Source organism: Curtobacterium sp. VKM Ac-1395, from assembly GCF_015350975.1.
In the GTDB taxonomy this organism is placed as follows: Bacteria; Actinomycetota; Actinomycetes; order Actinomycetales; family Microbacteriaceae; genus Curtobacterium.
Map to the genome: position 1 here is coordinate 521212 of NZ_JADKRX010000003.1, position 107284 is coordinate 628495.

General features: G+C 71.8%; 109 protein-coding genes and 1 tRNA gene (1 of these 110 cut by a window edge). 58 read left to right on the forward strand and 52 right to left on the reverse strand.

Translation table 11 applies throughout. The features are described 5' to 3' along the window. The 5 genes from ITJ68_RS11070 to ITJ68_RS11090 form a co-directional block, all read left to right on the forward strand. Nucleotides 1-1470 carry the 3' portion of an MDR family MFS transporter gene (locus tag ITJ68_RS11070; protein ID WP_194661288.1) on the forward strand. 684 nt of this gene lie to the left of the window's left edge, so 1470 of the gene's 2154 nt are visible here — the last part of the coding sequence; its start codon lies off the left edge, out of view; it ends in the stop codon at nt 1468-1470. A gap of 63 nt (nt 1471-1533) precedes the next feature. Beyond that, nucleotides 1534-2124, forward strand: a complete 591-nt coding sequence (locus ITJ68_RS11075) for a TetR/AcrR family transcriptional regulator (protein WP_194661289.1) — start codon at nt 1534-1536, stop codon at nt 2122-2124. A gap of 180 nt (nt 2125-2304) precedes the next feature. Then, on the forward strand, nt 2305-3705 hold the full coding sequence (locus ITJ68_RS19565) for an ATP-binding protein (protein WP_194661290.1): 1401 nt from the start codon (nt 2305-2307) through the stop codon (nt 3703-3705). Continuing rightward, entirely contained in the window at nt 3699-4328 is a 630-nt protein-coding gene (locus tag ITJ68_RS11085; RefSeq protein WP_194661291.1) for a response regulator, read from the forward strand. The genes ITJ68_RS19565 and ITJ68_RS11085 overlap by 7 nt, the downstream gene beginning before the upstream one ends. Before the next feature lie 96 nt (nt 4329-4424). Next, entirely contained in the window at nt 4425-5327 is a 903-nt protein-coding gene (locus tag ITJ68_RS11090) for a hypothetical protein (RefSeq protein ID WP_194661292.1), read from the forward strand. Between the two features lie 177 nt (nt 5328-5504). Here the strand turns inward: ITJ68_RS11090 and opgC are convergent, their stop codons facing one another. From opgC to ITJ68_RS11110, 4 genes are all read right to left on the reverse strand, one after another. Beyond that, nucleotides 5505-7997: an OpgC domain-containing protein gene (gene opgC / locus ITJ68_RS19570; RefSeq protein ID WP_194661293.1), complete on the reverse strand. Its 2493-nt coding sequence runs from the start codon at nt 7995-7997 to the stop codon at nt 5505-5507. After that, on the reverse strand, nt 7994-8395 hold the full coding sequence (locus ITJ68_RS11100) for an ATP-binding protein (RefSeq protein ID WP_194661294.1): 402 nt from the start codon (nt 8393-8395) through the stop codon (nt 7994-7996). Before ITJ68_RS11100 ends, opgC begins: the two co-directional genes overlap by 4 nt. After that, entirely contained in the window at nt 8392-10416 is a 2025-nt protein-coding gene (locus tag ITJ68_RS11105) for a glycosyltransferase family 2 protein (protein WP_194661295.1), read from the reverse strand. The genes ITJ68_RS11100 and ITJ68_RS11105 overlap by 4 nt, the downstream gene beginning before the upstream one ends. 112 nt (nt 10417-10528) lie before the next feature. Further along, entirely contained in the window at nt 10529-11269 is a 741-nt protein-coding gene (locus tag ITJ68_RS11110) for a TetR/AcrR family transcriptional regulator (protein ID WP_194661296.1), read from the reverse strand. Nucleotides 11270-11395: 126 nt separating this feature from the next. On the opposite strand from ITJ68_RS11110, the gene ITJ68_RS11115 reads away from it, so the two are divergent. After that, entirely contained in the window at nt 11396-12322 is a 927-nt protein-coding gene (locus ITJ68_RS11115) for an NAD-dependent epimerase/dehydratase family protein (protein ID WP_194661297.1), read from the forward strand. 79 nt (nt 12323-12401) lie between these two features. Here ITJ68_RS11115 and ITJ68_RS11120 read toward each other — a convergent pair whose 3' ends face one another. The 4 genes from ITJ68_RS11120 to ITJ68_RS11135 all read right to left on the reverse strand — a co-directional run bounded on the left by ITJ68_RS11120 (nt 12402) and on the right by ITJ68_RS11135 (nt 17200). Beyond that, on the reverse strand, nt 12402-13730 hold the full coding sequence (locus ITJ68_RS11120; RefSeq protein WP_194661298.1) for a fibronectin type III domain-containing protein: 1329 nt from the start codon (nt 13728-13730) through the stop codon (nt 12402-12404). 221 nt (nt 13731-13951) lie between these two features. Beyond that, the gene (locus ITJ68_RS11125) at nt 13952-15709 is read right to left on the reverse strand and encodes a DEAD/DEAH box helicase (protein WP_194661299.1); all 1758 of its coding nucleotides are present in this window, start codon (nt 15707-15709) and stop codon (nt 13952-13954) included. A gap of 40 nt (nt 15710-15749) precedes the next feature. Beyond that, nucleotides 15750-16859 carry an AraC family transcriptional regulator gene (locus tag ITJ68_RS11130; RefSeq protein WP_194661300.1) on the reverse strand — a complete coding sequence of 370 codons (1110 nt, stop codon included), beginning with the start codon at nt 16857-16859 and terminating at the stop codon, nt 15750-15752. After that, nucleotides 16853-17200, reverse strand: a complete 348-nt coding sequence (locus tag ITJ68_RS11135; protein ID WP_194661301.1) for a hypothetical protein — start codon at nt 17198-17200, stop codon at nt 16853-16855. Before ITJ68_RS11135 ends, ITJ68_RS11130 begins: the two co-directional genes overlap by 7 nt. Before the next feature lie 206 nt (nt 17201-17406). Here ITJ68_RS11135 and ITJ68_RS11140 point away from each other — a divergent pair, with 206 nt between their 5' ends. The 5 genes from ITJ68_RS11140 (at nt 17407) to ITJ68_RS11160 (ending at nt 21830) form a co-directional block, all read left to right on the forward strand. Then, a complete protein-coding gene (locus ITJ68_RS11140) occupies nt 17407-18210 on the forward strand; it encodes a helix-turn-helix transcriptional regulator (RefSeq protein WP_194661302.1) in 804 nt (267 codons plus the stop codon). Then, nucleotides 18203-18913: a GAF and ANTAR domain-containing protein gene (locus ITJ68_RS11145; RefSeq protein WP_194661303.1), complete on the forward strand. Its 711-nt coding sequence runs from the start codon at nt 18203-18205 to the stop codon at nt 18911-18913. Before ITJ68_RS11140 ends, ITJ68_RS11145 begins: the two co-directional genes overlap by 8 nt. Continuing rightward, nucleotides 18910-19623, forward strand: coding sequence for a GAF and ANTAR domain-containing protein (locus ITJ68_RS11150; RefSeq protein WP_194661304.1), 714 nt, complete (start codon nt 18910-18912; stop codon nt 19621-19623). The genes ITJ68_RS11145 and ITJ68_RS11150 overlap by 4 nt, the downstream gene beginning before the upstream one ends. 168 nt (nt 19624-19791) lie before the next feature. After that, entirely contained in the window at nt 19792-21177 is a 1386-nt protein-coding gene (locus ITJ68_RS11155; RefSeq protein WP_194661305.1) for an FAD-binding oxidoreductase, read from the forward strand. Between the two features lie 140 nt (nt 21178-21317). Next, on the forward strand, nt 21318-21830 hold the full coding sequence (locus tag ITJ68_RS11160) for a DUF427 domain-containing protein (protein WP_194661306.1): 513 nt from the start codon (nt 21318-21320) through the stop codon (nt 21828-21830). 60 nt (nt 21831-21890) lie between these two features. On the opposite strand, the gene ITJ68_RS11165 is transcribed toward ITJ68_RS11160, so the two are convergent. The 4 genes from ITJ68_RS11165 to ITJ68_RS11180 form a co-directional block, all read right to left on the reverse strand. Continuing rightward, nucleotides 21891-22481 carry an acyltransferase gene (locus ITJ68_RS11165; RefSeq protein ID WP_194661307.1) on the reverse strand — a complete coding sequence of 197 codons (591 nt, stop codon included), beginning with the start codon at nt 22479-22481 and terminating at the stop codon, nt 21891-21893. Nucleotides 22482-22637: 156 nt separating this feature from the next. Continuing rightward, nucleotides 22638-23588, reverse strand: a complete 951-nt coding sequence (locus ITJ68_RS11170; protein WP_194661308.1) for a helix-turn-helix transcriptional regulator — start codon at nt 23586-23588, stop codon at nt 22638-22640. Between the two features lie 76 nt (nt 23589-23664). Continuing rightward, complete coding sequence (locus ITJ68_RS11175; RefSeq protein WP_194661309.1) at nt 23665-24264, reverse strand: TetR/AcrR family transcriptional regulator; 600 nt, start codon at nt 24262-24264, stop codon at nt 23665-23667. A gap of 13 nt (nt 24265-24277) precedes the next feature. Further along, nucleotides 24278-24451, reverse strand: coding sequence for a hypothetical protein (locus ITJ68_RS11180; protein WP_194661310.1), 174 nt, complete (start codon nt 24449-24451; stop codon nt 24278-24280). Between the two features lie 214 nt (nt 24452-24665). Between ITJ68_RS11180 and ITJ68_RS11185 the strand changes: the two genes are divergently transcribed. Beyond that, nucleotides 24666-25619, forward strand: coding sequence for a helix-turn-helix transcriptional regulator (locus ITJ68_RS11185; protein ID WP_194661311.1), 954 nt, complete (start codon nt 24666-24668; stop codon nt 25617-25619). 433 nt (nt 25620-26052) lie between these two features. Then, on the forward strand, nt 26053-26730 hold the full coding sequence (locus ITJ68_RS11190; protein ID WP_194661312.1) for a hypothetical protein: 678 nt from the start codon (nt 26053-26055) through the stop codon (nt 26728-26730). Nucleotides 26731-26851: 121 nt separating this feature from the next. On the opposite strand, the gene ITJ68_RS11195 is transcribed toward ITJ68_RS11190, so the two are convergent. Genes ITJ68_RS11195 through hisD form a run of 6 tightly spaced genes read right to left on the reverse strand, consistent with a single transcriptional unit; the run spans nt 26852 to nt 33826 of the window. Further along, a complete protein-coding gene (locus ITJ68_RS11195; RefSeq protein ID WP_194661313.1) occupies nt 26852-28504 on the reverse strand; it encodes a glycoside hydrolase family 13 protein in 1653 nt (550 codons plus the stop codon). After that, nucleotides 28501-29346 carry a nitrilase-related carbon-nitrogen hydrolase gene (locus ITJ68_RS11200; RefSeq protein ID WP_194661314.1) on the reverse strand — a complete coding sequence of 282 codons (846 nt, stop codon included), beginning with the start codon at nt 29344-29346 and terminating at the stop codon, nt 28501-28503. The genes ITJ68_RS11195 and ITJ68_RS11200 overlap by 4 nt, the downstream gene beginning before the upstream one ends. Then, nucleotides 29343-30152: a carbohydrate ABC transporter permease gene (locus ITJ68_RS11205; RefSeq protein ID WP_194661315.1), complete on the reverse strand. Its 810-nt coding sequence runs from the start codon at nt 30150-30152 to the stop codon at nt 29343-29345. Before ITJ68_RS11205 ends, ITJ68_RS11200 begins: the two co-directional genes overlap by 4 nt. Continuing rightward, nucleotides 30149-31105 (reverse strand): carbohydrate ABC transporter permease, encoded by a 957-nt coding sequence (locus ITJ68_RS11210; protein ID WP_194661316.1) that lies wholly within the window; start codon nt 31103-31105, stop codon nt 30149-30151. The genes ITJ68_RS11205 and ITJ68_RS11210 overlap by 4 nt, the downstream gene beginning before the upstream one ends. Nucleotide 31106: 1 nt before the next feature. Further along, nucleotides 31107-32444 (reverse strand): ABC transporter substrate-binding protein, encoded by a 1338-nt coding sequence (locus ITJ68_RS11215; protein WP_194661317.1) that lies wholly within the window; start codon nt 32442-32444, stop codon nt 31107-31109. Nucleotides 32445-32446: 2 nt separating this feature from the next. Continuing rightward, entirely contained in the window at nt 32447-33826 is a 1380-nt protein-coding gene (hisD, locus tag ITJ68_RS11220; protein ID WP_194661318.1) for a histidinol dehydrogenase, read from the reverse strand. 72 nt (nt 33827-33898) lie between these two features. Between hisD and ITJ68_RS11225 the strand changes: the two genes are divergently transcribed. Next, on the forward strand, nt 33899-34792 hold the full coding sequence (locus tag ITJ68_RS11225; protein ID WP_194661319.1) for a LysR family transcriptional regulator: 894 nt from the start codon (nt 33899-33901) through the stop codon (nt 34790-34792). A gap of 337 nt (nt 34793-35129) precedes the next feature. Here the strand turns inward: ITJ68_RS11225 and ITJ68_RS11230 are convergent, their stop codons facing one another. From ITJ68_RS11230 to ITJ68_RS11280, 11 genes are all read right to left on the reverse strand, one after another. Further along, entirely contained in the window at nt 35130-35768 is a 639-nt protein-coding gene (locus tag ITJ68_RS11230; protein WP_194661320.1) for a DUF1345 domain-containing protein, read from the reverse strand. 21 nt (nt 35769-35789) lie between these two features. Next, complete coding sequence (locus ITJ68_RS11235; RefSeq protein ID WP_194661321.1) at nt 35790-36956, reverse strand: glutathione-independent formaldehyde dehydrogenase; 1167 nt, start codon at nt 36954-36956, stop codon at nt 35790-35792. Between the two features lie 73 nt (nt 36957-37029). After that, nucleotides 37030-38205: a zinc-dependent alcohol dehydrogenase gene (locus ITJ68_RS11240; protein ID WP_194661322.1), complete on the reverse strand. Its 1176-nt coding sequence runs from the start codon at nt 38203-38205 to the stop codon at nt 37030-37032. Next, entirely contained in the window at nt 38202-38678 is a 477-nt protein-coding gene (locus ITJ68_RS11245) for a hypothetical protein (RefSeq protein WP_194661323.1), read from the reverse strand. The genes ITJ68_RS11240 and ITJ68_RS11245 overlap by 4 nt, the downstream gene beginning before the upstream one ends. A gap of 538 nt (nt 38679-39216) precedes the next feature. Then, nucleotides 39217-39984, reverse strand: coding sequence for an ABC transporter ATP-binding protein (locus ITJ68_RS11250; RefSeq protein WP_194661324.1), 768 nt, complete (start codon nt 39982-39984; stop codon nt 39217-39219). After that, on the reverse strand, nt 39981-40790 hold the full coding sequence (locus ITJ68_RS11255) for an ATP-binding cassette domain-containing protein (RefSeq protein ID WP_194661325.1): 810 nt from the start codon (nt 40788-40790) through the stop codon (nt 39981-39983). Before ITJ68_RS11255 ends, ITJ68_RS11250 begins: the two co-directional genes overlap by 4 nt. Further along, complete coding sequence (locus ITJ68_RS11260; protein ID WP_194661326.1) at nt 40787-41719, reverse strand: ABC transporter permease; 933 nt, start codon at nt 41717-41719, stop codon at nt 40787-40789. Before ITJ68_RS11260 ends, ITJ68_RS11255 begins: the two co-directional genes overlap by 4 nt. Then, on the reverse strand, nt 41716-42678 hold the full coding sequence (locus tag ITJ68_RS11265) for an ABC transporter permease (protein WP_194661327.1): 963 nt from the start codon (nt 42676-42678) through the stop codon (nt 41716-41718). Before ITJ68_RS11265 ends, ITJ68_RS11260 begins: the two co-directional genes overlap by 4 nt. A gap of 62 nt (nt 42679-42740) precedes the next feature. Then, on the reverse strand, nt 42741-44243 hold the full coding sequence (locus ITJ68_RS11270) for an ABC transporter substrate-binding protein (protein ID WP_194661328.1): 1503 nt from the start codon (nt 44241-44243) through the stop codon (nt 42741-42743). Between the two features lie 69 nt (nt 44244-44312). Further along, nucleotides 44313-45053 (reverse strand): DUF1684 domain-containing protein, encoded by a 741-nt coding sequence (locus ITJ68_RS11275; RefSeq protein ID WP_194661329.1) that lies wholly within the window; start codon nt 45051-45053, stop codon nt 44313-44315. 142 nt (nt 45054-45195) lie between these two features. After that, complete coding sequence (locus ITJ68_RS11280; protein ID WP_194661330.1) at nt 45196-45825, reverse strand: TetR/AcrR family transcriptional regulator; 630 nt, start codon at nt 45823-45825, stop codon at nt 45196-45198. Between the two features lie 85 nt (nt 45826-45910). On the opposite strand from ITJ68_RS11280, the gene ITJ68_RS11285 reads away from it, so the two are divergent. Beyond that, nucleotides 45911-46657, forward strand: coding sequence for an SDR family oxidoreductase (locus ITJ68_RS11285; protein ID WP_194661331.1), 747 nt, complete (start codon nt 45911-45913; stop codon nt 46655-46657). A 99-nt stretch (nt 46658-46756) separates the two neighbouring features. Then, nucleotides 46757-47767: an SPFH domain-containing protein gene (locus tag ITJ68_RS11290; RefSeq protein WP_194661332.1), complete on the forward strand. Its 1011-nt coding sequence runs from the start codon at nt 46757-46759 to the stop codon at nt 47765-47767. Nucleotides 47768-47852: 85 nt separating this feature from the next. Here ITJ68_RS11290 and ITJ68_RS11295 read toward each other — a convergent pair whose 3' ends face one another. Beyond that, a complete protein-coding gene (locus ITJ68_RS11295; protein ID WP_194661333.1) occupies nt 47853-49139 on the reverse strand; it encodes an SLC13 family permease in 1287 nt (428 codons plus the stop codon). Then, complete coding sequence (locus tag ITJ68_RS11300) at nt 49136-49606, reverse strand: CBS domain-containing protein (protein ID WP_194661334.1); 471 nt, start codon at nt 49604-49606, stop codon at nt 49136-49138. Before ITJ68_RS11300 ends, ITJ68_RS11295 begins: the two co-directional genes overlap by 4 nt. A 222-nt stretch (nt 49607-49828) precedes the next feature. Between ITJ68_RS11300 and ITJ68_RS11305 the strand changes: the two genes are divergently transcribed. From ITJ68_RS11305 to ITJ68_RS11325, 5 genes are all read left to right on the forward strand, one after another. Beyond that, entirely contained in the window at nt 49829-50257 is a 429-nt protein-coding gene (locus ITJ68_RS11305) for a hypothetical protein (protein ID WP_194661335.1), read from the forward strand. Nucleotides 50258-50403: 146 nt separating this feature from the next. Further along, nucleotides 50404-51384, forward strand: coding sequence for a phosphate/phosphite/phosphonate ABC transporter substrate-binding protein (gene phnD, locus ITJ68_RS11310; protein ID WP_194661336.1), 981 nt, complete (start codon nt 50404-50406; stop codon nt 51382-51384). A gap of 30 nt (nt 51385-51414) precedes the next feature. Then, the gene (gene phnC / locus ITJ68_RS11315) at nt 51415-52260 is read left to right on the forward strand and encodes a phosphonate ABC transporter ATP-binding protein (protein ID WP_194661337.1); all 846 of its coding nucleotides are present in this window, start codon (nt 51415-51417) and stop codon (nt 52258-52260) included. Then, nucleotides 52257-53981 (forward strand): PhnE/PtxC family ABC transporter permease, encoded by a 1725-nt coding sequence (locus tag ITJ68_RS11320; RefSeq protein WP_194661338.1) that lies wholly within the window; start codon nt 52257-52259, stop codon nt 53979-53981. Before phnC ends, ITJ68_RS11320 begins: the two co-directional genes overlap by 4 nt. Then, nucleotides 53978-54622 (forward strand): DapH/DapD/GlmU-related protein, encoded by a 645-nt coding sequence (locus tag ITJ68_RS11325; protein WP_194661339.1) that lies wholly within the window; start codon nt 53978-53980, stop codon nt 54620-54622. Before ITJ68_RS11320 ends, ITJ68_RS11325 begins: the two co-directional genes overlap by 4 nt. On the opposite strand, the gene phnF is transcribed toward ITJ68_RS11325, so the two are convergent. Next, nucleotides 54610-55401: a phosphonate metabolism transcriptional regulator PhnF gene (phnF, locus tag ITJ68_RS11330; protein WP_194661340.1), complete on the reverse strand. Its 792-nt coding sequence runs from the start codon at nt 55399-55401 to the stop codon at nt 54610-54612. The two genes, ITJ68_RS11325 and phnF, sit on opposite strands and share 13 nt — an antisense overlap. A 153-nt stretch (nt 55402-55554) precedes the next feature. On the opposite strand from phnF, the gene phnG reads away from it, so the two are divergent. Genes phnG through ITJ68_RS11380 form a run of 10 tightly spaced genes read left to right on the forward strand, consistent with a single transcriptional unit; the run spans nt 55555 to nt 63491 of the window. After that, a complete protein-coding gene (gene phnG / locus ITJ68_RS11335) occupies nt 55555-56037 on the forward strand; it encodes a phosphonate C-P lyase system protein PhnG (RefSeq protein WP_071272616.1) in 483 nt (160 codons plus the stop codon). Continuing rightward, complete coding sequence (phnH, locus tag ITJ68_RS11340; protein ID WP_194661341.1) at nt 56034-56654, forward strand: phosphonate C-P lyase system protein PhnH; 621 nt, start codon at nt 56034-56036, stop codon at nt 56652-56654. The genes phnG and phnH overlap by 4 nt, the downstream gene beginning before the upstream one ends. Continuing rightward, nucleotides 56654-57727 carry a carbon-phosphorus lyase complex subunit PhnI gene (locus tag ITJ68_RS11345; RefSeq protein WP_194661342.1) on the forward strand — a complete coding sequence of 358 codons (1074 nt, stop codon included), beginning with the start codon at nt 56654-56656 and terminating at the stop codon, nt 57725-57727. Before phnH ends, ITJ68_RS11345 begins: the two co-directional genes overlap by 1 nt. Next, on the forward strand, nt 57724-58596 hold the full coding sequence (locus tag ITJ68_RS11350; RefSeq protein WP_194661343.1) for an alpha-D-ribose 1-methylphosphonate 5-phosphate C-P-lyase PhnJ: 873 nt from the start codon (nt 57724-57726) through the stop codon (nt 58594-58596). The genes ITJ68_RS11345 and ITJ68_RS11350 overlap by 4 nt, the downstream gene beginning before the upstream one ends. Beyond that, nucleotides 58593-59372 carry a phosphonate C-P lyase system protein PhnK gene (gene phnK, locus ITJ68_RS11355; protein WP_194661344.1) on the forward strand — a complete coding sequence of 260 codons (780 nt, stop codon included), beginning with the start codon at nt 58593-58595 and terminating at the stop codon, nt 59370-59372. Before ITJ68_RS11350 ends, phnK begins: the two co-directional genes overlap by 4 nt. 7 nt (nt 59373-59379) lie before the next feature. Further along, on the forward strand, nt 59380-60105 hold the full coding sequence (gene phnL, locus ITJ68_RS11360) for a phosphonate C-P lyase system protein PhnL (RefSeq protein ID WP_194661345.1): 726 nt from the start codon (nt 59380-59382) through the stop codon (nt 60103-60105). Beyond that, entirely contained in the window at nt 60102-60851 is a 750-nt protein-coding gene (locus ITJ68_RS11365; protein ID WP_194661346.1) for a DUF1045 domain-containing protein, read from the forward strand. The genes phnL and ITJ68_RS11365 overlap by 4 nt, the downstream gene beginning before the upstream one ends. After that, nucleotides 60848-62023 carry an alpha-D-ribose 1-methylphosphonate 5-triphosphate diphosphatase gene (locus ITJ68_RS11370; RefSeq protein ID WP_194661347.1) on the forward strand — a complete coding sequence of 392 codons (1176 nt, stop codon included), beginning with the start codon at nt 60848-60850 and terminating at the stop codon, nt 62021-62023. The genes ITJ68_RS11365 and ITJ68_RS11370 overlap by 4 nt, the downstream gene beginning before the upstream one ends. Further along, on the forward strand, nt 62020-62610 hold the full coding sequence (gene phnN, locus ITJ68_RS11375) for a phosphonate metabolism protein/1,5-bisphosphokinase (PRPP-forming) PhnN (RefSeq protein ID WP_194661348.1): 591 nt from the start codon (nt 62020-62022) through the stop codon (nt 62608-62610). The genes ITJ68_RS11370 and phnN overlap by 4 nt, the downstream gene beginning before the upstream one ends. Continuing rightward, complete coding sequence (locus tag ITJ68_RS11380; protein WP_194661349.1) at nt 62607-63491, forward strand: oxidoreductase; 885 nt, start codon at nt 62607-62609, stop codon at nt 63489-63491. The genes phnN and ITJ68_RS11380 overlap by 4 nt, the downstream gene beginning before the upstream one ends. Nucleotides 63492-63524: 33 nt before the next feature. On the opposite strand, the gene ITJ68_RS11385 is transcribed toward ITJ68_RS11380, so the two are convergent. Beyond that, the gene (locus ITJ68_RS11385; RefSeq protein ID WP_323743289.1) at nt 63525-64190 is read right to left on the reverse strand and encodes an HAD-IB family phosphatase; all 666 of its coding nucleotides are present in this window, start codon (nt 64188-64190) and stop codon (nt 63525-63527) included. Continuing rightward, nucleotides 64187-64885: an HAD family hydrolase gene (locus ITJ68_RS11390; RefSeq protein WP_194661350.1), complete on the reverse strand. Its 699-nt coding sequence runs from the start codon at nt 64883-64885 to the stop codon at nt 64187-64189. The genes ITJ68_RS11385 and ITJ68_RS11390 overlap by 4 nt, the downstream gene beginning before the upstream one ends. Before the next feature lie 83 nt (nt 64886-64968). Between ITJ68_RS11390 and ITJ68_RS11395 the strand changes: the two genes are divergently transcribed. The 11 genes from ITJ68_RS11395 (at nt 64969) to ITJ68_RS11445 (ending at nt 75663) form a co-directional block, all read left to right on the forward strand. Beyond that, a complete protein-coding gene (locus ITJ68_RS11395; protein ID WP_194661351.1) occupies nt 64969-65838 on the forward strand; it encodes an alpha/beta fold hydrolase in 870 nt (289 codons plus the stop codon). A gap of 142 nt (nt 65839-65980) precedes the next feature. Continuing rightward, on the forward strand, nt 65981-66886 hold the full coding sequence (locus tag ITJ68_RS11400) for a carbon-nitrogen hydrolase family protein (RefSeq protein WP_194661352.1): 906 nt from the start codon (nt 65981-65983) through the stop codon (nt 66884-66886). Beyond that, nucleotides 66879-67178: an MSMEG_0570 family nitrogen starvation response protein gene (locus ITJ68_RS11405; RefSeq protein WP_194661353.1), complete on the forward strand. Its 300-nt coding sequence runs from the start codon at nt 66879-66881 to the stop codon at nt 67176-67178. Before ITJ68_RS11400 ends, ITJ68_RS11405 begins: the two co-directional genes overlap by 8 nt. Beyond that, complete coding sequence (locus ITJ68_RS11410) at nt 67175-68455, forward strand: MSMEG_0569 family flavin-dependent oxidoreductase (RefSeq protein ID WP_194661354.1); 1281 nt, start codon at nt 67175-67177, stop codon at nt 68453-68455. Before ITJ68_RS11405 ends, ITJ68_RS11410 begins: the two co-directional genes overlap by 4 nt. Before the next feature lie 25 nt (nt 68456-68480). Further along, nucleotides 68481-69329, forward strand: coding sequence for a carbon-nitrogen hydrolase family protein (locus ITJ68_RS11415; RefSeq protein WP_194661355.1), 849 nt, complete (start codon nt 68481-68483; stop codon nt 69327-69329). 202 nt (nt 69330-69531) lie between these two features. Then, entirely contained in the window at nt 69532-70080 is a 549-nt protein-coding gene (locus tag ITJ68_RS11420; protein WP_194661356.1) for an MSMEG_0572/Sll0783 family nitrogen starvation response protein, read from the forward strand. Nucleotides 70081-70083: 3 nt separating this feature from the next. Then, nucleotides 70084-71157: an MSMEG_0568 family radical SAM protein gene (locus ITJ68_RS11425; protein ID WP_323743290.1), complete on the forward strand. Its 1074-nt coding sequence runs from the start codon at nt 70084-70086 to the stop codon at nt 71155-71157. A gap of 1 nt (nt 71158) precedes the next feature. Beyond that, entirely contained in the window at nt 71159-72589 is a 1431-nt protein-coding gene (locus tag ITJ68_RS11430; RefSeq protein WP_194661357.1) for an MSMEG_0567/sll0787 family protein, read from the forward strand. 13 nt (nt 72590-72602) lie between these two features. Further along, the gene (locus ITJ68_RS11435) at nt 72603-73748 is read left to right on the forward strand and encodes an MSMEG_0565 family glycosyltransferase (RefSeq protein WP_194661358.1); all 1146 of its coding nucleotides are present in this window, start codon (nt 72603-72605) and stop codon (nt 73746-73748) included. Then, a complete protein-coding gene (locus tag ITJ68_RS11440) occupies nt 73748-75244 on the forward strand; it encodes an AMP-binding protein (RefSeq protein ID WP_194661359.1) in 1497 nt (498 codons plus the stop codon). Before ITJ68_RS11435 ends, ITJ68_RS11440 begins: the two co-directional genes overlap by 1 nt. An 8-nt stretch (nt 75245-75252) precedes the next feature. Beyond that, nucleotides 75253-75663 carry a cupin domain-containing protein gene (locus tag ITJ68_RS11445; RefSeq protein WP_194661360.1) on the forward strand — a complete coding sequence of 137 codons (411 nt, stop codon included), beginning with the start codon at nt 75253-75255 and terminating at the stop codon, nt 75661-75663. 16 nt (nt 75664-75679) lie between these two features. Here the strand turns inward: ITJ68_RS11445 and ITJ68_RS11450 are convergent, their stop codons facing one another. The 3 genes from ITJ68_RS11450 to ITJ68_RS19580 form a co-directional block, all read right to left on the reverse strand. Then, nucleotides 75680-76321 (reverse strand): hypothetical protein, encoded by a 642-nt coding sequence (locus ITJ68_RS11450; protein ID WP_194661361.1) that lies wholly within the window; start codon nt 76319-76321, stop codon nt 75680-75682. Nucleotides 76322-76400: 79 nt separating this feature from the next. Further along, nucleotides 76401-77270 (reverse strand): SMP-30/gluconolactonase/LRE family protein, encoded by an 870-nt coding sequence (locus ITJ68_RS19575; RefSeq protein WP_194661362.1) that lies wholly within the window; start codon nt 77268-77270, stop codon nt 76401-76403. A gap of 101 nt (nt 77271-77371) precedes the next feature. Beyond that, nucleotides 77372-77929 carry a hypothetical protein gene (locus ITJ68_RS19580; RefSeq protein ID WP_194661363.1) on the reverse strand — a complete coding sequence of 186 codons (558 nt, stop codon included), beginning with the start codon at nt 77927-77929 and terminating at the stop codon, nt 77372-77374. A 583-nt stretch (nt 77930-78512) separates the two neighbouring features. Here ITJ68_RS19580 and ITJ68_RS11465 point away from each other — a divergent pair. Together ITJ68_RS11465 and ITJ68_RS11470 are read left to right on the forward strand one after the other, a co-directional pair. Further along, on the forward strand, nt 78513-79838 hold the full coding sequence (locus tag ITJ68_RS11465) for an AAA family ATPase (RefSeq protein ID WP_194661364.1): 1326 nt from the start codon (nt 78513-78515) through the stop codon (nt 79836-79838). Continuing rightward, entirely contained in the window at nt 79838-80527 is a 690-nt protein-coding gene (locus tag ITJ68_RS11470) for a hypothetical protein (protein WP_194661365.1), read from the forward strand. The genes ITJ68_RS11465 and ITJ68_RS11470 overlap by 1 nt, the downstream gene beginning before the upstream one ends. A gap of 228 nt (nt 80528-80755) precedes the next feature. Here ITJ68_RS11470 and ITJ68_RS11475 read toward each other — a convergent pair whose 3' ends face one another. From ITJ68_RS11475 to ITJ68_RS11485, 3 genes are all read right to left on the reverse strand, one after another. Continuing rightward, on the reverse strand, nt 80756-81091 hold the full coding sequence (locus ITJ68_RS11475) for a hypothetical protein (protein ID WP_228505238.1): 336 nt from the start codon (nt 81089-81091) through the stop codon (nt 80756-80758). 137 nt (nt 81092-81228) lie between these two features. Next, nucleotides 81229-81792, reverse strand: a complete 564-nt coding sequence (locus ITJ68_RS11480) for a hypothetical protein (RefSeq protein ID WP_194661367.1) — start codon at nt 81790-81792, stop codon at nt 81229-81231. Between the two features lie 681 nt (nt 81793-82473). After that, nucleotides 82474-82545, reverse strand: a tRNA-Gln gene (locus ITJ68_RS11485). A 108-nt stretch (nt 82546-82653) separates the two neighbouring features. Here ITJ68_RS11485 and ITJ68_RS11490 point away from each other — a divergent pair. Both ITJ68_RS11490 and ITJ68_RS11495 read left to right on the forward strand, forming a co-directional pair. Continuing rightward, complete coding sequence (locus tag ITJ68_RS11490) at nt 82654-83148, forward strand: MarR family winged helix-turn-helix transcriptional regulator (protein WP_194661368.1); 495 nt, start codon at nt 82654-82656, stop codon at nt 83146-83148. Between the two features lie 111 nt (nt 83149-83259). Then, the gene (locus tag ITJ68_RS11495; protein ID WP_323743291.1) at nt 83260-84582 is read left to right on the forward strand and encodes a D-alanyl-D-alanine carboxypeptidase/D-alanyl-D-alanine-endopeptidase; all 1323 of its coding nucleotides are present in this window, start codon (nt 83260-83262) and stop codon (nt 84580-84582) included. 50 nt (nt 84583-84632) lie between these two features. On the opposite strand, the gene ITJ68_RS11500 is transcribed toward ITJ68_RS11495, so the two are convergent. From ITJ68_RS11500 to ITJ68_RS11535, 8 genes are all read right to left on the reverse strand, one after another. Continuing rightward, on the reverse strand, nt 84633-86504 hold the full coding sequence (locus ITJ68_RS11500) for an ABC-F family ATP-binding cassette domain-containing protein (RefSeq protein WP_194661370.1): 1872 nt from the start codon (nt 86502-86504) through the stop codon (nt 84633-84635). Between the two features lie 210 nt (nt 86505-86714). After that, nucleotides 86715-87401: a hypothetical protein gene (locus tag ITJ68_RS11505; protein ID WP_194661371.1), complete on the reverse strand. Its 687-nt coding sequence runs from the start codon at nt 87399-87401 to the stop codon at nt 86715-86717. Nucleotides 87402-87408: 7 nt separating this feature from the next. Beyond that, entirely contained in the window at nt 87409-87807 is a 399-nt protein-coding gene (locus ITJ68_RS11510) for a PLDc N-terminal domain-containing protein (RefSeq protein ID WP_194661372.1), read from the reverse strand. 164 nt (nt 87808-87971) lie between these two features. After that, entirely contained in the window at nt 87972-88559 is a 588-nt protein-coding gene (locus ITJ68_RS11515; RefSeq protein WP_194661373.1) for a hypothetical protein, read from the reverse strand. Next, on the reverse strand, nt 88556-88999 hold the full coding sequence (locus tag ITJ68_RS11520) for a molybdenum cofactor biosynthesis protein MoaE (RefSeq protein ID WP_194661374.1): 444 nt from the start codon (nt 88997-88999) through the stop codon (nt 88556-88558). Before ITJ68_RS11520 ends, ITJ68_RS11515 begins: the two co-directional genes overlap by 4 nt. Beyond that, nucleotides 88996-89502 (reverse strand): MogA/MoaB family molybdenum cofactor biosynthesis protein, encoded by a 507-nt coding sequence (locus tag ITJ68_RS11525; RefSeq protein ID WP_194661375.1) that lies wholly within the window; start codon nt 89500-89502, stop codon nt 88996-88998. The genes ITJ68_RS11520 and ITJ68_RS11525 overlap by 4 nt, the downstream gene beginning before the upstream one ends. Then, the gene (gene moaC, locus ITJ68_RS11530; protein ID WP_194661376.1) at nt 89499-90002 is read right to left on the reverse strand and encodes a cyclic pyranopterin monophosphate synthase MoaC; all 504 of its coding nucleotides are present in this window, start codon (nt 90000-90002) and stop codon (nt 89499-89501) included. The genes ITJ68_RS11525 and moaC overlap by 4 nt, the downstream gene beginning before the upstream one ends. Beyond that, the gene (locus ITJ68_RS11535) at nt 89999-91273 is read right to left on the reverse strand and encodes a molybdopterin molybdotransferase MoeA (protein WP_323743292.1); all 1275 of its coding nucleotides are present in this window, start codon (nt 91271-91273) and stop codon (nt 89999-90001) included. Before ITJ68_RS11535 ends, moaC begins: the two co-directional genes overlap by 4 nt. Before the next feature lie 106 nt (nt 91274-91379). On the opposite strand from ITJ68_RS11535, the gene ITJ68_RS11540 reads away from it, so the two are divergent. The 7 genes from ITJ68_RS11540 to pgm all read left to right on the forward strand — a co-directional run bounded on the left by ITJ68_RS11540 (nt 91380) and on the right by pgm (nt 97814). Further along, complete coding sequence (locus ITJ68_RS11540; RefSeq protein ID WP_323743293.1) at nt 91380-92213, forward strand: MTAP family purine nucleoside phosphorylase; 834 nt, start codon at nt 91380-91382, stop codon at nt 92211-92213. Continuing rightward, nucleotides 92210-93292: an NAD-dependent epimerase/dehydratase family protein gene (locus ITJ68_RS11545; protein WP_194661379.1), complete on the forward strand. Its 1083-nt coding sequence runs from the start codon at nt 92210-92212 to the stop codon at nt 93290-93292. Before ITJ68_RS11540 ends, ITJ68_RS11545 begins: the two co-directional genes overlap by 4 nt. A 396-nt stretch (nt 93293-93688) precedes the next feature. Beyond that, on the forward strand, nt 93689-94447 hold the full coding sequence (locus ITJ68_RS11550) for a glycosyltransferase family 2 protein (protein WP_323743294.1): 759 nt from the start codon (nt 93689-93691) through the stop codon (nt 94445-94447). Then, a complete protein-coding gene (locus tag ITJ68_RS11555; RefSeq protein WP_194661380.1) occupies nt 94444-95112 on the forward strand; it encodes a TIGR04282 family arsenosugar biosynthesis glycosyltransferase in 669 nt (222 codons plus the stop codon). The genes ITJ68_RS11550 and ITJ68_RS11555 overlap by 4 nt, the downstream gene beginning before the upstream one ends. Then, on the forward strand, nt 95109-95777 hold the full coding sequence (locus tag ITJ68_RS11560; RefSeq protein ID WP_194661381.1) for a class I SAM-dependent methyltransferase: 669 nt from the start codon (nt 95109-95111) through the stop codon (nt 95775-95777). The genes ITJ68_RS11555 and ITJ68_RS11560 overlap by 4 nt, the downstream gene beginning before the upstream one ends. 125 nt (nt 95778-95902) lie before the next feature. Beyond that, nucleotides 95903-96148 (forward strand): hypothetical protein, encoded by a 246-nt coding sequence (locus ITJ68_RS11565; RefSeq protein ID WP_194661382.1) that lies wholly within the window; start codon nt 95903-95905, stop codon nt 96146-96148. A 46-nt stretch (nt 96149-96194) separates the two neighbouring features. Continuing rightward, entirely contained in the window at nt 96195-97814 is a 1620-nt protein-coding gene (gene pgm, locus ITJ68_RS11570; RefSeq protein WP_194661383.1) for a phosphoglucomutase (alpha-D-glucose-1,6-bisphosphate-dependent), read from the forward strand. Between the two features lie 24 nt (nt 97815-97838). Here pgm and ITJ68_RS11575 read toward each other — a convergent pair whose 3' ends face one another. After that, complete coding sequence (locus ITJ68_RS11575; protein WP_194661384.1) at nt 97839-99116, reverse strand: glycoside hydrolase family 125 protein; 1278 nt, start codon at nt 99114-99116, stop codon at nt 97839-97841. A gap of 204 nt (nt 99117-99320) precedes the next feature. On the opposite strand from ITJ68_RS11575, the gene ITJ68_RS11580 reads away from it, so the two are divergent. Both ITJ68_RS11580 and ITJ68_RS11585 read left to right on the forward strand, forming a co-directional pair. Continuing rightward, entirely contained in the window at nt 99321-101786 is a 2466-nt protein-coding gene (locus tag ITJ68_RS11580; protein ID WP_194661385.1) for a DHA2 family efflux MFS transporter permease subunit, read from the forward strand. Nucleotides 101787-101916: 130 nt separating this feature from the next. Beyond that, a complete protein-coding gene (locus ITJ68_RS11585) occupies nt 101917-102201 on the forward strand; it encodes a GNAT family N-acetyltransferase (RefSeq protein ID WP_071274653.1) in 285 nt (94 codons plus the stop codon). A 106-nt stretch (nt 102202-102307) separates the two neighbouring features. Here ITJ68_RS11585 and ITJ68_RS11590 read toward each other — a convergent pair whose 3' ends face one another. The 3 genes from ITJ68_RS11590 to ITJ68_RS11600 form a co-directional block, all read right to left on the reverse strand. Then, entirely contained in the window at nt 102308-102637 is a 330-nt protein-coding gene (locus ITJ68_RS11590) for a hypothetical protein (protein ID WP_194661386.1), read from the reverse strand. 99 nt (nt 102638-102736) lie between these two features. Further along, a complete protein-coding gene (locus tag ITJ68_RS11595) occupies nt 102737-103786 on the reverse strand; it encodes a lipoate--protein ligase family protein (protein ID WP_194661387.1) in 1050 nt (349 codons plus the stop codon). A gap of 48 nt (nt 103787-103834) precedes the next feature. Further along, nucleotides 103835-104701 (reverse strand): alpha/beta hydrolase, encoded by an 867-nt coding sequence (locus ITJ68_RS11600; RefSeq protein ID WP_194661388.1) that lies wholly within the window; start codon nt 104699-104701, stop codon nt 103835-103837. 79 nt (nt 104702-104780) lie between these two features. On the opposite strand from ITJ68_RS11600, the gene ITJ68_RS11605 reads away from it, so the two are divergent. The 3 genes from ITJ68_RS11605 (at nt 104781) to ITJ68_RS11615 (ending at nt 107228) form a co-directional block, all read left to right on the forward strand. Then, the gene (locus ITJ68_RS11605; RefSeq protein ID WP_194661389.1) at nt 104781-105923 is read left to right on the forward strand and encodes an inorganic phosphate transporter; all 1143 of its coding nucleotides are present in this window, start codon (nt 104781-104783) and stop codon (nt 105921-105923) included. Nucleotides 105924-105934: 11 nt separating this feature from the next. Next, on the forward strand, nt 105935-106204 hold the full coding sequence (locus ITJ68_RS11610; protein WP_194661390.1) for a hypothetical protein: 270 nt from the start codon (nt 105935-105937) through the stop codon (nt 106202-106204). A gap of 94 nt (nt 106205-106298) precedes the next feature. Further along, nucleotides 106299-107228, forward strand: coding sequence for an acetamidase/formamidase family protein (locus tag ITJ68_RS11615; protein WP_194661391.1), 930 nt, complete (start codon nt 106299-106301; stop codon nt 107226-107228). The last annotated feature ends 56 nt before the right edge of the window (nt 107229-107284 follow it).

Here is a 107284-nt window from a genome sequence, read left to right on the forward strand (position 1 = left end):
CCGCGCGTCGACTGGTGGGGTGCGACCGCCGTCATCGTCACGCTCGTGCCGCTGCTGCTCGTCGCCGAGCAGGGCCGCATCTGGGGCTGGGGTTCCGCTGCCGCCATCGCCTGCTACGTGATCGGCGTCGTCGGCCTGGTCGCCCTGCTCGTCATCGAGTCGAAGATGGGCGACGCGGCGATCATCCCGCTGAAGCTCTTCCGTTCGGGCACGTTCTCGATGGCCACGGTCATCGGGTTCCTGGTCGGGTTCGCGATGTTCGGCGCGATGCTCACCATCCCGCTGTACCTGCAGATCGTCGTCGGGCTCAGCCCCACCGAGTCCGGCTTCGCCACGCTGCCCCTGGTCGGTGGCCTGATGATCGCGTCCATCACGTCCGGGCAGATCGTCGCCCGGGTGGGCCGCTACCGCGTCTTCCCGGTCATCGGCACGGCCCTGGTCTCGATGGGCTACGTCGTCCTGACGTTCATGTCCATCGACAAGCCGCTCTGGTTCCTGATGATCGGCATGTTCCTCATCGGGCTCGGCCTCGGATCCGTGATGCAGTCGCTGACCCTGGCCTCGCAGGGCTCCGTCGAGGCGAAGGACATGGGCGTCGCGACCAGCTCGGCGACCTTCTTCCGCCAGATCGGCGGCACGCTCGGCACCGCCGTGCTGCTCTCGATCCTGTTCTCGGTGATGCCGGCGAACATCCTCAGCGCCACCGCGGACAAGGGCAACCTGACCGGTGGTCTCGATGCCGCCCTCAACCCGGCCGTCGCCTCCGCCCCGCGGAACGCCGGCGTGATGGACCAGATCTGGGACCCGATCGTCACCCCGCTGCGCCAGCAGGTGGAGTCCGGCCTCGCCGACGGCACCGCCGCCGCGAAGCAGGCAGCCGACCAGGCAGTCACCCAGCAGGTCACCGCCGCCGTGCAGCAGCAGGTCGCCGCGGGTGCCGTGCCCGCAGCCGCTGCAGCCGAGGTCATCGACCAGCAGGTCGCCGCCGCGCAGCCCGCCGCCGAGGACGCCGCGCTCGAGCAGGCCGCCGACCAGGCGCACGCCACGGTCGAGAACGGCGCCCTGGCCGTCGACTGGTCCGACCCCGACCAGCGCGCGTACTACGTCGAGCAGGCCGTGCCGTCGATCGTCAAGGAGCTCAACGGCTCCGCGAAGGGCGACTCGGGCGCGTCGAGCACGAACGACACCTCGTTCCTCACCGGTGCCGACACGGCGCTGACGCGGCCGTTCATGGCTGGCTTCAACGCCTCGTCCGTGGCGATCTACTGGGTCGGCCTCGGGGTCATCCTGCTGGCGTTCGTCCTGACCTGGTTCTTCAAGGTCCCGCCGCTGCGACAGCGCTCGGCCCTGCAGGAACGCGCCGACATCTCCGCCGAGGCCGAACTCGAGGCCGACGCCGGTCTCGCCGCGGCCGAGGCCGGGTCCTTCACCGGTCCGATGACCGGCTCCACCCCGACCACCCGTCGGTGACCGACCGGGTCCTGCGCCGTGTTCCCCTTCCCGGCGCAGGACCCTTCCACCAGGGACGAGAACGTGACCCCCACCGCACTGCCCACCGGCGCGGAGCCCTGCGCCTCCCTCCGCGAGCGGAAGAAGCAGCAGACCCGCCAGGCCATCCACGACGCCGCACTCCGGCTCGTCGGTGAGCAGGGCCTCGGCGGGGTCACCGTCGAGCAGATCTGCGCCGAGGCGGACGTCTCCCCGCGGACCTTCTTCAACTACTTCCCGTCCAAGGCGGACGCGGCGCTCGGCTTCCCACCGAACTCCGTGCCCCCGGCCGTCCGGGCGCGGTTCCTCGCCTCGGACGGCCCCCTGGTGCCCGACCTGTGCGACCTCGTCGGGCACACCGTGGCCCTCCCCCAGGACCGGCACCGCGCCCGTGACCTCGTCGAACGGCACCCCGAGGTGATGCCGACGATGCTCGACTGGATGGCCGCCGTCCGCGCCGCCGTCATCGAGGTGGCGGCCGAGCGCACCGACCGGCAGACCGCCAGGACCGCCGTCACCCTCGTGATGGCCGCGCTCATCGAGCTGGCGCAGCGCACCACGGTCGCGGACAGCGACGAGCTCGCCGCGACGCTGCGCGTCGTCGTCACCGAGATGGGCGCGATGACCCGCGTCTGACGGCCTGGAGGCTCCCCACCAGCTGGTGGGGAGCCTCCAGTCCGTCATCGATGCGAGCAGCGAGCGGAATCGCGCGCCGACGGTCGGAAGTTCCGACCCCCGACGCGCGATCCGACCTGCCACGCGCGGATCGACCCGCGACGCGCAGTCCGGCCGCCCTTCCGCGGCTACGGTGACCATGTGCCCCGAGCAGCGCCGACGACCGACCCCAGCGCCTCCGACGACGGCGGCCTGCTCGTCGTCGCTCCCGACGCCCGCCCTCGCTCGGCGCGCACCACGCCGTGGGGCCGCGTCCTCGTGGGCGTGGTCCTCGTCGCCCTGCTCGGCGGCGCCGCGGTGGCCACGGTCGGGACCCTCGTGTCGCAGCGCACCGCCGAACGCTTCGCGGTCGAGGACGCCACCGAGGACACCGCGGCCGTCGCCCGCTCCGTCGTCGAACCCGCGCTGCTCGACGCCATCGCCGACCACGACCCCGCCGAGCGCGCTGCAGCCGCGGACGAGCTCGCCCGTGCCGTCCGGGGTGTGACCGCGGCGAGCGCCGCCGTCCGCGTGAAGCTCTGGGCACCGGACGGCACCGTGCTCTGGTCGGACGAACCCCGGCTTGTCGGGCAGCGGTTCGCCCTGTCGGAGGAGGACCTCGAAGCGCTCGAGACCGACCGGTCCGACGCCGAGGTGTCCGACCTGACGGAGCCGGAGAACCGCTACGAACGCGGTCAGGGGCGGTTGCTCGAGGCGTACCAGGCGGTGCACACCCCGTCGGGCGCACCGCTGCTGCTCGAGGTCTACTACCCGTACGACGCGGTGCTGGCCAGCGCTGCCTCGCTCCGGTCGGCGTTCGCGACGCTCGCATTCGGGACGGTGGCGGTCGCCGTGGCCCTGCTCCTGCCCGTCGTGCTGTGGCTGCTGCTCCGGCTGCGGGCAGGTCAGCGGGAGCGGGAGCGGCTGCTCGTGCGGGCGCTCGACGCGGAGACCGCCGAGCGTCGTCGTCTGGCGGCGGACCTGCACGACGGGCCGGTGCAGGACATCGCAGGGCTCGCCCTGTCCCTCGGCGCCGCGGCCCGCACCACGACCGGCCCCGGGTCGGCCGTGCTCGACGAGTCCGCCACGACACTGCGGGCGGCCGTGTCGACGCTGCGGTCGTCGATGTCGGCGATCCAGCCACCGGTGCCCGACCGCGCGGGGCTCGTCGCGGCACTCGACGACGCCACGGCCCGGGGTCGTGCGGCCGGTGTGCGGACGGTCGTGACGGTGCCGGCGACGATCGACGCCTCCCCCTCCGCACTGCTCGCGACGGTGCGGTTCGTCCGCGAGTCGGTCGCGAACACGGTCCGGCACGCAGGGGCATCGACGGTCGAGGTCGTCGTCCGTCGAAGCCTCGAGGACCTCGTCGTCGTGGTCGTCGACGACGGTGTCGGGTTCGACGCGGACACCGTCCTGTCGACACGGCGGAGCGGCCACCTCGGCACGACGCTGCTGCGCCAGATCGCGGAGGACGCCGGTGGTGCCCTCCGTCTCCGCACCACGCCGGACACCGGCACGCGGTGGGAGCTGTCGATCCCGGCTGGAGGGAGCACATGGTGAGGGTGCTGCTCGTCGACGACCACGCCCTGGTGCGGAACGGACTGCGTGCCGTGCTCGACACGACCGACGACTGCGAGGTCGTCGGCGAAGCGGCCACCGGCGAGGACGCCGTCGAACTCGCTGCCGTGCTGCTGCCCGACGTCGTCGTGATGGACCTGTCGATGCCCGGCGCGGGCGGGGCTGCGGCGACGCGGGCCCTGCGTGCGCGGGTACCCGCTGCCCGGGTGCTCGTGCTGACGACGTTCGCCGACGACGAGCGGGTCCGCGCTGCCCTGGTCGCCGGTGCCACCGGGTACCTGCTCAAGGACGCGGACCCGGACGACGTCGTGCGCGGGGTCCGGGCGACGGCGCGGGACGAGGCACCGATCGATCCCCGCGTCGCCCACGGCCTGCTGCCCGCCGACCCGGCAGGTGCGAGTGCGTCGGAGTCGGCGCCCGCGATGCCCCCGCGGGAGCGCGACGTGCTCGTCCGCCTGGCGCGTGGTCTCTCGAACCGGCAGATCGCCAGCGAACTCGGCATCGCCGAACGCACGGTGAAGGTCCACGTCGGCAGCGTCTTCCGGCGCATCGGCGTCGCGGACCGCACCAGCGCGGCGCTCTGGGCGCGGGACCACGGATGGTGACGGGGTACTAGTACCAAGGTCCGATGGTGGTGCCGTGGTGGACCGGCGACGATCGTGCCGAGGGGTCGAACCGCCCCGCAGACCAGGAGGCACACCATGGACCACACCCTCGAACCCCGCCGCACCGCGCACGGTCGCGCGGCCCGCGGTCGCACCGTCGGCCTGGCCGCCGCGATCGCCGCGGTCACCGTCGCGGCCGTCGCCCTCGTCGGGGTCGCCCCGGCACAGGCGTCCGGCAAGACCTCGACGGGCGGGGACTACGCCGTCACCGTGAACGGCACCACCACGAACCCCGCCGTCGGCAAGGACTTCAAGCTCCGGGACACCGCCGTCTCCGGCACGATCGCGGTGCGCGGCAAGCACAACGGCTTCGACATCCGGGTCGCCGACCTCGGCGTGTACGACTACACGCTGACGGGAGCCCCGGACACGCAGCGGATGGTCACGAGGCCGACCGTGGTGTTCGCGTCGAAGGTGCCGTCGCTGACCGCCGCGCAGCTGTCCGGCACGCGGCTGTCGTCGCTCGAGGTCCGGGACGACACCCTGGTCGCGATCTTCAGCACCGGCGCCGGCAAGTTCAAGATCCAGGCGAAGGACGGCGCCCAGGGCGGCGTCTTCCAGATGGAGACCGAGTTCGCCGGCCCCGTCACGTTCACGCACACGCTCGGCGCCGGGCTGTTCTACTTCACCAACCCGTACACGGGGAAGATCAACTTCGGTGACGGCACCCCGGCGGTGACCTCGGGCAGCGGGGCGAACCAGATGCTCCTCGGCAAGGACAGCCCGCAGGTCGCCACGAAGACCTCGCAGACGGCCACCACCACGACGTGGACCGTCCAGCCCGGCGGTCGCCTCGGCGGCGTGCTCGGCGAGGACGCCGTCGAGCTGAGCGCCGGAGCGACCAACTGCACGAGCGACTGCCAGGCACAGAACCAGATCCACGGGTCGCTCCCGGTGCCGCCGGACCCGGTGGACCCGACGCCGCTCGCGACGCGCTGACCACCGGACGGGAGGCTCGGTGCCAACCCGCACCGAGCCTCCCGTCTGTCGCGGTGCCAGCTGGGCGAGCGGAATCGCGCGTCGACGGTCGGAAGTTCCGACCCCCGACGCGCGATTCGACTGCCGACGCGCGGAAGGACCTGCGACGCGGGGGACGACCACGCGGAAGGTCCCGCGTCAGCGGGGGATGACCGAGAACAGGAACTTGCGGCGGATCATCACCCAGACGAGCAGGATCAGCGCCGAGTGCACGGCGAAGCCGATCCAGCCGTTGCCCCAGTCGACACCCGGGATCGACGCGATCGCCAGCGCGAAGAACACCTGCCAGACGAACACGTAGAGGCTCGCCTGGCCGATCGGGATCCACAGCCAGCCGAGGACGGCGCTGATCGGCTTCCAGAACACGGTGAGCAGCGCGTAGGACACGATCGCGAAGAACGCGATGTCGACCAGGCGCCCCCACTGCAGGTCGACGCGCTGGTACGCCGTGTTGTAGAGCTGGTCGTACATCGACGCCGGGAACGGCACAGGCGTGAACCCGACCTGCGCGGCCGCCCAGACGTAGACCAGGAACGCCGCGTAGCCGACGACCCCGACGCCGATGAGCACCTTCCCGAGGCGGCCGGTCAGCGCGCCGACGACCTGCCGCCGGTAGTACCCGAGCACCAGACCGTGCGTGAAGACGATCTGCCAGGTGAGGAGCGGGAACACCGCCTCGAACTGGGAGTGCAGCGGCTGGAAGGACGGATTCAGGGCCTGGACCACGTACAGCGCCCAGCTGCCGGCGAGCACCGCCCACCAGAAGCCCCGGCGGATGACCCAGAGCAGCGGCGGGATGAACAGGCTCAGCACCACGAACAGGCCCATGATGTTGAACGGCCACGGGCCCATCTCGAGCAGCAGGAACTGCCGGATCGCGTACCAGGGCGGCGGGTACGCCAGGAGCTGCATGGCGTTCGGGTAGAGGTCGTAGACGCGCCCCTCGGCCCCGACGCCTCCGGTGCCGGTCCCCCGGTCGGTGAAGGTCGTGATCGCGTCCGTGTCCAGGAAGGGCACGAAGCTCAGCACGAACACCACCGCGATCACCACGAGCGTGACGAGGTACTGCTTCCGCGCGCGCTTCCACGCACCGACCGCCGCCGCCCACTCGCCGAACCGCTTGATCGCGAGCGGGTACGTCATGCCGAGGACCATGCCGGACAGGAACACGAACATCTCCGCGCCCGTGATCGCCCCGATCGCGTGCAGCGTGATGAACGAGTACGGGCCGCCGATCTCGATGTGGGTGATCACCACCGCGAGGATGATGAACCCGCGGAACAGGTCGAGGCGCAGGTCACGCCCGGGCTTGCCGTCGTCCGGGTAGCGCCAGCTCGGCAGGAGCCGGCCGACGAGACCGCTGAGCAGGAACGCCAGGGCCAGGCCCACCGCGACCCAGACGATCCAGGCCATCTGGTCGCCGCCGGTGTCGAGCTGCTGGTTCGTCGCGGCGGCGCCGTCCCGGTGCGTCACCTCCTCGGTGACGGGGCCGGTCACGAACCGGTCGGTGGCGAGGAGGTCGCGGCGGAAGGACTCCGCCACACCGCGGTCGGCCGTGTCGCGCCAGTCGGCCAGGCGGTTGCCGGCCTCGGGCTCGCGCCGGTTCGTCTCGACGAAGGTCACCGCGCGGACGTACGGACGGTCCTGCACCGCCGCGAACACCTGGTTCCACCACCCCTGCTTCACCGGGAGCTCGTCGGCGCCGCGCAGTGCGTGGTCGTACAGGGCACCGGTGTCGAGCAGCATCGGACGGTCGTGGCCGACGGCGAAGCGTTCGGAGAATGTCTGCGGCTGCTGCCGGTCGTAGCCCCAGCGCTCGTCGAAGCGGGCCGCGACCTCGCCGGCGGTGGGGACCTCGTTCGTCATCAGCGCGACGCCGCGCCCGGCGGCCTGGGTCGCTGCGCCCTTGCCGAAGGAGAACATCGACAGCCCGACCCAGTCCACGGCGGTGTCGCCCGGCCAGTACGGCCCGTAGGGGTCGTCCGCGGCGGTGAGCGCGCCGTCGCCGTTCGTGTCGAGGCGTTCGACGTCGGTGGCCGACAGGTCGCGGAGCCGTCCGGCCGACTCCCCGAACGGGTAACCGGCACCGTACGACGGCGACCAGACCATCGCCGCGTCGGACGACCCGGCGTGCACCGCCTCGGCGAGCCCCTGGAACGCCCGGACGTACTGCGTCGGCTGCTGACCCCACCGGACCCACGTTCCGTTCATCTGCGGCGCGAACCGCACGAGCAGCTGCGTGCCGTACTGCCGGTGGATGCGCTCGAACAGGGTGTTCGTGCGCCGGGCGTCGGCGGTGGTCAGGGACCCGAGGGCGACCCCGGGCTCGAGCCCGACGACGAGGGTCGCGCCCTGCGCCGCGGCTGCGCGGGTCGAGCGCAGCAGCAGGCGTTCGGCGGTGCGGTCGAGCGGGTACTGGATCTCCACGCCGTAGGTGGACGGGGTGGCACCGAGCCGTCCCTCGTAGCCGTCGGGGGCGTCTGCGCCCCAGTCGAGGTCCGGGCCGAACCACGCCTTCCCGCTCGGCGGAGCGATCGGGCCCGTCGCCGCCTGCGCGGGTGCGACGCCACCGAGCAGCAGCGTGCCGGCGGTGACGATGAGGGCGATCAGGCGGACGAGGTGTCCCCTCACCGCTCGCACACCAGGGTCCAGATGTTGTGGCCGTGCTCGTGCCGGTGCTCCAGCCGGTCGAGCGCCGCCAGCGCAAGCGCCAGTCCGCGCCCGCTCTCGGCCTCGGCGTCCGCCATCGTCACCGCGGCGAGGTCGATGTCGACGGGCAGCCCGTTGTCGCGGAGCACCGCCGTGAAGGTGTCGTCCGTGGCCTCGAGCTGCACGGTGTACCGCCGCCCCTCCTGCTGGTCGCGGCGCGCGGTGTGCTCGACGATGTTCGCCGCGATCTCGGCCAGCGCGGTCTCGAGCGCGAACCGGTGCGCGACGTCGTCGACGCCGAGGCCGTCCCACCAGGTGGCGAAGCGGTCCTGCACCGTGTCGAGGCTGGTCGGGACGGCGGGGACGTCGAACGTGGTCACAGGGGTCCTCCGGCGGTGCTCGACGTGTGGCCGGACTGCCCGGTGGGGGCCGGTCCGCGGTACAGCACCGCTCGGATGACGATGCTGAAGATGACGAGGTCGAAGACGACCCAGGCGGTGTTGACGAGCGGCGCGACCCCGGACGCCTGGCCCGTGAGGTACCGGACGCCGATCAGGAGCAGCGCGGCGACGAGCGACCCCATCGCGAACAGCTGCGGCCGGACCAGGTCCCACCGGGGCTTCATCGCGGTCTCGTCGCGGACCTTCGGGGTCACGCGGAACCCGAGGGGCTTGCCGCGGAACACGTTCTCGAACGCGCTGGTCACGCTCTCGATCCACACCGGGAACAGCGCGAGCGAGTACTGCTGCCCGCGCCAGGTCGGCCGACCCGCGGCGACGACCCAGAACAGCAGCTGGTTGAGCACCAGGAAGGGGATGAGCCGGGCGAAGAAGTCGACGCTGTAGGCCTGCACCGGGACGACGCCGAACGACAGGCACAGCACCGGCGCGGCGATGTACACGATCGCCGCGAAGCCGGACAGGTAGCTCCACATGGTCGAGAAGTACATGAGCCGCTGCCCGAACGACAGGCCCTTCTGCACCAGGGGGTTCTCGCGGAAGAACACCTGCATCGTGCCCTGCGCCCACCGGAGCCGCTGGACGAGCATCGTCGGCAGGTCCTCGGGCGCCAGGCCCTTCGCCAGGATCTCGTCGTGGTACGCCGACCGCCAGCCGAGTCCGTGCAGGCGCATCGCGGTCGCCATGTCCTCGGTCACGGAGATCGTCGCCAGCGGCATGATCGGCTGGGCCTCGTCGCCGCGGTTCACGTCGACGGCCCTGGCCAGCACGGAGATCGCCTCGATGGCCGCGACGGGTGAGGCGTTCCGCTGCCCGAGGACGTCGAGCGCGGCGTCGTCGAGCCCGGCGAAGGTGTCCGCGTCGGTCGACATCGCCGCGAGTTCCTGCAGGTCGTTCCGCACGGACTCGAGGTCGGCCGCGGCGAACCGGAACGCGATGGCGTCGATGCCGCGCTGGAACTCGTACGTGACGTCGCCGAGGGGCTCGTCCGCGGCCATCTGGTCGCGGGCACGGTCCACCACGGCCTCGGCGTCGTCGAGGGCGCCGAGGACGCGCGGGTCGGTCTCGTCCTCGCGGGCGCGGGAGAGCAGGCGGCGGGAGGTCACCAGCGTGCGGCGCACCGAGGTCTCGACCTCGTGCACGTAGCGGGAGATGCCGAGCTGCATCAGCGCCTCGCGCCGGAGGACCGCGTTCGACCCGCAGAAGAACGCGGCGTTCCAGCCGTCCTTCGACTGCTGGATGGGGCCGTAGAACAGCGGCGCCTGGCTGCCGAGCAGGTCGGCGTCCGGCACGTTCTCGAACCACTGCGGCGTCTGCACGAGCGCCATCCGCGGGTCCTTGAAGTACCCGAGCGTGCGGTCGAGGATCGCCGGGTCGGGCACCTGGTCGGCGTCGAGGATGAGCAGGAACTCCCCCTGCGTCGACAGCAGGGCGTTGTTGAGGTTCCCGGCCTTGGCGTGCCGTGGGCGGTCGACCCAGTCCTGCCCGCGGGTGACCACGCCGAGCCCGGCCTGCTCCGCCGCCGCACGCATGTCGGCGCGGTTGCCGTCGTCGAGGATCCACGTGCTGTGCGGGTACCGGATGGCCTTCGCCGCGAGCGCGGTGCGCATCACCAGGTCGACCGGTTCGTCGTAGGTGGTGATGAAGACGTCCACGGTGACGTCGGTCGTGGGCGGGGTCGGCGGTTCGCCCCGCTCGCGGAGCTTCCAGGCACCGAACGCGAAGAGCAGCGAGTCGATCACGCTGTACGTCTCGGCGAGGATCAGCGGCACCGCGATCCACCACGAGTGCCAGTTCACCGACGCCGCCCAGCGCCAGCCGACGTAGTTGATGCCCGCCAGCGAGGCCAGCACGGCGACCGTCCGCACCGTCACCAGTCGCCGACGCCCGGTGCTCCCACCGAGGCGCCGTCGGTCCTGCCTGCTGACGTCGAGCGCGGTCACCCTGAGGCTCCCGATCCGACGACGTCCGTCTTGCTCCGCTGCACCGTTGCTCCTGATCGCGCGGGGTGGTTGGTCCTCGCCGTCGGGTCTCGGCTCGGGTGTCCGGACCTGTCTACCTCAGGGGAGGCGCCGTTGTCACGCCCCCGATCGCGGAGAAGCCGATGTCAGCGGCGAGCCGTTCGACGAGCCGGTCGAAGTACTCGGCGTGGTCCGCGACGACTCCGACGGTGTGGCCGAAGAGCTCGAAGGACACCGCGCCGAACAGGGTCGTCCACGCCATGATCGTCCGCATGACGGCCTCGGCCGGGGCCTCGTCGGTGATCCCGCGCGACCGGACGTACGCGAGCGCCGGTGCGAGCACGTCCCCGACCGCGGCCGGCGCCGGCGCGACCGAGGGCGTCGGGACCGCACGGTCGGCCATCGCGTCGACCGCGATCCGGACCAGCACCTGCGTGACCCTGGTCGCCGGCTCGATCGTCTCCTGCGGCGCCGCGTACCCGGGAACGGGGCTGCCGTAGAGCAGCGCGAAGTCGCCCGGGTGCTCGAGGGACCAGGTCCGCACGGCCCGGCACGCGGCCATCCACCGCCCGCCGACGTCCGTGCGCTCGTGCCCGGCGTCCGCCCGTTCGACGGCCTCGCCGAGCTCGTCGTAGTCCTGCACGAGCAGCGCGGTGAGCAGGTCGTCGCGGCTCGGGAAGTACCGGTAGACCGCCGAGGAGACCATGCCGACGTCACGGGCCACCGCGCGGAGGCTCAGCTGCGCGGGCCCCTCCCCCGTCAGGCGCACCCGCGCCGCGTCGAGGATCCGGGAGCGGAGTGCCTGTCGGGCCAGTGCGCGTGCCGTCTCGACCATCCGCCCACCCTGGCACGCGAGAGCGGTGCCCACAAACGAGAGCACCGCTCTTGCGCGGGTACGCACGGCATGCGATGCTCGGCGGATCGAGAGCAGTGCTCTCGTTCACCCGAGGAGAGGAACCCCATGTCGGAGCACCACCTGGTCGTCGGCGCCGGCCCCGTCGGCCGCCACGTCGCCGCACTGCTCGTCGGCCGCGGCGACCGCGTCACGGTCGCCAGCCGCTCGGGTCGGGACACCGGGGTCGGAGGCGCGGCACACGTCGCGCTCGACGCCTCCGACGCCGACGCGCTCACCCGGGCAGCGGAGGGTGCGGCGGTCCTGTACAACTGCGCGAACCCGGGCGACTACGCGCAGTGGGCGGCGACCTGGCCGCCGCTGGCCGCCGCGCTGCTGACCGCGGCCGAACGGACGGGTGCCGTGTACGCCGTCACCGGGAACCTGTACCCGTACGGCCCCGTCGAGGGCCCGATGCACGAGGGCCTGCCGGACGCGGCGACGGATGCCAAGGGCGTCCTCCGTGCCCGGATGTGGCAGGACGCCCTCGACGCCCACCGCGCAGGGCGCGTCCGAGCCGTGGAGGTGCGTGCGTCCGACTACGTGGGCACCGGCACCGGGGTGAACGCCCACGTCACCCGCGTGCTGCCCGGGGCGCTCCGGGGGAAGGGCGCCTGGATGATCGGTCGGACCGACCTGCCGCACTCATTCACGGACGTGCTCGACGTCGCGAGGACACTCGTCCGAGCGGCGGGCGACGAGTCAGCGCACGGTCGGACGTGGAACGTGCCCTCGAACTCGCCGACCTCGCAGGCGCAGGCCCTGACCGACGTGCTGGCCGCGGCGGGGAGGCCACCGGTGCGGGTCCGCGGCCTGTCCATGCCTGCGATTCGTGCGCTCGGCGTCGTCACACCGGTGCTGCGGGAGATGGTGCCGCTGCTGTACCAGTGGACGGCCCCGTACGTGCTCGACGACTCCGCGGCCCGCGCGCACTTCGGCATCGAGCCGACACCGTGGGACGAGGTCTGCCGGCGGACCCTGGTGGGCGTCGCCTGACCGACGAACCGCCGGCACCACATCAGGAGGGCCCAGCACCGCGGTGCTGGGCCCTCCTGTTGTGCGCTGGTGTCGTCGGTCAGATGACGAGCAGGCGGCTGAACTGCGCGCTGGCGAGCTGCTGCGCAGCACCACCGGCGGCCGGCAGACGCCAGAGCCCGGGCGTCGGACCGCTGTCGACGTCGATGAACACGTCGCCGGCCTCGTCCGCAGCACCCACGTTGGTGCCGCGGTTGCCAGCGGTGACGCCGCTCACCGGCACGGTGGTCGTCGTGCCGTCAGCTGCGCGGACGACCGTCGTCGTGATCGAACGGTCCACGCCACAACCGGTCGGCGTGTACTCGGACGGCGTCGGGCACCAGGCTGCCGACTGCGCCAGGCGGAAGCCGGCGGAGTTGGTGGCGCCGTACTCGAACGCGAGCTTGGGCTCGGCCTTGGTCCACGTGGTCGCACCGGCCGGCAGGGCCTGCCAGATGTAGGCACCGGCAGCGCCCGGCGACAGCCAGTTCACGTACAGGCCGCCGCGTCCGTCGGCGATCATCGTGCGGACGTAGCCGAACGTCCCGGTCGTGCCGGAGCTCAGCGTGCGGGTGGTGGTCGTCCCCGCCGGGGTCCGGCTGGTGACGGAGGCCTTCGTGGTGTCACCGGTCCACGCGGAGACGGTGCCGTCACGGCCGACCGCCCACGTGATGCCGGTGCTCGGCAGGACCGTCACCGGGGTGCCACCGGTGACCGGCAGCTCCTTGACGGCGCCGGAGACCGAGTCCTGCCAGTACAGGTTGCCCGCGACGTCCGAACGGAGGTCGGCGGTCAGGTGCAGCCCCGTCGCGATCGTCTGGGGTGCGCGGCCACCGGCCGGGTACATCACGATCGACGTCAGGTCGGCCGAGGGCACGAACACGTCACCGCGGTCGTCGGCCGTGTAGCCGGCACCGTTCGCGGCGATGGTCGTGGCCGCGGTGGAGCCGTCGGTGCCGAAGCGCACGACGGCGCCGGACGCGTCGAGTGCGAAGAGCGACTGCGACTCCGTCTCCGCGGGAGTCCCCGTCGCCGTGTACCGGACCTTCACCGCCGGCCCCGTCGTCGACTTCGCACCGACGGCGCGGACGGCGAACGTGTAGGTCGTCCCGGCGTGCAGGGCGCCGAAGCGGTCCCAGCGCGCCGATGCGCCGAGCCGGTCGACACCGTTGTCGGGCTGCTCCTCGGCGGGCGTGACGGCCACGGTCCACCCGACGACCTTCGCACCGCTCCGCGGCAGCGACCACTGGACGGTGGCCTGGTCGGCGGCGCCGACGACCCGCACCGAGGTCGGCGCACCCGGCTTCGCTGCCGGTGCGGCCGTTGCCGGGAGCGCCCCGGTGACGACGAGCGCGGCTGCTGCCGCGACGGTGAGCACTGTCTTGAACACGATCATTCCCCTGTCCACGCGACTTCCCGTCGCGTCCCGGGGACATGCAAGCACCGGCCGACTTCCGGCGGAACGGGTGGCGGCCGAAGTGCGGGCCTCCGTGCGGAGTCCCGCAACGGTTCGGGCCCACAGACGGTCAGGACACACGGACGGACGGGGCACAGACGGACGGGAGGCCCGATTCCAGCTGGAACCGGGCCTCCCGTCAGAGCGATCTCGCGTCAGTAGCGCGACGTGCGCGCCGGGCGGTCGTCGTCGTCGCGGGGGCGACGCGAGCCGCCGCCGCGGCGGTCGGGCTGGATCTCGATGAGCCGGCCGCTGATGCGGGTGTCGCGGAGGCGCTCGATCACGTCACCGGGCATGTCCGACGGCAGTTCGACGATGGAGAAGTCGGGCTGGATGCGGATCGCGCCGAAGTCGTCGCGGCGCAGGCCGCCCTCGTTCGCGAGGGCACCGACGATCTGGCGCGGCTCGACGCGGTGCCGACGACCGACCTCGATGCGGTACGGCGTCATCGGGACCGAGCGACGACGACGGTCGCCGCCGTCCTCTTCTCGGCCCTTGCGCTCGTCGCGGCTCTTGCGCTGGTCGCGCTCGACCTGGCGGCGGAGGGCGTCCTCGGCCGGGTCGAGGAGCAGCGGGGTCTCCCCCTGCGCCACCACGGCGAGCGCCGCGGCGACGTCGGCCTCCGGGACGTCGTGGTGCTCGACGTAGTGGGCGATGATGTCGCGGAAGGCCTCGACCCGGCCGCGCTGCTCGAGCGCCGCGGTGATCGCGTCGTCGAAGCGGGTCAGGCGGGTGACGTTGACGTCCTCGACCGAAGGCAGCGTCATCTCGGTGAGCGGCTGACGGGTGGCCTTCTCGATCGCGGTGAGCAGGCGGCGCTCACGCGGGGTGACGAAGCTGATCGCGGCACCGCTGCGGCCGGCGCGGCCCGTGCGGCCGATGCGGTGGACGTAGGACTCGGTGTCGACGGGGATGTCGAAGTTCACGACGTGGGTGATGCGGTCGACGTCGAGGCCACGGGCGGCGACGTCCGTGGCGACCAGGATGTCGAGCTTGCCCGACTTGAGCTGGTTCACGGTGCGCTCGCGCTGCGCCTGGGCGACGTCACCGCTGATGGCGGCGGCGGCGTACCCGCGGGCACGGAGCTTCTCGGCCAGGGTCTCGGTCTCGCTCTTGGTGCGGACGAAGATGATCAGGCCCTCGAAGTCCTCGACCTCGAGGATGCGGGTGAGCGCGTCGACCTTCTGCGCGTACGACACGATGAGGTAGCGCTGCGAGGTGTTCGCGGACGTGGTCGTCTTGGCCTTGACGGTGATCTCGGCCGGGTCGTTGAGGTACTGCTTGGAGATGCGGCGGATCTGCGCGGGCATCGTCGCGGAGAACAGCGCGACCTGCTTGGTGTCCGGCGTCTCGGCGAGGATCGTCTCGACGTCCTCGGCGAAGCCCATCTTGAGCATCTCGTCGGCCTCGTCGAGCACCAGGTACTTCAGCTCGGACAGGTCGAGCGTGCCCTTGGCGATGTGGTCCATGATGCGACCGGGCGTGCCGACGACGACGTCCACGCCACGACGCAGTGCCGACAGCTGCACGCCGTAGGCCTGGCCGCCGTAGACGGGCAGCACGTGGACGCCCTTCATGTGGGACGCGTACTGCTCGAAGGCCTCGCACACCTGGAGCGCGAGCTCACGGGTCGGCGAGAGCACGAGCGCCTGGGGCAGCTTGCTGCCGGCGTCCATGCGGGACAGGACGGGCAGCGCGAAGGCCGCCGTCTTGCCGGTGCCGGTCTGGGCGAGCCCGACGACGTCACGCCCGGCGAGCAGGGTCGGGATGGTGGCGGCCTGGATCGCGGACGGGGTCTCGTACCCGATGTCCTTGACGGCCTTGAGGACGGGCTCGCTGAGCCCCAGGTCGGCGAACGTCACCACGGGCCCCTCGTCGATGGGTTCGGTGGTGCTGTTCGTTTCGGAGCTCATCCTGGTACGGTACCCGGCCGGACGCGGGTCTGCCGAACCGTCACGCCGTTCTGGGCACGGCGCGGCTCCGCAGACGACGGGTCGGCAGCCCCCGCAGCGTCTCCCCCGGGTACTCCCCGAACCGCTGCAGGTACGTGCCGGCGAAGCGTCCCATGTGCCGGAAGCCCCACTCGCGGGCGACGGTCGCGACCGTGACGGACCCCGGGTCGGCGAGCTGCAGTGCGATCCGGACGCGGTCCAGGCGCATGTGCTGCAGGTACGTCATCGGCGTGCTGTCCGTGTAGCGCAGGAACGCGCTCTGCAGCGTCCTGGCGCTGACCCCGGTCGCGCGGCACATGTCCGCGAGCGTGACCTGGTCGCCGCAGTGCTCCGCCAGGTACGCCTGCGCGAGCTCGACGGTGGTCCGTCCGGCGCCGAGCTCCCGCCGGTCCGAGCGACCGCCGTACGCGCGGACGACCCACTCGGCGAGCTGGACCTGCAGGGACAACCGCGCCTGGTGCGGGTCGACGTCACCGAAGGCCGCCGTGGCGACCGCTCCGAGGGCGGCGCGGAGCCCGGGCAGCGCCTCGGGCGACGGCTGCATCCGGAAGGTCGCCGTGCCGCTCCTGGTGCCGCCGCTCAGGACTGCCCCGACGGTCTCCATGAACCCGAGGTCGATGCGCACCAGGTGGTGCACGCCCGCCGGGACCACGACCGAGTACGGCCGGTCGACGGGGAACACGACGGGGATGCCGGGTTCCGTGACGACGCGGTCGGCGCCGGTGTCGATGCCGACGCCACCGCATGCGGTCCACCCGAGGGTCAGCCATCCACTGCCGTCGAGGTCACCGCGGCGGTCGGTGGTCACGGCGGAGTTGACGAGTTCGACGTTGAGGTCGCGGAGGGTTCGGAGCCGCCAGCGGAACGGTTCGCCACGGCCGAAGACGACGTCCTCGGCGCCGTACACGTCCTCGAGCAGGCGGACCGCGCCACGGCGGTCGGTGCCAGCGTGGTCCGACAGCCGTCTGGCGTCCAGGCGCTGTCCGAGCTGTGGCAGCTCGGACCGGAGGAACTCCGCCGGCGCGGTCGTGTCGTACGACACGGTCCCGGTCGACGCTGTCGTGGTCGTCGCCGTCGTGGTCGACGCCGTCGTGGCGGTCGCGGTCAGCACGACGGCTCCGTGCGCTGCTCACCGCACGCGTGCTCGAAGTAGGCGTGCGCCGCCTCGAGCGACCCGACGGACCGGTGCTCGTCGAGCGTCGCCATCAGCGTGCACTGGTACCCGCCGTCACGGTGCTCGACGAAGCCCAGCAGCATCGCCGGGTCGTCCTGTCCTGCGGCGCCGTCGACCACCCGCCAGCACGTGGCGTCGACCGGCTGCACGCGGACGTCCAGCGGGTCGGTCTGCACGAGCGCTCTGATCCGGTCCGCGTGCACCCGGTGGCGCCACGTGACCGTGTCCCCCGTGACCGTGTTCCCTGTCGGGGCCCCTGCCCCCGTGTTCCCTGTCATGTCTGCTCCAGGTCCCCAGTGGAGTCACCCGCTCCAGGCTGAGACACTTCGAGTATCGGCTGGCCGGTATGCGTACCGGCAGGGGTTGACAAGAAAGCGCGGAACCGTCAACATCGCGGTTCGTGATCCGGACAAGGTGACCGCGGGACGTCCCGGCGGCCAGACGTCTGGACCGCGGGCCGACCCGGCCCCCGTACGCTGACGACATGCCTGACGACGTCGCTCCAGGAGAGACCACGGGCACGACGGCCCGGCTCTCCCGGACCGTCCGCGACGCGCTGCACTGGCTCCACGACCACGCGCAGGAACGCATCGCCGTGCCGGACGTCGCCGCCGCCGTCAACATCTCGCCGCGCGGGCTCCAGAAGGCCTTCCACCGCGAGGTCGGCGTGAGCCCAGGGCAGTACCTCCGGGCGCTGCGGTTGGAGGGCGTCCGGCGCGACCTGCAGTCCGCCGACCCGGCCGATCAGCCCACCGTGGCCGAGGTGGCCCGGCGCTGGCACTTCAGCAACGCCGGGCGCATGGCCGCCGACTACCGCGCGGCATTCGGCAGCGCCCCGTCCGCTGCCCTCCGGTACTTCGAGCCGGACGACGAACCCGGTACCCGGATCCCGGCACTGGCCGACCCCGGCAGCGAGCGGCGCCGCTTCCGACTGGTGCTCGACGTCGAGATCGACGTCGAGGACCCCGACGCGACCCTGGCCAGCGCCCTGCACCGGGCCGAGCGCGAGATCGTCGCCTGGCAGGGCTACCGGCCCGACGGCGGGACCGAGGACCTGGTGGCGTTCGTCCTCAACGACGCCGTCCGCCGGGCACTGCACGACACCGACGGGCTGCGCCTCACCTCGATCAACCCGCTCCTGCGCCTGCCCGAGGCCGACGGGTCCTACGTGCCGGTCGAGCTGCCGGCCTGGGGTCCGACCGCGCCGCCACCGCCGCCGCCACGCCGGACGACCGCAGGCGGCTCGCGGGTACCATCGGACACCGATCAGGAGGACGCCGATGGATGACGCAGTGAAGCGCGCGTTCCGCGCCATCCGCTCGTTCGACGTCCCGGATGACGAACTCGGCGAGTCGATCCGACAGGCGGTGCCGCTCGGCAGTGTGTCGGTCTCCTCCTTCGGCGTGCTCGGGACGAACGAGACCGTCTCGGCGTCGGACGACACCGCGCTCCGCGTCGACGAGATCCAGCTCGACCTGACCGAGGGCCCGTGCTGGGCGGCCCTGAGCCGACGCAACCCGGTCCTCGAGGGCGACATCGTGCAGCACCCGAACAGCGACTGGCCCGCCTTCAACGAGGCTGCGCTCGAGGTGCCCGTCCGTGCCGTGTTCGCGTTCCCGATCGTCTTCGGTCCGTTCCCGCTCGGCGCCGTCGACCTGTACGCGTCCGAGCCGACCGACCTCGAGCACGAGCAGGTCGAGATCGCGGCCGCGCTCGCGACCGCGATGGGCCGCCGGGTGCTGCGGCGCGCGGTCCACACCGTCGAGGACGAGGACGCCCTCGTCGACCGCAACCCGTTCTCGCGCCGCGTCGTCCACCAGGCCACCGGTGTCGTCCTCGCCCAGCTCGACATCACCCCCGACGACGCCACGCTGCTGATCCAGGGCCACGCGTTCGCCCGGAAGACCTCGATGCGCCAGGTCGCCGAGGAGATCATCAGCGGTGCGGTGCGCTTCGAGCGACACGGCGGTCTGATCGAGGACGTCCGGTGACCGGCGCACCACGGGAGGCCCGGATCGTCGACACGTTCGCGACGCTCGCCGACACCCTCGTCGACTCCTACGACGTCGTCGAGCTCCTCCAGACCCTGGTCGAGACCTGCGCGGACGTGCTCGACGTGGACGCCGCCGGCATCATGCTCGCGAACGCCTGGGGCGAACTCGAGGTCATCGCGTCGACGTCGGAGACCAGTCGGCTCATCGAGGTCCTGCAGCTCGACGCCGAGGCCGGCCCCTGCATGACGACCTTCACCACCGGCCAGCCCGTCGCGTGCCCGGACATCGCAGACGCACCAGCCGCGTGGGCGGCCTTCAGCGCCGGGGCCCTGGCGCTCGGCGTCCGGTCGGCGCACGCCGTGCCGCTGCGCCTCCGCGCCACGGTCATCGGCACGCTCAACCTGTTCGGCACCGCACCCGGCACCCTCTCCGCCCCCGACCTGCGGATCGCCCGGGCCCTGGCAGACGTCGCGACGATCGGCATCCTGCACGAGCGGACCCTCCGCGAACACGAGGTCGTGCAGGCCCAGCTGCAGCGCGCCATCGGGTCCCGCGAGGTCATCGAGCAGGCCAAGGGCGTCGTCTCCCACGTCAGGAGCGTGTCCATCGAGGACGCCTTCGGCATCATCCGCGCCCATGCCGTCGCCAGCGGCGAGCGCCTGTCCGACGTCGCGCAGGCGATCGTGGACCGCACCCTGCGCCTCTGAGCCCCACCGGGCCCCGGACGGGTCCGGACGACGGACGGGAGGCCCGTGGCGGATCCACCACGGGCCTCCCGTCCGGTCTGTGGACCGGTCAGTCGAACGAGCGCCGTCCCGCGGCGGGCGTATCGTCGACCGGACCGCACCGCCGCGCCCCGGAAGGACCACCACCCGATGACCCTCACCACCGCCGTGGACACGTCCGCGCTCGACGCCGTGCTCACGTCCGACCAGGTCCTCCGCGACCCGGCGTCGCTCGAGCGGTACCGCCAGGACGACGCCGAGTGGGCCGTGTCCGAGCTGCCCCTCGTCGTCGTGCTCGCGCGGAGCACCGAGGACGTCGTCGCAACGGTGCGCTGGGCGGCGGCCAACGGTGTGCGGGTCGTGCCCCGCGGCGCCGGCACCGGGCTCTCCGGCGGTGCGAACGCGGTGGCGCACTGCGTGGTGCTGTCGCTCGAGCTGATGGACGCGGTGCTCGAGGTGGACGTCGACGAGCGGTACGCCGTCGTGCAGCCAGGGGTCATCAACGACGCCCTGCGTGCCCAGGTGGCCGAGGACGGCCTGTGGTACCCGCCGGACCCGGCGAGCTCGGCCATCTCGACGATCGGCGGCAACGTCGCGACGAACGCCGGCGGCATCTGCTGCGTCAAGTACGGCGTCACCCGGGACTACGTGCTCGGGCTGACGGTGGTGCTGGCGGACGGGTCGGTCGTCGACCTCGGCAGGCGCACCGCGAAGGGCGTCGCCGGGTACGACCTGACGGGGCTGATGGTCGGGTCCGAGGGCACGCTCGGCATCGTGACGTCGGTGACCGTGAAGCTGCTGCCCCTGGCCGGCCGGGACGAACGCGCCGTGATCGGGTACTTCCCCTCACTGAGTGCCGCGGGTGACGCCGTCGCCGCGGTCTCACGTGCGGGGATCGTGCCCGCCGCGCTGGAGATCGTCGACCGGACGTGTCTGCGTGCCGTGGACGACTGGATGCACCTCGGGCTGCCCTCGGACGTGGACACGCTGCTGCTCGCCCGCGTCGACGAACGCGGAGCCGCCGGGGACGCCATCGCCGACCAGGTCGCCGCGGTCTTCGCCGCCGCCGGTGGCACGGACGTCGAACGGGCCACCGACCCGACGGAGATCGACCGGCTGTTCCAGGCCCGCCGACTCGCCTACCCCGCACTGGAGCGACTGGGTCCCGTGCTGACCGAGGACATCTGCGTCCCGCGGAGCGCCGTCGCCGAGATGCTCCGCCGCATCCAGGCCACCGCTGCCGCGAACGACGTGACGATCGCCAACATCGCGCACGCCGGGGACGGCAACCTGCACCCGCTGATCATCGCGCCCGAGGGCGACACCGCCGCGAAGGCCCGTGCGAAGACGGCGTTCGACGCGATCGTGGCGGACTGCCTGGCGCTCGGCGGGACCGTCACGGGCGAGCACGGCGTCGGGCTGCTGAAGCTCCCCGGCCTCCGCGCGGAACTCGGCGAGCGTGTCCTGGCGATGCACCGGTCGGTCAAGGACGCCCTCGACCCGGCCGGCACGCTGAACCCCGGCAAGGCGTTCTGACGCGACGCCCCGCGGCGCACGCGGTGTGCGCAGCGGCCCTGGTGGTGCCCACCCGGCGGACGGGAGGCCCGGTGCGGGCCCGCCACGGGCCTCCAGTCCGTCCTCGGCCACCGCACCGGCTCGGCGGGTAGACCGGAGCCATGACACCGCGCTTCCCGGGACACCCGGCACCCACCCAGCCCGGCCCCGGCCAGGAGTCCGTCTGGGACTACCCGCGCCCACCGCGGGTCGAGCAGACGTCCGACCGGATCGTGGTGCGCCTCGGCGGCGCGGTGGTCGCCGACACGACCGCGGCGGTGCGCGTGCTGGAGACCAGCCACCCGCCGGTGTACTACCTGCCTGCCTCGGACTTCGCGCCGGGTGCGCTGACCAGGACGAGCGGCTCGAGCATGTGCGAGTTCAAGGGCCGCGCCGCCTACTACGACGTCCACGGTGGTGGCGAGACCGTCGAGCGGGCCGGATGGCACTACCCGACGCCCGAGCCGGGGTTCGGCGAGCTCGAGGGCCGCGTCGCGATCTACCCGTCCGCGATGGACTCGTGCGAGGTGGCCGGCGAGGGCGTGCAGGCGCAGGCCGGGGACTTCTACGGCGGCTGGATCACGTCGCGCGTGGTCGGGCCCTTCAAGGGCGAGCCGGGCACGCTCGGGTGGTGAGGCGGGACCGGCTCGAAGGTCCGGGGTCGCTCGGTCCGGGACTGCTCGGTCCAGGCCCGCTCAGCGCTGGTCGGTGACCGCTGCGGGGTCCGGTGCGTCCGTCGGCCGTGCCAGCTCACGGATGCGCCTGGCTGGCACGCCCGCGTAGACGCCGTGTGACTCGAGGTGGCCGGTGACCACGGCGCCGGCCGCGACGACGACGTCGTCGTCGATGCGCGAGCCCGGGAGGATCGTGGCACGTCCGCCGATCCACACCCGTTCGCCGATGGTCACCGCGCGTCCCTCCGCGGTGCGGCTCCAGCTGCCGTCCGAGCCGATGGCGTGATGGCTCGTCAGGATGAGCACCTGCATGCCGATGGCCGTGTGGTCGCCGATCGTCACCGGCGCGATGGCCTCGATGTCGACGCGGGTGTTGAAGTAGACGCCGCGACCGATGCGGAGGTTCCTGGCGCTGCCGTTCAGGGAGAACTGCGCGTTCGGTCCGGACTCCACCTGCGCGCCGGCGGCGTTGAGCAGGGCTCGTCGCGCAGCACGGGGCAGGAGCGGTGCACCGAGGACGGTCGTGAACAGCACGCTGCTGAGGCCGCCGACGACGTCCTCGCGCAGGCGGGACACGAAGGTCGAGCTGGCCGGGACGGGGACTGCAGCCATGGGGGTTCCGTTCCTCCGGGGCGGGCGGTGTTGCTCGCTCTCTGTGAAGACAAGCAGGGTCGCCTCTCGTGGACAATGCCCGGAGTCGGACGGTGCGGGGTTCCGCAACGACCTCCGCGTCAACTGTCGTCGAGCTGCGTCCGTCGTCAGCCGTCGTCAGCCGCGCAGTGTGGCGCTCGGGTACTCGCCGAAGCGCTCCGCGTAGGCGGCCGAGAACCGCCCGGCGTGCGCGAAGCCCCAGTGCCGCGCCACCTGTGCCACGTTCGTCCGGACGGGGTCGGCGTGCAGCAGTTCGGCGCGGATGCGGTCGAGCCGGACACCGCGCAGGTAGCTGTTCGGCGTGGTCCCGAGGTGCCGGCGGAACCCCTCCTGCAACGACCGCAGGCTGAGGCCGGCCAGGCGCGCGAGGTCCGACGTGGAGATCGGCAGGTGCGCGTTCTCGTGGACGTACTCCACGACGCTCCGGAGGTGCGCGTTCCGCGGCAGCAGCAGCGCCTCGGGCAGGGCGACGTGCTGCTGCGGGTACAGCTCGAGCAGCGACACCGCGGCCAGCCGCCCCATCTCCACCTGCAGCAGCGGCGACGCGGCGCGGTCCATCGTCGTCGCGGAGATCAGGTGCACCGTCTGCCGCCAGCGGCGCATCGCGGCGGCGTCGGGCTCGGCGGTGTGGTCGAAGCGGAACGCCGAGGTGTCGAGACCACGTTCGGCACCGATGTCCGTGACGAGCTGGCGGTTCACCTGGACCAGGCGCTGGTCGTAGTCCTCGAAGGCGAACCGGAAGGCCTCGTTCGGCCACATCTGCGGCACGCCCGGTTCGAGCTGGATCTCGCGGCGACCGAGGTCGAGCACACCGGTGCCGCGGGTGATCCACTGCACGACGTAGTCGTCGCCGTCCGGCATCTCCCCCGTCAGGCGGCCACCGAACTGGACGGCGCGGAGCGTCATGCTCGCGTCCCCGGCGGCTGCGTAGCGGTAGGAGAACGCTGTGGAGGTCTCCTCGGCGGACCAGGCGACCCCCGCGTACGCCGAGGCCAGTGTCGCCCGTGCGGTGGTGAGGTCGTGTCCGCGTTCGTCGACGCGGATCCGATCGGTCGTCTCGTCAGTCATCGTGCACCGCGGACCACCCTGACATCCGCTCTGCACCGAGCCGCCGGAGTTGTCCGGAAGTCGCGGTCGAGCGCCCTCAGGCTCCGTCGGCCAGGTCGTAGACGGACATCAGCATCGCCGCAGCTGTCCGGGCCGAGCGTGCGGGCTGGACGGTGCCGTGGATCGCCGCCTCGACCTGGGCGCCCTCGATGAGCAGGGTCATGGCGTCCGCGAGGTACGGCGGGAGCTCCGCCTCCGTGCAGAGACCGGCGACGAAGCCCTCCAGCTCGGCGAGGTGTTCCTCGGCCAGGCCGGCGACGGTCGGGTCGTTCCGGCCGAGTTCCCCGTAGCTGTTGATGAACGAGCAGCCGTGGTACCCGCCGTCGGCGAAGCAGGTCTCGAGGTAGGAGAAGACGGCGAGCACCCGGTCCCTCCGGTCGGCGAACTCGTCGACGAAGCGCCGGAGGCCTTCCGTCCAGTCCTGGTGCCGGTACTGCAGGGCGGCGACGACGAGGGAGTCCTTCGACGCGAACGCGCTGTCGAGCTCCGGACGGGTGAGCCCGGCGGACGCCGCGATCCGGTCGAGGGTGACGAACGCGATGCCCTCGGCGGTGAAGAGCGCGTCCGCGGACACGACGACTGCCCACTCCTCGGTGCTCCGGGCGGGTGGGTCGAGGATGAGCGGCTGGTGCAGCATGCCGGACCGGGGCCTACGCGGCGGCGAAGAAGTCGGCGTAGGCGGGCTCCCTGCCGTACGTCTGGGTCATCGGTTCGTGCAGGCGCGCTGCGACGATGGCGGCGAGCTCGTCCGGCGGCGTGAGGCCACGGCGGCGCCACTCGGTCGGGTGCTGGCGGAGGGCGGCGAGAGCCTGACGGTCGAGCATGTGCGTGTCCTGTCCTCGGTGCGACAGGACCGCGTCGGTCCTGGCAGGGTCGACGCTAGGGGTGCCGCACCCTGCCGAGCGAACCGGGCCAGCTGCATCCGCGAAAGGCGGACACCTGACCCCGCCAGCGCTCCGAGCACGCGCGCAAGCGGGACATGTCCGGTCTCCGCCCGGCGCAGCCCGTACCGGTCCCACGCCGTGGGATGCTGGGGGCATGTCGTCCCTGGACCCGACGCCGGTCCACATCGGGATCAGCCTGACCGACCCGGCCGCCGCGTCGGCAGCGATCAGTGCCATGTACGGCGGCACCGACCTCGCCGCGGTCCAGCTCGACGACACGTTCTCCTTCCGGTACACCGCCGAGGGCGACGACACGATGACCATGCGATCGTCGCGCCTCAGCGGGCGGCTGGCCGGGGACGTCCCGCCCGGCGACGACGTCGTCGTGCAGTGGCTCACGAGCGGCACCGGGACGTTCGACACGGGCAGTACCCCGCTGGAGCTGACGCCTGGCCTGCCCGTGCCGCTCCTGCCGCAGCGCACGTTCTCGTTCGACCTGTCCGACTACGACCAGCGTCTCGTGCACCTGGACCGCGGCCTGGTGGAACGGGTGGCCTCGGAGCGGGGCGGCGACGTCAGTGCCGGGCTCCGCTTCGACCTGCACACCGAACCGTCCCCTGCGGCGGTCCGCGCCTGGCACAACTCCGCCGCGCTCGTCAGCCACACGCTGCGCGACGCCGGATCGGGTGGCCTGCTCCACCGGGAGATGGCACGGCTGATGTCGGCGGCGCTGCTGGAGATGTACCCGCTGTCGCCGTTGCCCGACGCCGGCATCTCGCGGGTCCGGTCCGCCCACGTCCGTGCGGCCGTCGAGTACGTGCACGCGCACGCGCACCTGCCGATCACGACGACGTCGGTCGCCGAGGCCGTGGACGTCGGCCTGCGCGCCCTGCAGGAGGCCTTCCGCTCCGAGCTCGGCGTGACGCCGAACGAGTACGTCAGGAGCGTCCGGCTGGACCGGGCCCGCGACGAGCTCCTGCAGACGGACCCGACCACCTCGATGGTGCGCGACGTCGCCCGGCACTGGGGCTTCATGCACCTCGGTCGGTTCTCCCAGATGTACGCCAGTCGGTTCGGCGAGTACCCGAGGGACACCCTGGCGCGCTAGTCGACCTCGCGATCAGCGGTGGATGTCCGGTATCCGAGGATGACTGTCCCGCGGACGGGGGTGGTTCGCGCGAGCCGGACTTTCGCTTCGCTCGACGCTCGCCTGCACCGTACGGTCGTCACGCCGCACATCGCCGTGCATCGGTCCCCTGTTCCGGTGGTTCTTCGTCCCTAGCGGAGTTCCGGCCCGCGAGCGTCGCCCCTCGACCCGAACCGGGGGCGACGCTCGCAACACCTCCCGCGCTGCGCCGTCGAGCCCGCGGAAAAGTCGTTCCAAACCCTCTGGCCGAGGGCGCCGAATCACTGTCACGACCGGGAAACCACCCGGGGCGCTCACCAGCCAGACATCGCTGGTTCTCCACCCTCATCGAGGGTGTGTTCGGCGCGCACACAGCAGCCGCGCCGAGCGCGACACAGCAAAGGACACGAACACCATGCGCAAGATCACCAAGACCACGGTCTCCCTCGCCGCCGCTGGCGCGATCATCCTCACCGGTGCCGGGTTCGGCGTCTCCGCCGCGCAGGCCACCCCCACGATCCACACGGTCGCCTCGTCCTCCTCCAAGATCCCCGCCCCCGTCGCGTCGGTCCCCGAGGTCCTCGGCGGCGACACCTCCGTCGCCCTCGACAAGGGCTTCACCGACGCCCTCACCTCCCTGAAGCTCACCCCCGGCGTCTCCGGCACCGCGAAGCTCGCCGACGGCGCCGTGTCGTTCCCGATCACCGCCGGGTCGGTCACGTACTGGAGCCCGGACGGCAACTACCGCCCCTACGTGCAGGGCCTGCTGAACCACGACGACTCGGGTCTGACCCTGAAGGCCGGCGACACGACCGTCACGCTGGAGAACTTCGTCGTGAACCCCGGCTCCTCCAAGCTCTACGGCGACGTCCTCGTCAACGGTGAGGTCGCCGCCCCGAACGCGTACCTGTTCTCCCTCCACGGTGGGTCGCTGAAGGCCCTGCAGCTCGAGGGTGACAACGCGATCCTGACCGGCACCACCGTCCACGTCTCCGCCGACGCCGCGAAGCTGCTCAACAGCACCTTCAAGACCGACGCCGTCAAGGCCGGCCTGCTCGTCGGGACCGCCACGATCACCGCCCAGATCAAGTAACACCCCCGCGGGCCACCCCGCACCGCACCACACACGAGAACGCCGCCCCCTGCCGGGGCGGCGTTCTCTGCGTGTTCCCACGCGAGCCGACGTGGCGGAGGGAGGCCGAGCCTCCTGGCCGTCAGCCTTCGTCGTGGACGCGCAGCCAGACCGCGGAACCGCCCGCCAGGACGCCACCGGCGGCCGCGTCGGGGACGGACGCGACGAGCACCTCGCCGACGGGGAGGGGTACAGGGTCGGTCCCGAAGTTGCCGACGACGACGACCGCACCGCTGGACCACGTCAGGACGTCGTCCGGGGAGGGCAACCACGTCAGGGACCCGGACCCGAGACCGAGTGACCGCCGCGTCTCGAGCGCCCTGCGGTACATGGTGAGCGTCGAGTCGTCGTCGTCCCGCTGCAGGTCGGCGGCGTACGAGCCGAAGTCCGTCGGCTGCGGGAGCCAGGTGTCAGCCGAGGACGAGAACCCGAACGACGGACCGTCCGCGGTCCACGGCAGCGGGACACGGCAGCCGTCCCGACCCCGGACGCGGTGCCCGGACCGCTCCCAGATCGGGTCCTGGCGGACCGCGTCGGGCAGCGCCGTCGCCTCCGGCAGGCCCAGCTCCTCACCCTGGTACAGGTAGGCGGAGCCCGGCAGGCCGAGCATGAGCAGGGTCGCCGCGCGTGCGCGTCGGAGGCCGAGCGCCCGGTCCGGCTGCGGGTCGTCGGCACCGACGCCGGCCTCGAGCTCCACGGGACCGTCGTACCCGTAGCGACTGGCGTGGCGCATCACGTCGTGGCTCGACAGCACCCAGGTCGTCGGGGCGCCGACCGCGTCGTTGGCCCGGAGGCTGACGTCGACGTTCTCGCGCACCGCGGACGCGTCCCACGGCAGGGAGAGGTACGCGAAGTTGAACGCCTGGTGCATCTCGTCGGACCGGACGATGCGCGCAGCACGCTCCGGAGGGAGCCAGGCCTCGGCGCAGAGGATGCGCTGCCCGTCGTACTCGTCGAGGATCCGCCGCCACTCCCGGAAGACGTCGTGGATGCCCTCCTGGTCCCACATCGGGGGCATCACGCCCTCCACCGGCTCGACGACGCCGTGCGTCGTGTGCGGCCAGTCCGGCAGCCCCGGTGCCTTGACGATGGCATCGCAGACGTCGACGCGGAAGCCGTCGACGCCTCGGTCGAGCCAGAACCGCAGCGTCGTCGCGAACTCCGCGTGCACGCGCTCGTCGTCCCAGTTCCAGTCCGGTTGCTCGGGGGCGAACAGGTGGAGGTACCACTGGCCGGGCGTCCCGTCGGACTCCGTGACCCGAGTCCAGGCCGGTCCCTCGAACATCGAGGTCCAGTCGTTCGGCGGGAGCTCGCCGTCCACCCCACGACCGTCCCGGAAGTGGAACATGCCGCGCTCGGGGCTGCCGGGACCGGCTGCGAGTGCCGCGACGAAGCGCTCGTGCCGGTCCGAGCAGTGGTTCGGGACCAGGTCGACGATCACGCGGAGCTGCAGCTCGTGTGCCCGGTCGATGAGGGCGTCGGCATCGGCGAGCGTGCCGTACATCGGGTCGACTGCGCGGTAGTCGGCGACGTCGTAGCCACCGTCGGCCTGCGGGGACGGGTAGAACGGCGACAACCAGACGGCATCCGCGCCGAGTTCGGCCACGTGGTCGAGTCGTCCCGTGATCCCCCGGAGGTCCCCGGTGCCGTCACCGTCCGCGTCCGCGAAGGACCGCGGGTAGACCTGGTAGATGACGGCGGTGCGCCACCAGTCGTGTTCCTCGCTGTGGATCATGCCCTGGGGACCTCTCGTGCGTAGAGCTCGGGACGGCGGTCCGCGAGCCAGTCGTTGTGCGGGCTCGTCGACTTGTCGCGGGCGAGCCCCGGGAAGACGTCGGCAGTGACGGACTCCGGTCCCCCGTGCCCGACGGTCTCCGCGGCGACCCAGCCGAACTGGTCGACGATGACACTGGCTTCGTTCCAGTCCTGGCCCCGCTCGGTGCCGGCGCGGTCGCAGCAGGCGATGAACACCCCGTTCGCCCGTGCCGCCGCCTGCGCCGCGATGACCTCGGCGACGCGGTCCCGTTCGGGGTGCGCACCGACCGGCCAGTTCGTCGGCACCGCGATCAGGTCGGCACCGGCCGACGCCAGGGCTCGCGGCATCTCCGGGAACTCCATGTCGTAGCAGACCAGGAGCCCGATCCGGCCGTGGACGGTCTCGACCACCGGAGGCAGGTCGTCGCCGGGGGCGAACACGAGCGTCTCGCGGTCCCAGAGGTGGGTCTTCCGGTAGACCGCGCGGACGCCGGACCCATCGACGAGTGCCACGCTGTTGCCGAGGGCCCCGGTCCCGTCGTCCTCGGCTTCGCAGAACCCGAGGACGACGACGGAGTCGGTGCCGGCGAGCAGCGCGGCCACGCGGTCGAACAGCGGGTCGGCCGCCGTGATCGCGACGGCGGCGGCCTCGGCGGCACCGCGGAACACGTACCCGCTCGTGACGAGCTCCGGCAGGACGAGCACGTCGACGTCGTCCTCGAGCGCCCGTTCGACAGCCGTGACGACCAGCTCGCTGTTGCCGACGAGGTCTCCCAGCACCGGCGCGAGCTGGTCGCACCGGATCCGCGCGACGCCGGTCACTTCACCGCCCCCTCGGTCAGACCCGTGATCAAGCGCCGCTGCAGGAGGACGTACGCGAGCACGATCGGGAGCGCCACGAGCACCGCGGCCGCAGCGGTCACGTCGGGTTGTGCGCCGTGCTGCGCCCCCGAGAAGAACGACAGGGACAGCGGAGCGGTCTGCACGGCCTCGTTCTGCGGCACGAGCACCAGCGCGAGCAGGAACTCGTTCCAGGTGAACAGGAACAGGATCGTCGCCAGGGTCGCCACGGCGGGCATCGCGACGGGCATCAGCACGCTGCTGAGGATCCGGAACCGGGACGCCCCGTCGATGCGCGCGGCTTCGAGGAGCTCGCCGGGCACGGACGCGAAGAACGACCGCATCCAGAACACCCCGAGCGGCACCGAGAGCCCGACCTGCGGCAGGATCAGCGCGCCGTAGGTGTCCACGAGACCCCAGCCCGCCAGCATCTGGTAGAGCGGCAGCACCGTGACCTCGTACGGCAGGACGAGGCCCACGAGGAGGAGCACCAGGATGAGCCGTCCACCGGGGACCCGCATGTGTGCGAGCGCGTAGCCGGCCAGGCACGCGATCGCCGCGGTCACGACCACGACGGTGATCGCGACGATCGCGCTGGAGACCAGCGCCGAGGCGAACCCGCCCTGCGTCCACGCCTCGGCGTAGTTGCCGAAGCCGACCCCGGTGCCGTCGGCGCCGTTCCCGCCGAGTGACGTCACGATCACGGACGCGAGGGGGAAGGCGGCGATGAGCGCCGCGACCACCAGGACTGCGTGGGTGAGCGTGGTCTCGCTGCGTGCGACCTTCACGAGGACAGCTCCTTCCGCTGTGTGCGTTCGGGCCGTTCCCGGAGCGCGAGCTGCACGATGCCGACGACCATCAGGATGAGGACGGTCAGGACGACGGCGAGCGCCGACGCCTGTCCGAGTGCCCGGTTCTGGAACGCGTCCTGGTAGACGAACACGCTCGGGACCGTCGTCGACGTGCCGGGACCCCCGCGCGTGGTGTTCCAGATCAGGTCGAAGTTCCGGAGCGCGAACGTGATGGTCAGGATGAGCGCGATCGAGATCTGCGGGCGCAGCGCCGGCAGTGTGACCGCGGTGAACTCCCGGAAGGCGCCCGCACCGTCGAGCCGTGCCGCCTCGTAGAGGGAGCGGTCGATGGTGGCGATCCCGGCGAGGAACAGCACCATGCACAGGCCGTACTCGACCCAGGTGCCGATGATGCCGATGGACGGCAGCGCGGTCCCGAAGTCCCCGAGCCAGCTGTGGGCCAGACCGCCGAGGCCGATCGCTCGGAGCACGTCGTTCAGCGGGCCGTCATCGGCGAGGATCCCGCGCCAGGCCACGGCGACGACGACGCTCGACAGGATCTGCGGCAGGAACAGCACGGCGCGGAAGACGGTGAGCCCGTGGATCCGGATGCGCGACATCAGGCCCGCGAGCAGCAGGCCGATGAGGACCGGCAGCGCGGCGTAGAACACGAGCAGGACCAGGGAGTGCCCGAGCGCCTGCCGGAGGTCCGGGTCGGAGAACACCGCGGCGTAGTTCGACCAGCCAGCCGGGGTGGCCACGCTGATGCCGTCCCAGTCGTAGAACGAGATGCGGACCGACTGGATGATCGGGACCACCACGAACACGACGAAGAACGCGAGCGCCGGTGCGACGTAGAGCAGGGAGCTCCAGCTCGGGCGCGAGGCCGCCGGGCGGCGCCGACGTGGCGCCGTCCGACGGGGGTCCTGCTCGATCAGCGTGGCCGCCATCTCAGCTGTGCGCCTTCGCCCAGGTCGCCTGGACGGTCTCGGTGAAGGCACTCGGCGTCGTCCTGCCGGCCATGACCTCCTGCAGCGCACCGCCCATCTTCGTGAGCATGTCGGTCGTGCTCCAGTCGTAGTAGCCGACCTGGGTGCCGGCCGCGATGGTGTCCTTCAGCGCGGTGAGTGTCTGCTCCTGCAGGGGGTCCTTCGAACTGACACCGTCGGTGACCACGGGGAGCCGACCGGTGTCGAGGATCCACTGTCCGGTCTCCGGGGTGTGCAGCATCGCGAGGAACGCGATCGCAGCGTCCTGGTGCTCGGACTTCGCGCTGACGTGCCAGGGCGATGCGGTCGCACCCACGCCACCGGAGGTCAGGGACCCGAGCCCGAAGCCGTCGGAGTCGAGCGATGCGCCGTTCCACGAGCCGCCGACGAAGAAGACGCCGTCGCCCTTCGCGAACCTGGCGATGGCGTCCTCGTTGCTCAGGCCGTCGTAGCCCGAGCCGAAGTAGCCCTTCTGTGCCCAGTCGCGCATCGTCTGCGCGGCCTCCTCGTTGCCGTCGGTCTCGAACGTCGCACCGGACTCGCCACCGATCCAGGTCGCGATGTCCTTCGGCTGCTGCTTCGTTGCGGCGATGTCGGAGAAGACGTGCGTCGCCGCGTACTGGTCGGAGTTGCCGAGCATGATCGGCTGTTCTCCGGCCTGCTCGGCCTTCGCCAGGTCCGTCTCGAGTTCGTCGATGGAGGTCGGCGGCTGGAGCCCGAGCGCGTCGAGCTTCTCCTTGTTGTAGTAGATGCCCTGGACCTCGCTGATCGGGGACATCCCGTAGAGGGTGCCGGACCCGAAGGCGGTGCCGGCGGCGTTCCACTTCGCCGGCCCGAGCGTGGACGCGCCGGTGCCGGTGGTCCAGCCGTAGACCTCCGCGACGTCGTCGAGGGGACGGACGAGCTTGCCCTTCACGAGTGCGCCGTCCACCGCGTAGCCGATGTTGCCCTGGAACACGTCGGGGGCGTTCGTCGAGTTGGCGGCATTCACGACCGTCGCGATGAGGTCGTCGAAGCTCTTGTACGTGATCTTCACGTCCACGTTCGGGTACTGCTTCTCGTACGCCGGGACGAGCTTCTGCATGAGGGGCTTCTCGGCGACGTCCGCCCACATGGTCAGGGTGGTGTCACCACCGTCCGCCACCGCCGCCGCGGTCACCTTCTTCGTGATGTCGGGCTGGTCGGCGCTCGCGCCCGAGCCGCCTGCGCCGGGCGCGGAGCAGCCGGCGAGGGCGACCGCGAGGCCGAGGACTGGGAGTGCGGCGAGGAGACCTCGCCGACGTGCACGTTGACTGGTCATGGTCACTTCCGGGTCGTGAGGAGCGTGTCGGGGGTCGCGGGTTCGTGCTGGTCGGGGCTCGTGGCGTCGGCGCGGTGCAGACGCTCCGTGCGCAGCGTCGCGGTCGCACGGTGGGCGGACATGCCCTCGCTCGCGGAGATGACGTCGACGGCGTCGGCGAGTGCCGGGGTGGCCTCCCTGGTCACCTGCTGGAACGTGAGCGGCTTGAGGAAACGGGACACGGAGAGGCCGGCGCTGTGCCGGGCGCCACCTGCGGTCGGGAGCGTGTGGTTCGTGCCGGCCATGCCCTTGTCCGAGTAGGCGACCGTGCTCCACGGGCCGATGAAGAGCGAGCCGTAGTTCGTGAGCCGGTCGTGGTACCAGGCGTCGTCCTCGGTCTGCACCTCGAGGTGCTCCGGGGCGAGCTCGTCCATCACCAGGGCGGCCGCTTCACGGTCGTCGACCAGGATGACCGAACCGTGGTCCCGCCAGGCCGGACCGCAGATGGCGTTCGTGGAGAGCGTCGGCAGCTGGCGCTCCACCTCGGCGACGACCGCCTCGCCGAGCGCCCGCGACGTGGTCACCAGGGCTGCCGGCGAGTTCGGGCCGTGCTCGGCCTGCCCGAGGAGGTCGGCCGCGACGAGCTCGGGGTCGGCCGTGTGGTCGGCGATGACGGCGACCTCCGACGGGCCGGCGAGCAGGTCGATCGCGACGGCACCGAACAGCTGTCGCTTGGCTTCGGCGACGAACGCGTTCCCCGCTCCGACGATCATGTCGACGGGTGCTTCGCCGAGCAGCCCGAACGCCATGGCGGCGAGCGCCTGGACGCCGCCGACGACGAAGAGCCGGTCGACACCGGAGACGAAGGCCGCGTACGCGACGGCGGCGTTCACCCCGCCGTCCGGCTGGGGCGGCGTGCAGGCGATGACGGTGGGGACCCCGGCGGCCTTCGCCACGCCGACGCTCATGAACGCGCTGGCCGTCAACGGGAAGCGCCCGGCGGGGAGGTACGCGCCGACGCTGCCGACCGGGACGTAGCGCTGCCCCACGGTCAGGCCGGGCAGGAGCTCGGCGGAGAAGTCGCTGAGGTGCTCGCGCTGCAGCCGGGCGAACTGCTGGGTGCGCTCGGCGCCGAGTTCGATGGCCGCGCGCAGGGCGGGGTCGAGGCGGTCGCCGGTGGCGGCGAGCTCGTCAGCGGTCAGCTCCACGACGTCCGCGTGGTCGAGTTGCAGGGCGAACCGGCGGACGGCGTCGACCCCGTCGCGCTCGATCTCGTCGAGCATCCCGCGGACGCGGTCGGCCACCGCGGGGTCCAACTGGGCTTCCGGCACGTCGACGCCCGGGGCCTTGACGAACGAGTACAGGTCGGCGTTGTCCGCCACGAAACGAGGGCTGAGCTTCATGCAGACGACCCTGCCGAACGTCGAGGGCAAGGACAAGGGTGAAACATCCACGGCAACCCATAGGGTAGCCCTATGACGCTCACCCAGCTGCGCGCGTTCCTCGTGATCACCGCGGCTGGTTCGTTCTCCGCCGCGGCCGCGCAGCTCGGGATGGCTCAGCCCTCAGTGTCCGAGCTGGTGAAGCGGCTCGAGGAGACGTACGGCGTCCGCCTGTTCACGCGGGGCAGCCGACGGCTGGTGCTCACCGCCGCCGGCGAGGCGCTCCTGCCGTTCGCGCAGCAGGCCGTCGACGCCGCCGACGGTGCGGACCGCACGCTCCGGGACGTCACGAGCCTGCAGGGCGGGGTCGCCACGTTCGGGCTGCTCCGGAACGCCAACTACTACTTCCTGTCCCGGCTGCTCGAGCGGTTCCACTCCCGCTACCCGGACGTCCGGCTCCGCGTGATCGGGCTCAACTCCGTCGAGGTCGCCGAGGCGGTCGCAGCCGGGGAGCTCGAGGCAGGGCTGGTCGTGCTGCCCATCGACGCCGACGGCCTCGAGGTGACCCCGCTCCGCCGCGACGACGTGCTCTACGCCTCGGCTGACCCGTCCCACACGGAGCGACCCGTCACGATCGAGGACCTGGCGGCCGCCGACCTGATCCTGTACGACGCGCACTACGGGTGGCGCGACCCGACGCGTCGGCAGCTCATGGAGCGGGCACAGTTCGCCGGGGTCTCCCTGCACGCCCGGATCGAGGTCGAGCACATCGACTCCGCACTCGACCTGGTGGCGCGCGGTGCCGGCGACACGATCGTGTCCGGTGCCGTGGCCGCCGCCCCGACGTTCCCGGCTGGAGTGCACACCGTCCGCTTCGCCGAGCCGCTCCACGACACGATCGCCCTCGTCCGACGCCAGGGCGTCCCGCTCTCGCCGGCGACACGCGAACTCGCCCGGCTGGCCCGACGCATGCTCCTCGAGCCCTGAGGACCTGCTCCGTGGGGATCACGGACCCGGCCGTCTGCTCGACGACGCGCCCGCCACGGAGCACGACGGTCGCCGTACCCAGCCGGGCGGCCTCGTCGTCGTTGTCGTCGCTGCGGCTCGGGGCCAGATGACGGATCTGCTCCGGAGCGATGACGGATCCGGCCGTCTCAGCCCGGGTTCCCTGGACCGGATCCGTCACCCCGCGGAACGGGGACTCGTTCCGCCCGCGATCTGACCCATGACGCGTGCGATGGGAAGCGGGATCGCGCGTGCCGGGCCAGAACGATCGACTGACCACGCGCGGAACGACCTGTCGCGGGAATCGGCGGCCTCGACCTCAGCTCTGACCGAGGTTCGTCACCAGGTTGATGGCGACCGCGATCAGGACCGTCCCGAAGAAGTACGACAGCAGCGCGTGCGGCAGGGCCTTCCGCCGGGTCGCGCTGTCGTCCGGTTCGACCTCGGGAGCCGCGTACGACATGCCGACCGTGAAGGCGAAGTAGGCGAAGTCGCTGTAGGTCGGGCGTGCGTCCTGCTTGACGTCGAACCCACCACCGCGGTGGTCGAGGAAGAACATCCGGGCGTACTTCAGCGCGTACACGGTGTTCACCAGCGCCCAGGCGACCATCACCCCGAGGACGCCCAGGACCACCGCCGCGACCGAGGCAGGGTCACGGGCGTGGCTCGCCTCCCCCAGGGCGAGGACCACCGCGGCGAGGCTCGCGAGACACGCCACGATGATGGCGTTGTCCGTGAGCCGCGAGTCGGACTCCTCCCGCGCCAGACGCTCCGTGCCGTCCGGGTCCTGCCGCCAGCACCGGCGCCACACCTGTGTCAGCGCGATGACCCCAGCCGTGCACCACGCCGCGAGCGGGCCGAGGGAGGGCGCCCCGAGGAACAGGCAGGCGACGCCGACGACGACGCCGATCGCGACGTAGGCCGAGGCGCGGCCCGGCGACAGTATCCGGTCGTTCATCACGCGTGCCGCGTCGATCGGTCACGCTGACGTCGGCACCGGAGCGGTCTCCGGGTGCAGGACGACCTTCGTCCAACCGTGGTCGCGGGCGTCGAAGTGCGCGTACGCCTCCGGCGCCTGGTCGAGCGGGAGCTCGTGGCTGACGATCCACGACGGCGTCGCCCGTCCACTCGCGATGAGGTCGCGGAGTGCCCGGTTGTACCGCTTGACCGGGCACTGCCCTGTCCCCATCGACTGCCCGCGGAACCAGAACTCACCGAAGTCGAACGCGACGGCACCGCGCTGGGCCAGGGCGTCAGGACCCCCGGGGTCCTGCGGGACGTACACGCCGACGACACCGATCGTGCCGGTGAAGCGCACCGAGCGCACCAGTTGGTTCAGGGTCGAGTTCGGGCGCTCCTCTCCGTCAGGATCGTGCGCCTGGTAGCCGACGCACTCGCACCCGTTGTCTGCTCCGAGCCCCATCGTCAGTTCGTTCACCGCCTCGACGGGATCGACCGCCGAGTCGTCGATCGGGATGGCTCCGATCTCCTCGACCTTCTGCAGCCGGTCGGGTTGTCGGTCGACGACCATGACCTTGCTCGCTCCTTTGAGGACCGCGGAGTACGCGGCCATGCACCCCACCGGTCCGGCGCCGTAGATGACCGTCTGGTCGCCCGGCTGCACGCGCGCGAGTTCAGTCGCGTGGTAGCCGGTGGGGAAGATGTCCGCCAGCATCACGTAGTCGGTCTGCTTCTCCTGCGCGTCCTCACCGAGACGCAGGCAGTTGAAGTCCGCCCACGGCACGCGGAGCAGCTCCGCCTGTCCGCCGGCCCAGGGCCCCATGTCGGCGAACCCGTACGCAGCGCCGGCCATCGCCCGTTCTGGCTGTGCGGTGAGGCAGTAGTTGGTGAAGCCCCGCTCGCAGTTCTTGCAGTGCCCGCAGGCGACGTTGAACGGCAGCACGACCCAGTCTCCGACCTGCACCTCGTCCACGGCGTCGCCCACCTCGATCACCTGCCCGAGGTTCTCGTGGCCGAACCACCGTCCGGTCTCGAAGTCGGTCCGTCCCTCGTACATGTGGAGGTCGGAACCGCAGATGTTGGTGGTCGTGATCCTGACCAGCGCGTCGGTCGGACGCTCGATGCGGGCGTCGGGGACGTCCTTGACACTGACCCTGCGCGGGCCGTCGTACACAACTGCTCTCATGACCGTGCCTTTCGTGCTGTTCGTGCTGTTCGTGCGTGATGGTGCGAGTGCTGCCGGTCGGCGTCCTCCGCCATCAGGAACCGGGCCGGAAGACGGCGCGGACGCACCCGTCCTCCTTCTGCTTGAACATCTCGTACCCACGAGGGCCCTCCTCGAGCGGCATGACGTGGGTCGCGAGGTGCTCGGTGCTGATCTCCCCGGCGGCGATCCGGTCGAGGATCATCGGGATGTAGCGGTGTCCGTGCTGCTGAGCACCACGGACCGTCAGGCCCTTGTTCATCACCGCGCCGAAGGGGAACTTGTCGACGAACCCGCCGAACACCCCGAGCGAGAACAGGCTGCCGCCCTTCCGGCAGGCGTAGATCGCCTCGCGCAGCGCCGTCGGCCGGTCCGTCTGCAGCCGGAGCTGCTGCTTGACCTGGTCGTACAGGTACTGCGGCCCCGTCCCGTGGGCCTCCATCCCCACTGCCTCGATGCAGACGTCGGGACCGCGGCCTCCGGTGCGCTCCTTGAGCTCCGCCAGCACGCTCTCGCTGCTGTAGTCGAGGGTCTCGGCACCGATGTGCTCCCGGACCTGCCGGAGGCGTTCGGGCAGTCGGTCGATGACGACGACCTGCTCGGCCCCGAGCAGCATGGCCGCCCGCGCCGCCATCTGGCCGACACCACCGGCACCCCACACCGCGACGGTGTCACCGGGTTGGATGCCCGCGAGGTCCGCCCCGGTCCACCCGGTCGGCGCCGCGTCCGACGCGAACAGCGCCGCGACGTCCGACACCCCGTCGGGCACCGGGAACGCCCCCTGGTCGGCGTACGGCACGCGGACGTACTCGGCGTGACTGCCCGCGAACCCGCCGAGCGCGTGACTGTAGGCGAAGCAGCCGCCGATCGGCGAGCCCCACATCGTCTCGGTCAGCCCCGGGTTCGGGTTGCCGTTGTCACAGAGCGAGAACAGCCCGTGCGTGCAGTACCAGCACTGTCCGCAGGCGATGAACGAGCAGACCACGACTCTGTCCCCCACCCGGTGCTTGCGGACCGCGGACCCGACCTCGACGACCTCGCCCATGAACTCGTGGCCGAGGACGTCCCCGGCACGCATCGTCGGGATGTACCCGCCGAGCAGGTGCAGGTCCGAGCCACAGGTGGTGCTGAGCCGCACCCGCAGGATGACGTCGTGGTCGTTGAGGATCGCCGGGTCCTCGACCGTCTCCACCGAGGTCTCGTTGACCCCGGTCCAACACAGTGCCTTCACAGTGTCCCCTCCTCGTTGCTCCGCGCCGTCGCCAGTTCCACGAGTGCTCCGGTCGGCGTGGCCGTTCGGCGGCCGTGGGGCACCGGGTCGACCCGGAGCACCTCGCCGACCTCGATCAGTTGCTTGGCTTCCCGCAACGCAGCGCGGAGCCGTCCGCGGTCGCGGTCGCCCGCTGCTGCTCGGGAGGCACCCTGCCGGAAGCGGGCGCGCAACTCGGTGCCCTTGTCGCCGGGCGCGATCCGGGCCTCCAGTTCGACGGCGTCACCGAACCGCGCGAGCGGCCCCGGCGTCCGTCCCGCCGGCAGGACGTCGTCGACGTCGCGGGCGACGGTGACGGTGACGGCGAGCCATCCCGACCGCGGAGCGGAGGCCGCTCCCGTCCCCGGCGCGGATCGTGGTCGGCGTCGTCGGGCGAGCACCACGGCGCTGGCTGCGGCGACGACCACCGCGGCGCCGACCAGCCGGGGCGTCATCGGGGTGCTCCGTGCTGACGGGTCCGGGTGACGGGTCCGGACCGAGCAGGTCCGGTCTGTGTGACGTGTTCCATCGCGGCCTCCTGAGTCGCTTCGATGCGGATCAACGAGACGGAGAACGGCTGAGACGGACATGCCGGGAAGGCACTCGCTCAGTGACGCTCCCGCCGGTCCAGGGTGCGACGTGACTCGGCCTCGTGTCCGCGACTTGTCCACGATGCGTCGCTGTGTTCCGCCGTCGGGACGAGCATGCGAGCAGCCGCAGGGCCGAACGACGGATCCGCTCCGGACGATGACGGATCCGGCCGTCTCAGCCCGGGTTTCCTGAACCGGATCCGTCAGTCCGCAGAGCGGGAACCCGTTCGGCGCGCGGTCCGACCCATGACGCGAGCGATGGGAAGCGCAATCGCGCGTCGGGGGTCAGAACGAACGACCCCCGACGCGCGGAACGACCTCCTCCGCGCGGAACGACTCACGACGCGCGGAACGACTCACGACACGCGGAAGCGCTCCGCTGCGCCCGCGCACGCGCCCGGCGTCAGCGCGGCAGCCGCGGCACCGCGTCGAGCAGCGCCCGCGTGTAGTCCGACTCCGGGGCTGCCAGCACCCGGGCGGTGTCGCCCTGCTCCACCATGCGCCCGCCACGGAGCACGACGGTCGCCGCACACAGCCGCGCGACGACGGCCAGGTCGTGCGAGACGAGCACGATCGTCATGCCGTGCTCCTCGGCGAGCCGCTCGAACAGCTCGAGCACCGCGACCCGCGTCGTCAGGTCGAGCGCGCTGACGGGTTCGTCGGCCACGAGCACCCGCGGCCCGGACACCACGGCACGGGCGATGGCGATGCGCTGGCGCTGGCCGCCCGAGAACTCGTGCGGGTAGCGACGACCGGCGTCGGCGTCGAGCCCGACGTCGCGCAGGGCTGCGGCGACGCGGTCGGTGGCCTCGGAGCCGGAGGCCACGCCGAGGGACCGGAGGGGCTCCCCCACGATGCGGTCGACGCGCTGCCGGGGGTCGAGGGACGAGTACGGGTCCTGGAACACCGGCTGCACGGCCGTGCGGAAGCGGTGCATGCCGGCGCGGTCCCGCCGGTCGAGCGCCGAGCCGTCGAAGGAGACCGTGCCCGAGTCGGGCGAGGCGAGCCCGAGGAGCATCCGGAGGACCGTGGTCTTGCCGGCGCCGGACTCCCCGACGATGCCGAGGTGCTGCCCGGGCTGGACGGCGAACGACACGTCGTCGAGGGCGAGCCCGGCGTGGCGCCCCGGGTACCGGAACGTCACGTCGTCGAGGGCGAGCAGGGCGGTCACCGGGGACCTCCTCGACCGCGGTCGAGCGCGTCCTGCAGGGTCCTGGCGCTGCCGACGAGCCGCTGCGTGTACGGGTGGCTCGGTGCGGCGATGACGTCCCGCACGGGTCCCTGCTCGACGGCACGACCGTGCTCGAGCACGAGCACCCGGTCGACCGTGCGTGCCACGACGGACAGGTCGTGGCTGATGAAGAGCATGCCCATGCCGCGGTCGGCGACGGCGCGGTCGAGCAGGTCGAGCACCTCCGCCTGCACGGTGACGTCGAGCGCCGTGGTGGGCTCGTCGGCGATGAGGACCCGCGGTCGACAGGCCAGTGCCATCGCGATCGCCACGCGCTGCCGCTGACCGCCGGAGAGCTCCCACGGGAACGCGCGGGACACCCGGTCGGGGTCCGGCAGGGCGACGTCGACGATCGCCTCGTGCACGGCGGAGCGCAGGGCCTCGCCCCGGAGCCCCCGGTGTCGCCGCAGCGGCTCGGCGATCTGGTCGCCCGCGCGCATGATCGGGTCGAGCGCGGTCATCGGCTCCTGGAACACGGGTGCGACCACAGCCCCGCGCACACCGCGGAGCGCTCGCTCGGACGTGCCGACCACCTCGACGTCGCCGACCCGGATGGACCCGGAGACCGACAGGGCGGACGGCAGCAGGCCCAGCACGGCGAGCGCGGTGAGCGACTTGCCGCTGCCGGACTCGCCGACGATGCCGAGGCGGCCGCCGTCCTCGACGGCGAACGAGACACCGTCGACGAGTGCCGCCCCGTCGGCGGTGGTGATGCGCAGGTCGGTGACCTCGATGGCGGGGCTCATCCGAGCCTCCTGTCCGTGTCGTCGGGGGTGGTCGCGACCGGCGCGACGGTCCCGACTCCGTCACCACCCACGGTCGTCCCGGCCGGGAGGCTCGGTGCGGCTCCGCGCGTCGCTCGCCGTCCACGGCGGGTCGGGTCCGCGACGTCGCGCAGGCCGTCCGCCAGCAGGTTCGCGCCGATGACCAGCGCGACGAGCGCGAGGCCGGGGGCCAGGACGCCCGCCGGCGCCTCGAAGGCCGTCTGCTGGGCGTCCTGGAGCATGCGGCCCCACGAGGCGTTCGGCGGCGGGGCGCCGAGGCCGAGGTAGGACAGGCTGGCCTCGGCGAGCACCGCGAGCCCGAACTGCAGCGCGAGGTTGACGGCGAGGGTCGGCCAGATGTTCGGCAGCACGTGCTCGGTGACCACGCGCGCCCACGACGTGCCGGAGGTCCTGGACGCGGTGACGTACTCCTGTCGGAGCACCCGCCGGGCCAGGATCCGGACCAGTCGGGCGACGACGGCGGTCATCACGAGGCCGATCGCGATGATCGCGGTGCCGAGGGAGGCGCCCCGGGCGGCGACGAGCAGCATCGCGACGAGCAGCGTCGGGAACGCGATCACGATGTCGAGGACGGCGGACAGCGTGTCGTCGAGCCAGGGGCGGGCGAACGCGGCGGCCAGACCGACGGCGGTGCCGAGGACGCCGCCGACCAGGACCGCACCGAGCCCGGTGGCCAGGGCGATCCGCGCGCCGATGAGCAGCTGGGTGGCGAGGTCGCGGCCGAGGGTGTCGGTGCCGAGCCAGTGCGCGCCGCCGGGCGGGGTCAACCGGCCGCCGGACGTGTCGTACAGCGAGTACGGCAGCCAGATCAGCGAGACGACCGCGGCGACGACGACCAGGCCGACGAGCACGATGCCCACGGTCAGGGACACCGACCGGCGGGCGCTCATCGGTTCCCCGAGACGCTCGAGCGCAGGCGCGGGTCGACGATGCGCTGCACGACGTCGGCGATGAACCCGATCACGAGCACGGCGACGGTGGACACCAGGAGCACGCCCTGGATGCTCGGGTAGTCGTGCTGCTCGATCCCGGTGATGAGCATGCTGCCGAGACCGGGCAGGGCGAAGACGCTCTCGACGACGACCGCGCCGAGGAACGTCGACGCGAGCTCGATGCCGAGGACCGCGATGACCGGGACGACCGCGGACCGGACACCGTGGCGCAGGAACGCCGACGCGGTGGACGCCCCGAGCGCCCGGGCCGTGCGGATGTGGTCGGCGCCGAGGACGTCGAGCACCGCGCTCCGGACGTAGCGGGCGATCGACGCGGTCATCACGACGGCCACGGTGATGATCGGCAGCGCCAGCGACTGCAGCGCGTCGCCCGGGTACGTCCAGTCGTCGCGGGGGAAGCCGCTCGAGGGCAGCAGTCCCCACTGCAGCGAGACGACCTGCACGAGCAGGATCCCGATCCAGAAGACGGGGACCGCGATGCCGAGCTGGGTGATGCCGGAGAGCAGCACCCCGTACCAGCGGTCGGCGCGGGCTGCCGCGACGAAGCCGACGACGCTGGCGACGACCACGGCGACGACGAACGCGATGAGCGTCAGCGGCACGGTGACGACCAGGCGCTGCGCGAGGTCCGGCAGCACCGGCAGGCCGCTCGTGAAGGACGTCCCGAGGTCGAGGTGCAGCATCTGGCCGAACCAGTGCACGAACTGCTGCGCCAGCGGCTGGTCGGAGCCGACCGCCCGCCGGGCCGCTGCGACCTGGTCCGGGGTGGCGTTCGCCGCGAGGAGGGCGTTCGCCGGGTCACCGGGCAGGATCCGCAGGAGCGCGAACACCACGACCAGGGACGCCGCGAGCGACAGCACGAGGATGCCGAGGCGGCGGAGGACGTACGCGGTCATGGGGTGCTGCGGATCCTGCCTGGTGGGTGTCGGTGCGGGGCCGGCGCGGTCGCCGTCCGCGACTAGGAGACGGTGATGCCGGAGACGGGGAACTGCGAGTTCAGCCCGTTCTTCCAGTATCCCGTGACGTCCTTGTCGGACACGACGATCTGCGGGTACAGGTACAGCCAGTCGCTCGCCGCGTCCTTGACGATCTGCTCGTTCGCCTGCTTGAGCAGCTCGGTCTGCTGGTCCTCGGACGTGGCCTGCTCGGCGTCCGCGATGTCCTGCTGCACGTCGGCGTTGTCGTACCCGAAGTAGAAGTCCGGGTCGCCGTAGAAGACGACGTCGCGGTCGTTGACGTGCTCCTGCAGCGTGGCCTCGAAGTCGTGCTGCTGGTACACCTTCGTGTACCACTCGTCGGCGCTGATCGTGTTGATGTCGACGGTCACGCCGACCTTCTTCAGTGCGCTCTGCAGGTACTGCGCGACCGCGGGGTGCGGGTCGTACGACGGGGTGTCGAGCGTGAACGTGAAGCCGTCGGCGTGGCCGGCCTGCGCGAGCAGGTCCTTCGCCTTGGCCGGGTCGTACGCGTTGACGCTCGTCAGGTCCTGGTACCACGGGTCGGTCGGCGGGACCATCGACCCGTTCACCGTGCCGTAGTCACCCCAGATCGCCTTGAGCAGGGCCTTCCGGTCGACCGCGGCCGAGATCGCCTGGCGGAGCTTCACGTCCGTGAACGGCCCCTTCGCGTCGTTGAACGCCAGGAGCTCCTTCGTGGTCGAGTCACCCTCGCTGACCGTGTACTTCGACGTGTCTGCCGTGAACCGGGAGAGCGCGTCCGGGGACTGGATGCTCGTGACGACGTCGACGCGGCCGCTGGCCAGGGCGTTCGAGAGCGTGGAGGCGCTGGTGAAGTAGTCGAACTCGACGCCGCCGTTCGCGGGCTTCTTGCCCCAGTAGCCCGCGAAGGGCTCGAGGGTGAGCGACGAACCGCGCTTGAAGGTGCCGAGCGTGTACGGCCCGGTGCCGTTCTCCTCGGTCTTGAGCTTCGTGGCGTCCGCGGGCACGATCCACACGTACGACAGGTTGTAGACGAACGAGATCGAGCGCTTCGACAGCGTCACCTCGACGGTGTCGTCGTCCGGCGTGGCGATCGACTTCACCACGGACAGGCTCGACTTCCGCGACGACTGCGAGTCCTCGGCGGTCACGCGCTCGATCGAGCTCTTGACGTCGGCGCTGGTCAGCGTGCCACCGTCGTGGAACTTGACGCCCTTGCGCAGCGTGAACGTGTAGGTCAGGCCGTCGGAGGACGCCTTGTACGCCGTCGCGAGCAGCGGAGTGACCTTGCCGTCGTCGCCGAGGCGGAACAGGCCCTCGTAGACGTTGTCCTGGAAGGCCTCGTTGACGCCCTGGCCACCGCCGTCGACGTTCGAGAGGTTGGTCGGCTCGTAGAGGGAGCCGATCGCGACGGTGGCGTCGGCGCCGGAGGACGAGCCGCCGTTCGAGGACGAGCAGCCGGCGAGGGCGAGGCTCAGGGCGATGCCGGATGCGACGAGCGCGGCTGCGGTGCGGGACTTCACGGGACTCCTGGTCGTTCGGGGTCGGGTTCGGGGTGTGGGTGTGGTGCTGGTGCTGGTTGTCGGTACCGGTCAGGCCTGGTGCGCGACGTACCGTTCGCCGGCGTGGACCGGCACGTGCAGGCGGTTCTGGAACGGCGGCAGCGGGCAGTTGTACTGGTCGCTGAACCCGCACGGCGGCACGAAGGCCTGGTTGAAGTCGAGGACGACGTCGGACTCCTCGCCCGTCGACGACCCGGCCGGACGCTCGACGAAGAGGAAGCGGCCAGTGCCGTAGGTGCGGTCGGCGTCGTCGGTGCTGCGGTTCGTCGGGTCGCCGAAGACCAGGAGCAGGGTGCCGTCGTCGTCGAAGGCGCTGAGTGTGTACGAGCGGCCGTCGATCGTCGCCGTGATGTCGCCGGGGACGACCAGGTCGCGCGTGGCACCGGCGGCGTCGCGGAGGTGCTCGTAGGGGATGGTGCGGCCGGGCTCGGCGGGCGTGAAGTGCGCCGTGATGCGCCAGGCCGGGTCGTACGGGAAGACCGGGACCTCGACGAACGACCGGTTCGCCGGGGACTCGGCGTCCCACAGGCGGTAGCCGTGCTCGGGCGCCCCGGTGTCGAGGTCCTTCCGGTGCACGGCGGTCGCGACGACGCTCGCGGGCTGGCCGTCGAGCACGGCGTCGAGGTCGGGCTCGGTGCCGTCCGGCAGCCACACCGTGGACACGAGTGCGAGGTCGCCCTGCGGGCCGGTCACCCGCTGGCGGCGGGCTTCGCGCCAGGCGTGCCAGGAGTCGGGGGCGTCGTTCGTCGTGGTCGCGTCGGTGATGCTCATCGAGATCGACAATCGCAGAGTGGCGTTCGGTATTCCCCTGCCGCGTCACACGGAGCAACACGTGTGGTCGTCGCGGACGGCCGGAGCGTCAGCCGCCGCGCCGCGGTCGGACCGTCGGGCCCGGCTCCACCGCCGGCGCGGCTCAGGACCAGCTGCCGTCGTCCCGCCCGAGGTGGTCGCGCCCGAGCTCGGTGACGGGCAGAGCACCGAGGCTCGTGAACCCGATGTCGAGCAGCACCGCCCGGGAGGCCCCCGATCCCCCGAGCGTCGCCATGCCCTCGATCACCGCGCAGAAGTACGCGCCGAGGGAGTCGGCGTCCGCGGCCGGATCGACTTCGCCGGCCTGTTGCGCGTCGACGATGCAGGCCGCGTAGTGCGCCCGCATCGTGTCGAACGCCGCTGCCACCGTCGAGGCCACCTGTGCGTCGGACGCCCCGAGCTCGACCGCGGCCTTCATGAACAGCGACGGTGCCGCCTGGGCTGCCCCGTGCGTCACGGCCACCTGCACGAGCTGCGTCCGGATGCGCGTGATCGGGTGGTCCGACCCGTGCCGGACGGCCTCGACCGCTTCCACCGCCTCTGCCGTGTCGCTGAGGAACGCGCGCATGAAGAGCTCCCGCTTGCCGCCGAACGCGTTGTACAGGCTCTGACGGGCGAGTCCCGTCGCCTCGAGCAGGGCGTCGAGCGAGGTGCCGGCGAACCCGGTCTCGGCGAACGCCTGGCGTGCGCGGGCGACGACGTCGGCCTCGTCGAAGGTGCGGGGTCTGGGCACGGGGCTCCTCAGGATTCTGGACTGATAGGTCCATAACGGCGTACGTTCTGGACCACGCAGTCAAAAACTACACGGAAGGACCATCATGGGCCACACACTGCAGGACAGGACGGCACTCGTGACCGGCGGGACGTCGGGGATCGGGCTGGCCGTCGTCCGACGGTTCGTCGAGGAGGGCGCCCACGTCGTCGTCACCGGGCGACGCCAGACGCAGCTCGACGAGGTCGCGGCGGAGTTCGGGGACGCGGTGACCGTCGTCCGGGCGGACGCGTCCGACAGCGCCGACGTGGCGACCCTCTTCGAGGCCGTCGCCGCACGGGGCAGAGGGCTCGACGCCGTGCACGTGAACGCCGGCGGCGGGGAGTTCAAGGCCCTGGCCGACGTGAGCGCCGAGGACGTCGACGCCGCCTTCGCGACGAACGTGCGCGGAGCGGCCCTCACGGTGCAGGGTTCGCTGCCGTTCCTCCACGACGGTGCCGCGATCGTCGTCACGGGCTCCACCTCAGCCTCGGGCACCGAGCCGGCGCTGGGCCTCTACGGTGCATCGAAGGCCGCCGTCACCACGATGACGCGCACCTGGGCGGCCGAGCTGGCCCCCCGGGGCATCCGCATCAACACGGTCACCCCCGGGCCGACCGAGACCCCCGGCCTGAAGGGCCTGTCCCCCGACGCCCCGGACGCGCTGCTCGAGCAGATCGCGGCCGGGATGCCGTTCGGTCGACTGCTCCGGCCGGAGGAGGTCGCGGCCGCCGTCCTGTTCCTGGTCTCCGACCAGAGCTCCGGCATGACCGGCAGCGAGCTCGTCGTCGACGGGGGCAGCAGGATCGCCTGACCCCGGGGCCACCGAGCGCTCGCCGTCGGCCGCACTGGGGTCACGGCGGGCCGCTCGGCTACGGCAGACTGCAGGGACCCGAAACCAGGAGTGTTCTTCATGTTCGTCGTCGCCATCGTCTTCCTCGTCGCCGCGCTCGTCGCGCTGTCCTTCCGGGGGCGGACCTACACGACCCCGGAGCGCCCGGCCACCCCCGGCCGCGAGGCCCGCCCCGCACTCACCACCCGTCGCCCGAACACGGTCGCCACCTGGACCGCCGTGAGCGCCGGCGTGCTGTTCGTCGGGTTCACCATCGCGAGCACCGTCTACGCGCAGGACACGGGCGAGTCGAAGGTGCAGGTCGACATCTCCGGCAACATCGTCGGGCAGACCACGGACTCCGGGTTCCACCTCAAGGCCCCGTGGGCGACGCTGCACACGTTCAACATCCGCAACCAGACCGTCACGTACATCAACTCGGTGAACGGCTCCGAGTCGGACAACAACGGCAACATCCGCTCCGGCCCCTTCGTCACCGTGCAGGACCAGGACGGTGTCTCCTCGAACGTCAGCCTGAACCTGCAGTACAGCATCGACGCCAAGTCGGTCACCGACATCTACCGGTCCTACAAGACCGAGGAGAACTTCAAGACGCAGTTCATCGGCAACTCCGTGCGCAGCGTCGTCCGCCAGGTGCCGAACGACTTCACCACCATCGAGCTGATCACCAAGCGCGGCTCGGTCGAGAAGTCGATGATCCAGGCGCTCGAGAAGCGCTGGAAGGGCTCCGGCGTGCACGTCGACAACTTCTCGCTGCAGGAGATCACGCCGCCGAAGGCCGTCACCGACTCGTACGCCGCGGCGCAGCAGGCCCAGATCCAGGTGACGAAGGAGCGCGCCCTGCTCGACGCCAAGAAGGTGCAGGCACAGCAACAGGTCGCCGAGGCACAGGGTCAGGCCGACGCGAACAAGGTGCTCAACGCGCAGCCGCTCTCCGACGCCGCGCTGAAGCAGCGCGAGATCGAGGCCCTGAAGAGCGCCGGCGACAACGGCTCGCTCATCGTGGTGCCGCAGGGCAGCGACAACATCCTCAGCCTGCCGGGGACGGACAGGGGCTCGTCGACCAAGTGACGGTCGGGGCCCGTCCCGGCCCGTTGACGGACAGGAGGCCCGTGGCGACGCCGCCACGAGCCTCCTGTCCGTCGTCCGGTCCCTGCTACAGGAAGTAGCGCAGCCAGATGTAGGGGAAGCAGAGCCCGACGGTGACGGCGGTCACGACGATGCCGTACTTCGTGAACTCCCAGAACGAGATGTGGTGACCGTTGCGCTTGGCGATGCCGATCATCACGACGTTGGCGCTCGCGCCGACCGCCGTCAGGTTGCCGCCGAGGTCCGCGCCGAGCGCCAGGGCCCACCAGAGCGGACGTGCCTCGGCGCCGCCGGACTGCACGATGTCGTTCGTGAGCGGCGCGAGGGTCGCGACGAACGGGATGTTGTCGACGATGCCGGAGAACAGCGCCGAACCGAACAGCAGGACGCCGGAGGCGCCGAAGTAGTTCTCCCCGACGGCGCCCTTCGCCGCCTGGCCGATCGTCTCGATGACCCCGAGGTTCACCAGCGACCCGACCATGATGAACAACCCGGCGAAGAACAGCAGCGTCTCCCACTCGACGTCGCCGAACACGCGCTTCGGCTCCAGGCGCGCGAGCAGGACCAGGAGCCCGGCCCCGAGCAGGGCGACGATGGCCGGTTCCAGCCCGGTGAACGTGGACGTCACGAAGCCGACGAGCACGAGGCCGACCACGACGAGCGAGCGTACGAGGAGGCCGCGGTCCCGGATCGCCTCCTTCTCGTCGAGGGCCATCACCCGTTCTGCACGTCCGGCGTCGTACGCGAAGGTCGACCGGAACAGGACGCGGCACAGCCCGACCAGCACGACGATGAGCACGACGATGATCGGCGCGAGCTGGACGATGAAGTCGTTGAAGCCGATGTCGCCACGACTGCCGATGATCAGGTTCGGCGGGTCGCCGATGAGGGTCGCGGTGCCGCCGATGTTCGATGCGAACACCTCGGCGAGCAGGAACGGGACGGGCGACTTCCCGAGGCGCTGCGCGACGAGCAGGGAGACCGGGGCGACCAGGAGGATCGTGGTGACGTTGTCGAGGAACGCCGACAGGACGGCGGTGATCACGATGAGCATCACCATGATGCGGAAGGGCCGGCCCTTCGCCGCCTTCGCCGACCAGATGGCGAGGTACTCGAAGAGGCCCGTCTGTCGCAGGATCCCGACGATGATCATCATCCCGAGCAGCAGGAACACGACGTTCCAGTCGATGCCCGTCTCCTCGGAGAAGAACACCGCGGCGTCGTCGGTCGCCCCGATGAGGACCATGAGTGCCGCACCGCCGAGTGCGACCAGCACCCGCGGCAGCTTCTCGGTCGCGATGAAGACGTAGGCGGCGACGAAGACCGCGATCGCCAGGACGATCTGGACCGTCACGAGCGCGCGTCCCAGCGTCCCACCAGGGCGTCGAGGAGCCCGGGGAGGGTCACGAACACGGGCTCGTCGCGGGACGGGTCGTGGACGAGCGCCACCTGCGTCCCGGCGTCCACCATCCGAGCAGCCACCTCGACCAACCCGGCGTCGGCCGGCACGACCAGCACCCGGCGCACCGCGACGGAGTCGTCGTCGACGAGGTCGCCGAGGGTGCGGCCCTCCATCCCGAGGCGCAGGTCCTCGACGCCGTCCGCGCCGAGCGTGTTGGCGAGGGACAGGTCGTCGAGCAGGTACCCCGGGAGCATGTACCGCGTCACGTCGATGCTCGACACCACCGCGGACGGGTGCCCGTCGTGCTCGGCGATGACGAGCCCGAGGAGGTCCTGGTCGGCGATCAACCGGATCGCGTCGAGGGCCGGGGTCGCCCGGTCGACGACGACCAGCGGTCCGGCGATGTCAGATGCGTGCATGGGGTGCTCCGTCCGGGGTGCGCGGGGGTCGCGCGCGGTCTCAGCCGGCGTCGCTCTGCCGACCGGGCAGCCGACTGCGGCGCGTCCGGCCATCCGTCGATCCAACCAGGGGGGCGCTCCGTCCATGTCCGGGTGGGACCGCGGGCGCCGTGTTAGGTTGTGCACAATTCAGTTGGCGCGTTGCCCTCGCTCCATCGTCCGCTCCCCTGGAAGGCAGCTGCCATGTCGTCTCGTCCCCGCACCACCCGCTCGACGAAGCCCCGGACCGTGGTGCGCATCCTGCTCGGCGCGGCCATCACCTGGGCCGGGATCAGCCACCTGACGGTCGCACGGCAGGAGTTCCGCGCGCAGGTGCCCGAGTTCGTGCCGCTCGACCCCGACGTCACCGTCCTGGCGTCGGGCATCGCGGAGATCTCCCTCGGCGCCGCGCTGGTGCTCCTGGTGCGCCGGCAGGCCACCGTCGGCTGGGTCGCGGCCGTGTTCTTCGCTGCCGTCTTCCCGGGGAACATCGCGCAGTGGATCCACCACCGCGACGGGTTCGGCCTGGACACCGACACCAAGCGGTTCGTCCGGCTGCTGTTCCAGCCCGCCCTGATCGCCGTCGCGCTGTGGGCGACGAACGCCCTGCGGACGGGACGCCGGAAGCGCTGACCGCCCGGGGGAGTTGTCCAGATTTCTGGACTGGTTCACGGATTCGTCACTGAGCCGGTGGTTGCGCTCCACCTCCCGTCCTTACCGTCACCGTGACACGCATGCGGACCCACCGCGGCGCGTGCACGACCGGAAGGCCCTCCCCCATGCATCTGTCCCGAAGCACGCGCATCGGCATCGTCGGCTCTGTCCTGACCCTCGCGGTGGTCGCCCTCACCGGCTGCTCCGCGAGCAGCAACGCCGCGACCAACGACGGCTCGGCCGCCTCTTCCTCGTCCGGCACCTGGGCCAAGTCGAAGGGCACGCTCGTGTTCGGCGCCGTCCCCGACCAGGCCGGCTCCGACGCGAACAACAAGCCGCTCGAGGAGTACATCGCCAAGGAGACCGGCTACCAGGTCGAGTACTACCCGACCGCGGACTACACGGCGCTCATCGCCGCCGCGGTCGCCGGCAAGGTCGACGTGATGTCCTCCGGCGGGCTGCAGTACGTGCAGGCCACGAACAAGGGCGCCGCGCTCGCACCGGTGGCCGCGACGCTCAGCTCCCCCGACGTGAAGGACCCCGGGTACTACTCCGAGGCCATCACCAAGGCCGGCTCGTCGGTCACCTCGCTGAAGCAGGCAAAGGGCAAGACCGTCTGCTTCGTCGACCCGAACTCCACCTCGGGCTTCCTGTTCGGGCTGTACCAGCTGAACAAGGCCGGGATCGACGTCACGACGTCGGGCACGGACGCGAGCGGGAACCCGAAGTTCGACGCGTTCACCGCGTACTTCGCCGGCGCTCACGACAAGTCCGAGCAGGCCGTGGCCTCCGGACAGTGCGACCTCGGGTTCGCCGAGGACTCGATCGCGGAGCCCGCGGCGAAGAAGGGCGACATCACGGTCCTCGGCAAGCAGTACGTGCCCGGCGGCCCGCTCTCGATCTCCACGAAGCTGCCGAAGGACGTGCAGACGAAGCTCGGTGACGTCCTGGCGGGCGCCTCGCCGGAGGCCATCAAGAAGGCCGGGATCACGATGACGGACGGCTTCACCGAGGGGTACTTCGGCGCCCAGGCCGAGGACGCCTCGTACTACAAGTCGATCCGCGACCTCTGCTCCACCATCCCGAGCGCCGACTGCGCCAAGTGACGCGCAGGACCTGGACGAGGGACTGACACCATGCAGCACACGACGACCTCCCCGGTGATCTCGGTGACCGGGGTCACGAAGGACTTCGGCACCACGAGGGCCCTCGACGGCATCGACCTGACCGTCGAGCAGGGGGAGGTCGTCGTGCTGCTCGGGCTGTCCGGCTCCGGCAAGTCGACGCTGCTGCGGCACGTCAACGGCCTCGAGTTCCCGACCTCCGGATCCGTCCGGGTGCTCGGCGAGGAGCTGACCACGCTCCGGTCGCGCGACCTGCGGACGATGCGCGGCCGGGTCGCGATGGTCTTCCAGCAGTTCGAGCTGGTCCCGGCACTGACGGTGCTCGAGAACGTCCTGACCGGAGCGCTGTCGCGCCTCCGGGGACCGCGGCTCGGCATCTGGTCGTACCCGCGGGCCGTCCGGACCGCGGCACTGACGCACCTGGACCGCGTGGGACTGCTCGAGAAGGCCTACCAGCGCGCCGACGAGCTCTCCGGCGGACAGCAGCAGCGCGTCGCCATCGCCCGGGCACTCATGCAGGACCCGGAGGTGCTGCTCGCCGACGAGCCCGTCGCGTCGCTCGACCCGGAGTCGAGCGCGCAGGTGATGCGGCTCATCCGGGAGATCGCCGCCGACGACGGGCTGACGGTCGTCTGCAGCCTGCACCAGGTCGACATCGCGCTCGGCTGGGGCGACCGGATCGTCGGGCTCCGGCACGGCGAGGTCGTCCTGGACCTGCCGACGGCCGGCATCAGCAAGGCCCAGGTGATGGAGGTCTACGGCCGTGTGAGCACGTCCTCCGCCGAGATGCGCGTCATCGAGACGGAGCTCGCCGACGTCGGCCTGCTCGACGCGGCGCGCGCAGCGGGCGACCGATGACGGCCGTCGGGGCCCCGCGCGTCAGCCGGGCCGTCGACGTCGACGCCCGTGCGCCGCGCCGACCGGTCGCGGTGCAGCGGATCGTCGCCGGCGTCGTGGTGCTGGCCATGGTCGCGTTCGGGGCGTGGTCGCTGTCCGAGCTCGACTTCGGCTGGAGCGCCGTCCCGACGAGCATCGCGAACGCCGCGCGGGTGTTCTCGCAGATGGACCCGATCAGCTTCCCCGCGCCCGGGGATCTGGTCTACCTCATCGGGCTCACCATCGGCATCGTCATCCTCGGCACCGTCGTCGCCGCGCTGATCTCGGTGCCGGTCGCCTGGATCGCCGCAGCGAACACGACGCCCGTCGGCTGGTCGCGCTGGGTCGGCCGGGCGATCGGCGCACTGACCCGTGCGGTGCCGGACGTCGTCATCGCGCTGGCGTTCTCCCTGACGTTCGCGCTCGGCAGTCCGCTGCCGGGCATCCTGGCGCTCGGGATCCACTCGATCGGGATGATCTCGAAGCTGTTCGCCGACGCCGTCGAGCAGATCGACGACGGGCCCCGGCTCGCGGTCAGGGCTGCCGGTGGCTCCCGCGCCCAGGAGTTCTGGTCCGGCGTCGTCCCGCAGGTGCTCCCGGCGTGGATCGCGATCGTCCTGCACCGGTTCGACATCAACCTCCGCGGTTCCGCGATCCTCGGGTACGCCGGGGTCGGCGGGCTCGGGTACGCGATGAAGATCGCGTTCGGGCAGTTCCCGACGGGCTACGGGCGGGGTCTCGGGATCGCGATCGTCATCTTCGCGCTCTGCGTCGTGCTCGAGGTCGTCTCGTCGACGATCCGCCGCAACCTGCTCGGCGTGGAGCCGTCCGGTCGCGGCCTCGGTGACCGGATCGTGCGCCGCGCGACCAGGAACCGACCGGCCCCGACCGGACGTGTCGCCGGCGGTGTCACCGTGGACTCGATGTCCCGTCGACCGTGGACGCCCCGTCGGGTGCGGAACACCGTGTGGTCGCTCGCGGCCGTCGCGCTCGTGGTCTCGAGCTGGTGGATGGCCGGTGTCGACTTCGACGACATCGCGTGGAACCAGGTGGTGCCCACGCTGCAGAGCTTCTGGCCGCCGAACCTCGGCAGCCACACGTTCGGCGAGTTCGCGCAGGCGCTGCTCGTGACCGTGCAGGTCGCCTTCGCCGCCGCGCTCCTCTCGCTCGTCCTGTCGCTCGTGGTCGGGTCGCTCGCGGCGCGCAACGTCGCGCCGAACGGTGCCGTCCGGAGCGTGTTCCGGGTCGTGCTCGTGGTGTTCCGCGGTGTGCCCGAGCTGGTGCTGGCGATCTTCCTGATCATGGTGACCGGGCTCGGGAACCAGGCCGGCGTCGTCGCGCTCGCCTTCGGTGGGATCGGGCTGCTCGGCAAGCTCGTCGCCGACTCCTTCGAGGGGGTGCCGTCCGGACCGGAGCAGGCCCTCACGGCCGCCGGGGCCACGCGGGGACAGCGGTACCTCGCCGCCACGCTCCCCCAGGGGCTGCCGTCGTTGGTGGGCAACTCGCTGTACCTCGTCGACACGAACATCCGCGCGGCGACCCTGCTCGGGATCGTCGGCGGTGGCGGCGTCGGCTTCTACCTGACGAACGCGTCCACCGTCCTGACGCTGCACGGTCAGGTGACGACGCTCGTGGCCATGGTGCTCGTCGCCGTGCTCGCGGTCGAGGGACTCGCGGCGTGGATGCGCCGGGTGTACCGATGAGCGGGCACGGCCTGCCGACGGCCGGAGGACTCCGGCTGACCGAGGAGCCAGCGGTCGGACCCGGCACCGCGATGACCGGCAGCACCCTCGGGCGCTGGGTCGAGATCGGCGACGACTGCCGGCTCACCGACAGTGACGTGGGCGACTACAGCTACTGCGACCGGCTCTGCGACATCGCGAACACCTCCGTCGGCCGGTTCGCGAACATCGCCAGCGCCGTGCGGATCGGCGCGACCGACCACCCGCTCGACCGGGCGACCCTGCACCACTTCATGTACCGCAGCAGCCACTACTGGGACGACGCGCAGGACGACGAGTCGTGGTTCGAGCAGCGCCGTGCCCGTCGGACCCGGATCGGGCACGACACCTGGATCGGGCACGGCGCCCTGGTCAAGCCCGAGGTGACCGTGGGCGACGGCGCCGTGGTGGCGTCGGGGGCCGTCGTGACGAAGGACGTGCCCGCGTACGCCGTCGTCGCCGGGGTGCCGGCACGGGTCATCCGGCTCCGACAGCCCCCGGAGACGGCCGAGCGGCTGCAGCGCCTGGCCTGGTGGGACTGGGACCACGCGATGCTCCGGGCCCGGCTCGGGGACTTCCGCACCCTGTCGGTCGACGCGTTCCTCGAGCGCTACGAGGCGTAGTCGGGCGCAGCGGGACCCGTCTGGTCGAGCATGGCGGCGCCCGCGTCCGGGTGCTCGACGTCCAGCTCGACCCGGTCGGCCCGGAACCGGGTCGTCCCCGCCTGCAACGGCGTGCCGTCGGGCAGGGCGTCGAGGGCGTGGACGACCAGCACCACCGTCCCCATCGGCAGCGCCATGTCCGACGACTCGGCGCCGCTCGCGATGCGCGCCCCGACCGTCGTGTGCGCACGGAGGTAGTCCTCGATGCCCACGGCCCGGAGCGCGGCGGTCATCGACCCGGTGCGGGCGAAGTGCTCGTCGATGCCGGCCACCCGCTCGGCGTCGAACCAGTGCGTGCCGCGGGAGATGGTGACGCCGTCGACGGACCGGGCCGACTCCATCAGCAGCGCTGGACGCCCGTCGAGTCGGAGCTGCTCGTCCACCTCGGCCGGCGGCACGGGCACCGTCCGGGACTCCAGCAACCGGCCGGACACGGCGGACCCGCGTCGGCCGAGGCTGTCGCTGAGGCGCGTCCGGAGGCCGATCCGGTGCACGATCACGGAGTGCTCGACGACGAAGGTGCCGCTGCCGCGACGGGAGCGGACCAGGTCCTCGGACGCGAGCGCCGCGACCGCCTGGCGGACGGTGTTCCGGTGCACGCCGAAGCGTTCGGCGAGCGTCCCCTCGGTCGGCAGCTTGGCCGCGGGCGGCAGCGACCCGTCGAAGATCTCGCGGCGGAGCTCGTCGGCGATGAGTCGCCAGGCCGAGTACCCGCTCGCCGATCGCCCCTGCACCGTCATGCGACCGCACTCTACCGTCGGCGGTGAACGGGCCAGTTCCCCGGATGTTCACCCGCTGTCGTGCTGCTCGTCGCCCCGTGCGGTCGTGCTGCTCGACCGGCAGCGCTACGGTCAAGTTATCCAGAAACACAGACAACTTGATCGGAGGACGTGATGTCCACGAACCCAGCAGCACCGGCGGCCGTCGTCGAGCGCCAGCGGTGGATGCGCGCACTCGCGCTCGCACCGACCGCCGCGCTCGACGCCGCGTGGCGACGGCTCGAACCGAAGCCCGACGTGCAGGCGATCCGCGGGCCGGAGACCGGACTCGTCATGGTCCGTGCCCGGGTCGACGCCGGCGGGGACCGCTTCAACATGGGCGAGGCGACGGTGAGCAGGGCGACGGTCCGGCTGCACGGTGCCCCGCTCGACGCCGACGTCGTCGGGACGTCGTACCTGCTCGGCACCGACCTCGAGCACGCGCGGCTCGCCGCCGTCTTCGACGGGTTGCTCGCCGACGCCGGCCTGCGGGAGCGCCTGCTCACCGAGGTGGTGGTCCCGCTCGAGGACGCCCAGGCCGAGCGCGACGAGGCCCGCCGGGTCGAGGCCCGCAGCACGCTGGTCGACTTCTTCACGATCTCGCGGGAGCACGCATGAGCACCACGACGCCCATCCCCGCCCCCGGGTTCGACGACCCCACCCGCGGCGCGCAGCGGGTGTTCCGCGCCGTCCTCGACGCGCTCGCCCACCCCGGGCGGCGGTACCCGCTGGCCGTGCCGCCGGAGGCACCCGAGGCGTTCGGCCCCGGGCTCGCCGCCGTCGCCCTCACGCTGTTCGACGAGGAGTGCTCGGTCTGGATCGCCGGCCCCGCCGGTGACGACCCGGAGCTCGCGGCCTGGCTGGCGTTCCACACCGGGGTGGCCAGGGCCACCCAGCCGGCCGAGGCCGACTTCGTCGTGGTGACCCGAGCCTCCCGTCCGGCCCTGGCCGACCTGGCCCAGGGCACCGACGTGGACCCGCACCGTTCCGCGACCCTCGTGCTCGACGTGCGCGAGCTCGACGGGCAGCTGCCGCTCACCGCGAGCGGCCCCGGCATCGACGGCAGCGTCGACGTCGACGCACCGTGGGCCGACGCCGCGTTCCTCGAGGAGTGGCGGCAGAACGGCGCGCGGTTCCCGCGCGGCGTGGACCTGCTGCTCGTCGAGCGCGACCACGTCGCCGCGCTCCCCAGGACCACGCGGCTCACCGCGTCCGACACCGCACAGGAGGCCTGATGTACGTCGCAGTCAAGGGCGGCGAGAAGGCGATCGCCAACGCCCACGCCCTGCTCGCCAAGGAGGGCCGGGGCGATCCCGAGACGCCCGTGATCACAGTCGACGCGGTCGCCGGCCAGCTCTCGGTGCTCGTGGCCCGCGTCATGAACGAGGGTTCGCTGTACGACCCCGAGCTCGCGGCCCGTGCCGTCCTGCAGGCGCAGGGTGACGTGCTCGAAGCCGTCACCCTCGTGCGGTCCTACCGCACCACGCTCCCCCGCCTCGGCTACACGCTGCCGCTCGACACGGCGTCGCTCCCCCCGCAGCGGCGGATCTCGGCGACCTTCAAGGACCTGCCCGGCGGGCAGCAGCTCGGCGTGACGTTCGACTACACGCACCGGCTGTTCTCGGACGCCGCGACGGACGGTCCGGAACCGACCGCGGCCGCGGCGGAGGAGTCCCGACCGATGCCGCGCGTGAACGACCTGCTCGGCGACGCGTCGCTCATCGAGTCGGAGCGGTCCCCGGACTCGACCGACCCGGAGCCGGCCGACCTGACGCGCGACCCGACGATGTTCCCGATGAGCCGGGCCGAACGGCTGCAGGCGCTGGCGCGGGGCGACGAGGGCTTCCTGCTGTCCCTCGGCTACTCCACGCAGCGCGGGTTCGGGCGCACGCACCCCTTCGCCGGCGAGGTCCGGGTCGGTGAGGTCGAGGTGGAGTTCGACGCCCCCGACCTCGGCTTCCCGGTGCCGCTCGGCCGGCTCGAGGTCACCGAGTGCCAGATGATCAACCAGTTCACCGGCAGTGCTGACAAGCCGGCCCAGTTCACCCGCGGCTACGGCCTGGCCTTCGGGCGGAGCGAGCGCAAGGCGATGTCGATGTCGCTGCTCGACCGGGCACTGCGCGCCGACGAGTTCGGCGAACGACGCGTCGCACCGGCGCAGGACGAGGAGTTCGTGGTGAGCCACAGCGACAACGTGCAGGCGACGGGCTTCGTCGAGCACCTCAAACTGCCCCACTACGTCGACTTCCAGGCGGAGCTCGGGCTGGTCCGGCGGCTCCGCGAGGAGCACGCGGCGGTGCCCGCATGAGCGGCGAGCTGGTGTACAACGTCGGGTACCTCGACGAGCAGACCAAGCGGATGATCCGCCGTGCCCTGCTGAAGGCCGTGGCGATCCCCGGGTTCCAGGTGCCGTTCGCCTCCCGCGAGGTCCCGATGCCCCGCGGCTGGGGAACGGGCGGCGTGCAGGTGACCGCGGCGGTCCTCGGCGAGGACGACGTCCTCAAGGTGATCGACCAGGGCGCCGACGACACCACCAACGCCGTGTCCATCCGGCAGTTCTTCGCCCGGGTGAGCGGCGCCGCGACCACGACCCGCACGGACGAGGCGACGGTGATCCAGACCCGGCACCGGATCCCGGAGACGCCGCTGCGGGACGGGCAGGTCATGGTCTACCAGGTGCCGATCCCCGAGCCGCTGCGGTTCCTGGAGCCGCGCGAGACCGAGACGCGGCGGATGCACGCGCTCGAGGAGTACGGCCTGGTCTACGTCAAGCTCTACGAGGACATCGCGCGGTACGGGCACATCGCCACCACGTACGCGTACCCGGTGATGGTCAACGGACGGTACCTGATGGACCCGTCCCCGACGCCGAGCTTCGACAACCCGAAGCTGCACCGGAGTCCGGCGCTGCACCTGTACGGCGCCGGCCGCGAGAAGCGCATCTACGCGGTGCCGCCCTTCACCGACGTCGTGAGCCTGGGGTTCGAGGACCACCCGTTCGAACCCCAGCGGTTCGAGCACCCGTGCGCGATCTGCGGGTCGACGGGCGTGTACCTCGACGAGATCATCACCGACGACGCGGGCGGCGTGCTGTTCGCCTGCTCGGACACCGACCACTGCGAGCGGACGGTCGCCGCGGGCGGCGGAGCCGCGACGACCGAGGAGGTCACCGCATGAGCGAACCACGTCCCCTGCTCCAGGTCCGGGGTGCCGGCCACCGCTACGGCGACCGGTACGGCTGCCGCGACGTCGACTTCGAGCTGTGGCCGGGCGAGGTGCTCGCCGTCGTCGGCGAGTCGGGCTCCGGCAAGTCCACGCTGCTCGGCACGCTGTCCCGTCGCCTGTCCCTGACCGAGGGCTCCATCCGCTACGGCACGGCCGACGGCGAGACCGTCGAGCTCGGTGACCTGAGCGAGACCGCGCTCCGCCGGCTCTGGCGGTCCGAGTGGGGCTTCGTCCACCAGGACGCCGCCGACGGCCTCCGCATGCACGTCAGCGCCGGCGGCAACGTCGGCGAACCGCTCATGGCGACGGGCTGGCGGCACTACGGACAGATCCGAGCCGCGGCCGCGGAGTGGCTCGAGCGCGTCGAGATCCCGGTGGACCGCATCGACGACACCCCGGCCACGTTCTCCGGCGGCATGCGCCAGCGCCTGCAGATCGCCAGGAACCTCGTGGTGTCGCCCCGACTGGTCTTCATGGACGAGCCGACCAGCGGGCTCGACGTGTCGGTGCAGGCCCGCCTGCTCGACCTGATCCGCTCCCTCGTCGCCGAGCTCGGGCTGGCCGTCGTGATCGTCACGCACGACCTCGCGGTCGCCCGGCTCATCTCCCACCGCACGCTCGTGATGCAGGGCGGCCGGGTCATCGAGTCCGGCCTGACCGACCGGGTGCTCGACGACCCGCAGGCCGCGTACACGCAGCTCCTCGTCTCCTCGATCCTCCAGGGGTGAACCGACCATGACCGATCCGATCCTCACCGTCTCCCAGGTCGAGAAGACCTTCACCATGCACCTGCAGGGCGGCCAGCGCATCGAGGTGCTCCGCGGCCTCAGCTTCCGCGTGCACCCGGGCGAGTGCGTCGTCCTCGGGGGCGCGTCCGGCGCCGGCAAGAGCTCCGTCCTGAAGATGGTCTACGGCAACTACGCCGTCGACCGAGGCAGCGTCCTGCTCGGCACCGCCCCGCCGCTGGACCTGGCCACCGCCGACCCACGGCAGGTCATCGCCGCCCGTCGCGACACGATGGGCTACGTCAGCCAGTTCCTCCGCTGCGTCCCCCGCGTCCCCGCGATCCAGGTGGTCGCCGAGCCGCTGCTCGAACGGGGCGTCGACCGCCTGGAGGCTCGTGACCGGGCCGCCACGCTGCTCACCCGGGTGCACATCCCGGAACGCCTGTGGTCGCTGCCGCCCGCCACCTTCTCCGGCGGCGAGCAGCAGCGCGTCAACATCGCGCGCGGCTTCATCGCGGACCTGCCGCTGCTGCTGCTCGACGAGCCGACCGCGTCCCTCGACGCACGGAACCGCGACGTCGTCGTGGAGCTGATCGCCGAGAAGCGGCGCACCGGCACGGCCATGCTCGGGATCTTCCACGACGCCGCGGTCCGGGACGCGGTCGCCGACCGCGTGGTCGACGTCGCGGTGTCCTCGCCGGCCGCGGCCCGGGAACTCGAGCAGGCCGACGCATGAGAGCAGCCGTCTACGCCGCACCGGGGACACCGTCGGTGCACCCCGGCGCTGCGCGGCTCCGCACCCTGGCGGAACAGTGGCTCGGGCGGAGCATCACCGGGGAACCCGTCGAGGCCGCGGCGCCGCTCGGGCACAGCCGGTCGTCGATCGACGCGATCACGCGGGACGCTCGACGCTACGGTTTCCACGGGACGCTCAAGGCCCCGTTCCGGCTCGCGCGGGGACACAGCCTCGACGAGCTCGACGGCGCCGTGGCCCGGTTCGCCGCACGTCGACCGCTCGTGGTGCTCCCCGCACTCACGCTGGCACGGATCGACGGCTTCTTCGCGCTGGTCCCCGGCGTCCCCGCCCCGCGGCTCGACGCCATCGCGAACGACGTGGTGATGCGGTTCGACCGGTTCCGGGCACCGCTCTCCGACGCGGACCGCGCCCGACGCGAGCAGGCCGCGCTCACCGAGCGGCAGCAGGAGCTGTTCGACGCCTACGGCTACCCGTACGTGCTCGAGGAGTTCCGGTTCCACCTGACCCTGACCGACCGCGTCCCCCCGGGGCAGCAGCCCGAGGTCGAGCGCATGCTCCGCAGCTGGTTCGACGAGGTGCTGGGACACGACGTCCCGCTCGACGCCCTCGCGGTGTTCGTCGAACCCGAGCCGGGCGCCCCGTTCGTCCTGCACGCCGCACACCGGCTCCACCCCACCCTCACCTCCCGCACCGCCGAAGCCCCAAGCAGCGAAGGACCACGATGACCCGCGAGACCGTCTTCACCAACACCCGCGTCGTGCTCGGCGACGAGACCGTGCTCGGCTCCGTCCTGGTCCGCGACGGCGTCATCGCCGACGTCGCGACCGGTCCGGCCGCGACCGTCGGGCTCGACCTCGACGGCGACCACCTGATGCCGGGTGTCGTCGAGCTGCACACCGACCACCTCGAGTACCACTTCAGCCCGCGGCCGGGGGTCTCCTGGGACCCGCTGCCCGCGGTGCTCGCGCACGACGCACAGCTCTCCGCAGCCGGCGCGACCACCGTGTTCGACGCGGTCCGCATCGGCTCGGAGCCCGACGGGCGCGACGGCGCCGCGGCTGCGGCGCACCGACTGGCCGGGGCCGTCGAGTCCGCGATGGGCGCAGGACTGCTCCGTGCCGAGCACGCCGTGCACCTGCGCTGCGAGGTGTCGTCCGCCGACTGCCTCGACGCCTTCCACGAGTTCGACGACGACCCGTTCGTGCGGTTGGCTTCACTCATGGACCACACGCCCGGACAGCGGCAGTACGCCGACGTCGAGGACTTCAAGCGCTACTACCTCGCCAAGCGCCGGGTGAGCGAGGCGGACTTCGAGCAGTACGTGCAGCTGCTCCACGAGCAGTCGGCCCTGCACGCCGACCGCAACCGACGGGCCATCGCTGCCCTGGCCGCCGAACGCGGCATCACCCTCGCCGCCCACGACGACGCGACGCCCGAGCACGTGGCCGAGTCCGTCTCCCTCGGTGTGCACATCTCGGAGTTCCCGACGACGGTCGTGGCCGCGCGCGCCGCGGTCGACCAGGGGCTGCACGTGGTGATGGGCGCACCGAACATCGTCCGGGGTGGCAGCCAGTCCGGCAACGTGGCGGCGTCGGAACTGCTCGACCTCGGCCTGCTCGACGTGCTCTCGTCCGACTACGTGCCGTCGAGCCCGCTGCACGCCGTGTTCCAGCTCGCGGCCGACGGCGTGATCAGCATGTCCGAGGGCGCCCGGCTCATCAGCACGAACCCGGCACGCGCGGTCGGGCTCGACGACCGCGGCGAGATCGCCGTCGGCAAGCGCGCGGACCTGGTCCGGGTCGCCACGCACGCGCTGCCCGCGGACGAGCGTCGTCCGAACGGTCGGAGCATGCCCGTCGTCCGCGGCGTCTACCGCAGCGGGGAACGCGTCTCGTGACGTCGACCCCGATCGGCCCGGGCGCGTTCGTCGCCGTCGTCGGCGCGAGCGGCGTCGGCAAGGACGCCCTCATCACCTACGCGCACGACCGGACGCCGGACACCGTCCGGTACCCGCGACGGACCGTCACGCGGCCGTCCGGTCCGGGTGAGGACCACGACCCGCTCGAGCCGGACGCCTTCGCCGCCGCGGCACGAGCGGGCGCGTTCGCCGTCCACTGGCACGCGCACGGGCTCGACTACGGCATCCCCGCGCAGGTCGACGACGACGTCCGAGCGGGCAGGACGGTCGTCGTGAACGTCTCCCGGGGTGTCCTCGAGGAGCTCGCGGAGCGCTACGACCGCCTCGTCGTGGTCCGGGTGACCGTGCCGGACGAGGTCCGCGCCGAGCGCCTCCGGTCCCGCCGTCGGGAGTCCGGCGACGCGGTCACCGCCCGGCTCCAGCGCCCCGATCCCGCCCCGGACCACCAGGTCGACGTGGAGATCCGCAACGACGGGCCCCTCGAGGTCGGTGGCGAGGCACTGCTCGCCACCGTCCTGCGGGCGCAGGCCGGTGCACGGTCCACTGCGTCCGGACAGGCACGATGAGCCCGCGGGTCGCGGTGGTCGGCCCCGGCGCGATCGGCACGACCATCGCTGCGGCACTGCACCAGGCCGGTCGAACGCCGGCCGTCGTCGGGCGGTCGGCGCGCGACGAGCTCCGCTTCCGCAGGGGCTCGGAGCGGGTCGTCGTGCCGGGTCCGGTCCGGACGGACCCCGACGCCGTCGACGGTCCGTCCGACCTGGTGTTCCTGGCGGTCAAGACCACCCAGGTGGCCGGTGCCGCTCCGCTGCTCGGGGCGTGCTGCGGTCCGGACACCGTCGTGTGCGTGCTGCAGAACGGCATCGAGCAGGTCGAGACGGTCGCCCCGCTCGTCCAGGGAGCAACCACCGTCCCCGCTGTGGTCTGGTTCCCGGCGGTCCGCCAGCCCGACGGCGAGGTGCTCCTCCGTGGACCCGCGCGGCTCACCCTGCCCACCGGGGCGGCGTCCGACCGTGCCGCCGCGGCGCTCGACGGGTCGTGGTGCACGGTCGAGACCACCGACGACTTCCACAGCACGGCGTGGCGCAAGCTGCTGCAGAACGCCGCCGCCGGGCTGATGGTCCTGACCGGTCGCCGCTCGGGCATGTACACCCGCGACGACGTCGCCGGCCTCGCCGCGGCCTACCTCCGCGAGTGCCTGGCCGTGGCTCGCGCCGACGGCGCCGCGCTCGACGACGCCGTGGTCGAGGAGATCCTCGACGGCTTCCGGACGCGGCCCGCCGACCTCGGGACGTCCATCCTCGCGGACCGCGTCGCCGGGCTCCCGCTCGAGTGGGACGCCAGGAACGGCGTCGTGCAGCGCCGCGCTCGAGTGCACGGGCTCCCGACGCCGGTGTCCGACGTCGTCGTGCCGCTCCTGGCCGCTGCGAGCGACGGGCCCGGGTGACCTCGCTGGCGGTCGAGCCCGGGTTCCCGGTCGTCAGCCACCGGCGGAGTCGAGTCCGCGCTCCCACCGTCCCAGCCACGGCAGGATCGCGGTCAGGTCGTCCGTGTCGAGGGCATCCGTGGCCCCGGCCCGAGCGGCTGCCCCCGCGTTCAGCGCGAGCGACACCGGGACGGCCCCGAAGAGCGGCAGGTCCGAGCGGCTGTCCCCGACGGCGCAGCACCGGTCCGGCGGCAGCCCCCGTGCCGCGGCGAGCGCCAGTGCCCGGTCGCGCTTGTCGTGCTCGTCGACGTGCTCCGCGACGGTCCCGTCGTACGACCCGTCAACCAGTCCGACGCGCGGTCCGCCGTTGGCCGTGACGCCGAACCGTCGGGCGAGCGCCGCACTCACCGGCTGCCAGGCGAGCGAGGCGAGGACCGGCTCGACGTCGCGCGCCACGCACCACGCGACGACGGCGTCGATGCCGGCGATCACGGGCAGGTCCTCGAGCCACCGGTGGATCGTCGCCGGGGTGGTCCCTCGCCAGCCCCTGGCGTCGATCTCGCTGACCTCCTGGTTGGACAGCTCGCCACTGGCGTACCGGGCCTCCGCCTGGTCGAGCTCGTGCTGGTGCCCGAGTCGTGCGGCGAGGAAGCTGCTGCTGGAGCCCGACGGCACGAGCGTGCCGTCGATGTCGACGAACAGGATGCCACGCGGGCTCACGCCGGTCGACCGCTCCGACGGGGGTCGAGCACGGGCCAGCCGGACGCGCGGGCGTGGGCGGCGAGCTGCCGGTCGGGGTTCACCACGACGGGGTGTCCGACCAGGGAGAGCAGCGGGATGTCGTGCCGGGAGTCCGAGTAGGCCCAGCACCCGGCGGGGTCCACGCCGCTCCGCTCGAGCAGCCGTCGCGCCGCGGCCGCCTTGTGCGTCCCGTGCAGGAACTCGCCGTCGGGGCGACCGGTGTAGATGCCGTCGTGCACCTCGAGGCCGCTGGCGAGCGCACCGGTCAGGCCCAGGCGCTCGGCGATGACCTCGGCGAGGAACGCCGGCGACGCGGTCACGAGCCACACCTGGTGCCCCTGGTCGAGGTGGTCCTGCGCCACCCGCGCCATCGCCGGCCAGACCGCGGCCTCGGTGTGACGGTCGTAGACCTGGTCGGCCAGCCGCGCCATGTCGGCGACCGGGACGCCCGTGAGCACCTCGAGCCCGCGGACCCGGGCGGAGGCGAGGTGCCGGTCGTTCTCGCCGCGGACCTTGAACCGCGCCTGCTTCCACACGGCCCCGACGATGTCCCGCACGGTGATGAGCCCGGCGGCCCGCAGCCCCCGCACGAGGTGGAACACGCTCGCGCCGTGGATGAGCGTGTTGTCCACGTCGAAGAACGCGACGACCGGGCTGCTCGCGTGCTCGTCCATGATCGGCTCAGGCTACGCGACTGGTCCGTCGGTCCCGCGGTTCGCCATGATGGACACCACCACGCGACCCGAAAGGCTCGACCATGCCGCTCGTGCACACCCGTTCCACCGAGATCGAGTACCTCGACGAGGGCCCGCGGACCGGCACACCCGTCGTGCTGGTGCACGGCTTCCCCGACCACCCGGGCACCTGGGACGACGTCGTCGCCGCGCTGCCCGACGGTCTCCGGGTCATCCGCCCGTTCCTCCGCGGGGTCGGGGGGACCCGCGTGGTCGACCCGGAGGCCCGGTCGGCGCAGGTCGCCGCGCTCGCGACGGACCTCCTGGACCTCCTCCACGAGCTCGACCTGGGACCCGTCGTCCTGGTGGGGCACGACTGGGGTGCCCGCACCTCGCACGCCCTGGCCGCACTGGCGCCCGAAGCCGTCTCGGGCCTGGTGACGATCGCCACGGCGTACGGGCCGTCCTCGCTGCTGCACGGCGAGGCGGCGCTCGACGAGGTCGCGGGGGCCTGGTACCGCTACTGGCTCTGCACGGAGACAGGAGCAGCGGCCTTCCGACAGGCGCCGGAGGACCTGGTCAGGTGGGCGTGGAAGCACTGGTCACCGTCGCTCCCGCTGTCCGCCGACGCGCTCGACCAGGTGCTCCGAGCGGTCGACACCGACGACTTCGCCGACCTCGTCGTCCACTACTACCGACACGGCACGGGCGAGGCGCCGGGCAGTCCCCGCTACGAGGCGGCCCAGGCCGTCCTCGACGCCTGGCCGGCGATCACCGTCCCGACCACGTTCCTCATCGGGCTGGAGGACGGCTGCGAGACACCGACGATGGCCCGCGCGAACGCGCCGTGGTTCCCAGCGGGCCGTCGCCTGGTCGAGCTCGACGGGGTCGGCCACTTCGTCCAGCGGGAGGACCCGCGTGCGGTGGCCGACGCGATCGCGCAGTACCTCTGAAGCACCCGCGGTGGCAGGCCGGCCTGTCCCACCGCACCACAGCCTCCCGGCTGTCAGCCCGGACCACCTGCTGCGGCCCGTCGTAACGATCTCTCATTCCGACGGAAACCAATCCGTAACACCCGCTGCTCAGACTGGCTGCATGTCCCCCATCACCGTCGCGGCGGTCTCGGCGAACTTCAGTCGTGACCTCGACCAGAACTACGCGCTCATCGAGCAGACGATCGCGGAGGCCCGCGCGCGGGGTGTCCAGTTCGTGGCGTTCCCCGAGGCCTCGATCGGCGGGTACCTCTCCTCGCTCGGGAACCACGGTGACACCGTGGCCACGACCAAGCGGTCGCTGCCACCGGCGGTCCGGCTGGACGGCCCGGAGATCCGGCGGGTGCAGGAGCTCGCCGGCGACATGCTCGTCGCGATCGGGTTCTGCGAGCTCGGCGACGACGGTGAGACGCGGTACAACGCGGCGGTCTGCCTCGACGGCGGCCAGGTGTACGGCTCGTACCGCAAGGTGCACCAGCCGCTCGGGGAACACATGTCGTACGCCGCCGGTGACTCCTACGCCGCCTTCGACACCCCGCTCGCCCGCGTCGGCCTGCAGATCTGCTACGACAAGGCGTTCCCCGAGGCGGCTCGCATGCTCGCGCTCGACGGCGCGGAGGTCATCGTGAGCCTCTCCGCCTGGCCCGCCGCGCGCACCGCCACGGCCGAGGACCTGCAGGAGGACCGCTGGACCTACCGGCACAACACCTTCGACGTCGCACGGGCGCTCGACAACCAGGTGTTCTGGATGGCGTCGAACCAGTCGGGCACCTTCGGGTCACTCCGCTACGTCGGCAACGCCAAGGTCGTCGACCCGGGTGGCAACGTGCTCGCGAACACGTTCCTCGACTCCGGGCTGGCGGTGGCCGAGATCGACATCGCCGAGACGTTCCGCGGCATGCGCGGCGGGATGTTCCACCTGCGGGACCGTCGGCCGGACCTCTACGGCCCGGTGAGCGAGTCCGACAGCGCGTCCGTCACCGGCTGGCAGGAGCTCGCACATGCCTGAGATGCAGTTCGCGGTCCGCTGGCCGGACGGCACCGAGGCCTCCTACTACTCACCGAGCCTCGTCATGCACGACTTCCTCGACGCGGGCTCCGCCTACCCGGTCGCCGAGTTCGTCCGTCGGGCCACCGAAGCGCTCGACATCGCCAGTGAACGCGTCCGCGCGAAGTACGGCTTCGCGTGCACGTCGGCGATGCACACGCAGGAGTCGATCGCGCTGGCCGCCACACGGACCCCGCTCGGGGACGTGACGGTCACCGCGCTCGAACCGCCCGTCGCAGGGGCACCCGCGTGATCCCGACCACGATCCGGGACGGCGACCACCACGAGGCGGTCGTCGTCGGCGGCGGGCAGGCGGGCCTGTCGGTCAGCCACGGCCTCGTCGAAGCGGGTGTGCGGCACGTCGTCATCGAGCGGGACTCCGTCGCGCACGAGTGGCGGGACGGGCGCTGGGACGCCTTCACCCTCGTCACCCCGAACTGGCACTGCCACCTCCCCGGGTACCCGTACGACGGCGACGACCCGGACGGCTTCATGACCCGCGACGAGACGCACGCCTGGGTGCGCCGCTACGCCGACACGTTCGACGCGCCGGTCGCCGAGGGCGTCACCGTGCAACTCGTGACCCGGCGTCCCGACGGGGTGTTCGTCGTCACCACCTCCGCGGGCACGATCACGGCGGACACCGTGACGGCGGCGACGGGCGGCTACCACCGCCCCGTCGTGCCGACGTGGGCCACCGAGGTGCCGGCACACGTGCACCAGGTCCACTCGCACGAGTACCGCAACGCCGCAGCACTGCCAGGAGGCCCGGTGCTGGTCATCGGGACCGGCCAGTCCGGCACGCAGATCGCCGAGGACCTGCACCTCGAGGGCCGCCAGGTGCACCTCGCCGTCGGTCGGGCGCCGCGGGTCGCCCGGTTCCACCGCGGCAGGGACTGCATGACGTGGCTCGCCGAGATGGGCGTCTACGACATCCCGATCGCCACGCGGGGGCTCGCCAAGCGGGAGTCCACCAACCACTACGTCACCGGGCGCGACGGCGGACGGGACGTCGACCTGCGCGCCTTCGCCCGCGAGGGCATGGGACTGCACGGCCGCGCCACGGGCATCGAGGACGGCGTCGTGCACTTCGACGACACCCTCGCGGCGAACCTCGCGCACGCGGACTCGGTGGCCGACTCCATCAAGGACGACATCGACGCGTACATCGCCCGCGAGGGCATCGACGCTCCCGCCGAGGCCCGGTACGTGCCCGTGTGGCAGCCGGAGCCCGGACCGTCGGCGCTGCGCCTCGACGAGGTCGCGACCATCATCTGGGCCATCGGGTTCCGCGCGGACTGGTCCTGGCTCGGTGCACTCGACGTCCTCGACCCCGAGGGGCTCCCCCTGCAGGACCGGGGCGAGACCAGCGTCCCCGGGTTCCGGTTCATCGGGCTGCCGTGGATGCACACCTGGGGCTCCGGCCGCTTCCACGCCGTCGCGCGGGACGCCGAGCACGTCGCGGCCGGGATCGCGCGGACCGTCAGGACGTCGCCGGTCCGGACGGCGGTCCCCGAGCCGGCGCCCTGACCCGGCCACGGCCTACGCTGGGGCCGTGACCACCGTGACGATGGCAGCCGTCGCCGCGCACTTCGGGCGGGACGTCAGCCGCACGCTCGCGAAGCTCCCCGGGATCATCGAGCAGGGCCGCGAGCGCGGCGTCGACCTCCTGGTGCTGCCCGACGCCACCATCGGCGGCTACCTCCTCGACCTGCACCACCCGGCGTCCGCCGCCGACGGCATCCCCGAGGCCATCGACCTCGACGGCCCAGAGGTCCGTGCGGTCGCCGCGATGGCTGGCGACATGACCGTGGCGTTCGGGATCTCCGAGCGAGGTGTCGTCGACGGGGTGCCCGTCCGGTACAACACCGCGGTGTGCGTCACCGGCAACGGGGTCCTCGGCACCCACCGCAAGGTGCACCTCCCCCTCGGCGAGTCCGAGGCGTACGTCGCGGGCGACTCGTTCCGGGCCTTCGACACCCCGGCCGGCCGCATCGGGATGCTCATCGACTTCGACAAGACCTTCCCGGAGTCCGCCAGGACCCTGGCGCTCGACGGAGCCGCGGTCATCGCGTGTCTCAGCGCCTGGCCGGCCAGCGTCACCGACCGCTCGGACCGCATCCGGACGGACCGCCAGGCGCACCTGTTCGACCTCTACGACTGCGCCCGCGCCGCGGAGAACCAGGTGTTCGTCGTCTCCTCGAACCAGACCGGCGTGCTCGGGGACCTCCGCTTCCTCGGGCAGGCGAAGATCGTCGACCCCGGCGGGGAGATCATCGCGAAGACCTGGGCGAAGGGCGGGATGGCGGTCGCCGAGGTGGACGTCGACGCGACGATCGCGCGGGCCCGGCGGTCGCTCGACCACGCGGCGCAGCGGGTCACCGGCGCGTACCGGCTGCGCTGAGAGCCGGGCGACGGCACGGAGCGGGCGAGGCGTCACCGGCCGTCATCCGGCCGCCACCAGGGCCAGAAACCAGAACGTCATCGACGAAACGCATCGTTGTTCCAGGTGAAACCAGTCCGAAACGGGCCTCGACACAGACTTGGACCACCGCCAGGAGCACCCGCCGGGCGGCACATCCGACGCTGAGCCCTGGGAGCACCCGATGACCGATGCAACGACCGCCGAGACGCTGGACCACGACACCCTGGTCGCGGAGAACGCGGAGAAGTCCCGCAACGAGATCGCGCACCCGTCCCTGCCGAAGGGCAGCAACATCTACGGCTCGACGAAGGTCTTCCCCGACTACACCGCGACGCCGGACCAGTACTACTTCCAGCTCGTCCACGGCATCGCGCACGAGTCCTCGGTGTCGTTCGTCGCCGTGCTGCAGGCCACGCGGGCCCTCCGCAAGGGCTTCACGAGCGTCCTCTACTTCTACGGCCCCGGCGCGATGAACTGCATCGCGAACCGCGGCTTCCCGACCACGGGGTCCGACGGGTTCCCGGGCGAGAACAACATCAACAACGCCCTCGAGACCTTCATCGCCGAGGGCGGCACGGTGTTCTGCTGCCGGTTCGGCCTGGCGCTGCACGGCAACCGCGAGGAGGACCTCATCGCGGGCGTGACCCCGTGTCACCCGCTGGACGTCCAGGACGCCGTCATCCACTACGCCCGCAAGGGCGCGATCATCAACAGCACCTACATGGTCTGACCCGTGACGATCACGAACAACGGGGCCGTCGGTCACCGCGTCGCCCTCTCGCTGCTCGGGGTCCGCGTCGCCGCCCCCGTGCACCGCGAGGGCGGCGCCGGCCCCTCGGACGACGGCCACGTCCTGTTCGAGGGCCTGCAGGCCGCACTGCCCGTCAACGCGACCAGCCCGTACACCGTCGCCGACGGCAAGCTCATGCTCGACGGCGCCGACCTCGGCCTGTCGGTCGAACCGGTGTCGCGCCCGCGCTTCTACGACATGGCGACGGCCGACGGCACCCCGTACGAGCAGATCGCCCGGCTGCACGGCGCTTCGGTCCTGGCGACGACCGTCGTGCAGACCTGCATGCGGTACGACGAGACAGAACGCTGCCGCTTCTGCTCGATCGAGGAGTCCCTGCGTGCGGGCAGCACGATCGCGGTCAAGACGCCGGCGATGCTCGCCGAGGTCGCCGAGGCAGCGGTCCGGCTCGACGGCGTCACGCAGATGGTGATGACGACCGGCACGTCGAAGGGGCGCGACCGCGGCGCCACACACCTGGCCCGCTGCGTCCGCGCGATCAAGGAGCGCGTCCCCGAGCTCGGCGTCCAGGTGCAGTGCGAGCCACCGGCGGACCTGTCGACGATCACCGACCTGTACCAGGCGGGTGCGCGGAGCATCGGCATCCACGTCGAGTCGATGGACGACGACGTCCGGCGCCGCTGGACACCCGGCAAGGCCCGGGTCCCGCTCGACGAGTACCGCGCCGCCTGGCGTGAGGCGGTCCGGGTGTTCGGCTGGAACCAGGTCTCGACCTACCTGATCGTCGGCATGGGCGAGGACCCGGACGAGCTGGTCGCGTCCGCCGCGGAGCTCATCGACATGGGCGTCTACCCGTTCATCGTGCCGTTCCGTCCCATCCGCGGGACGCTCGCGGTCGACGTCGACGGCGCCACCACCCCGGCGCGCGACGTCATGCACGACGTCACCCGTCGCGTCTCCGACCTCCTCCTCGCCGCCGGGATGCGCGGCGCCGACCAGGCCGCCGGCTGCGCCGCGTGCGGAGCCTGCTCGGTCCTCAGCACGACGGGAGCCTGACGTGCCGGTCTTCGACGTCCCCGCCCTGACGGGTCCCGCACCGGTCCGACCGGGTCCGACCGCCGACCCCGCCTGGGTGGTCGGCATCGCGGACAGCCGCGAGGTCGCCGAGCACCGCCGGCTCCGTCGCGACGCGTTCGTCGACGAGCAGGGGCTCTTCGCCGGCAGCGACCACGACGACCTCGACGACGACCACCGCACCGTGGTGCTCGTCGCGCGCGCCACCGACGGCAGCGGGACGGTGCTCGGCGGCGTCCGCATCGCCCCCGCCACGATCCGGGACACGGGGTGGTGGACCGGCAGCCGGCTCGTCGTCGCGCCGACCGCGCGCAACGTCTCCGGGATCGGGCCCGCCCTCGTCCGAGCGGCCTGCGCCCTCGCGGAACAGCGCGGGGTCCTCCGCTTCGACGCCGTCGTGCAGGAGCACGCGGCCGTCCTGTTCCGACGGATCGGCTGGCACGTCACCGGCACCGACGTCATCGGTGGGGTGCCGCACCTGCGGATGCGCTGGCCGATCGACCGGTACCAGCGGCTCGTCGACACCACCAAGGCACACCTCGCCGGGCTCTTCGGCGACGACCAGCCCGGGGGCCAAGGGTGGGTCGGCGACGACGGCGCCCCGGTCAGCGGCACCGACGTGGTGGCGGCCTGCGACGCGATCCTGCCGAGCATGGTCGAACGGGACCCCGAGTGGGCCGGGTGGTGCGGCGTCCTCGTCAACGTCAACGACCTCTCCGCCATGGGCGCGACCCCGACGGCACTCCTCGACGCCGTCGCCGGCCGCGACGCGTCCTTCGTCGCCAGGGTCGTCCGCGGACTCCGCCGGGCAGCCGACGCCTGGGGCGTGCCGATCATCGGCGGCCACACGCAGCTCGGCGTCCCCGCAGCACTGTCGGTCACCGCGCTCGGTCGCACCACCGACCCGGTGCCGGGTGGCGGCGGACGGGCCGGACAGCGTCTGACGCTCACAGCCGACCTGACCGGAGGATGGCGCACCGGACACCGCGGTGCGCAGTGGAACAGCACCGAGGGACGCGACCGGGCAGCCCTGCGCGACCTCGCCGAGACGGTCGCCCGAGCACGACCCGACGCGGCGAAGGACGTCAGCATGGCCGGCATCGTCGGGACCGCCGGCATGCTCGCCGAGGCGTCCGGCTGCGGGGCCGTCCTCGACGTGGTCGACGTCCCGACCCCGCGGCTCGCCACCACCGCCGACTGGCTCGGCTGCTTCCCCGGCTTCGCCATGCTCACCGCCGACGACCCCGGCGCCGGTCGGATGCGCTCGGCCGCCGCCGTCACCGCCGAGTGCGGCGAACTCACCGCCACCCCCGGCGTCCGGCTGCGGTGGCCCGACGGCGAGGAGACCGTCGCGGTCACCGGCTCGGTCACCGGCCTCGGCCCCGCCACGGGGACCACCGCGCTCGCCGGCTGACCGCGCGCCGCCGATGCGCATCGCCCTGCTCACCTACTCCACGAAGCCCCGCGGCGGGGTGGTCCACACGCTCGCGCTCGCCGAGGCCCTCGCCGCGTCCGGCCACGACGTGACCGTCGGCACGCTCGGCCGAGGCGGGGACGAGGTGTTCTTCCGTGCCGTCGACCCGAGGGTGACCATGCAGGTCGTCCCGTTCCCCGACGCATCCCCCGACGAGACCGTCGGGGAACGCATCGTCCGGTCGATCGAGGCGCTCCGTGCCGGACTCGACCTGTCCGGCTTCGACGTCGTCCACGCGCAGGACTGCATCTCGTCGAACGCCTGCGCGGGCGCCGTCCGCACCGTCCACCACCTCGACACGTTCACGACCGCGCAGCTCGTCGCCTGCCACGACCGGGCCGTCCGCGAACCGGCCGCCCTGGTCTGCGTGTCCCGATCGGTCGCCGCCGAGGTCACGGCGTCCTACGACCGGTCGGCCACCGTCATCCCGAACGGCGTCGACGCCGCCCGGTTCACCGATGCCGCCGCCGGCACCCCGACGGCCGTGGCAGCCCGGGCAGCGTGGACCGACCGACTCGGCCGGTACGTCCTCGCCGTCGGCGGCATCGAACCGCGCAAGGGCACCATCGACCTGCTCCGCGCCTACGACCTCCTCCGGACCCGCGGCCACGACGACGTCACGCTCGTCCTCGCCGGCGGCGAGACCCTGTTCGACTACCGGCCCTACCGCGCCGAGTTCGACGCCGTGGTCCGGGACCGCGGGGTCCCGGTGACGGAACTCGGCGTCGTCGACGACCCGAGCCTCCCGGCCCTGGTCGCCAGCGCAGCCGCCTTCTCCTTCGTCTCCACCAAGGAGGGCTTCGGCCTGGCGGCCATGGAGGCGCTCGCCGCCGGCGTCCCGGTCGTCGCGCGGGACCTCCCCGTCCTCCGCGAGGTGTTCGGCGACACCGTCGCCTTCGCCGCGGACGTCGACGGCATCGCCGACGCGCTCGGGTCCGCGCTGCGCGACCCGGTCGACCCACTGTCGGGACGAGCGCTCGCAGCGAGCTACTCGTGGACCGCCGCCGCAGCCGCGCACGTCGAGCTGTACGGTCGGCTCCTCGACCGCTCCGGCGGTGTACCGATCGGCCGCGTGCGATCCGACGCGGTCCCCGCCTGATGCGCGTCTCGATCTCGCGGGCCTTCACCGCACTCGCGGCGGAGGACCCGGACCGGCTCGCCGTCGACGACGGCGTCACCCGGCTGGACCGTCGGGCGCTCGAGGACCGGTCGAACCGGCTCGCCTGGCTCCTCCTGGAGGCCGGGGTCACCCCCGACGCGTTCGTGACGGTCATCGGGTCCAACAGCGTGGACACCGTGGTCGCCACCGTCGCGGCGTGGAAGGCCGGCGCGACGCCCCAGCCGCTGTCACCCCGACTGCCGCCGCACGACCGCGACGCCGTGCTGGACCTCGTCCGACCGGCACTGGTCCTGACCGATCAGCCGATGGCGCGGCACCGGTCGATGCCCCTCACCGGCTGTGGTTCCGGGGCCGGGGACGTCGCCGTGCTCCCGGACGCCGCCGCGCGGTCCTGGAAGGCGCCGACCTCCAGCGGGAGCACCGGCACCCCCAAGGTCGTCGTCGCGGCGGCCTCGGCCCACGTCGACCGGGAGGGCCGGGTCGCTGCGTTCGTCCCCCGGCACGCGACGCAGCTCGTCGCCGGTCCGCTGCACCACGCGGCGCCCTTCGTCTACGCGATGCGCGGCCTGATGACCGGGCACGAGCTCGTCCTGCTCCCCCGGTTCGACGCCCGAGCCTGGCTGGCGGCCGTCGAGCGACACCGGGTCACGTGGAGCATGCTCGTGCCGACGATGATGTCGCGCGTCACCGCGCTCGGTCCGGACCGCCTGGAGAGCGCCGACGTGTCCTCGCTCGAGTCGGTCCTGCACATCGGGTCCACCTGCCCGCCGCACGTGAAACGTGCCTGGATCGACTGGCTCGGCCCCGACCGGGTCGTCGAGGTGTACTCCGGCACCGAGTCGAACGGGCTGACGATGATCACCGGTCGGGAGTGGGTGGAGCGGCCAGGCTCCGTCGGGCGGGCGGCAGGAGGCTCCTCCGTCCGCGTCCTCCGACCGGACGACACCCTCGCCGGACCGGGCGAGATCGGACGCATCGAGTTCACCCGACCGGGGCCCGCCACCTACCGGTACCTCGGCCGACCGGAGCCCGCCGCGGACGAGTGGCACGGGCTCGGGGACATGGGCCACCTCGACGACGAGGGTTACCTGTACCTGGCCGACCGCGCCGACGACCGGATCGTCTCCGGCGGCGTCGACGTCTGGCCGGCCGCGATCGAGTCCGCGCTCGAGGCCCACCCCGCCGTCCGGTCGTGCGTCGTCGTCGGGGTGCCGGACGACGACCTCGGCGAGCGGGTCCGCGCGGTCGTCGACGTCGGGGAGCACGACCTCGCCGAGAACGACCTCACCCGCTGGGCCGCCGAGCGCCTGGACCCCGAGCGGCGGCCTCGCGAATGGGTCATCGTCCGCGAACCGCTGCGCGACGACACCGGGAAGGTCCGCCGCGCCCGCTATCGAGGTGCGGTGGACGACCAGGCACCGCCATCGCCATCGCCACCGCCACCGCCACCGCCACCGCCACCGAGAGAACCGTGAGGAACACCATGACCACACCTGCCCCGACCAACGTCCTCGACGTGACCGTCGTGGACTCGAACCGAGCGCCCTGGGACCTCTTCGTCGTCCCGCAGACCGGCGCCGAGATCCCCAGCAAGGCGCTGGTCAGCGACCCGGACACGGGTATGCAGGTCTTCAAGATGCGCTACCCCGCGGGCTTCGTCAACAAGTGGCACACCCACTCGCACGCCCACGGCATGTACGTCCTCGACGGCGTCCTCCACACGCACCAGGGCGACCATGGCCCCGGCTCGTTCGTGTGGTTCCCGGAGGGCGGCTGGATGGAACACGGCGCCACCGAACACGGCGACGTCACCTTCCTGTTCATCACGAACAAGCCGTTCGACATCGCCTACGAAGAGGACGCGGTCCACCCGTACCCGCCGCACCTGACCTGAGCGCGCGGACGCCGGATCAGCCCTGGACGGTCGGCCGCGGTGCAGCGACCGTGGAAGCGGCCTCCGCGGACCGGGCCAGGAGCCGCTGCCCGAACCGGGTCATGTAGCCGCCGTAGGACAGCGTCGCGGCTGCGGCACCAGCACCGACCCACGACCACGCGAGCGGCCACGCCGAACCGTCGGCGAGCACGGCGACCACGCCGGCGAGCCCCACGAGGGTGGTCCACGTCGCGATCCAGGTGTCGATCGACCGGTGGAACACGCGCGCCATCGGGTAGAAGTGCAGCCCGACGATGACCGCGATGGTCGGCACGATGAACCGGTCGAGGCCGTTCGCCCCGAGGACCCCGACCGCGACCCCGATGAGCAGCCCCTCGGCGCCGAACACCGCCCCGAAGAGCGCGCCGTTCGGCTTCCGCGCCTGGTCCGACGCGCTGAGCACGGTGGACATGCGTCGGCCGGCGACGAGGAGCCGGACCGCCTGTACGAGGAACAGGACCGCCGCCACGGCGCTGACCACCATGACCACCGTCGCGACCGGCGTCGGCCACCCGGTGAAGGTGTCGCTCGCCCACCAGAGCGAGAACACGGCCATCAGGACCAGCCCCGACGCGACACCGGTGGCCAGGGCTCGGGCTGGACGCGTCTCGTCGCTCATGGTCGCGATCCTAGGGCCCACCCGTGCCGGACGGGAGGCTCGTGACGGCGCCGCCACGAGCCTCCCGTCCGTCGATCAGTCAGGGACCAGGAACGGTCACCCGGACCGCGCTGATGCGCCCGGCGCGCGTCTGCGCGGTGGTGGCCGGGTCGTAGCTGTCGGCGGTGGCCAGGTAGAGGGTGCGCCCGTCGGGGCCACCGAGGGCGCAGTCGATCGCGCAGCGTCCCGGTGCGTCGATGCGGTCCGTGACCTCGCCGCCCTCGACCACGCGGAGGAACTCGCCGGTGTCGACCGAGCACACCCAGACGGCGCCCTCGGCGTCGACGGTGCTGCCGTCCGGCGTCACGCCTGCCGGCAGCGCCGCCCACTCGCGGCGGCCGGTCAGGGAGCCGTCGGCCTCGATGTCGAACGCGGTCAGGCGGCCGCCCCAGGTCTCGCTGACGACCAGCGTGCGGGTGCCCGGCAGCACGCTCGCGCTGTTCGGGAAGACCAGACCGTCGGCAGCCAGGCGGGCCGAACCGTCGGGCTCGACGACGTAGAGCGGGCCGGGGCGGAGCTCCTCGCCGGCGTACAGGTCGTACCCGAAGGCACCGACGTAGGTCCGGCCGGTCGCGGCGTCGACGACCAGGTCGTTGATGAGGGACGACTCGATCGGTGCCAGGTCGGCGTACACGCTCTGTGAGCCGTCGGGCTGGACGGCGACGATGGTGCGGGCCTCCATCGCGCTGACGATCAGGCGGCCGTCCTGCAGCCAGCCGAGGCCCGACGACTGGCCGTCGACCGTCGTCTCGAGGCGGGGACCGGCGTCCGAGGCGGGGTCGAGCGAGAAGACCTCACCGGTGTGCATGTCCGAGTACCAGAGCCGGCCGTCGTGCCAGCGGTTGCCCTCGGGGAAGCGGATGCCGGTGACGACGTCGGTCGCGGTCGTGGAGTCCAGGGTGATGTGCACGCGATCAGCCTGCCAGGCGGGCCAGGGCGTCGTCCGGGTGACGACGCCGGCTGGGGTCGGGGCGCGGCGACCGCCTGCCGGGCGGGAGACCCGGTGGACGCTCAGCGGTCGGAGCGCGCCGTCTCCGTCACGTCGAAGTTCTGGTCGAACACGTCGTCCGGGTCGAACCGCGCCTTCAGCGTGCGGAGCCGCGCGAGTGTCCGCGGCGGGAAGGCCTCGGCGACCGCCTCGGCCCGGTGGTCGCTCTCGAAGCTGAGGTACATGCCGTCCATGCGCTCGTGCACCGGCTCCCACGCCCGGTCGAACGCCGGGCCGCCGTCCACCGACACGGCCGTGACCGAGAAGTTCTGGTGGCGGTGCGCGTAGGCGGTGGCATCCGGATCGAGGTCGTTGACCGCTCCCCCGACGGACCGGATCTGGACCATCTCCGCACCGCCAGCCCTGAGCAGCACGGCGATCCGCGCGGACAGGTCGTCGTCGAGGTGGACGGCCAGGCCGGTGTGGGCCGCTGCGCGCTGCTGCCCGGTGTGCGGAGCGCCGCTGGTGAGCGGGACCGCCGAGTACGGCACGACCATCGACCGCTGGCCCGCGGTGCCCGTCAGCCGGACGAATCGCTCCAACTCCGGGACCGCCGCACCGAGGTCGTCGCCGGCGTACACCACGGTCGCCTGGGCGAACGGCCTCGGCCCGGCGCCGAGGTAGAGGAACGCGGAGACCTCCCTCGCGGCTACCTGACGCGTCAGGTATTCCGTCTCGCCGGAGAATCGTCGGACGGGGAGGCTCGGTGGGGGCCCGCCCGCGTCCCGCGACGGCGCAGCGTGGCGAGGGTGCCCCCGGCCAGGGCAGGCGCCCGGACGGGCGCTCAACTTGTGCTCTGGGAACCTCCTGCGGCGGCCCGACCGGCTTCTCCGAGCTGCACAGACAGTCGCCAGCCACTCGGCGCGGGCAAGCAGCGCCCTGAAACGCTGCCCACCGTGCGGAGGGGTCCGGCCGGATGCGCCGTACCGACTCCGTCGACAAACCTCCGCACGCAGTTCAGAGGTCAAGCAACTCGAGGAACCTCGTCGGGCGAGCAGCGAGAGCCACTTGCGGCAGACGAGATAGAGCGGATTCGCAGCGGGCCGAATGCCCTCTCGATGACGTCCTGAGGGGCGGACGATTCCTCCCCGTCACGTCTGGGCCGATGCTCCGACACGCTACCGGGCACGACTCAGGCGACTGGCGGTGCCCTACGATTTCGACATGGCGCAGACGGGTGACTGGCACATCGACAGGCTCGAGCTAACCAACTTTCGTGGCTTCGAGCACCTCAATATTGACTTCCACCCGTCCCTGACCGTACTGGTCGGCGTGAATGGTGTCGGCAAGACCGCCGTTCTCGACGCCGTCGCGATCATGCTCGGATCCATCGTTCGAGAGTTCGGCGGAGACACACGAGGGTTCGCGCATTCAGACGTACGAGAAACCGCCCGCGACCTGCTCTCTCAAGGCGGGGTGGCGTCGATGGACGCGGTCTACCCGGTTTCTGCCCTGGTAGAGGCGACTGTTGCGGGGGCCGAGCTATGGTGGAGCCGCAGTCGCCAGCGGGCGAGCGGCCGGACGACTTGGGCGGACCGGAACGGCGCGGTCGGAGACATTGCCCGAGCGACATGGGAGCGCGCTCAAGCCGAAGCTGGTCCTACCCAGCCGTTGCCGATTCTCGCGCTCTACGGAGTCGAGCGGTTGCTCGGTGTCAGAAAGGCGTCGGGATCGATTACCCGAGCAAGGTCGAGCGCGTACGACGCAGCACTGACCGGAAAGTCCGATCTGACGCGCCTCTCGGCGTACCTGCGTGCACTGACACTCGCGGAGTTCGCCGCGGAGCGACGCGGAGGGGACGCCGAGGCCGCTACTGAGCAGATCCGGGCGATCACGATCGCAGCGGATCGCGTCCTAGAAGGAACGGGCTGGCATCGGCCCGAATGGAGCCCCGTCGTCGAGGAATTGACTCTCACGCACGACGACCAGAGCGTCCTTCCGCTGTCGCTCCTTTCGAGTGGCATCAAGATCGCGGTGGGACTCGTCGTCGACCTTGTCAGCCGACTGGCTCGAGCGAACCCTCACCTCGGAGCAGAGCAGCTCCTCGAATCGGCCCTAGGCATCGTCTTGATCGACGAAGTCGACCTGCATCTCCACCCGACCTGGCAGCAGCGCATCGTTCCCCAGCTGCGAACTGCATTCCCACGCGTGCAGTTCATTGTAACGACACATAGCCCTCAGGTGCTATCGACGGTGGACGCCGAGCACATCCGCATAATCGACGGCCAGACCATTCGTCGCGTCGACTACTCGGCCGGCCTACGCAGCGACATTGTGATGGAAAAGGTGCTTGGCACGCAGGCCGAGCCAAACCTAGAAGTGAACAAGACTCTCGCCAAGTACATGGACCTCGTCGAGAATGGCGCGGGACAGGAAGCTCCCGCGGTGCGTCTCCGCCAGCAGCTCGACGAGGAACTCGGCGGAGTTTCGAACGTCCCGAAACTCTCCCGCGCCGACGCCAGCATGACTTTCTACGGTCTTGGAGACTGATGCGCCGGATCACAGCTCACAGGCCACCCAAGGAGTTCGCTGAACTCCGAGCAGCTCGCGAGGAGTACGACCAATTCTCGTCGGAACGCGCCATCCGACGAGTGCTATGGGAGCAACAGGGCGGGCGCTGTGCATACTGCGAACGCAGACTCCGACACTGGGACCGCGACGATCACCAGACCCGGATCGAGCACTTCCACCCGCAGAACGGAAATGTGTGGTCCTCCGTCTGCAAGCTTCGAAGCGGCGCGGCCACGCAAACTAAGGCTTCCACGACCTGGAAGAACTTCTTGCTTTGCTGTAACGGCGAGGAACCCCTCGACAAGTCTTTCCATCGTTGTGACGTCACGAAATACAACACCGACATCTGCGAGACCTTCAGGAATCCTCGAGACTGGGACGGCGACCGCCTCGTTGACATCAAGCGCTCAGGGAAGGCCGTCGCACGACCGGGAATGCCGGCCGGCGCACAAGATGTGCTCGACTCCGTGGTGCGCGTGAATGCTCCCGAGCTCGTCGAAGTTCGGAAAAGGGTTCTTGGGGATCTCGAGATCGTGGTACGGGCTTTCTGGAATGGTTCAGCTGCGCAACGTGCTCTCGTCGCCAGCAGGCTTCGTGAGCAGGCGGAAACCGTCGAGTACGCGACGACGTACTTGACGCTCGCCGCGCGGTTCGAACCTTCCACCTGACCGCCACTCGCGATCAGGTCGGGTGGGTCTGCGCTGTTGACCGGGTTCCTCGCGGTCCACGACGGCTGGCTGCCGTTTGCGAACATTCGACGGTAAAAAGGCATGGTGAAGCGGGCACGCCGGTAGCGCTCAATGTTTCGACACCATGGGGTCGTGTCGTGCGTTGGGGCCGCGCGCAACGGATGCAAGTATGGGCGGCTCCCACGGTCGCCTCACGCGTGGGACCGGCTACTCCTTCGAGAGCCGGACGATGGTGGTGCTGCCCGCGATGCTCACTGGGAAGCTGATCTCGTCGTCCTCGTACGTGAACACTTTGGTCGCGTCGGTCGATGCCAGGAGCGCCGTGTCGGTGGCTGCCGTGTCTCGCGTCGACGTCCAGGTGTACGGCGATGTGTCGTCAGTTGGTGCGGTGAAGGTCCCAACCCAGAACAAGGACGTGGTGTCGCCACTGTCCGTGACGAAGTTCGCCGTGACGGTGCCGCCGGAGATGTTCGCGGCCATCCAGCCGTCGTCGCTCGCGGAGTTGTTCTGCTTCCAGGCTCCCGCTAGATCAGGGACCTTCACCGGTTCCGGTGTTGGGGTGGCTGAAGCTGCCTTGGTGGAGTCGACGGCTGCCTCGGTTGGCGCGTTGCTGGCATCTGCAGCGCTGCAGCCCGTCAGTGCGAGAACCGTCGCGAGCGCGAGGGGACCGAGGAGACGGTTCATTTGAAGTACCCCGAGACGCCGACGGCGAAAGTGTCGCAGGGTTCGTCGTAGAGGTCATGGCTGAAGGAGACGGTCGCGTCCGCTTCGATGTCGCCTGTCTCGGTGGCGTAGTCGATGGTTGACGTCGACAGGGCGTCTCCGTTGAAGCAGTACACACCGACGGAGTACGGACCGGCGAGCGGCTTCCCCGTCTTGTTCACCGCGCCGCCGATGATCGACGTTCCGTTGTTGTCCGCCTGCGTGACGTTGAGTGGGGCGGTGTTGTACGAGGAGACGTCTGCCGGCATGGTCGACGCCTTGAAGTCGTACTGCACTCCGGATGCGGGAATCGACGAGACGTCCTCGAAGTAGATGTAGCCGAAGCCGGCCTCGCCCGGCTTCACCTGCGCCGGTATCGTGCCTTGACTCGAGCCACTGGCGACCAACTTGCCGCCGACCGACGCGGTGCCGGTGAAATCGACGTGCGAGATCGGCGACGACGTGTTGTTCCGGAACGCGAAGGGCAGCATGCCGCTCCCGATGCTGTCGGAGTCGAGTGGCGCGGTGGCGACGACGGACACCTTGCCGGCTGCGCCGGCATCGACCTTCGGCGTCGCGTTGCCTGCAAGGTACCCGCCAGCGTTGAACGGGAGGGCCGCTACAGCCGTCGGGGTGGGAGTCGGTGAGGCCGTCGGGGACTCGCTGACGGCTCCTGCAGCGACATTGGAGGTGGACGACGTGCTGCAACCGGCCAGGAGGAGCAGGGCTGCCCCTCCGAGCGCGGCCGAAGCGAACGTCTGCTTCGAGATCATGGTGAGGCGGATTCCTTCATTGAGCGTCTGTCGAAACTGTGGTTCCGCTCAACGTAGCTGCTAGGCGACTGCATGCGACGCCCCTCGTGTCATCGACGGAACAACGGCGGATGTCCGCACAATTCGTCTTCCGTCGAGTTGAGCCTCGTGCTCATGGTCGATCAAATGGTCGTATCGGCCCTCTCCGCGTCGTCGCTCGTGCTGGCCACGTCTGCCGACCGAGGCTCAGCCACCAGCGCTGCCGCATTGGTCCGCGATCAGTCCCGCCGACCCGGTACGCGTCGAACAGGACCTCGAATGACCAGCAGAGGAGCAGGCGCAGGCGGTGGCCTCGGCTCTCGCCCAGTACTCCAGGCAGAACGGGGTTCACGTCCGACCGCATTTTCGGGGCGCCACTCCTGGCCCCGAAAAGTCCCCAGTCGAGCACCGAAAACTCGGTTCACCCGGCAGCTCCGCCTCCAGGATTCGAACCCAGACCTAACGGCACCAAAGGCCGTCGTGCTGCCATTACACCAAGGCGGAACGCGCCCGGGGGCGCCCGTCCATCTTCCCATGCGTCGGACGGTGGGCGTGCGCCGAGGTCCGTGCGCCGCAGTGGCCGTGCGCAGCCCGACCGGCCATGATGGACGGATGCCGGACCAGGACGAAGTCGATCGGATCGTCGCGGCCTGGGGACGGCAGCGGGACGACCTCGACTTCGCGCCGCTGCAGGTGCTCTCCCGTGTGGACCGGCTCGCGCGACACCTCGACCGGGCACGGCGGGCGGCGTTCGACGCGAGCGGCATGGAGCCGTGGGAGTTCGACGTGCTGTCGGCACTCCGGCGCGCGGGTGACCCGTTCGAGCTCAGCCCGAAGACCCTGCTGCAGCAGACCCTGGTGTCGAGCGGCACGATGACGAATCGGGTAGACCGGCTCACGGCGCGCGGGCTCGTCGCTCGCCGGACCGACCCGAAGGACGGCCGCGGCATCCTCGTGTCCCTGACCGACGCTGGTCGGACGGCCGTGGACTCCGCGATCGCGGACCTGCTGCAGGCCGAGCGGGACATCCTGACCGTGGTGTCCGGCGGCGAACAGGACCAGCTCGCGGGACTGCTCCGTCGGCTGATCCTCGGCCTCGGCGACTGACGAGCCCCCGGCCCGACGCCATCGCGCTTCGTCCGATCGGACCAACGAGCAGCCCTCCTTTCAGCCGACCGGGCGATGCCCAGGGAGTCCGCCCGACCGGACGATGGACGAGTGACCAGCCCCCGCTCCTTCCTCCGCCGCTACCCGTACGTCGTCGCCCTCGTCGCGGTGCTCGTCCTCGTCCTCGGCGGCCTGACCGTGGCGGTGACCGCGATCAGCACGGCCCCGGGTCGAGCGTCTGCCGCTGAACAGCGCTGCACCGCGGATGACCTCGCCGGCCGATGGTCCTCCGGTCAGCTGCATCTCGACGCCCGATCGGTCCGCACCGGGGCGACGGTGCTCGCCGTGCGCGGGGACGAGCCGACGCAGACCGGCAGCACGATGAAGCTCGTCACGGCCTCGGCAGCGTTGACGGCCCTCGGCGCGGACCACCGCTTCACCACCCGGGTGGTCAGCGGGGCATCCCCCGACGCCGTCGTCCTGGTCGGTGGCGGGGACCCGACACTCAGCCGACTGCCCTCCGGTCAGGACGGCGTCTACCCGGGCGCCCCGCACCTCGACGACCTGGCACGGCAGGTCCGCGCGGCGCACCCCGGCCCGATCCGGCTCGTGCAGGTCGACACGGCCCTGTTCGACGGACCCGCGTGGCACCCGAGCTGGACGGAGAGCGCCCGCACGAGCGGCAGCGTCTCGAACATCACCGCGCTCATGGTCGACGGCGACCGGGACGACCCGACCGAGGCCTACTCACTCCGGAGCGACACCGCGGTCGCACGGGCGGCGACGTCCTTCGCGGCGCTGCTCGGCCCCGACGTGCGGGTCGAGACCGCTTCCGTCGCGGTGCCGAAGGCGGCGACGACGCTCGGGTCCGTCCGGTCGGCGACGGTGTCGGAGCTCGTCGGGACGTTGCTCACCCACTCGGACGACACGCTCGCCGAGGTCCTCGCCCGGCACGTCGCCGTCGCCGAGGGCACCGGTCGCTCGTTCGACGCGATCCAGGCCGGCACGACCTCTGCGCTCCGGCACGCCGGCGTCCCGACGAGCGGTCTGCGCCTGGTCGACGGCTCCGGGCTCAGCGGGGACAACCGCGTGCCGGCGTCGTTCCTCACGCAGCTGATGCGGGTCGTGGTGCAGCACCGGGACGGCCTCGCGCCGGTCGACGCCGGCCTGGCGGTCGCGGGGAAGACCGGCACGCTCGCGGAACACGGGCGCTTCACCGGCCCCGCGAGTGACGCCCGGGGGCACGTCCGCGGCAAGACCGGCACCCTCGACGACATGTTCGGGCTGACCGGGGTCACGGACGAGGTCGGGGGTGACCGCATCGTCTTCACGGTCTTCGCCGAGGGCACCGGTGACGCCGAGGCACGTCAGGAGATCGACCGGCTGGCCGCCTCCCTGTGGCGCTGCGGCGGCGATGCCCCGGCTCTCCACTGAGCACGCGCACGACCGCCCGAAGACGCACGACGACGCACGAGCAGGACCCGCTACACCCCGAGCTGCTCCGCGATCTCGAGCCAGCGTTCCTCGAGCTGCTCGATCTCGGCCTCGAGCGCGCCGAGCTTCGCCTGCAGCTCCCCCAGCCCGGCGTAGTCCGACTGGTCGTGCGCCGCGAACAGGTCGAGCATGGTCTGCCGGTCAACCCCCAACCGGGCGATCCTGCGGTCGAGCGCCGACATCTCCTTCTCCACCGTCCGTCGCTCCGACCCCGACAACCCGGACGCAGCAGCAGCGGACCCGGCCCCGTGCCCTGCACCCGACCCCGAGGCGGCGGCGCCGGACCCCGACCCGGCCGTGTCGGGCCTCCCGGCCGTGGCGGCGGCAGCCGCAGACGCGGTCCCACCACCGGTGCCGGCCGCGCGCAGCCGCATGTACTCGTCGACGCCGCCCGGCAGGTGCCGGAGGTGACCGCCGAGGACGGCGTACTGCTGGTCGGTGACCCGCTCGAGCAGGTACCGGTCGTGCGAGACGACGAGCAGGGTGCCGGGCCAGGTGTCGAGGAGGTCCTCCATCGCGGCGAGCATGTCCGTGTCGAGGTCGTTCGTCGGCTCGTCGAGGATGAGCAGGTTCGGCTCGTCGAGCAGGATGAGCATGAGCTGCAGGCGGCGCTTCTGCCCACCGGACAGGTCCTTCACCGGGGTGGAGAGCTGCTCGGCCGTGAAGCCCAGGCGCTCCAGGAGCTGCGACGGGGTCATCTCCTTGCCGTCGGCGACGTAGCTGGTCTTCTTGCGGGCGACGACCTCGCGGACGCGGTCGTTCGCGAACTGCGCCAGGTCCGCGAGCTGCTGGTCGAGCACCGCCACCTGGACGGTCTTGCCGGTCTTCACCCGGCCCGCGGTCGGCTGGAGGCGCCCCGCGATGAGCGCGAGCAGCGTCGACTTGCCCGCACCGTTCGGCCCCAGGATCCCGGTCCGCTCACCCGGGGCGATGCGCCACTCGATGCTGCGGATGGTCGGCTCGTCGGCGCCCGGGAAGGTCAGGCCGACGTCGAGCAGGTCCACGACGTCCTTGCCGAGTCGCGCCGTCGCGGTCTTCGCCAGCGCGACGCCGTCGCGGATCGGCGGGATGTCGTCGATCAGGGCGTTCGCCGCGTCGATGCGGAACTTCGGCTTGCTCGTGCGGGCCGGCGCACCGCGGCGCAGCCATGCGAGCTCCTTGCGCGCCAGGTTCTGCCGACGCTGCTCGCTCGTGGCCGCCTGCCGGTCACGCTCGACGCGCTGCAGGATGTAGGCCGCGTAGCCACCCTCGAAGGGCTCGACGATGCCGTCGTGGACCTCCCACGTGTCGGTCGACACCGCGTCGAGGAACCACCGGTCGTGCGTCACGACGACGAGGCCGCCCTGGTTCGCCGGCCAGCGCCGGTTGATGTGCTCCGCCAGCCACTGGATGCCCTCGACGTCCAGGTGGTTGGTCGGTTCGTCGAGGAACAGCACGTCCCAGTCGCCGACCAGCAGCCGGGCGAGCGCCACCCGCCGACGCTGTCCACCCGACAGGTCGTCGACCGTGACGTCCCACGGGATGTCCGACACGAGTCCGCCGATCACGTCGCGGATCTTCGGGTCGCCCGCCCACTCGTGCTCCGCGCGGTCGCCGACGACCACGCTGCCGACGGTCTCGCCCGAAGGCAGCTCGTCGCGCTGGTCGAGCGAGCCCACGGTCACCCCACGGCGGTGCGTCACACGGCCGGTGTCCGGGTCGAGGCGCTTCGACAGCAGGCTCAGGAGCGTCGACTTGCCGTCGCCGTTCCGGCCGACCACGCCGATGCGGTCACCCTCGTCGATGCCGATGGTGACGCTGTCGAAGACGGTACGGGTGGGGAACTCGAGATGCAGGTTCTCGGCGCCGAGGAGATGTGCCACCCGTCAAGGGTAGGTGGTGCAGGGGCGGGGTCGGCGCGAGGGCGGGGTCGGTCTGCGCGGACTCCGGCTTGTGCGGGCTGCGGCTGGTGCGAGGTTGCCCACACCGTGCGAGGTCGTGCCCCCGCACGGGGCGACCAAGCTCGCACCGGGCGACTGTGCGCGCACCGTGCGGCCCACACGTGGTCCTGCCCGCCAGCCGGGAGGCTCGGCTCAGCTCCCCGACGCCGGCTCGCCTCCGTCTCGCGGGTGCGCTGCGAGGAAGGCGCGCAGACGGCGACGCTGACGGACGGCTGAGGCCACTCCGACCACCCAGAGGACCGCGAGGCCGAGATGGACGGCCCCGGTCCACTCCCCCCAGCCCACGGCCACCTGCCCGATCGAGAAGGGCAGCAGTCCGCTGATGAGAAAGAGCGTCCATCCGGTCTGGCTGATGCGCGTCACGGCGAGACGACGGAGGCTCGACCTGCGGGCCGGGTCCTCCTGCGCGCGGCCACGGACCACGTCGTTGATCGCCCGTCGTTGCGCTCGAGGCAGCTCCTGGGTCGGCTCCCGCCACGACCAACGGGTGCCACCGCGCCGGATGAGCACGACGACGCCGACCGCCCAGACCACCACCGCGACGACGAATGCAGCGATGCCGATGACCCCTCGAACGGTCGACACCGAGGTGGTCGCGGACCGATCGACGTCGCCCGGCAAGACCGTCGCGGTCACCCATCCGGCGGCGAGGCCCAGGATCACGAGGGCGACGGTAGCCCAGAGCAAGAGACGGACTCGACCACGATCTGGCCGTCGGGGCTCACCGTCCTCGGTGAGGTTGCCGTCGAGGCGGCGGTCGATCGCGTCCCACTGCTCGTCGCTGACGATGTCGGTGGCGTAGGTGGTCTCGGTGGTCATGGGCAGGTCAGAGCGACGAGGCGGTGTCGCCCTCGCCCGCAGCTTCCTTCGCGCGCTTGAGCCGGGCCTTGGCCTCCCAGAACTCGATCTCGCGGTCGAGTTCGGCGAGCTCCTGCTCGGTCGTCGTCACGCGGCGGTCGCCGTGCGCTGCTCGTGCGTGCCCGAGGGTGGGGTGTCGGTCCTCGTGGCGGTTCGGCTCGATGTACCGGCCGTGGTTGCGGGGACCGGGAGCCCAGTCGTGTCCGATCGCGAACCACACGACGCTGCCGACGACGGGCACCAGCACGACGAGGATGACCCACGCGATCTTCGGCAGCCCGCGGATCTGGTCGTCCGTCTTCGTGAGGATGTCGATCAGTGCGAACACCAACAGCACGATGGTGACCCCGGACAACAGCACGCTCATGACGTCGAATCCTATGGATCAGCGGTGAACGACGCCACGCTCCCCTTCGCGGGGTGCGGTTCCCCGCGGCGAGCCCTGCGGAGTTCTCAGGAACGCAGGCCCCGGCGGCGGAGGTAGCGCTCGGCGAGCCGGAGATCCCGCCATGCCACCAGCAGCAGCACGAATCACAGGACCGTCACCCCGGCCCAGACCGGCCACAGGCCGCCCATGCCGACCATGCCGACCGTGCTGCTCGCGAACGCCATGGTGACCCCAGCCTGGAACCGGACGTCTCGTCCCTCGGCTCGCAGGATCGCGACCGCGTCGACCACCGTCACGCGGTCGTCAGGCGCTTCGGCGCGGCCGTTGACGGCTCGGTGGACGGCCTGCCGCTCACGTGGTGTGAGCGGCGCCACGACGACGTCGGCATCGACGGGGGCAGCACGGTGGCTCCGTCGAAGGGCCAGGACACGGGCCAGCCGAACGGCGCCGACCACCACGGCGAGGAGCAGGAAGACGACGGCCATCAGCATCCGAGTGGCAGCGGGAACCGGCAGGGCGAGCGTCACCCCGACCAGCCCGAGCACGGCCGTCGTGGCCAGGACCACGGCGCTCGCTGCTCGGAGTCGATCCCGGCCGAGCGGGAGCGCCAGGACCTGGTCCGCGAGGCCCGCCGCCGCAGCCCAGCGCGCGGTCGCGGCTTCCACGGCGTCGGTGTTCGTCTGTGCGCCGGGGACCCCGTGTTCGGCGGTCGCTCCGTGATCGACGGTCACAGGGACGCGACCCACTCGTCGGAACCGTCGGCGAACCGCTGGTGCTTCCAGATCGGGGTGCGCTCCTTCACCACGTCGATGAGCGCGGCGCAGGCGGTGAAGGCGTCCGCCCGGTGTGATGACGACACGGCCGCGGCGAGTGCGATGTCCCCGACGACGAGCGCCCCCACGCGGTGCAGGACCGCGACGCGCACCCCGGGGTGGTCGGCGGCGATCGTCCGGGCGACCTCGGCGATGACGCTGCCGGCGCTCGGGTGCTGTTCGTAGTTGAGTGCGGTGACGCCCTTGCCGCCGTCGTGGTCACGCACCACGCCAGCGAAGGTCACGACGGCGCCGTCCTGGTCCGTGGCGACGACCGCGGCGACCTCGTCCACGGAGATCACCCGGTCGACGACGTCGGCGACGACCACGCGGTCGGCAGCACCATCGCCCGCGGTCACGACGCGCTCCGGGGGGCGTGACCCTCGCCGTGCAGCTGGGCGAGGAGGTGGTCGAGGAGTCCGTCGAGGACGTCGAGCCCGTCGGACATCCCACCGCGGGACCCGGGCAGCGTGATGACGAACGCGCCGCCCGCGATGCCGGCGACCCCGCGACTCAGCAGTGCGGTGGGCCCAGCGCCGGCGAGGCCCCGGCGCCGGATCTCCTCGACGATCCCGGGGAGCTGCAGGTCGAGCAGCGGTGCCACGGCCTCGGGCGTGCGGTCGGTGGGCGTGACGCCGGTGCCGCCGGTGGTGATGACCACGCGGGCCTCCGCGAGGAGCTCGCTCGTGACGGTCTCGGCGACCGGACCGCCGTCGGCGACGATGACCGGCTCGGGGACCGCGAAGTCGTGGTCGCGGAGCCAGGCCGCGATGACGGGGCCCGTGCGGTCGAGGGCGGGGTCGGCCGCTGCCTGGGTGGACACGACGACGACCGCGGCTCGGCCTCTGCTGAGCAGGTTCATCGTGCGCTCCAGTCCCCGGACCGGCCGCCGTGCTTCTCGAGCACGCGGACGTCCGTGATCGTGGCGGTGCGGTCGACCGCCTTGACCATGTCGTACACCGTGAGGGCGCCGACGCTCGCGCCCGTCAGGGCCTCCATCTCGACGCCGGTGCGCGACGTGGTGCGGACGGAGACCTCGACGACCACGCGGTCACCGGCGCCGGTGATGTCGACCTGGACGCCGGCGATGGGAAGCGGATGGCACAGCGGGATGAGGTCCGAGGTCTTCTTCACCGCCATGATCGCCGCGATCCGGGCGGTGCCGATGACCTCGCCCTTGGGCAACGAGCCGTCGAGGATGCGCTCGACGACGTCCGGACGGGTGACGAGCGTCGCCGTGGCCGTGGCCGAGCGGTCGGTGACGTCCTTCGCGGAGACGTCGACCATGTGGGCGCTGCCGTCCGCACGGACGTGGGACAGGTCGTCGGACGCCGCCCTGGAGGCGGTGGTGTCGTCGGTCATCGGAGGCTCCAGACGGTCAGGTGGTCGCCGGGTTCCACGGCCGCGGTGCCGACGGGCACGTGCACCAGGTGGGTGGCGTCGGCGTAGTGGGCGAGGAGGTGCGAGGACGGACCGCCGACGAAGTGCACGGCGCCGTCCTGGACGCGGCCGCGCCGGACCTGGTGCTTGCCCTCCGGCGACACGGCGGCTTCCGCCGCCGGCAGCACCTGTGACGTCCGCGACTCGGGCATCCGGGCGGCGCGGGCGAGCAGCGGGCGGAGGAAGACCTCGAACGAGACCAGCGCCGACACCGGGTTGCCCGGGAAGGAGACGACCGGCACGGGCCGCCCGGCGATCGACACGGTGCCGGAGGCCTGCGGACCACCCGGTTGCATCGCCACCGGGGTCACGGCGAGACCGCGGGGCTCGAGCGCCTGGCGGACGACCTCGTACGCCCCGGCACTGATCCCGCCGGTCGTGAGCACGAGGTCCGCCCAGTCCCCCACGGCGGCGTCGAGTGCGGCGAGGAAGCGCGGTTCGTCGTCGGGCACGCGCGCGATCCGGGACTCGACCCCGACCTCGGCGAGCGCCGCCCGCAGTGCGATGCCGTTGGCGTCGTTGATGGCGGCACCGGTGTCAGCAGCGTCACCGGCGCCACCAGCATCTGAGAGTCCGGACAACTCGGAGCCGGTCGACACGACGAGCACCCGTGGCCGTCGGACCAGCTCGACCCGCGCGACGCCAGCAGCGGCGAGCGCCCCGAGCACGGCCGGTGTCAACGCCGCCCCTACCGCGACGACCGGTGCCCCGAGTGCCAGGTCGGACCCGGTGGTGCGCAGGAAGGTCCCCGGAGCCAGATCAGCGGGCACGTCCACGGTGGTCAGGCTCAGCGCCGCGGGGAACGCGCCGGGCTCGGTGGCCTCGACCGGGAACACGGCGTCCGCGCCGTCGGGGATGCGCGCACCGGTCATGATCGGGGCCGCGGTGCCGGGATCGAGCGGCACCGGGACGACGCCGGCCGGGATCGGCTCCACGACGCGCAGCGTCGAGCCGGCGTCGGCGGCGCGGACCGCGAAGCCGTCCATCTGGCTGTTGTCGAACGGTGGGAGCGGCATCGGTGAGCCGACGGCCCGTCCGACCACGCGGTACCCGTGTCCCGCGCCGGTGTCGGCAGCGAGGTCGTCCACGAGCACGGCCTCCAGGCTGTCGTCCCCGACCACGTCTGCCAGCGTGTGCAGCGCGGGTGCGACGAGGGCTTCCAGCTCGCGCTGGTGCTGACCGATCGTTCGCACGGCTGCCTCCGAAGGACTCGATGCAGCCCACGCGGGCTGCCTGTCAGTAGCGTAACCAGCGCGCTCGGCGCACCCCTGACGATCCGGAGGACCTGTGGAGAACGACGTGACCGCGAACATCGGTGTGATCGGAGGCTCCGGCCTCTACGAGCTCTTCGCACCGGGCACCGCAGACGAGATCGACGTCCCGACGCCGTTCGGGGCGACCTCGTCCCCCATCACGGTCGGCACGATGGCGGGGAAGCGCGTCGCCTTCCTGACGCGGCACGGGCGGGAGCACTCCGTCGCGCCGCACCGCATCAACCACCGCGCGAACCTGTGGGCGCTCCGCTCCCTCGGCGTCCGAGCGATCGTGTCGTCGAGCGCCGTCGGCGGCCTGCACCCCGACTACGCACCCGGCACGTTCGTCGTGACCGACCAGCTCATCGACCGCACCTGGGGCCGATCGGACACGTTCTTCGAGGACGCCGTGCAGCACCTCTCCTTCGCCGACCCCTTCGACCCGGTGCTCCGCCGGGCAGCGGTCGACGCGGTCGCGGGCCTCGACGTCCCGTTCCGCCCGACCGGCACGTGCGTCGTCATCCAGGGCCCCCGCTTCTCCACCCGCGCGGAGTCGGTCTGGCTGCGCGAGGCCGGCGGCCACACGATCAACATGACGATGACGCCCGAGGTGCCGCTCGCGGCGGAGCTCGGCATCGGGACCGTGAACCTGTCGTTCGTCACCGACGCCGACGCCGGGTTGGCGCCGACGGAGGACGAGGCCGCAGCAGCGTCGGAGGCCCCGGTCTCGCACGCGATGGTGATGGAGCGGCTCGCCCACGCGAACGAGGTCATCGTCCGCGCCATCGGATCGATCGTCGCCGCGGTCCCCGACGACTACGCACCGCGCGAGCTCGTCCCCGCGGCGGCCAGCGCGAGCATCATGGCGGTCAGCGCGTGAGCCGCCTGCTGGTCACGGGCGGTGCGGGCTTCATCGGTTCCGCGATCGTCCGTCGTGCCCTCGCCGACGGCCACGAGGTGCGCGTGCTCGACTCCCTCCGCACCGACGTGCACGGGGGCGTCGACGGTGGTGTCGCTGCGGTCGCGGCCGACCACCAGGCGCGCGGCGTCGAGTTCATCCAGGGCGACGTGCGCGACCGGGTGGCGCTCGAGGCCGCCCTCGACGGCATCGACGTCGTCTGCCACCAGGCCGCGAAGGTCGGGCTCGGCGTCGACTTCCAGGACGCCCCCGACTACGTCTCGAGCAACGACGCCGGCACCGCGTGCGTCCTGGCAGGGATGGACCGGCTCCACATCCTCCGACTGGTCGTCGCGAGCTCGATGGTCGTCTACGGCGAGGGTGCTTACGCCACCTCGACCGGCTCACCGATGCGACCGCCAGCCCGCCGCCGCGAGGACCTCGACGCCGGGCGCTTCGACCCGATCGGTCCGGATGGGCAGCCGCTCGTCCCCGGGCTGATCGACGAGTCCGCCGCGCTCGACCCGCGGAACGTCTACGCGCAGACGAAGGTCGCGCAGGAGCACCTGGCCTCCTCGTGGGCGCGGGCGACCGGCGGCCGGGCGATCGCGCTCCGCTACCACAACGTCTACGGACCGGGCATGCCGGCGAACACGCCCTACGCGGGGGTCGCATCGCTGTTCCGCAGTGCGATCGCCCGCGGCGAGGCCCCCCGGGTCTTCGAGGACGGCGCCCAGCGTCGCGACTTCGTGCACGTGGACGACGTCGCCGGGGCGAACCTGGCCTCCATCGGCGCGACCGAGACCATGCCTGCCGACTCCTTCCGGGCGTACAACGTGGGGTCGGGCACGGTGCACACGATCGGCGACATGGCCGCGGCGATCGCCGGGACCGCGGGGTTCGAGCCCGTCGTGACCGGGGAGTACCGGCTCGGCGACGTGCGGCACGTCACGGCGTCGTCGGCGCGCATCGCGGACGAACTCGGATGGCGCGCAGAGGTCGACTTCGAGCGCGGGATGCGGGAGTTCGCGGACGCGCCGCTCCGGGCAGCGGTGGGCTGACCGGGCGGTCGACGTCGATCGTCGGTGCTGACCGGTCACGGTCCGGCGCTGCCGAGTGGTCACGGTCCGGCGCTGCCGAGTGGTCCCGACACCCCGTGTGCCGACGGCCGACCGGTCACGAATCGTCGTTCGCCGGGCGCCCAACCGACGGTTCGCGACCGCTCGACGAACCTGAGCGGGGCGTCGCGACCGCTCGACGAACCTGAGCGGGGCGTCGCGACCACTCGGCGCGACCCTCAGGAGCGCCTCCACCTGGGGCACGCACGACCCCGGCCGCTTTGCGCGTCCCCCGGAGACGGGGTGGGGTGGACCGGGCATTCGCAGCCACGATCGGGTTGCCTGGTGTGCATGGCAACGTCGACCAACCGAAACAGCTCCTCGCACCGAATGGTGGGCATGAAGGTCGACGTCATCCTCCCCTGTCTCGACGAGGCCGACGCCTTGCCGTCGGTCATCGGCCGCCTGCCCGAGGGATATCGTGCGATCGTCGTCGACAACGGGTCGACCGATGGTTCCGCTGACATCGCTCGTGCGCTAGGCGCGACGGTCGTCACCGAGTCCCGCCGCGGCTTCGGCTCGGCCTGTGCCGCCGGGGTCGCTGCCGCCACCGCCGACTTCGTCGCCTTCTGCGACGCCGACGCCTCCATGGACCCCGCCGAACTCCCGCCGCTCGTCGACCGCGTCGCCTCCGGCCGCGTCGACCTGGCACTCGGCCGCCGCGTCCCGACCACCCGTGGCGCCTGGGCCCCACACGCCCGCTTCGCCAACCGCGTCCTCGCCGTGCTCATGCGCCGCGCGACCGGCTACCGCCTCCGCGACCTCGGCCCGATGCGCGTCATGCGCCGTGAGGACCTCGTCGCCCTCGACCTGCAGGACCGCCGCAGCGGCTACCCGCTCGAGATGGTCCTGGCCGCGCACGCCGCGGGCTGGCTCGTCGACGAGTCCGACATCGGCTACGCCCAGCGCGTCGGCGACAGCAAGGTCACCGGCACCCTCCGCGGCACCGTCAACGCGGTGAAGGACATGACGCGTCTGCTCCGGAAGTACCGCCGGGAGGCCCGGACCACCACCGTCACGCCGGCTCGTCTCCGGCAGACGGTCGGCTCCTCGGCCCCCAGCACCGACCGCACGCCGGCAGCGGAGGTCCGCTCGTGACCGCCGACAGCACGACACCGGTCCCGCTGACCGTCGTCGTCATCGCGAAGGAATGCCTGCCCGGCAAGGTCAAGACCCGCCTGACCCCGGCGCTCTCCCCCGAGGCCGCTGCCCGGGTCGCCGCCGCCAGCCTCGACGACACGCTCAGGACCGTCAGCGCCCTGCCCGTCGAGCGGCGCGTGCTGTTCTTCGACGGCGCCGTGGTGCCCGACGCGGCCGCGGGCTTCGACGTGCTCCCCCAGCCCGGCGGTGGGCTCGACGATCGCCTCGGGCTCCTCTTCGACACGATGACCGGTCCGACCCTCCTCGTCGGCATGGACACCCCGCAGCTCTCCGCCGCCGACCTCGCCCCGGTCCTCGACGCCCCTGACCGCGACGCCTGGTTCGGCCCAGCGGAGGACGGCGGCTTCTGGTCCCTGTCCCTCGGACGGCCCGACGGCGCACTCCTCCGTGGCGTGCCGATGTCCCAGGACGACACCGGTGCCGTCCAGCTCGCACGCCTCACCGACGCCGGTCTCGACGTCGGCACCCTCACCACCCTGCTCGACGTGGACACGGTCCCGGACGCCCAGCGCGTCGCCGACCTCGCCCCCACGTCCGCGTTCGCCACGGCCCTGCACGCCGAACCGGTGGACGCCTCCGTCACGACTGGAGCCCTCCGATGAGCGACACCACCCAGACCGCGGTCACCTTCGGCACCGGCGGCGACGAGCCCTACGCCCGCGCGCTCCGCACCGACGGCCGCCTGCGACTCACCGACCTCGGCCGCCCGGACGCCGACGTCACCATGGACGTCGGCCGCTGGAACGCCGCGGCGGACCGGGTCGACCGCTCCCTGCTCGAGGACGTCGACGGCCCCGTGATCGACATCGGCTGCGGCCCCGGGCGGATGCTCGTCGCCGCGATGGCGCTCGGGATCCCGGCGCTCGGCGTCGACGTGTCCCCCGAGGCCGTGGCGATCGCGACCCGCTCCGGCGGCCGCGCCGTCCAGGGCTCGGTCTTCGACACCGTGCCGGACGAGGGGCGCTGGGACACCGCGCTCGTCCTCGACGGCAACATCGGCATCGGCGGGGACCCCGTCGCCCTGCTCGCACGCTGTCGGGACATCGTCCGCGTCGGCGGCCGTGTGGTCGTCGAGACGCACACCGACCGCACCGCCGACCGGACCTACCTGGCGCGCGTCGTCGACACCGACGGCCACGCCAGCGCCGAGTTCCCCTGGGCCGAGGTCGGCCTCGACGCCGTGCGCCGGCACGCGGCCGACGTCGGGCTCGTCGCCCGGTCGAGCTGGACCGCGGCCGGCCGGAGCTTCTGCGAGCTCGTGGCCTGATCACCCTCGCGGCGCGTTGTTTTGCACAGTGCAAGACAACGCGCTACGGTGGTGGTTCCAGTCGACGACGTCGGAGTCGTCGCACCGGTGACTCCTCGCGCGTCGCACCACCCCGAGGAGTCCCCATGACGCAGCACACCTCCCCGTTCGGCGGCGCCTTCGTGTCCGGCACCGAGCAGCGCGACGAGCGCGGCACCTTCACGGGCTCGCGCTCGACCGACACCGTCGGCACCTACACGGGCGTCCCGGTCACCGGGCGTCTCGGACGCTTCGTCGACGTGCAGTCCGTCCGCCCGGGCACCGCCACCGCCGCGAACCGGACCGTCACCGGTTCGTTCCGCACCGCGACCGGGTCGTTCCGCACCGCCTGAGGCCCGTCCCTGAGCGTGTCCACGCGGACGATGCCAGGATGGGCGCATGAACGACCGCGCCGGCACCCCCGCGACCGCAGACGACCTCGTCGACCTCGACGAACTCGTCTCCGCTTACTACAACCGTGTCCCGGACGTGTCCGTGCCCGAGCAGAAGGTGGTGTTCGGCACGTCCGGGCATCGTGGCTCCTCGCTCGACACCGCGTTCAACGACACCCACATCGCCGCCATCACGCAGGCGATCGTGGAGTACCGGCGCTCCCAGGGCACCGACGGCCCGCTCTTCATCGGCCGTGACACCCACGCCCTCTCCGGGCCCGCCGAGCGCACGGCGCTCGAGGTCCTCGCCGCGAACGACGTGCACGTGCTCGCCGACAGCGACAACGGCTACGTGCCCACCCCCGCGCTGAGCCACGCGATCATCCGCTACAACCGCGCGGGCAACACCGACACGGCGGACGGCATCGTCATCACGCCGAGCCACAACCCGCCCCGCGACGGCGGCTTCAAGTACAACCCCCCGCACGGCGGCCCCGCGGACAGCGATGCCACCTCGTGGATCGCGAACCGCGCGAACGCGATCATCGAGGGCGGCAACGCCGACGTGCAGCGGAGCGAGCACGCGACGCCCGACCGCTACGACTTCCTGCACACCTACGTCGCCGACCTCGAGAACATCATCGACATCGACGCCATCAAGCGCGCCGGTGTGAAGATCGGCGCCGACCCGCTCGGTGGGGCCTCGCTGCCGTACTGGAACGCGATCCGCGACCACTACGGCCTCGACCTGACCGTCGTGAACCCGGACGTCGACCCGACCTGGTCCTTCATGACGCTCGACTGGGACGGCAAGATCCGGATGGACCCGTCGAGCCCCTCCGCGATGGCCTCCGTGCTCGCGCACAAGGACGAGTTCGACGTGCTCACCGGCAACGACGCCGACTCCGACCGCCACGGCATCGTCACGCCCGACGGCGGCCTGATGAACCCGAACCACTACCTCGCCGTGGCGATCGAGTACCTCTACGCGCACCGTCCCCTGTGGCGCGACGACGCCGCCATCGGCAAGACCCTCGTGTCCTCGAGCATCATCGACCGCGTCGCCGAGTCCCTGGGCCGCCGTCTGTGGGAGGTCCCGGTCGGCTTCAAGTGGTTCGTGCCCGGTCTGATCGACGGCTCCGTGGCCTTCGGCGGCGAGGAGTCGGCCGGCGCCTCGTTCCTCCGCACCGACGGCACCGCGTGGACCACCGACAAGGACGGCATCATCCTGGCGCTCCTGGCGTCGGAGATCGTCGCGGTCACCGGCAAGACCCCGTCGCAGCTCTACACCGAGCTCACCGAGCGCTTCGGCGCCCCGGTCTACCAGCGTGTGGACGCCGCGGCCTCGAAGGAGCAGAAGGCCCGCCTGTCGAAGCTCGACGGCGACGCCATCACCGCCGAGACCCTGGCCGGCGACCCGATCACCGCGAAGCTGTCGAAGGCCCCCGGCAACGACGCGGCCGTCGGCGGCGTCAAGGTCGTCACGGACAAGGCGTGGTTCGCCGCCCGCCCGTCCGGCACCGAGGACGTCTACAAGATCTACGCCGAGAGCTTCGTGTCGCAGGAGCACCTCGAGCAGGTCCAGCGCGAGGCCAAGGAGATCGTGGACGCCGCCCTCGGCGCCTAGCGGTCCCCGGTCGGCGGCGGAGGGTCAGTCCTCCGCCGCCACCATCGCCAGTTCGCAGAACATCGCGTCCGCCCACGAGAACCACGGCCGCGAGAACTGTGTCGGGTCGTCGACGTCGAACGACTCGTGCATGTCCCCGGTGCCCGCGTCCGTCGCGACGAGCACGTCGAGGAGCTCGCGGCGCCGCGATGCCGACCCCGACACCAGCCCCTCCACCGCGAGCGCGATCGGCCACACCCGATGCGGCAGCGTGTGTGGGCTGCCGATGCCCGCGGCCACGGACCCCGAGAACCAGAACGGGTTCGCCGCCGAGAGCACGAACGACCTGGTCGCCGCCCACACGGTGTCGTCGATGACCGAGGGCGCCGACAGGGGCAACGACAGCAGCGACGGCGTGTTCGCGTCGTCCATCAGCAGCACCCCGCCGAGCCCGTCGACCTCGTACGCGTAGACGTCCCTGCCGTCCGGCCCCGGGACGACACCGTGGCGCGCGACCCCTGCCGTGATCTCCGTCCGGAGCACGTCGGCCGCGTCGGCGAGTGCCCCGTCGGACCAGGCCGCCCGAGCCAGCTCGGCGACGGCCAGGAGCGCCTGGGCAGCGAACAGGTTCGCCGGGACGTTGTAGCCGTACGTGCAGGCGTCGTCCGACGGTCGGAAGCCGCACCACGTCATGCCGGTCGGACCGACCGGGGTGCCTCGGCCGTCGCGGGCCAGGGTCTCGGTGGGGATCGCTCCCGCACGGACGAACCGGTAGGCGGATGCGTCGTGGTCCTGCTCCGCCCGCCACTGCGCCACGATCGTGCGGAACACCCGGTGGGCGCGCTCGTCGAGGACGTCGGTCGTGCCGGTGCTGCGCCACAGCGCGTGCGCGAAGGTCACCGGGTAGGCCAGGCTGTCGACCTCGTACTTCTGCTCCCACACGAGCGGGTCGGCGTTCAGGTCGTCCTCGTCCCAGTGCATCCCGTTCGGCTCCCGGTTGAAGGAGTTGGCGTACGGGTCGTGGTCGACCAGCCGGAACTGCCGCCGCACGACGGACCACAGCAGGTCGGCGAGCGCCGGGCTCTCCCCGACCAGTCGCAGGTACGGCGTCATCTGCGTCGTGGAGTCACGCAGCCACATCGCGGGGATGTCCCCGGTGATCACGAAGGCCCCGTCGTCGTCGAGGGAGATGGTCTCCCGCAGCGTCCGTGCGAGCGCCCGCTCCACGCGGTCCCCGACGTCGGTGCCGACCGACGCGCGGACGCGGTCGGCGGCGGCGCGGAGCGTGGACAGGATCTCGTCGTCGAGGTGCGTCGTCGTCACCCGACCACCGTAGCGACACCGCGGGCGTAGCCTCGGGCGATCGGGGGCCGTGCGACGACGGACATCGCTGTGCCGCTCCCGTGTGGATCCCTGCCGATCCACTCAGGAAGCCACTCCTGGACGACTGACTGGTTGCGGCAGATGTAACTTTGCAGACAGCGCAATTTTCTGACCACAGCGCCTCGGTACCGGGAGACCCTGCACATGACCCAGACGGCGACCGCCCCCGCGGGAACCACCACGGCGTCCAACGTCGTGATGAACCACCGACAGATCCTGCTCGTGATCTACGGCCTCATGGCCGGCATGTTCCTCGGTGCGCTCGACCAGACGATCGTCGGCACGGCGATCCGCACCATCGGCGACGACCTGCACGGGCTCGACCAGCAGGCCTGGGTGACGACGGCCTACCTGATCGCGTCCACGATCACGACCCCGATCTACGGCAAGCTCTCCGACATCTTCGGACGACGCCCGCTGTTCCTCACTGCGATCGGCATCTTCATCCTCGGCTCCTTCCTGGCGTCGTTCTCGAGCTCGATGCTCATGCTCGCCGGGTTCCGCGCGCTGCAGGGCCTCGGAGCCGGTGGCCTGATGTCGCTCCCGCTCGCGATCATGGGCGACATGCTCGCTCCCCGCGAGCGTGCGAAGTACCAGGGCTACTTCCTCGCCGTGTTCGGCATCTCCAGCGTCATCGGCCCGTTGGTCGGCGGCCTGTTCGCAGGCGCCAACCAGATCCTCTTCGTGTCCGGCTGGCGCTGGGTCTTCCTGATCAACGTGCCGGTCGGCGTCATCGCCCTGTTCATGGTCCTGACGTTCCTGCACCTGCCGAAGTTCGGTGACCGTGGCAAGCCGCGCATCGACTGGTGGGGCGCCACGCTCGTCATCACCACCCTCGTGCCGCTGCTCCTCATCGCCGAGCAGGGCCGCGAGTGGGGCTGGGCCTCCCCCGGCGCCATCGCCTGCTACGCGATCGGTGCGCTGGGGCTGATCGGGTTCATCATCGTCGAGCGCGCGATGGGCGACGACGCGATCCTGCCGCTGAAGCTCTTCGGGTCGCACGTCTTCTCGATGGCCGCGATCCTGTCCGTGCTCGTCGGGTTCGGCATGTTCGGCGCGATGCTGACCATCCCGCTGTACCTGCAGATCGTGAAGGGCGTGACCCCGACCGAGTCCGGCTTCGCGATGCTCCCGATGGTCATCGGTCTGATGATCTCCTCGATCGCGTCCGGCCAGATCGTCTCCCGCACGGGCAAGTACCGCATCTTCCCGGTCACCGGCACCGCGTTCACGGCCGTCGGCTTCACCGTGCTGACCTTCCTCACCGCGGACAGCTCCCTCGTGTTCCTGATGACGGGCATGTTCCTCATCGGGCTCGGCCTCGGCCAGCTCATGCAGACGCTGACCCTCGCCGCGCAGGGGTCGGTCAGCCCGCGGGACATCGGCGTCGCGACCAGTTCCGCGACGTTCTTCCGCCAGATCGGCGGCACGATGGGCACGGCCGTGCTGCTCTCGGTGCTGTTCACGCTCATGCCGACGAACATCACCACGGCCATGCAGAACAAGGCCGACCTGTCGAGTGCGCTGAACGCCGCCCTGACCCCGTCCGTCGCGAACGCCCGTGAGAACAAGGGCGTGATGGACAACATCTGGACCAAGATCGTCGACCCGGTCAAGCAGAACGTGCAGGACGGCCTCGACAAGGGCGCCGTCCAGGCCAAGCAGGCCGCCGACGACGCCGTGACGAAGCAGGTCACCGCCGCCGTGCAGCAGCAGGTCGCCGCGGGCACCGTCCCGGCTGCGGCAGCGCAGTCCGTCATCTCGGAGCAGGTCGCCGCTGCGACGCCTGCTGCCGAGCGCCAGGCACTGCAGACCGCAGCCAGCCGCGCGAACGCCGAGGTCGGCGACGGTGGCACCCTGCAGATCGACTACGCGAACGCCGCCCAGCGGGGGAACGTCGTCGACGAGGTCACCCCGACCCTCATCAAGCAGCTGAAGAACGGCGACTCCGCCGCGAACTCGTCCTCGAGCTCCGCGACGAGCGACACCTCGTTCCTCAACGGTGCCGACAAGCGCCTGACCCGTCCGTTCCTGGTCGGCTTCAGCAACTCGACGGTGACGGTGTACCTCGTCGGGCTCGGCGTGGTCCTCATCGCGTTCGTCCTGACGTGGTTCTTCCGCGTGCCGCCGCTGCGCAAGACCTCGGCGCTGCAGGAACAGGCGGACACCGCCCGTGCCGCGGCTTCCGGTGGTGGCCGGAACGGTGACGGCGACGACGACCGCCTGACGGTCGACGCCCAGCAGGCCGCCGCAGGCTCGGGGGCACTCGTGTCGCCGGACACCGGGTCGATGCACGTGGTCCCGACCTCGCCGGACGTCCCCGCGCAGCCGCGGTCCGCCCGCTCCGTCGACGGCGGCGGCGTCTCGGTGCTGCCCCGACCGAGCGACGCCCGGGCACCCCTGCCCGATGCGCCCACGCACGGCGCCCACTCGGCCGCCGCGCCGGTCGACGAGCCCGCCACCACGACGGGCGCCATCCGGACCCAGCACGCGGCGCACGCCGCCGGGTCGGACGCCGACCGCCCGGTCAGCGGGACCGATGCTGCCCAGCCGGGCACGGCCTCCCGTCCGGACGAAAGCGACCACCACGGCCGTCACTCGGCCGAGTAGCCGCACCGGAGCACGACCCAGAACGACGAAGCCGCTGTCAGACGACAGCGGCTTCGTCGTTCCGCGTCCGCCCTCGCCCGTCTCGACCGCCTCCACCGGGCGTCCGGGATCGCCGCGTAGCCTCGCGCGCATGGCTCTTGACGTCCGCAACGACACCGACCAGCAGCAGTACTCCCTCGTCGAGGACGGCGAGGTCATCGGCTTCGCCGCGTACGAGGCCGACGCCGATGAGATCCGCTTCGTGCACACCGAGGTCGAGCCCGCGCACCGCGGCGGCGGCCATGCGTCCATCCTCGTGCAGCACGCGCTGGACGACGTGCGTTCGGGCTCCTCGCTCCGCGTCGTGCCGCAGTGCAGCTACGTCGCGGCGTGGATCGAACGCCACCCGGACTACCAGGAGCTCACCACACGCTGACGGGCGCCGCGTCCCGTCGCGGGAGCAGCAACCGTCGCCTCGGCAACAGCGACGCGACGTCGTCTGCTCCCTCGGCGCGCGAGCTCACCCGCCCGCGCTCCCTCGCTCAGTACGGGCGGTCGTGCGTCCCGGTGCTGCCGAGGTGCCGTCCGGCCGGGCGCACCGCGGGCACGCGGATCAGCACGATGCCGCTGAGCAGGTCGTGGTCGTCTCCGGCAGGCGTCGGGGCCTCCTTCGGGAGGCGCGACTGCCGTTCGTACTCGGCCTGCGTCTCGTGACGGGTCGGCGCGAAGACCTCGTCCATCATCGATGCGATGCCGCCGGATCCCCCGCTGTTGGTGGCCTTGTTCGACAGGTCGATCCACCCCAGGCGATCGGCGATCCACGTCACGAGGACCGCTGCGGCCATCGCCCCCAGGAGGATCATCCAGTTCACGGCAGTGACGCTACGTGACCGAATGCCGCTCCGGATCAGCCGCGCGGAGGATGTTCGCGATCCGCCATCCTCCGATCGGGCTGACGTCGTGCCCGTGGCTCAGGGAACGCGCTCGAGCCACTCCGCCGTCGCGAACTTCGTCTCCACGAGCTCCCGCGCCTTGGCCCGCTCCTCCTCGGTGACCGCGCCGGGCGTAGCGCTGTACCGCTTCGTGAACGTGGCGATGAGCGAGTCGATGATCTCCGCCCGTGAGAGGCCCGTCTGTGACCGCAGCGGGTCGACGCGCTTGGCGGCGGAGGTGGTCCCCTTGTCGCTCATCTTCTCGCGACCGATGCGCAGGACCTCGACCATCTTCTCGCCGTCCATGTCGTAGCTCATGGTGGCGTGGTGCAGCAGGGCGCCGGTCCCGAGGCGCTTCTGTGCTGCCCCGCCGATCTTGCCCTTGGCGGAGGTGATGTCGTTGAGCGGCTGGTAGAACGCGTCGATGCCGAGGGCCTTCAGCGCCTCGATCACCCACTCGTCCAGGAACGCGTACGAGTCGGCGAACGTCATGCCCTGCACGAGGGCGGTCGGCACGTAGAGCGAGTACGAGATGATCGCGCCGGCGTCCATGAACATCGCGCCGCCGCCGGAGATCCGCCGGACGACCTGCACGCCGTACTTCTCGGCGCCGGCGGGGTCGACCTCGTTCTTCAAGGACTGGAAGCTGCCGATGACGACCGCGGGCTGGTCCCACTCCCAGATGCGCAGGGTGGGACCGCGGCGGCCGGCCCCCACCTCTTCCGTCAGGACCTGATCGAGCGCCAGGTGCTCGTTCGGGCTGATCGGGCCCTCGTGGACGACCTGCCAGTCGTAGTCGTTCCAGGTCGAGGCGCGCGACAGGGCGCGGCGGACGGCGACCCCGACGGACTCGGGGGTGAAGCCGAGCAGCACGGCGTCCTCGGGCAGCGCCGCGCGGACGGCGGCAGCGACACCGGCCGAGTCGGTCGTCGCGGGCAGGCCGTTCACGGCCGCGTCGATCAGCGGGAGCGCATCGTCCGGTTCGAGGAAGAAGTCCCCCGCCAGGCGGAACTCCTGGATGGTGTCGTCGACGACCTCCAGGTCGACGACGACGAGCTTGCCACCTGGGACCTTGTACTCACCATGCACGTCGTCAGCCTAATCCTGCGGTCGCCGCCACAGGCCGGACGGGCGTCGTCAATCCACCACCCGGTCGAGCCACTCGACCAGGTGTCCGATGACCTCGTCCCGGTTCGTCTCGTTGTAGACCTCGTGCCGCGCGCCCTCGTACACCTGGACGGTCACGTCCGACAGCCGTCCGCGCCGTCGGTACGCCTGCGCCAGGCGCTGCACCGACCCCGGGCCGCCGAGCGGGTCGTCGGACCCGACCTGCAGGAGCATCGGCAGGTCGTGCGGGATGCCGCGCCGCGGGACGCCGAGCAGGCGGAGGGTGTCCGCGAGGCCGAACAGCCCGATGACGTCGGCCTCGACCGCGAGCGGGTCGACCCCCATCGCGTCGATGACCGCCCGGTCGCGGGTCAGCCACTCGAACCGGGTCGGCCCGAGTGCCGCATGCCGCTTGTTGAGGTCGCCGCCGTTCATCGAGCCCGGCATCCGGTACGCGGAGCCCGAGAGGACGACGCCCTCGTACGACTCGCTCGACGTGTTCACGATCCGCTGCGCCATGAGCGACCCCCAGGAGTGTCCGAGGAGCACGAGCGGCAGGCCGGGGCTGTCAGCGCGCGCGACGGAGCTCATCTGCTCGACCGCGGCGATCGCGGCGCGGAGCCCGCCCGGTCCTAGTCGTCCGAGCTTCGAGCGGTCGTCCTCCCACTGGAGGATGCCGGTGCGGCCGTGTCCGCGGTGGTCGTTCGCGACGACGGTGTAGCCCGATCGGACGAGGTCCTGCGCGAGCGGCTCGTACCGCAGGGAGTGCTCGCCGACGCCGTGGGCGAGCTGGACGATGCCCTTCGGTCGGCCGGCACGCCAGGTGGAGTAGACGATCTCGACGCCGTGCGCGTCGACGAACGAGGAGTCGCCGCGAGCAGCTGAGAACCTGGGCACGTGAGCATCTTCGCAGATGCTCGAACCTGTTCACCGCCCGTTCACCCGGCCGCGGCGCACCGGGCCTAGCGTCTCGCCCATGGACGTCCTCGTCACCGTCGTACTGGTGATCGTGGTGGCTCTCGTGTTCGACTTCACGAACGGCTTCCACGACACCGCGAACGCCATGGCCACCTCGGTCGCCACGGGAGCCCTCAAGCCCCGCACCGCTGTCATCATCTCCGCCGTCCTCAACCTGGTGGGCGCGTTCCTGTCCACCGAGGTGGCGAAGACCGTCTCGCAGGGCATCATCCGCGAGGGCCAGGACGGCATCCACATCTCCCCCACGATGATCTTCGCCGGGTTGGTCGGCGCTGTGCTCTGGAACCTCGGCACGTGGTACTTCGGCCTGCCGTCGTCCTCCACGCACGCGCTGTTCGGCGGGCTCATCGGCGCCTCGATCATCGGTGCCGGCCTGAACTCGGTCGACTGGGCCACCGTCGTCTCGAAGGTCGTGCTGCCCGCGCTGCTCTCCCCGGTCATCGCCGGGCTGATCGCGCTGGCCGCCACCTACCTGGCGTACACGATCACGAAGAACGCGACGACCCACGGCGCCGCGACCGGCTTCCGGCACGGGCAGACGATCTCGGCCTCGCTGGTGTCGCTCGCGCACGGCACGAACGACGCGCAGAAGACCATGGGCGTCATCACGCTGACCCTCATCGCCGCGAACTACCAGCAGGCGGGCACCGGCCCCGAGATCTGGGTGATCCTGGCCTGCGGCCTGGCGATCGCGCTCGGCACGTACATGGGCGGCTGGCGCATCATGCAGACCGTCGGCAAGAAGATCTCCGACGTGCAGAGCCCCCAGGGATTCGCGGCGGAGACCAGCTCGGCCGCCACGATCCTGGTGTCCTCGCACCTCGGCTTCGCACTCTCCACCACCCACGTCACGAGCGGCTCCGTCATCGGCTCCGGCCTCGGCAAGAAGCTCGCGGACGTGCACTGGGGCGTCGTCGGGCGCATCGTCATCGCCTGGGTGATCACGCTCCCGTCGGCTGCGGTGGTCGGTGGCCTGGCCACCTGGCTGGCCTCGACGTCGACGGTCGGGCTCGTGATCGTCGCGGTCCTGGCCCTCGCCGGCGGACTGACCTTCTACACCCTGGCCCGTCGCAAGCCGATCTCGGCGAGCGACGTCAACGAGGGCACCACGGAGCGCGAGCCCGTGGCTGCCGAGAGCTGAGAGGCACGCTGATGACCATCGACTTCTCCGCCATCGCCACCGTCGCAGGCGTCGGGTTCGTGTCGGCCGTGGGGGTCGTCCTGGTGTACACACTCGGCCTCCGACTGCTCGGGGTCGGTCAACCGGCCGATGCGGGCGGCGAGCGGACGCAGTACCGCGACGAGACGCCTCGGAGCGGGACGACGCCGCCGATCGCCCTCGCCGGCGCCGGGCTCTGCTTCGCGGTGTGCGTCGCCGCGGTCCTCTACGGCATCTGGATGACGATCCCCCAGTTCCACTGACCCGTGCGACGCCGGTGTCTCACGAAGACGCCGGCGTCCCGCGTACACACCCCCGTCTCGCAGCGAGCACACCCCCGCCTGGGATGATCGCCCCGTGACCCATCACCGCCTCGAGGCCTCCCCCACCACCGCCGTCGACGTCTTCACCGCCGAGCGCTCCCCCGTGCTGACGACCACCGCCGGGGACACCGTCACGGTCCACACGCTGAGCGCGGCCGGCTACACCGAACGCCAGCAGGAACCGGGCGTCGACGTCCCGACGCTGATCGACCCGCGCCGGGGCCACTGCCTGGTCGGCCCGATCGCGGTGGAGGGCGCCCGGCCCGGCCAGGTCCTCGCGGTCCACTTCGACGACCTCGTGCCCGATGACTGGGGCTACACCGGCTCGGGTGGCGTCGACACCGAGTTGAACCGGGCACTCGGACTGGCGGACCCGTCCACGCGTGGCCCGCTCCTCTGGGACGTCGACGTCGCAGCGGGCACCGCACACAACCAACTCGGGCTGGGGGTCCGCACCGCGCCGTTCCTCGGGGTCGTCGGCCTGCCACCGGAGCCCACCGGCGAGCACTCCACCATCCCGCCGCGCCCGGTCGGCGGCGGCAACATCGACTGCCGCGAGCTCGTGGCCGGCGCGACGCTGTACCTGCCCGTCACGGTCCCCGAGGCGCTGCTCTTCGTCGGCGACGGCCACGCGGCCCAGGGCGACGGCGAGGTCTCGGGCACCGCGGTCGAGTGCGGCATGACGACGACGATGACACTGTCGCTCCTGGACACCGCACCGGTCGAGGGCATCCACGCCGACACCCCGGCCGGCCGCATCACGTTCGGCTTCGACGCCGACCTGAACGCCGCCACGGCGACCGCGCTCGACCGGATGGTCGACTGGATCGCCGGCACGCACGACATCACCCGCGCCGAGGCACTCGCCATGGCCAGCGTCGCCGTCAGCATGCGCGTCACCCAGGTCGCGAACCGCACCTGGGGCGTGCACGCCCTGCTCCCGCACGACGCGATCCTCACGTAGTCAGCCCCAGCACCGGACTGGAGGCTCGGCGCAGGTTCCCGACGTCGGGAACCTGC

Excerpts from the sequence above, each read along its gene's own strand:
- ITJ68_RS11265 (WP_194661327.1), bottom strand. The coding sequence starts at position 42,678 with ATGACCGCGTACGTCCTCCGCCGCCTCGGCATCCTCGTGCTGTCGCTC.
- ITJ68_RS11450 (WP_194661361.1), bottom strand. The coding sequence starts at position 76,321 with ATGAGCGACGAGACGCGTCCAGCCCGAGCCCTGGCCACCGGTGTCGCG.
- ITJ68_RS11560 (WP_194661381.1), top strand. The coding sequence starts at position 95,109 with ATGAGCGACACCACCCAGACCGCGGTCACCTTCGGCACCGGCGGCGAC.
- ITJ68_RS11465 (WP_194661364.1), top strand. The coding sequence starts at position 78,513 with ATGGCGCAGACGGGTGACTGGCACATCGACAGGCTCGAGCTAACCAAC.
- ITJ68_RS11565 (WP_194661382.1), top strand. The coding sequence starts at position 95,903 with ATGACGCAGCACACCTCCCCGTTCGGCGGCGCCTTCGTGTCCGGCACC.
- ITJ68_RS11350 (WP_194661343.1), top strand. The coding sequence starts at position 57,724 with ATGAGCGGCGAGCTGGTGTACAACGTCGGGTACCTCGACGAGCAGACC.
- ITJ68_RS11380 (WP_194661349.1), top strand. The coding sequence starts at position 62,607 with ATGAGCCCGCGGGTCGCGGTGGTCGGCCCCGGCGCGATCGGCACGACC.
- ITJ68_RS11365 (WP_194661346.1), top strand. The coding sequence starts at position 60,102 with ATGAGAGCAGCCGTCTACGCCGCACCGGGGACACCGTCGGTGCACCCC.
- ITJ68_RS11285 (WP_194661331.1), top strand. The coding sequence starts at position 45,911 with ATGGGCCACACACTGCAGGACAGGACGGCACTCGTGACCGGCGGGACG.
- moaC (WP_194661376.1), bottom strand. The coding sequence starts at position 90,002 with ATGACCGACGACACCACCGCCTCCAGGGCGGCGTCCGACGACCTGTCC.
- phnC (WP_194661337.1), top strand. The coding sequence starts at position 51,415 with ATGCAGCACACGACGACCTCCCCGGTGATCTCGGTGACCGGGGTCACG.
- ITJ68_RS11550 (WP_323743294.1), top strand. The coding sequence starts at position 93,689 with ATGAAGGTCGACGTCATCCTCCCCTGTCTCGACGAGGCCGACGCCTTG.
- phnF (WP_194661340.1), bottom strand. The coding sequence starts at position 55,401 with ATGACGGTGCAGGGGCGATCGGCGAGCGGGTACTCGGCCTGGCGACTC.
- ITJ68_RS11610 (WP_194661390.1), top strand. The coding sequence starts at position 105,935 with ATGACCATCGACTTCTCCGCCATCGCCACCGTCGCAGGCGTCGGGTTC.
- ITJ68_RS11245 (WP_194661323.1), bottom strand. The coding sequence starts at position 38,678 with ATGACGCCCCGGCTGGTCGGCGCCGCGGTGGTCGTCGCCGCAGCCAGC.
- ITJ68_RS11320 (WP_194661338.1), top strand. The coding sequence starts at position 52,257 with ATGACGGCCGTCGGGGCCCCGCGCGTCAGCCGGGCCGTCGACGTCGAC.
- ITJ68_RS11190 (WP_194661312.1), top strand. The coding sequence starts at position 26,053 with ATGCGCAAGATCACCAAGACCACGGTCTCCCTCGCCGCCGCTGGCGCG.
- ITJ68_RS11525 (WP_194661375.1), bottom strand. The coding sequence starts at position 89,502 with ATGAACCTGCTCAGCAGAGGCCGAGCCGCGGTCGTCGTCGTGTCCACC.
- ITJ68_RS11390 (WP_194661350.1), bottom strand. The coding sequence starts at position 64,885 with ATGGACGAGCACGCGAGCAGCCCGGTCGTCGCGTTCTTCGACGTGGAC.
- phnK (WP_194661344.1), top strand. The coding sequence starts at position 58,593 with ATGAGCGAACCACGTCCCCTGCTCCAGGTCCGGGGTGCCGGCCACCGC.
- ITJ68_RS11260 (WP_194661326.1), bottom strand. The coding sequence starts at position 41,719 with ATGAGCGCCCGCCGGTCGGTGTCCCTGACCGTGGGCATCGTGCTCGTC.
- ITJ68_RS11290 (WP_194661332.1), top strand. The coding sequence starts at position 46,757 with ATGTTCGTCGTCGCCATCGTCTTCCTCGTCGCCGCGCTCGTCGCGCTG.
- phnL (WP_194661345.1), top strand. The coding sequence starts at position 59,380 with ATGACCGATCCGATCCTCACCGTCTCCCAGGTCGAGAAGACCTTCACC.
- ITJ68_RS11405 (WP_194661353.1), top strand. The coding sequence starts at position 66,879 with ATGCCTGAGATGCAGTTCGCGGTCCGCTGGCCGGACGGCACCGAGGCC.
- ITJ68_RS11420 (WP_194661356.1), top strand. The coding sequence starts at position 69,532 with ATGACCGATGCAACGACCGCCGAGACGCTGGACCACGACACCCTGGTC.
- ITJ68_RS11110 (WP_194661296.1), bottom strand. The coding sequence starts at position 11,269 with ATGGTCGAGACGGCACGCGCACTGGCCCGACAGGCACTCCGCTCCCGG.
- ITJ68_RS11255 (WP_194661325.1), bottom strand. The coding sequence starts at position 40,790 with ATGAGCCCCGCCATCGAGGTCACCGACCTGCGCATCACCACCGCCGAC.
- ITJ68_RS11175 (WP_194661309.1), bottom strand. The coding sequence starts at position 24,264 with ATGCTGCACCAGCCGCTCATCCTCGACCCACCCGCCCGGAGCACCGAG.
- ITJ68_RS11210 (WP_194661316.1), bottom strand. The coding sequence starts at position 31,105 with ATGGCGGCCACGCTGATCGAGCAGGACCCCCGTCGGACGGCGCCACGT.
- ITJ68_RS11490 (WP_194661368.1), top strand. The coding sequence starts at position 82,654 with ATGCCGGACCAGGACGAAGTCGATCGGATCGTCGCGGCCTGGGGACGG.
- ITJ68_RS11160 (WP_194661306.1), top strand. The coding sequence starts at position 21,318 with ATGACACCGCGCTTCCCGGGACACCCGGCACCCACCCAGCCCGGCCCC.
- ITJ68_RS11325 (WP_194661339.1), top strand. The coding sequence starts at position 53,978 with ATGAGCGGGCACGGCCTGCCGACGGCCGGAGGACTCCGGCTGACCGAG.
- hisD (WP_194661318.1), bottom strand. The coding sequence starts at position 33,826 with ATGAAGCTCAGCCCTCGTTTCGTGGCGGACAACGCCGACCTGTACTCG.
- ITJ68_RS11305 (WP_194661335.1), top strand. The coding sequence starts at position 49,829 with ATGTCGTCTCGTCCCCGCACCACCCGCTCGACGAAGCCCCGGACCGTG.
- phnG (WP_071272616.1), top strand. The coding sequence starts at position 55,555 with ATGTCCACGAACCCAGCAGCACCGGCGGCCGTCGTCGAGCGCCAGCGG.
- ITJ68_RS11225 (WP_194661319.1), top strand. The coding sequence starts at position 33,899 with ATGACGCTCACCCAGCTGCGCGCGTTCCTCGTGATCACCGCGGCTGGT.
- ITJ68_RS11230 (WP_194661320.1), bottom strand. The coding sequence starts at position 35,768 with ATGAACGACCGGATACTGTCGCCGGGCCGCGCCTCGGCCTACGTCGCG.
- ITJ68_RS11215 (WP_194661317.1), bottom strand. The coding sequence starts at position 32,444 with ATGACCAGTCAACGTGCACGTCGGCGAGGTCTCCTCGCCGCACTCCCA.
- ITJ68_RS11155 (WP_194661305.1), top strand. The coding sequence starts at position 19,792 with ATGACCCTCACCACCGCCGTGGACACGTCCGCGCTCGACGCCGTGCTC.
- ITJ68_RS11300 (WP_194661334.1), bottom strand. The coding sequence starts at position 49,606 with ATGCACGCATCTGACATCGCCGGACCGCTGGTCGTCGTCGACCGGGCG.
- ITJ68_RS11370 (WP_194661347.1), top strand. The coding sequence starts at position 60,848 with ATGACCCGCGAGACCGTCTTCACCAACACCCGCGTCGTGCTCGGCGAC.
- pgm (WP_194661383.1), top strand. The coding sequence starts at position 96,195 with ATGAACGACCGCGCCGGCACCCCCGCGACCGCAGACGACCTCGTCGAC.
- ITJ68_RS11435 (WP_194661358.1), top strand. The coding sequence starts at position 72,603 with ATGCGCATCGCCCTGCTCACCTACTCCACGAAGCCCCGCGGCGGGGTG.
- ITJ68_RS11395 (WP_194661351.1), top strand. The coding sequence starts at position 64,969 with ATGCCGCTCGTGCACACCCGTTCCACCGAGATCGAGTACCTCGACGAG.
- ITJ68_RS11505 (WP_194661371.1), bottom strand. The coding sequence starts at position 87,401 with ATGACCACCGAGACCACCTACGCCACCGACATCGTCAGCGACGAGCAG.
- ITJ68_RS11345 (WP_194661342.1), top strand. The coding sequence starts at position 56,654 with ATGTACGTCGCAGTCAAGGGCGGCGAGAAGGCGATCGCCAACGCCCAC.
- ITJ68_RS11470 (WP_194661365.1), top strand. The coding sequence starts at position 79,838 with ATGCGCCGGATCACAGCTCACAGGCCACCCAAGGAGTTCGCTGAACTC.
- ITJ68_RS11510 (WP_194661372.1), bottom strand. The coding sequence starts at position 87,807 with ATGAGCGTGCTGTTGTCCGGGGTCACCATCGTGCTGTTGGTGTTCGCA.
- ITJ68_RS11585 (WP_071274653.1), top strand. The coding sequence starts at position 101,917 with ATGGCTCTTGACGTCCGCAACGACACCGACCAGCAGCAGTACTCCCTC.
- phnD (WP_194661336.1), top strand. The coding sequence starts at position 50,404 with ATGCATCTGTCCCGAAGCACGCGCATCGGCATCGTCGGCTCTGTCCTG.
- ITJ68_RS11180 (WP_194661310.1), bottom strand. The coding sequence starts at position 24,451 with ATGCTCGACCGTCAGGCTCTCGCCGCCCTCCGCCAGCACCCGACCGAG.
- ITJ68_RS11195 (WP_194661313.1), bottom strand. The coding sequence starts at position 28,504 with ATGATCCACAGCGAGGAACACGACTGGTGGCGCACCGCCGTCATCTAC.
- ITJ68_RS11580 (WP_194661385.1), top strand. The coding sequence starts at position 99,321 with ATGACCCAGACGGCGACCGCCCCCGCGGGAACCACCACGGCGTCCAAC.
- ITJ68_RS11135 (WP_194661301.1), bottom strand. The coding sequence starts at position 17,200 with ATGACAGGGAACACGGGGGCAGGGGCCCCGACAGGGAACACGGTCACG.
- ITJ68_RS11145 (WP_194661303.1), top strand. The coding sequence starts at position 18,203 with ATGGATGACGCAGTGAAGCGCGCGTTCCGCGCCATCCGCTCGTTCGAC.
- ITJ68_RS11165 (WP_194661307.1), bottom strand. The coding sequence starts at position 22,481 with ATGGCTGCAGTCCCCGTCCCGGCCAGCTCGACCTTCGTGTCCCGCCTG.
- ITJ68_RS11235 (WP_194661321.1), bottom strand. The coding sequence starts at position 36,956 with ATGAGAGCAGTTGTGTACGACGGCCCGCGCAGGGTCAGTGTCAAGGAC.
- ITJ68_RS11185 (WP_194661311.1), top strand. The coding sequence starts at position 24,666 with ATGTCGTCCCTGGACCCGACGCCGGTCCACATCGGGATCAGCCTGACC.
- ITJ68_RS11275 (WP_194661329.1), bottom strand. The coding sequence starts at position 45,053 with ATGAGCATCACCGACGCGACCACGACGAACGACGCCCCCGACTCCTGG.
- ITJ68_RS11445 (WP_194661360.1), top strand. The coding sequence starts at position 75,253 with ATGACCACACCTGCCCCGACCAACGTCCTCGACGTGACCGTCGTGGAC.
- ITJ68_RS11400 (WP_194661352.1), top strand. The coding sequence starts at position 65,981 with ATGTCCCCCATCACCGTCGCGGCGGTCTCGGCGAACTTCAGTCGTGAC.
- phnH (WP_194661341.1), top strand. The coding sequence starts at position 56,034 with ATGAGCACCACGACGCCCATCCCCGCCCCCGGGTTCGACGACCCCACC.
- ITJ68_RS11125 (WP_194661299.1), bottom strand. The coding sequence starts at position 15,709 with ATGAGCTCCGAAACGAACAGCACCACCGAACCCATCGACGAGGGGCCC.
- ITJ68_RS11170 (WP_194661308.1), bottom strand. The coding sequence starts at position 23,588 with ATGACTGACGAGACGACCGATCGGATCCGCGTCGACGAACGCGGACAC.
- ITJ68_RS11085 (WP_194661291.1), top strand. The coding sequence starts at position 3,699 with ATGGTGAGGGTGCTGCTCGTCGACGACCACGCCCTGGTGCGGAACGGA.
- ITJ68_RS11115 (WP_194661297.1), top strand. The coding sequence starts at position 11,396 with ATGTCGGAGCACCACCTGGTCGTCGGCGCCGGCCCCGTCGGCCGCCAC.
- ITJ68_RS11440 (WP_194661359.1), top strand. The coding sequence starts at position 73,748 with ATGCGCGTCTCGATCTCGCGGGCCTTCACCGCACTCGCGGCGGAGGAC.
- ITJ68_RS11605 (WP_194661389.1), top strand. The coding sequence starts at position 104,781 with ATGGACGTCCTCGTCACCGTCGTACTGGTGATCGTGGTGGCTCTCGTG.
- ITJ68_RS11090 (WP_194661292.1), top strand. The coding sequence starts at position 4,425 with ATGGACCACACCCTCGAACCCCGCCGCACCGCGCACGGTCGCGCGGCC.
- ITJ68_RS11140 (WP_194661302.1), top strand. The coding sequence starts at position 17,407 with ATGCCTGACGACGTCGCTCCAGGAGAGACCACGGGCACGACGGCCCGG.